Consider the following 114,116-nt stretch of genomic DNA (forward strand, 5'->3'; position numbering starts at 1 on the left):
CCTAGAGCAACCCGTTCGCGCGGGCGAGCAACGTGTCCTTGACTACAACAGCCGCGGCGGCTCGGCCTGCTCACCCCGACCGACTCCACCTGCTGACGGACGGGGCCCCGGCTCCGACCGGAACCCCGCCACAGCCGTCAGGCACTGGAGCGGACGACCAGGCGGGTCGGCAGGATCAGCGCAGTGGGGTCCTGTCCGTTGACGAGCGCGACCAGCATGCGCGCCATCTCCCGGCCCAGAGCCTCTATGGGCTGGTGGACGGTGGTGAGCGGCGGGTCGGCGATCCGGGCGACGGCCAGGTCGTCGAACCCGACCACGGCGACGTCGGCGGGGACCTGTCGGCCGGCCTTCCGCAGCGTGCGCAGCGCTCCCACCGCCATGTTGTCGCCGGCGGCGAACACCCCCTCCACATCAGGGTGGTTCGCCAGCAGCGCGGCCATGGCGGCGGCTCCGCTGGGCTCGGTGAAGTCCCCCTCACGCGGCGGGAACGGATCGAGGCCGGCGGCGAGCATGGCGTCCCGGTAGCCGCGGTACCGAGCGCGCCCGGCCTCGGTGTCCAGCCGCCCGCAGATCGCGGCCACACGGGTCAGGCCGCGTGAGAGCAGGTGCTCGGTCGCCTTGCGCGCCCCGCCGACGTTGTCGACATCGACGTACCACCGGGGAGTCGTACCGACCGGGCGTCCGCCGAACACGACGGGCATCTGTGCCTCCTCGGCCACCCGGGTCAGTGGATCGTCCTCGCGCAGCGCCATCAGCATGGCGCCGTCGGCGCCCCTGGAGCGAAGGAGTTCCGCGACCCGTTTGCGGCCGCGGTCGGAAGCGGCCAGGCACAGCATCAGATGCAGGTCGGCCTCCTCAAGAGCGGCCGACGCCCCCACGATGACCTGCGCGAAGAAGGGATCGGCGAAGATCGACGGATCTTCTCCCGAGACGACCAGGGCGGCGGCTCCCGTCTGCCGGGTGGCCAGGGCGCGGGCGGTCGGGTTGGGGACGTAACCGAGTTGCCGGACGGCCCGTTCGACCGCTTCACGTTTGGCGCGGCTGACGTGCGGAGCGTTGTTGAGGGCGCGGGAGGCCACGGAGCGGGAGACACCGGCGCGTTCGGCCACCTCGTCGAGCGTCGGCCGCCGACGCGGCGCATCTTCTGACATGAGCCGGGAGTCTGTCACAGGTAGGCGCGCTCGCGATGGCTGGACTGGGAGCGCTTCCAGTTCACTCAGCAGCGTGGCGCTCTCACATATGGGTGAGCTCGAAGTCCTGCACGGTCCATTGACAGTTCATCCAGCCCACTCCACGATTGGGACCGCTTCCAGTGGGAGCGCTCCCAGCGTACTCGGACCCCGCTCAGGAAATCGAGGTACAGCCATGCGCCGCAGACTCCGGATACTGGTGGCAGCCCTCTTCGCCCTGCCGTCCGCGCTCGCCGTCGCACCGTCCGCCCACGCGGCCGACCCGACCACCATGACCAGCGGGTTCTATGTGGACCCCGACTCCAGCGCCAAGCGGTGGGTGGCCGCCAATCCCGGCGACGGCCGGGCGTCCGCGATCAACGCCTCCATCGCCAACACCCCGATGGCCCGCTGGTTCGGCTCCTGGAGCGGCACCATCGGCACGGCCACGGGGGCGTTCGCCGGAGCGGCGGACCGCTCCGACAAGCTGCCCGTCCTCGTCGCCTACAACATCTACAACCGTGACTACTGCGGCGGGCACTCCGCGGGCGGAGCCGCCTCGCCGTCCGCCTACGCGAGCTGGATCGCCCAGTTCGCCGGCGGGATCGCAGGCCGCCCGGCGGTCGTCATCCTCGAACCCGACTCCCTCGGGGACTACGGCTGCATGACCCAGGCCCAGATCGACGAACGAGAGGCCATGCTCACCAACGCCCTCGCCCAGTTCAGCAGCCAGGCCCCCAACACGTGGGTCTACATGGACGCCGGCAACCCGGGTTGGGTCGCTCCGGCGGCCATGGCCCAGCGCCTCCACGAAGCCGGCCTCCGTCAGGCCCACGGCTTCTCGCTCAACGTCTCCAACTACTTCACGACCGCCGAGAACACCGCTTTCGGCAATGCCGTCAACAGTGAGCTCAGCGCCCGCTACGGCTACACCAAGCCGTTCGTCGTGGACACCAGCCGCAACGGCAACGGCTCCAACGGCCAGTGGTGCAACCCCGCGGGCCGCCGCATCGGCACTCCCACCCGCACGGGCGGAGGTGCCGAGATGCTGTTGTGGATCAAGACCCCGGGCGAGTCCGACGGCAACTGCGGCGTCGGAGCCGGCTCCACGGCCGGACAGTTCCTCCCCGAGGCCGCCTACAAGATGATCTACGGCTACTGATCCGGGACTCGCGCCGCCCGCACAGGCGAACCGGCAGTCCGCCGGGGCGGCGGGCATCCGCCTCCACCACCTCATCGACCAGGAAGCAACCATGAATCCACGCAGCCTTCGGCGCCGCGCGGCCGTCGTCGTCGCGGCCCTCACCGCGGGCGCCGCTCTCACCGCGACGCAGGCGCAGGCCACACCCACGCGGGACGTGCTCACCCCGGCCACGAAGTTCTATGTGGACCCGCACAGCAAGGCCGCGAAGCAGGCCCTCGTGGACTTCGGGAACGGAGACGTCGGGAACGCCGTGAACATGGCCAAGCTCGCCAGCTGGCCGCAGGCCGAGTGGTTCACCGAGGGCACGCCCGACGAGGTGCGCGGCAAGGTCGGCGAGCTCGTCCACCGGGCCCGGGCCGTGGACCGTACCCCGGTCCTGGTCGCCTACAACGTCCCGGGCCGGGACTGCACGCAGTACTCCAGCGGCGGAGCCGCATCCTCCGCCGCCTACCGGCAGTGGATCGACGCCTTCGCCGCCGGCATCGGCACCAGCAAGGCGGTGGTCGTCGTCGAACCCGACGGCGCGGCCCTCCTCCCCGAGGACTGCGGACCCACCACCGACCCGACAGGCGAACTCACCGCCGCCCGCATCGCCGACCTGGCCTACGCCGTGAAGACCCTGAAGGCCAAGCCGCGCACGGTGGTCTACCTGGACGCGGGGAACGTCCAATGGCGGCCCGTCGGTGAGATGGCCCAGCGGCTGCTGGACGCCGGGGTCCGGCACAGTGACGGCTTCGCCCTCAACGTGTCCAACACCCACCCCACCGACCACAACGCCAGATACGGCACCTGGATCGCCAAGTGCATGTGGTACGCCACCGAGGGGCCCGAGGAGGCGCGTGGCCACGCCGAGCGGTGCGCCGGCCAGTACTACTCGGCGGCTGCCCCGAACGACGGCACCCCCGGCAACGCGGTCTCCTCCACCGACCCGACCACCTGGCGGTGGACCGACGCCTGGTACGACCAGAACGTGGGCACCCCGCCGGCCGACGGGCTGCGTCACTTCGTGATCGACACCAGCCGCAACGGCCTGGGCGCCTGGACCCCGGAGCCGGGCAAGTACACGGGGGATCCGGAGGTCTGGTGCAACGCACCCGGCCGCGGTCTCGGCCCGCGCCCCACCGCCGACACCGGCGTACCTCTCGTCGACGCCTATCTGTGGATCAAGATCCCCGGCGAGTCCGACGGCAGCTGCACGCGCAACACCGGCGGCACCATCGACCCCGAGTACGGCGTCGTGGACCCGCCCGCCGGCACCTGGTGGCCCGACCAGGCCCACGCCCTGGCCCGCAACGCGGCACCGCGCCTGGCCTTCAACCGCTGAGCGGTCGAGGCGGCGAGCCGTCCTCCGGCTTCCCGAAGGAGAACTCGTGCGTGAGGAGGGAGATGTCGTACCCGCTAACCGGGAAGCGACTCTTCCCCGGCCCCGTCGCCGCGCCGCCTGACCGCGGGGATGGTCTCCGTCGTGGCGCGTCGGATGGCGCGGCGCTGGGCGGCCGTTGTGGCCCCCCAGATGCCGTCGTCCTCACCATGGTCGAGCGCCCAGGTGCGGCAGGCGATGAGGACCGGGCAACGGCGGCATATCGCTCGGGCGAGAGCGGCTTCCGTCCCGGGAGCCGCGAGGTCGGAGAGCGGAAAGAAGATGTCGGGGTCTTCTCCGGCGCAGGATGCTTGATCGCGCCAGTCGGAAGCTGCCGGGTGTCCAATGGACGAGCGGGTCATGACGCACCTCTTCATGGCCGTGTGCGGCCAGGCGGAGCGGCTGCGGCACAGCACTGTGCTGCACCCCAGTCCCGGCAGAGGTTCGTGGCATTTTATGGCAATTCTTCGCATCCGTGGTAGGTCGTCGGCACGTCGCCTACGACTGGGCGACATCCTGTCGAGACATGGGCTGGGCCGGCCCCGAGCGTCTGCTCGGGGCCGGCCCATGTGACGTCAGCTTGCGGCGGGGACGGGGTCGCGGGTGGGCGCGGGCGTCTCCTTCGGACCGGGCTCCGCCGGCACCGCGGGGGGAGCGGGGGCAGGGGCGTAGGGAATCTCGCCGCGCAGGACGGCCTTGGCGCGGTCCTCGTCGAGCTCGCCCTCCCACCGGGCGACGGCCAGGGTGGCGACGCCGTTGCCGACCAGGCTGGTCAGGGCGCGGGCTTCGGACATGAACCGGTCGATGCCGAAGATCAGCGCGAGGGCGGCGACCGGGACGTGCGGGACGGCGCTGAGGGTGGCGGCCAGGGCGATGAAGCCGGAGCCGGTGACACCCGCGGCGCCCTTGGAGGTGAGCAGCATGACGGCGAGCATGGTCACCTGCTGGGTGAGGCTGAGGTCGATGCCGAGGGCCTGGGCGAGGAAGACCGAGCCCATGGTCAGGTAGATGGCGGTGCCGTCGAGGTTGAAGGAGTACCCGGCGGGCAGCGTGATGCCCACGACGGGTTTCGAGGCGCCCGCGTGCTGGAGCTTGGCCATCATGCGCGGCAGTACGGGCTCGGTGGACGAGGTGCCCAGGACGATCAGCAGTTCTTCCTTGATGTAGCGCAGGAAGGGCAGCAGCCGCAGTCCGTTCAGGCGCATCACGGTCCCGAGGACGACCAGGACGAAGAAGAGGGCGGTCAGCCAGAAGGAGCCGACCAGCAGGCCCAGGTGGCGCAGGGTGCCCAGGCCGTAGTTGCCGATGGTGAAGGCCATGGAGCCGAACGCGCCGATGGGGGCCAGCCGCATGATCCACCGGATGAGCGTGAACAGGACCGTGGAGACCTTCTCGATGCCCCGGGCGATGCCCAGGCCGGCCTCTCCGGCGGCGTGCAGGCCGAAGCCGAACAGTACCGACACCAGCAGCACCGGCAGGATCTCGTTGCCGGTCAGGGCGCTGACCAGGGTGGCCGGGACGATGGCGAGGAGGAACTCGGCGAAGCCTTCGTGGGCCGTGGTCGCTTCCGGCGGCAGCCCCTTGGCGGACAGGGTCGAGAGGTCGATGTGCAGACCGCTGCCGGGCTTGACGACGTTGACGACGACCAGGCCGATCACCATGGCCACGGTGGTCAGCACCTCGAAGTAGACCAGAGCCTTCAGGCTGACACGGCCGACCGCTCGGGCGTTGCCCATGGAGGCGATGCCGTGGACGACCGTGCAGAAGATGATCGGCGCGATGAACATCTTCACCAGCGCGATGAAGCCGTCGCCGAGCGGCTTGAGGTCGGCGCCGACGGACGGCCACAGCCCGCCCACGGCGGCGCCGAGGAGGACGGCGATCAGACACTGGACGTAGAGGTGGGACAGCATCCGGCGGATGCGGCCCGGTGGGGCGGTGACGGTACCCGGGGCGGCGTCGTTGCGGCTCATGCGGGGCGTCCTTCCGGGACGGGAACGAGGAGTTCGGCTCGGGCGATACGCCGGGCGGCGCGGTGCAGCAGCACCGTGGGGGACGCGCCGTCCGGTACGGGGACGGCTTGGGTGGTGACCACGCCGGCGGGGGTGCCCAGGCGCAGCGTGCCGTCGGCGGTCTGCCGGGCGACGCGGTGGGCGAGGGTGCCGGGGGTGGCGGCGGCCGTGGCCAGGGCCACGGCGGAGGTCAGGCCGATCGCCGGGTGCGGGGCGTGCATGGAGACCATGCGCACGGCCAGGTCGTACTCGTCCTGGTCGACGAGGATGCCCTGTGTGGTGCGGTAGGGGGCGGGGCGGGCGACGATGCCTGCTTTCGGCACCGCGTGGCTGACCGGATCGCCCTCGCGGGCCAGGCCCATGGCCAGCGCTGCCTGGCGGCGCAGCAGGGTCAGCGCGGGTACGGCGGCGGCGAACGCGGCGGGGGATTCCGTGCCGTCGAGGCCGAACGCCTTGGCCTCGAACAGCGCGGCCGGCGCGCCGGCGTCCACCAGGGATGCCTCGACGGGACCGTCCGGGCCGGTCAGTTCGTCCAGGGCCCGGCCGGTCGGCAGAGCGCGGCCGGTCGTCGAGCCCGCCGGATCCTGGAACCCGAGCAGGACCGGTACGCCCGGTGCCGAGGTTCCCGGGACCGTGGCCGTGCCCTCCTCGGGGGCCACGCCCGCGGGGGTGGGGATGGTGCCGGTCAGGCGGGCCCCGGTGTTGACGTTGAGCATGCGGACGGTGGTGGTGTCCGACGTGATCGGCACGAGGTCGTGGTGGACGGCGTACAGGGCCACGGCGGTGGCGCAGTTGCCGCAGTTGCTGGCCCACTCCACGCGCTCGTCGCCGATGCCCACCTGAGCGAAGGCGTACTCGACGTCCACGCCGGCCTGGGGCGACGCCTGTACGACGGCGGCCTTGGAGGTGGTGGAGGAGGCGCCGCCCACGCCGTCGATCTGGCGGGGATCGGCGGCGTTGAAGGCGGCGAGCAGCAGGGTGTCGACGTCCACGCCCGTGGCGGCCACGTCGCGGTGGTCGAAGATCCAGCACTTGCTGGTTCCTCCGCGGATCATCTCGCCGTGCAGACGCAGCACAACCGACTCCTCACAGCCATGGAAGGGGATGTCCACCGACGGTCTCGCCGTGCGTGGTGTCCTCCACGGTGGGTTACGGCAGCGTGAAGTACAATCTCGGAAATCTGTATGGCTATTAAGTCGAAGTGAACGCTGGAGGCAGGGGTATGCTCGACGTCCGGCGCATCCTGCTGTTCACGGAGGTCGCCCGGCGCGGCTCGGTGACCGCGACAGCCCGCGCCCTGAACTACACACCGTCAGCGGTGTCACAGCAGATCAGCCGCCTGGAAGCGGAGGCAGGCCAGCCCCTGCTGGAACGCCACGCCCGGGGTGTCACCCTCACCGAAGCCGGACGGGCGCTGGCCGAACGAGGGCAACGGATCGAACGCGAACTGCGGGCCGCGGAGAACGAACTCGCCGACTTCGCCGGCCTGCGCGCGGGCACACTCCGCATCGGCACCTTCCCCACCGTCGGCGCCTCGCTCCTCCCGCAGGCCGTGATCGCCTTCCGGGACGCCCACCCCGACGTACGCCTGGCCGTCCGCAGCGCCCGCATCGCCGGACTCTGGACCATGCTGGAGAACCGGGAGATCGAGATGTCGTTGATGTGGGACTACGACTGGAGCCGGATCGACCGGGAGGACATCGTCGTCACCCCGCTCCTCGACGACCCGCCGGCCCTTCTCGTCAGCGACCGCCATCCACTCGCCGGCCGCGACGCCGCCTCACTCGCCGACTTCGCACACGACCCCTGGATCACCCGCGCCGACCATCACCCGGTGGCCGAAGCGCTCGTCCGCGGCTGCCGTGCCGCCGGCTTCGAGCCCCACATCGCCTACGAGGCCCACGACTACCAGGAGGCCCAGGCCATGGTCGCCGCCGGCATCGGCGTCGCCCTCGCCCCCACCCTGGCCCTGGAGGGCATCCGCCCCGGCGTCAGCGTCCTGCCCCTCCAGCCGCCGGCCCCCGTCCGCCGCATCCTCCTGGTGCGCATGGCCGACCATTCGCTCACCCCCGCCGCCCTGACCTTCGCCGGACTCCTCCGGGACACCGCCGCGGCCCGAACACCTTGACGCCGACACCGGCCCAACCGCGCCTGATGCCGGCTCCCTGGGGTCCGGGATGAACGAGCCGGTGGGGCGGGAGCCGTTCCGCCCCGCCCCACCGGCCACTCGGGAGCCACGGCCCCCGGGGATTACCGCGTCACTCCCAGGAGTCCTGGGTCGTGGACACCAACTGCCCCGGGATCACCTGCCCCTTGGTGCGCAGCTCGGTGTACGCCCAGTACTTGACGTCAGGCTTCAGCGCAGCGCCCGGCCGCAGTTTGAACTGCGGTGTCGTGCCGCGCTCCACCGCGGTCGGCAGTTCCAGCGTCGCCGGCTCGTAGTGGCCGTCACGACTGACGACGACGTGGCCGAGCCGGTAGTCGACGACCGGGCTACCGGAGTCCTGCGCGAAGACGTACGCCGTGTACGTGCCCGCTTCCGGCATGAAGACCCAGGCCCGCTCGGAGCTGCTCCAGCTGGCGGCGCTCCGGTAGACCAGCTTGTCGCCCTTGTACAGCCAGAGGTCGAGGTTGGTGTCCGGGTCGTCGGTCGCGGTGTCCACGATGATTCCGGCGCTGCCCGCCGGCACCTTGAAGCTGTGCGCCTGCACCCCGAGGGCCTTCCGGTCGAAGACCCCGCCGTTGACCCCGGTCCGCATCGAGTACGACTCCCGCCGCATGGGGACGTAGCCGGTCGACCGGCCGGAGACCGGGCCGGTGAATCCCGGCTCGAACATGCCGTAGGTGCCGTCGGCGAGCCGGCCGAACTCTTCCAGGGTGTCGTCGTACGACCGGGGCGAGATGCCCCACGGGCGCGCGGCCACCGGAATCCGCACCTGGTGGTGGGTGCCGCGCCAGGTGATCGCGCCGGTGACGTAGCGGTCCCACGGTGCGCTGCCGCGCCGCAGGGTGATGGTGACCGAGGCGGTCTCGCCCGGCGCCACCGTCACCGTTGCGGGTGCGACGCTCACCCGCATGCCCTCCAGCCCGCTCGTCGAGGCATGGTACGTCTCCCGCTTGCCGCCGACGTTGGTCAGCTTGCGGGTCACCACCACCGGCTTGGTGCCGTCGTACTCGCGCAGCCCGATCGACGGCAGGTTCAGCTCGCGGCCGTCGGGCTGAGCCGCTTCGCTGAAGGCGGTCAGGCTCTTGGCGTCCGGCTCGATGACCAGCCCCGGATCGGCGGCCCGCTTCAGCGACGGCAGCCCGCTGCCCTGGGCCAGCGGGCTGGCGCCGCCCACGGTCTCGGCTGTGGTGTGCAGTGCCGAGGCGACCGCGCCGGGCGACCAGTCGGGATGTTCGGCCCGCAGGACCGCGGCCTCACCGGCCACGTGCGGGGCCGCCATCGAGGTCCCCGAGTACGCGTCGTACTGCCGGCCGAAGTTCCCCGGCGGGGAGACGGCCGCGATGATGTCGCTGCCGGGGGCGACCAGGTCCGGCTTCATGAGCCCGGGATGCGTCTTGTCCGGCCCCGTCGCAGAGTAGTCCGCGATGGTCGGCACACCTGGGGCACCGGAGCCGTGGTTGCTTGAGGTGAGCTGCGCGGTGCCGTCGGCCGGGTGCCTCATCAGGTAGTTGAAGATCTTGCCGGCCTGGTCCCTGGTGTTCAGATAGAGCACCGGGAAGTCGTAGATGCTGTTGACCCGGAAGTTGCCGTTGGGATCGAAGAGGACCATGGCCGCAGCGCCCTTGGCTTTGAGCTCCTCCACCGCGCCGTAGGGGTTGTCCAGGGCGCAGGCCACCACCTTGCCCTTCACCTTCGCCGGGTCCAGACTGCCGGGCTCGCAGTACGCCGAGCCCTCCTCCAATGTGCCGGCCTGCTCGCCGAAGACCAGCGGCAGGGATCGGCCACCGGGGAGCACGTCCAGCGAGGCGCCGGTGATCGAGGTGCCGTCGCCGAGCCGGACGGTTCCCCCGTTCACGTGGGTCACCGCCGCGCCGACCGTGGTGACCCACGGCTGGGTGTTGCTGACCGCGCTGCTGAAGCCGCTGTTGCCGGCCGCGGCCGTGACGAAGACTCCGGACAGCGTGGCGTTGAGGAAGGCTTTGCCGATCGGGGTGTTGGGCTCGCTGTCCCCCAACTGCGTTCCGATCGAGTAGTTGAGCACCTGTACGCCGTCGGCGACCGCCGCGTCGATGCCGGCGATGATGTCGGCGTCGTATCCCGAGCCGCCCCAGAGGACCTTGTAGACGGCGATCCGCGCATCCGGCGCCACGCCGGAGACCGAACCGAAGTTCCGCCCCGAGATGGTGACGTTGTCGACGGGCAGGCCGGCCGCGGTGGACGCCGTGTGCGTACCGTGCCCGACCATGTCCCGGGGGGAGAGCACCTCGCCCTCGGGCAGCGTGCCGCCCGACACCGCGAGGAGCGTGTCGGCGAAGTACCGGGCGCCGACGATCTTGCCGTTGCAGTGCTGGGCAGCGAATGTGTAGCCGGTCTGGCAGGTGCCGTGCCAGCCCGCCGGGGCCGCCGGTATCCGCTGGGCGAACGACGGGCTTTCCGGCCAGATCCCGGTGTCCAGGACGCCGATCACGACCCCGGCGCCGGTGCTTCTGCCCGGCTTCCGCGCGGCGGACTCGTGCGCGCTGGTCGCCGGCGAGCCGGTTGTCCGTGCGCCGGTGGCCGATGCCCCGGTCCTGGCTGCTCCGGCTGTGCCCGATGCCGTGCCGGCCGTCGGCTGCGGTGCGGTGTCACCGAGGGACGCCTGGCTGGTGCCGACCATCTGGGACTTGGTGACCGAACGGACCCGCTTGTCCGCCTTCAGTTCCTCGACCTGAGCGGGAGTCAGCGTGGCGGAGAATCCGTTGAAGGCCGTGGTGTAGACCTCGTTGACCGTGATGCCGGCTGCTTCGGCCACGGCCGTCCGCTGGGTAGCCAGGTGCTTCCGGTACGCCTTCGCCGCCCCCGACTGCGGTTCCAGCTGCTCGCCCGGTGCCGGGCGGGTCCGGGCCAGCCCCGAGAGCCGGCCCGCGTACGTCGTCACCGGCTCCTCGGAAAGTTCCACGATGTACGGAGCGCGGCCGGAGGGCGTTTGCTTGTGTGCCGCACCGGACTTGCCGGTCTGGCGCGGTCCGAATCGGCCGGCGCCCCCGGTCAGGTCGACCCGGTCTCCTCCTGATCGCAATCCGGAGCTGACACCGCTGCCCACCGAGGTGTCCGGCTCGGCGGGTGCCGCCGTCGCCGTACCCCCGGTGGCGAGAGTGCCGCCGCCGGCCAGGACGAAGGCCAGCAGGGGTATGGCCAGCCTCCGTCGCCGGGTCCGTCTGCTCGTAGCCACGAGACTCCTTCCAGTAGCTCCCTGATGGGAGCGATCCCATGAACGTCGACGCTCTCTCCCGAGATGTGAGGGGGGAGCGCGACCTACCTAACTTGACGTCAGTTAAGGGGGTGTTACGAGGTGTTTCAGATGTTCACGTGGCCACAGTGGTTGTTATGGGCGTCTGGGCGTCTGTTAGGGGCCAACCCCCGACAGGGGGGGGGCCACCCTGGCGTCCAGATCGTCGGCTGTTGTCTGAATGCGCTCCAGTTGGCGATCGAAACACGTGTCGCAGTAAGGGCCCGAAACCAGAACTGGTGGCTGAAGCGGGAGTTGCGCAAGCACCTGCGCTTCCAGGGCGGCGATGCGTTTGTCGGCGAAGCGGAGGTCGGAGCGGGCGCCTTCGAGTCGTTCCTGCGGGGCTCCGTGTTCCCGGGTCGTCTGCTGGACTCGCCGTTTTCCACCTTGTTCGACGGGCTCAAGTAGGAGTCGGGCCGCACAAGGAGATTCAGTTGAGTACGCACAGCGACAGCCAGAAGAACCGGCGCGCCGTCATGTGGCGTGATGCCGGTGCGGCGGGAGCTCTCTACGCCCTGGGCTACTCCTCAGTGGCGTACTTCATCGACAAACCCCTCAACGGGCACTGGCTGATCTGGCCGGCGCTGGCCTTCGCCTGCGCTATGTTCGCGGCGGACTGGGAGTGGTCCTTGGTCTCCGCCTGGGCGACCAGTCCTTCACGGCCTGCATCCTGTGGGGGCCGGCCGGAGGGATCGTCACGGCGCCGGTCGTCATGGGCGCCACCCGAGTCGCCCGTTACCGCGTCAGACGGCGATGTACGCCCTGACATCGAGGTAGATGCCCGGGGGAGAGCTGCGGTCTTGCATGAGGTCGGCCATGGCCGGTGGATGAGGCATTCAGGGCGGGGCAGCCGGTCGGTGGCGCCCGGGCCGGCGCAGCTCCGTCCGGTGACGGTCCCCTCACCGGTCCGGCGAAGTGTCCCCGCACGGCCGCCGGGTCAGCCGCCGCCAGTCACCGCCGGACAGGCCGGGAGTCGGCTCTGGCGCGGGCCTGCGCCCCGAGCGGGCCAGGCCCGGGTGCCAGCCACCCCAGGGCATTGCCTAGCGCAGGGACCTGAACGCCGTACGGAGCTCCTGGGCCAGTAGTTGCGGCTGCTCCCAAGCCGCGAAGTGGCCCCCCTTGTCGACCTCGTTCCAGTGGATGAGGTTGCCGTAGGCCCGCTCGCCCCAGCTGCGCGGCGCAGGGTAGATCTCGCCCGGGAAGACGGTCACCGCGACCGGGACACTGGGGATGTCGACGGCGTTGAAGGGGCCTCCACCTGCTTGCGTTCCCTCCCAGTAGAACCGGGACGACGATGTCGCGGTGCCCGTCAGCCAGTAGAGCGAAATGGCGTCCAGCATCTCGTCGTAGGTGAGGACTTTCTCGGGCTCGCCGCCGGAGTCGGTCCACTCCGCGAACTTGTCGTAGTAGTACGCCGCCATGGCGACCGGCGAATCGGTGAGCGCGTAGCCGATCGTCTGCGGAGTCTGGTTCATCATCGCCGCATATCCGAAGCCATCGCGGTAGAAGTGCAGCAGACGGTTGTAGGCCAGCTTCTCGCGCTCCGACAGACTGGCCGGCGCGGGGTCGAAGTTGCGCAGGTGACGCAGGACGTCCGGGGGTACCGTCCCAGGCATGTTGACGTGGATCCCGAGGAGCCCCTTGGGCTTCTGTGCCGCGAGCACCTGGGAGATGATCGAGCCGTGGTCGCCTCCTTGGGAGACGTACCGGGTGTACCCGAGCCGGAGCATGAGTTCGTTGAAGGCGACCGCGACCCGGGCCGGGTTCCAGCCGGTCGAAGTCGGCTTGCCCGAGAAGCCGTACCCGGGCAGCGTCGGGAGGACCAGGTGAAAGGCGTCCTCTGCTCGGCCACCGTGAGCTGTCGGGTTCGTCAGGGGCGCGACGACCTTCAGCAGTTCCACGATCGAGCCGGGCCAGCCGTGCGTCATCAGCATCGGCATGGCGTCGGGATGCGGGGAGCGGATGTGCGCGAACTGGATGTCCAGCCCGTCGATCTCGGTGATGAACTGCGGCAGTGCGTTGATCTTCGCCTCAGCCTTGCGCCAGTTGTACCCAGTGCCCCAGTACTCGACGAGCGGGCGGAGCTTTGCCAGCTGGGCGCCCTGAGACCGGTCGCGGACCGTCTCCCTGTCCGGCCACCGCGTCTCCTTCACGCGCCGCCGCAGCTCGTTGAGCTCCTTCTGCGGAACCCTGACGCGGAAGGGACGGACAGCGGCACTTCGCTGCGCGTCGCCAGAGGCAGCGGCGCTCGCCGGCGACGCCCCGCTCGTCGCGGCCCGCGCCTGACCGGACAGGCCCATCTGCGTGACGGCGACGGCACCTGCGGCAAGGCCCAGGAAGCCGCGACGACCGGTGTTGCCGCGTCCAGTGTGGTCGGTCATACGCATAAGACTTCCGTTCCTCGGACGAGCGACAGCTCGTTTCGTGATGGTCTCGGGTGAGCGTCATGGAGTCGCCTCGATGGGGCACCAAGGGCATCACCGGTCGAGGCGGTGACGATCGTGGCATGTGTGTGAGTTACCGGTCAACCAGGTGACGATCGGTTTCAAGCCACCGTGTGGGGCTGGGCGGCCTTCCTGCCGACAGGTCAGGCAGCGGGCCCGCACCGCCCGCAATGTTGCCGACAGCGCTCTCGATCACGAGGTCACGGGGCCCCGCAGTGCCTAACGGGTGTGTGTACGGGTGCCACACCTCAGCGCAGAGCCGCGCCGGCCGGACACCAGTCGACCGCAGACGCGCCGCTCGGTCACGCGTGAACACGGCAGCGCCGCGATCAGCCCCGGAGCGGGTGTGACTGACCCGCTGCCGAACGGGACGCCACCTCGATTGGCCTGATCATGCGGCAGTCAGGCGCGACGCGCCGGCCTCTGTCGACTGCCTCGACCTCGCCGTGCGACGGCTGGACCCACCCGGCGTATGACCCGTGCCGCTTACGTGACTTCCTCGTCAAGGTGGACTGTCGCGAAATCCTGACGGCTCCGGAGCGGCGCCTGTTCCCGGTGGTGTGTGAGGTGTGCGGACGGGGGGCGGGCTGACCCCTGCGGGACGGTTGCGCCGGGAGACGGTACGGACGCAGGCGGCCGAGCCGTTCGAGCAGAAGATCAAGCCGACCGAGGTGGCACGGCGTCCTCGGGCGAGCCGGAAGTCGGCCTACCAGTGGCACCAGTTGTGGCGGGAGCGGGGCGTGCAGGCTTCGTCCTCCCGCGGCCCGAGCGGGTCCGGCGAAGCAGGGCAAGCCGAACCGGCTGCCGGCGACCTACCACCGCACCCACGGCGTCGCCTGCCTCCACGGCTGCTACTCCGTGGGCGACGACCGCCTGTGGGGTGTCAACCGCCGCCGCAAGGGCACCGCCAAACCCAGGCACCGTACCGCCACCTGCGCTGGCGCAACGCCAACGCCCGCCACCACGACGTACTTGCCGCCCCACGCAAGGAACGCGCCCGCATCCGCAGCGAGAAGGGCAGGACGACTCAGGAGGCGGACGGCTTGATCTCCCCCGCGAAGACGATGACCTGGTCGATGAGGTTCCGCCGCAGATGGACGACGTCCGTACCCGTCAGGCGGGGGCCTCCATCCGGTGTGGTGAAGACCCACTGGTACCGGGCCCACTCGTCAGGCATGTCCACTGCTGAGCAGCGCACCATCGTGCCGGTCCCCGCCGGGTGGCGCCGGATGTCCAGCACGAACCGCTCGACCGCCGCGATTCCTTCGCTGCGACCCAACGGCCCCCAGAAGACCACGTCTGAGGTCAGGGCCTGGGAGAGCAGGCCGGTCACATAGCTGTCGTCCGAGGCGTTGAACGCGGAGATGAACGTGTCGATCGCGGAGCGTGCCGTCTCTTCCTGCATGCCCCAGTAATACCAGCCGTTGCGCGTGCACTCGCCCCGCGAGCCGCCTTCCGGTCACGGTGGACCGTCCCGGGCACAGCACGAAGGTGGCGGGCCGGCCGCCCTGGAGGTCGCACACGTCGGCCAGGGCGGCGGTCAGCAGCGGGCGCAAGTGAGGACGGCGGGAAGACTCCCGTCCAGCACCTACTGCCCCGGGACTCCGGGGCAGGAACCGTTGGTGACGCGGCCGGTGCTGAAGAACTCGACCGCTTTACTGCCGCACGAGATCTGGTTCAGCGATCCGTGTACGCCGTCCTCGACGGTGAGCAGAGCACCGCCGATGCGTCGCTGCATGCCCTGTGCCCAGCGGTAAGGAGTGACGGTCTCATAGTGGTGCCCGACCAGTTGCAGCGCGCTGGCGCCCCGCTTCAGGTGCCATGGCTGGGCGGCCAGCGGCCAGCCTGCGCACCAGTGCTCGTAGCCGGCCATCCAGCTGAACAGGGGGGAGGACTTGAGGTTGCGCTGCTCCTGCTGCCACATGGTCTGCTCGTCGGGGTCCGGCCCCTGGTCGTTGCACAGCACGGAGATCTGCATCAGCAACCCGCCGGTGGGGGAATCGTGCAGGCCGGCGCTGTTCCTGACGCCTTGTGCGTCGCCTTCTTCACCCGACAGCGGTGGGGTTCCACCGTCCCGCAGTGCCGCGATGCTCGCCGCCATGGCCGGCCAGCGTCCGCGCTGGTAGGTCATGATGATCCGCAGCCGTCCGCCGTCGTATGCCACGGTGCGGCCATCGGGCAGGTGGACGGTCGGCGGGTGCTCGTCCAGTTGCCGCGCCAGCTTCACCACGTTGTCCGTCACGGCTTTCGGTGTCCTGCCCACATGGAACCGGCTGTCTCGCGCAGCGAGCCATCGGGCGAAGCGCGAGAAGTTGGCCTCGGCGGCAAGGACGGGGCCGTCGTTCATGGCCTTCATGCTGAAGACGGGGGGCATGACGGAGTCCAGCAGCATACGGTCGACGTGGTCGTCGTAGCGGCTGCGGTAGACCGCGCCGAGGGCGGTGCCCCACGAGATGCCGTAGAAGCTGATCCTCTTCTCGCCGAGGGCTGTCCGGATACGGTCGAGGTCCATGGCCACCACGTTGGTCGACAGGCCGCCGATGAACGCGGGGTCGTACCCGACGCATCGCGCGTTGTATCTGGCGGTCTTCTGATAGCCCTGGCGGAACTGTTCCGCGGGAGTCGCCTTCGGGTCGGGGTCCGGACCGTCCTGCGCACTGGGATCGCACACCTTGCCTTCGCTGAACCCGACTCCGCGCGGATCGAACCCGATGAGGTCGTGGTCGACGCCGATTCCGGCGACGGAGGTCCTGCCCAGGATCGCCGGCATGTCCAGTCCGGGGTTCCCCGGTCCGCCGGGATTGATCACGAGGACTCCACGCCGCTTCTTCGGGGAGGTGGCCTTGATCCGGCTGACCATGAGGTGGATCTTCCGGCCCTGGGGGCGGGCGTAGTCCAGCGGGACCGTGACGGTGGCGCACTCGGTACGTCCGTCCTCGGGGTCCCATTCATGGATGAGGGTGCGGCATGGTTTCCAGGACAGCGATGAGTGTTCCGTGGAGGCAGCGGCTGCCGCCGCATGATGCGGGCCTGCCGCTGCGGCGGGCGCGCCGGACGCGACGGACAGGGTCGAGGTGAGTGCCAGCAGCGTGCGGGTCAGCTTCCCGGTGATGATCATGGCGATGAAGGTGCTGTCCTTTCGTCTTGTCGTTTGCGCCCGAGGAGAAAGGGCGTTCGCCTCGTTCTGTGCGCCCGCTCCGCTCCCGTGACCCCCGAAGCCTCCGGAAGGATGCGGAAGGGGCTCGGCGGGTGCGTTGCGCACAGGGTGGGGCGTCGGCCTGCCGTGAGCGCGGAGGCGGGGTTGCCCTGGCCGGTCCTCGGGCCGGGCAGGGCCGGGCATGCCCAATGATCTCGGCGGACGCCGTCCGGTTGATCAGCCGAAAGGACGAACCGCGGCGGGGGTCCGGTCAGTCGATCGGTGGAGACCGGGCCGTCGACGAGCAAGCGACGTCTGACGTCTGCGCCTTCGCAGTCCCGGCGACGGCCGGTGACGTCGCGACGTGAGTCGTCCCGCCCCTTTGCCGTTCGGGCGCCGCCGGATCACCCGGCAACGGCACCAGTCGGGCTGCTGGACCAGGGCGGGGCGGCGACCTGGGAGCCGACGTGAAAGCCACTGACCCCTACGGGAATCCAGTGCGAGCACCGCCGCGACGGCCGCGCCGGCTCCGCCGTTGGCACGCCGGACCCCCAGGTTCTTGACGGCACGGCGCGCCGGGTCCACGGCGCCGACGTCGCGGTCAGGACGACCGGGCCGCCACACCGCCAGAGTTCGGCACGCGTATGCCGACCGGTGTCCCGGGAGGTGGGTGTGGCAGCCCTCCAATGTGCACGCGCAGTACGCCCCGGGCCTGGGGCGGCACGTAGGTGGGCCTTGAGGTGGGCGATGGCGGCCGCACGGCCGGCGGCGGTGGACGGCCGGCGGTGGCGGACGGCCGGCGGTGGCGGACGGCTGGCGCTGCTCGGCACATGCGGGACGGCTGCACGCGATGCGCACGCTGCACGCGATGCGCACGGCCGCACCGCCCCGGCCGGCTGCGTTCAGACGCACTGCCCAGCGGCGCTCGTGGCGAGGCACCGCGACGGCCCAACCGCCCGCCACCATCACCGTCGCCTTCCAGGGCCACCACTCACGATTCGTCGACATGGCGCAGACGTGACACCGCCCTCTTCCATGAGCGGGCCGGCGAGCGGTGACCATGCCGGGCGCGCCACGGCGAGCCCGCCCGGTCCCACGCTCTCCTCGCGTACGGGACCAGGCGGTGCTGTGCGTTCGGAGGTCTACTGGCTGTGTCGCTCCAGGTAGATGGAGGTGAATACGGCGACCTTGGCGCGGAGGGCCCATGGGTCGAACGGCTTGCTGATGTAGTCGACGGCGCCGGCTGCGTATCCGCGGGCGGAGTGCTCGGACTCCGTGCCCATGGCGGTGAGGAAGATGATGGGAACGTCCCGCGTTCTCGGGCGGCGTTTGATGTGAGCACAGGTCTCGTAGCCGTCCATCTCCGGCATCTGCACGTCCATGATGATGACGGCGAAGTCGTCGTGGTCGAGTAGGGCCTTGAGCGCTTCCCGGCCCGAGGAGACGGTGACGAGCTCCTGGTCGAGCGTTGCCAAAACCGCGGTCATCGCCAGCAGGTTGTCCGGCTGATCGTCTACGACGAGGATCTTGGGCATGCTCTGCCGCCCCGCCGGCAACACAGTTGCGGTCGTCTTCTCGACTGCCTCCAACTGGCGTTCGAGTAGATCGCAGCGGCCTTCCGCTGCCGCACGCTGAGCTTGCGCCTCCTGGAGAGCAGCCCCAAGTCGCTCGACCTCCCGTTGGAGTGCGTTGCGTTCCTGGACGAGGCTGTAGACATCCGGATGGGCCTCCGCGAGTTCGTCCGCTCGTCTCTGCTCCGCGATGCGGTCAGCCTCCAACTGGTTGAGCCGTGTCTCCAGGTCGGCAATGCGCTGGGTTCGGTCCAGCAGGGCATCACCCAGGACGTCACCGCGGACGCTGGACCGCCGGGACACATGGTCCGCGTCGGCCAGCTGCTGCTCCAGGATTTCCACCGCGTGCTTGGGCGACGAGGCAGCGTCCACGGCCGAGCCGTACAGGCCCCGCACCAACTCGATGGCCTCGGTGGTGACCGCGGTACCGCGATGTTCGGCAACGTCGGTGAAGAGGTCGCTGATCACCTGCCATGGAGGTAACCGGGTGCCGTTCAGGTAACGCGAGACGGTACCCGGATCGAGTCGCCGCCGGGCCGCATAACGACGGACAGACACGTGAAGGCTCTCGAACAACTCGCGCAAAGCCTCGGCCAACGCCCGGGACGCGCCGTTGAGGTCGTCGCCCAGGGGCCGCAGCTCACCCATTGCTCTCCCCTTCGCCCCTGCCGGCACCCACGGCGGCCGACGGCTGGACAGCGCTGTCCTCGGCGGCGATGAGGCGGTTGAAGAACGGCACGGCCAGACCCGCGGCGGCGAGGCCCGCGAGCAGGCTGCGCGCGACGCCTTCCCCGGCGACGGCCGTCAGCCCGCTTGCAGCCGCGCCGGTAAGCAGGGCGAGCAGAAATACGAGAGTCGATCTCAACGACAGCAGCGGACGGTCCACTGTGGGCTCCGTTCATCCAACCCGCTTCCACGCAGCGGGACTTGTCCCCCATCCGACCGATTGCGGATGCAGGAACCAGAATGGATGAAGCGAGGGGTGTTGCAGTCCACGATCCGTAAGCGGGGCCGTACAGACCGCCTGTTGCGCGGGCGTTGCCGCCGCTCGTGTCACAGTCGTGGCCGGTCAAGAGATCGACAGCCGGTCCGTTGCCACAGCGTTGCTCTGCAACGCTGTGGATCTTCAGCAACGTCGGAACTGTGGAGCGGATGAACCGTTCGAGACCGGGCGGGTGTTCACTCCCAGGGCCGACCGCCACAGCCAGATCACCGTCCGCACCAACCGCTACTCGGTGCCTGTCCGCCTGATCGGCAAGCGGGTCCGCGTTGTGTTGCACGCTTCTCACCTGGTGGTTTACGACCGGCGTGGGAAAGTTGCCCGGCATGAGCAGTTGATCGCCAAGGCCGGCTGCCGCCTGGAGCCGGACCACTACCTCGAAGCCCTGATCCGCGAGCCGGGTGCCTTCCTCGGCGCCACCGCTCTCGAACAGGCCGACTCAGCAGGCAAGTTCGAACCAGGCCCGCAAGGTCCAAGGTGAGCGGGACGGCACCCGGGCCCTGATCGAGGTGCTTCTGCTGCTGGGCCGGCGCATCCCGCACGAGCACCTCGTCGCGGGCTGGCTACCGCCTTGCGGGCCGGGGCCCTGACCGCGGACGCGGTCGCGTCGGAGGCCCGCACGTCTGACGGCCTTCTTCCAACCCGCCTCCCTTCGCGGGTGGCGGGGCGCCGACCAGCCGGTCGTCACTGGTTGAAGGCACCCTTCCGCTCCAAGTCGTCCATGAAACGCTCGTGCACCCTCAGCTCACGCCCTCTGCCCGGGCTCGTCAGAACGATGGTCTTCGCCTCCGCGAGCGACGTCGGACCCGCCCCCAGCAGTTCACGCGTGATCACCACGGCATCGAGCACCTCGACCCGCCGCTCACACAGCAGCCGCTGCACGGCGGCCATCCCGTCGTTCCCTGCCAACAGCGGCCGGCACTCATCGACGAGCGCTTCAAGGCGGGCCGTCCTCTCCGGGCTCAGCCCTCTGATCGCCATCGCGCTGTTCCTTCCCTCGCGGATCCGAACTCCTCCCCGATCATCCCGGACGCTCGAACCTCGGACTGCCTTCATTTCTCGGGGACATCAGCGAGCCAGTGGATCACCAACTGCCTCCCGGACTGCCTAACAAACCCCGCTGCTTGAAGTGAACGAAGTCAGTGTCACCGTGAGCGGCGTTGCCTCGGCACCGCCGTGTCCAGCCGGGGAGGCAGCGGGGGTTCGGCGCCGAGGGCTGCGGGGGAGCGATCAGGGCGGCGACGGTCAAATAGTGGCTACTTGACTGTACGGTGCATCCCCTTTTCATGAGATCCGGTTGACCTCGCAGTGGCATGGTTGGTCATGGACCGGGGTAGTGACATGAGTTTCTCATTCTCGTGCCACTCCGGGTGGAATCACAGGCGTCATCAGTTCTGAACGAGTCGGAAATACGTGACCGTTGACATGACCTGATCCATTGATCGATGATCACGGCAGTTGTGCGTTCGGCAAGTTACTCAAGCACTGGCTTTCCCGTTTGCGGGGAGGGCCGTTCACTTCCTTTCACGGGAAGGTCAGGATCAGCGGTGCACAACCCAACCCCCCTTTCATCCCGTTCCCATCCGGCCTCGTACGCCCAGCAGCGCCTGTGGTTTCTCGCCCAACTCCCCGGGGGAGACGTGGCGTACAACGAGACCCTGGCTTTCGAACTCCTCGGCCCCCTCGACCGTGACGCCCTGGCGGGCGCCCTCGACGCCCTGACCCGGCGCCACGAGACGCTCCGCACCCGGCTCGTGGCGGAGGACGGCGAGGTCCGTCAGCACGTCGACCCGCCCGGCGCCGGATTCGCCCTCGCCTTCGAGGACTTGAGCGGCTCTTCCGACCCGGCCGACCGGGTCCTCGCGCTTCAGGAGGCGGAGGCCCGCACCCCGTTCGACCTGGCGGCCGGTCCCCTCGGGCGCGGCCGGCTGGTCATCCTCGGTGCCGAGCGCCATGTCCTGCTGCTGACCTTCCACCACAGCGTCTACGACGGCCGGTCGATGGACGTGATGATGCGCGAACTCGCCGTGCTCTACGAGGCTCTGACCCAGGGCGGCACCACCGACCCGCTGCCCCCGCTGCCGGCCCAGTACGCCGACCACGTCCGGGCCCAGCGCGAGGCCGTACTCGGCGGGGCGCTGCGGGAGCAGGAGACGTACTGGCACGACACCCTCCAGGACGCACCGCCGTCACTGGACCTGCCCACGGACCGCCCGCACCCGCCGGAGCAGAGCTACGACGGCGGACGGGCCTGGTTCGAACTCGACGCGGAGACCACGGCGGCCCTGCGCACGCTGGCCCGACGGCACGGCGCCACCCTCTTCGTGACGGCCCTGACCGGCTGGGCGATCCTCCTGTCGCGGCTCTCCGGGCGCTCTGACATCGTTATCGGAAGCCCGGTGGCCAACCGGCGCGGCCCCGGGGCCGCCGGTCTCATCGGCTTCCTCGTCAACTCCGTGGCCCTGCGCATCGACCTGTCCGGCTCGCCGAGCGCCGCCGAGGCCGTCGCCCGTACCCGCGCGGTCCTGCGGGCCGCCCTGGCCCACCAGGACCTCCCCTTCGAACGGGTCGTGGAACTGGTCAACCCGCCCCGCAGCGCGTCCCGCACACCGCTGGTCCAGACCATGGTCGCCTGGCAGCCCGACCGGCGGGACCTGCTGCGGCTGCCCGGTGTGACGGCGGAGCCCCTGCCCATCCGGGACGCCCCCGCCAAGTTCGACCTCGCGCTGTCCCTGACGGAGTCGGAGGGCCGGGTCGCAGGGCACCTGGACTACGCGACGGCCCTCTACGACGCCACCACCGCCCGGCGCTGGGCGGACCACCTGCGACGCCTGCTCACCGACATGGCCCGCCACCCCGACCGTGAGATCGCTGCACTGGAACTGATGGACGCGGAGGAGCAGCGGGTTCTGCTGGCCGACTGGGACACGACGGGTGCCCTCGTGGCGAGCGGAGAAGCGGCGGACCCGACCCCGGCACCGGCCGCCCAGACGCCGGCCGCCCAGACACCGGCCGCCCAGACGCCGACCGCACCGACACCGCGCGGTCTCGGAGACCGGACGGCCTCCTCGACATCCGACGCCTCGGGGACGCCCGGCGTACCCGCCCCGCCCGGCGTCTCCGCCGTGCCAAGCGCCTCCGCCGTGCCGGCTGCCTCCGGCGCCTCCCGTGCCTCCGCCGCGCCTGGTATCCCCGACGCCTACGACCCCCCTCTCCCCACCCCCGACCCCCCTCTCCTCACCCCCGACATCCCTCTCCCCACCCCCGACCCCTTCCTCTCCACCCCCAACCCCTTCCTCACCGCCCCCGGTCTCGTCCCCCTCTTCGAAGACCAGGTTCGGGTCCGTGGCGAGCGGCCGGCGGTCGTCGCGCCGGGTGGGGAGACGCTGACGTACGCGTCGCTCGACCGCCGTGCCAACCGGCTCGCGCACGCCCTCGTCGCCCGTGCCGTTCGCCCCGGTGACGTGGTGGGGCTGCACGCCGGCCGGTCCGCCGAGCTGGTCGTGGGCATCCTCGGGATTCTGAAGGCGGGTGCCGCCTGGCTGCCGCTCGACCCCGGGCAGCCCCGCGAGCGGCTGGCCGGTATGACCGAGGACGCCGCCTGCCGTGTCGTGCTGAGCGACCGGCCGGCCGGCGACCGCCCGGAGCGGTGGCTGGACCTGGCCGAGACCGAGGCGGAGGGCGCGACCGGGGAGCACCCGCCGCCCGGCATCGGCCACGCGCCCGACCGGCTGGCCTACGTCATCTTCACGTCCGGCTCCACCGGACGTCCCAAGGGCGTGGCGGTCGAACACCGCAGTGTGCTCGCCCTCTTCGCCAACTGGCACGCCCGCATGGGCACCGTGCCCGGCGAGGCCGGCTCCGCCTGGTCCAGCATCGGCTTCGACGCCTCGGTGCACGAACTGCTGCTGCCGCTGACCACCGGTGGTGTGCTCCACATCGTCCCGGAGGAACTGCGCGGTGACCCGGAGGAGTTGCTGGGGTGGATGCGTGAGCACCGCATCGCGCAGGCGTTCCTGCCGCCGGCGTACGTGAAGTGGATCGACGAGGACCCGGCCGGGCGGCTGCGCGGACTGCGGCTGCGCACGCTGCTGACCGGCGTGGAGCCGATCCCGGAGGCGGCCCTGTACCGGATGACCCGGCACCTCCCGGGCCTGCGGGTCTGCTTCGGCTACGGGCCGACCGAGGCCACGCTGTACAGCACCGCCTACTACGATCCCCGGCCGCTGGACCGCCCCTGCCCGATCGGACGGCCGCTGGCCGGCAGCCGCCTGTACGTGCTCGACGCCCGCATGCGGCCCGTCCCGCCCGGCGTGGTCGGCGAGGTCTACCTGGGGGGCGCCTGCCTCGCCCGGGGGTACCTCAACCGTCCCGACCTCACGAAGGAACGTTTCCTTCCGGACCCGTTCGTCCCCGGTGAACGCATCTACCGCACCGGAGACCTCGCCCGCCGCCTCCCGGACGGCAACGCCCACTACGCGGGGCGCGCGGACGACCAGATCAAGCTGCGCGGGTTCCGTATCGAGCCGGGTGAGGTGGAGGCGGCGCTCACTGCCCTGCCCGGCGTCCGTGAGGCCGTGGTCCTCGCCGACCGCGACCCGGCCGGACAGCCCCGGCTGGTCGCCGGGATCGGCAGGGGTACCGCCGCCGTCCGCACCGCGCACGAGTGGCGGACGGCCCTGTCCCAGCGGCTGCCCGACTACATGATCCCGGCCGTCTTCCTCGACCTGCCCGCCCTCCCGCTGAACCGCAGCGGCAAACTCGACCGCCCGGCGTTGTTGCGCCTGGCCGGCGAGCAGGGCACCAGCCGGGTGAACACGGCCAGCCCCCGGGACGGCGTAGAGCACCGCCTGTACCGGATCTGGCAGGACATCCTGCTCCACCCCGAGATAGGCATCGGCGACAACTTCTTCGACATCGGCGGCACTTCGCTGTCGGCCATCAAGATGGCGCACGCCGTCACCGAGGCGTTCGGCCGGCCGCTGCCGGTCGCGGAGGTCATGCTGCATCCCACGATCGAGGCGCTCGGCGGACGCCTGCGCGGGCACGGCACGGCCCGGGAGACGGGCAGCGTCATCGAGTTCCGGGCGGGCACCGGCCCCCGGGTGATCTGCGTCCACCCGGCCGGTGGCACCGCCTTCTGCTACCTGCCGCTCGCCCGGCACCTGCCCGAGGGCGTCGGCCTGTCCGGCATCCAGTCACCGGGGGTGAATCCCGGCGAGGAGGTGCTGCCGACGGTCGCGGCGATGGCGGAAACGTATCTGCGGTTGCTGGAGCCGCTGGGGGCCGGTCCCTTGGTACTGACCGGCCTGTCCTACGGCGGACTCGTCGCGCACGCGATGGGACGCCTGCTGACCCGGGCCGGGCGCGATGACGTCAGCGTGGTCCTGCTCGACACACAGGCCACCGACGACCCGGCCGCCCGCGCCGGCATCACCCCGGTGGACTTCGACGAGTTCCGCGACAAGCTGGTGAGGTTCAACGGGATGTACCCCGGCATCGACGACGCCCAGATCGAGCGGTACTTCCGCATCTACAACCACAACCGGCTGACCGCCCGCGACCACGACCCGGCCACGTCCCCGGCCCGTCTGGTCCTCGCCCAGGCCGTCCCGGGCGGCGTGGACACCGCCGAGCACGCGCAGGTCCGCGACTTCTGGCAGCGGCGCGCAGCCGGCGGCTTCCGGGTGGAGACGCTGGACTGCGACCACTGGGAGGTGCTGGAGGCTCCGCACCTCTCCCGTGTCGCGGACCTGCTCACCGCGGAACTCCGCCACCACGGCGCCCCCTTGCCCGGCCCGACGCCCACGACGCGCCCGGTGGCCGTGGCCGGCTTCGGCGGGGAGGCACGATGAACACCGACTCCACCCGGAACGGCTCCGGCGGCGCCGAGCGCGGCCGCACCGACGCCGCCCACGCCGGGGCGCCCGCCACCCCGGCCGCTGCCGCGCCGACCCCCTCCACCCTCGCCGATGCGGTGCTCGTCCAGGCCCACCGTACGCCGGACCTGCCCGCTGTCGAGGACGGGAGCGTGGTCCTCGACTACGCGGGGCTGGAGCGGGCCAGCGGCCGGGTCGCCGGCCGGCTGCGCGGGGCGGGAGTACGGCCCGGTGACGCGGTCGCCGTGTGCCTGCCCAGATCGTGGCGGCTGGTGTGCGTCATGCTCGGCATCCGCCGCCTCGGCGCGACCGTCGTCCCGCTCGACCGGCTCAGCCCGCCGGAGCGGCAACGGCACATCCTCACCGACGCGCAGGTGGTGGCCGTCGTACAGGACGACGCTGGCGCCGGCACGCACCCGCCCGCTGCGCCCACCGGCGTCCGCGCGCTGGAGGCGGCCGAGCTGGTCGGCGACGACGAGCAGGTCACAAGCCCGCATCCGCCGGCCGGCTCCTCACCCGCACCGCACCAGTCGGTCGGCGCCCCGGCCGGCCCCGGCCCTTCCGCCACCGCCGCACCGGCCACCGACCCCCCGGCCGGCACCCCGTCCCCGTCTCCCGTGGCCTTCCTCTTCTACACCTCGGGCACCACCGGTCGCCCCAAGGGTGTCGAGGTGACCGACGCGGGTGTGCGGCGGCTGGCCGAGGCGGGATACATCGGGCTCGGGGCCGGGCTCCGGTACGGCTGCCTGGCCAACCCGGCGTTCGACGCGATCAGCTTCGAGGTGTGGGTGCCGTTGCTCACCGGCGGGACCTGTGTCGTACTGGGGGAGCGGGCGGTGCACGATCCCCGGCGGCTGGCAGCCGAGCTGCGGAACCGCCGCGTCGACACCCTCTTCGTCACGACCGCGCTGTTCAACGCCGTCGTCGAGAAGGTGCCCGACTGCTTCGCCGCCGCCCGGCAGGTGCTCATCGGCGGGGAACAGCTCAACGCCCTTCTGATCCGCCGCTGGTACGAGGCCAACCCCGGCTCCGGCACCGTACTGCACAACGCGTACGGGCCGACCGAGGCGACCACCTTCGCGCTGTGCCACGCCATCCCGAGGGACTTCACCGGCGACCTGGTGCCCGTCGGCACCGCCCTGCCCGGCACCGGCGTCACCGTGCGCACCGCCGACGGACGCACCGCCGAACCCGGTGAGGTCGCCGAACTCCTGCTGTCCGGCCCCGCGTTGGCCCTCGGCTACCGCAACCTCCCGGAGGAGACCGCGCGGCGCTTCGTACGGCTGGCCGGCCCGGACGGCGTCGAGCGGCGCTGGTACCGGACCGGGGACCTGGTACGGCAGGACGGCGACGGCCGCGTCACCTACGTCGGCCGGGCCGACCGGCAGGTCAAGGTGCGCGGCTTCCGCATCGAGCCCGGCGAGGTGGAACGCCGCATCCTGGCCCACCCCGCCGTCCGCCAGGCGTACGTGTGCACCCGGCGCGACGACGACGGCCGCAACGAACTCCTCGCCTTCCTGGTGCCGGCGCAGCAGCTCTCCGAGGACGCCTACGACGCGTACGACCGGCACCTCGCCGCCGCGCTGCCCCCCTACATGCGCCCCCACCACACCCACCTGGTGGACGCCCTGCCCCGGACCGCCAACGGCAAGGTGGACCATGCCGCCCTGCTGGCCGGTGCCGGGGAGCCGTGGCGCGGTCGGGTCCGGGACGCCGTACCCGTCACGGCCGCCCAGCGGCGCCTGCTGGATCTCGCCGAGGAGGTGCTGGGGGTCACCGGACTGCGCCCGGAGGACCGTTGGATACCCAGTGGCGGTGACTCGCTGAAGGCCCTGCGGCTGCGGTTCGAGATCCAGCGGCGCTTCGCCGTCGACCTTCCGCAGGAACTGGTGCTGCGGGGCGACTTCACCGCCCTGGCCGACGCCGTACGGCATCCCGGCGCGTCCGCCGGCGACCATCCGCCCGTGCCGGCGCCCACCGGCGAGCCCACCGCGCCGGCCACCGGCGAACAGGAACGGCTGTGGCTGCTGCACCAGCGCGATCCCCTGGACGCCTCGTACGACGTGCCGCTCGCCTTCGAGGTGCGCGGCCCGGTCGACACCCGGGCCCTGCGCGCCGCCGTCCGGGCGCTGGTCGAACGGCATCCGGCGCTGCGCACCCGGCTCGTGCCCACCGCGCAGGGACTGCGGCAGCACGTCGACGCGCCCTACGATCCCTGGGAGCCCGACGCCCGCGAACCGTTCGACACCCGGCCCGGGGAGCCCTGGCAGGACGCCGCCGACCGGTTCTTCGCCCGCCGTTTCGACCTGCGCGACAGCCGGATGCTGCGGGCCGCCTGGCTGCCCGGGGAAGACGGCGGCACCCTGCTGCTGCACCTGCACCACATCGCCGTGGACGGCTGGTCGCTGAACATCCTCTTCCGCGATCTCACGGCCGCCTGCGCCGGCGGGGAGGAGCAGCCGGACCCGGCCGCCGTGACCCCGCTGGAGTTCGCGCACTGGCAGCGGGCCTGGCACGCGAGCCCCGCCTACGGGCGCCGCCGCTCCCGGCTGCGCGACCACCACCACGGCCACGACGAGCCGTCACCGGCCCTGGACACCGCCGGACTGGGCGACCGCCCGGCCGCCCGGCTGCTGCACACCACCCTGGACACCGGACGCCGGGCCGCGCTGGACCGGGTGGCCGCCGAGCGCGGCATGACCAGGTTCGAGCTGCTGCTGCCCGCCTTCGCCTGGGCGCTGTACGGCGTGACCGGCCAGTCCCGCCCGCTGATCGCCGCACCCGTGGCGGGCCGGCACCGGCCGGAGTTCGAGAGTTGCGTCGGCATGTTCGCCAACACCGTGCTCGTGCCGTCGCACCTGGAGCCGCACACCCCGCTCGGCGACCAGCTCCGCCGGCACGCCGCCTCGGTGCGCGCGGTGCTGGACGGGCAAGACGTCGCCCTCGCCGACGTACTGGCGGACCAGGTCTTCCACGCGCGCAGGCCGCTGTTCGACTTCCTGTTCGTGCTGGAGAACACCGAGTTCGACGCGTTCCGGGTGCCGGGCTGCCAGGTGCGGCCGGTGTGGCCGAGTCCGCTGGGCGCCAAGTGCGCGCTGACCCTGTCGGTGGTGGAGCACGAGTCCGGGTTCGACTGCCTGTGGGAGTACCGCGACGACATCGGCGCCGAACGGGCCGAGGCCGCGGCCCGGCTCTTCCGTGCGGCGGTCGACCGGCTCGCCGACGGCGCGGACACCACCCTGCACGACCTGGTCGCCCCCTATCGGCGCGGCCTGCCCGAGACCGGCCGGGGCCCCGAGCCCGCCGCCGGCTTCACCACCGTCGCCGAGGGCTTCGCCGAGCAGGTCCGGCGCACCCCCGGCGCCCCGGCCGTCTCCGCCGGCGGCACCACGCTGACGTACGCCGAACTCGACGCGCACGCGGCGGCCCTGGCCGCCGACCTGGCCGCCCGCCACGACCTGCCCGACGACCCCGCCGCCCCGGCCGCCGTCGCCCTGTACCTGCCGCCCTCGCCAGAGCACGTGGTGGCCCTGCTGGCCGCCGCCCGCCTCAACCTCACCGTCGTACCGCTCGACCCGGCCTATCCGCGTTCCCTGCTGCGGCACGTCCTCGACCAGGTCGACCCGGTGTGCGTCCTCGTCGCACCCGGGCGCGCCGCCGACCTCGACCCGATCGCACCGCCCCGGCTGGCACGCCACACCATTGCGCTGTCCGGCACTCCGGCGCCGGTACCCGGCGCGCCCGCGCCGGCCCACGCGGGCCGCCGTCCGCTGTACACGCTGTTCACCTCGGGCTCCACCGGCACCCCCAAGGGCGTCCAGGTGTACGACCGGACCCTGTGCAACCTGCTGCACTGGCAGCGCGGGCCCGGCGGCCTGTCCCGTCCGGCCGTCACCCAGCAGTTCTCGATGCTGTCCTTCGACGTCTCCTTCCAGGAGATCCTCACCACCCTCTGCGCGGGCGGCCTGCTCCGCATCGTGGACCCCGCGTGGCGGCACGACATGCCCGCCCTGCTGGAGCAGCTGGAGACGGGGGGAGCGGAGCGGATCTTCCTGCCGTACGTGGCGCTCCAACTGCTCGCCGAGCACGGCGTGCGCACGGGCCGCCACCCCTCGCGGCTGCGGGAAGTGATCACCGCCGGCGAGCAGTTGGTGTGCACCGACGCCATCCGCGGCTGGTTCGCCGGCCTGCCCGGAGCCCGTCTGTTCAACCACTACGGCCCGACGGAGACCCATGTCGTCAGCGGTCTGTGCCTGGACGGCGACCCGGCCGCGTGGCCGGTGCGTCCCGCCATCGGCCGGCCGGTCGCGGGTGCCGTGCTCCGGGTGGTCGACGAGGGCGGCCACCCCGTCCCGCCCGGCGCCACCGGACACCTGCTGATCGGCGGGCTCATGGCCGGGCGCTGCTACCTCGGCGACACCGGCCTGAACCGCACCCGTTTCACCGACGACCCCGAGCTGGGCACCTTCTACCGCAGCGGTGATCTGGCCCGCTTCGACGCGCAGGGCCTGCTGCACTACGCAGGCCGCGAGGACACCCAGGTCAAACTCAGCGGCCACCGGCTGGAACTGGGCCAGGTCGAGGCCGCGCTGCTGGAGCACCCGGGGATCACCAACGCGGTGGCGGCCGTCGTGGACGGAGCCCTGGTGGCCTGCCTCCAGTGCCAGGACGACGACCCCGACCCCGATCTGGCGGACCTGACGCGTCACCTGGCCGAACGGCTGCCCGCCCACGCGCGCGTGGCCCGGTTCCGGCGGCTGACCGCGCTGCCGCGCACCCCGAGCGGGAAACTGGACCGCCGGGCGGCCGTCAGCGCTCCCGGCCACGACCTGACCCCCCGCGGCGGCGCCACCCCGAAGACCCCTCCGGCCGCGCTGGAGGAACGGCTCGCCACCCTGTTCGCGGACGCCACCGGCAAGACGGTCGACGTCCGGCAGCGGTTCTTCGACGCCGGTGCCACCAGCCTGGACCTGATGCGCTTCCACCTGCGCTGCGCGGGCGAGGGCGACCTCCCCTTCGACGTGCCCGACCTCTTCGAACACGTCACGATCAGGGAACTGGCCCACGCCGTGGAGTCCCGCAGGGGGCCCGTGGCACCGCCGGCGGCACGGCGGACGGCCGGAGCCGCCGCCGTGCGCAGCGCGTCCGACGGTGACGCGGGCGTGTACACCCCCGGCCGCCCGGAGCCCATCGCCGTCATAGGCATGGCCGTGCGGCTGCCGGGCGCCCCCGACCTGGCCGCCTTCTGGGACCTGGTCACCTCGGGCGGACGCGGCATCGAGCACTTCCCCGCGGCCGACGGCCGGGTCGGCGCCCGCAGCCAGCTCGACGGGCCGCTGTCCTTCGACCCGGCGCGGTTCGGCATCAGCCCGGCCGAGGCCCGTCTGATGGACCCGCAGCAGCGGCACCTCCTGATGAGCTGCGTGGAGGCGCTCGCGCACGCCGGGCTCGCCGACGCCGCGGCGCGGCGCGTGGGCATCGTGGCCGCCTGCGGCGAGGACACCTACGGCCGGCGCATGCTCCACGAGGCCGACCCGGCCGCCCTGCCCGACTCGTTCCGGCTGGCCCTGCACCACGAGAAGGACTTCCTGGCCACCAAGGCCGCCTACCACCTGGGCCTGACCGGCCCCGCCTTCAGCGTGCAGTCCGCCTGCTCCAGCTCGCTCGTCGCCGTGCACGTCGCCGCCGGGCTGCTGCGGCAGGGCGACGCCGACGTGATGCTCGCCGGCGGTGTCCTCGTGGACCCGGACCTGACCGACGGCTACACCTACCGGCCGCAGCACATCTTCTCCCCGGACGGGCACTGCCGGCCCTTCAGCGCGGACGCCGCGGGCACCGTCGGCGGCAGCGGGGTCGGCGTCGTCGTCCTCAAGCCGCTCTCCCTGGCACGCCGGGACGGCGACACCGTCTACGCCGTCGTCACCGGCTCGGCCGTCAACAACGACGGCGCCCGCAAGCTGGGGTACAGCGCCCCGTCGGTACCCGGCCAGCGTGAGGCCATCGAGACGGCCGTACGACGCGCCGGACGCGGCGGCGGCGACCTCGGCTACGTGGAGGCGCACGGCACCGGCACCCGGCTGGGAGACCCGGTGGAGGCCGCCGCCCTGCGCCAGGCGTACGGCCTCGGGGACGGGGCACGGCTCGCGCTGTCCTCGGTCAAGAGCCAGATCGGGCACCTCGGTGCCGCGGCCGGCGTGGTCGGACTGGTCCGCGCCGTGCTCGCCGCGCACCACGGGATCGTCCCGCCCACCGTGGACTTCGACCGGCTGGGCCCCGAGCTGGAGGGCGGGCCGTTCCGCGTGCCCACCGGGGCCGAGCTCTGGCCGGTGCCGGGTCCGCGCGTGGCCGCGGTGAGCAGTTTCGGCATCGGCGGGACCAACGCGCACGTGCTGCTGGAGGCACCGGACGGGACGAGCGGCGCGGGCGCCGAGGCCGTTCCCGTGGTGCCCTGTCTGCTGCTCTCCGCCGGCAGCCCGGAGGCGCTGCGCGCGGACGGCCGCCGTATCGCCGACCACCTGACCGCACACCCCGAGCACTATCCCCGGGTGCTGCGCCACCTCCAGGCGGGCCGCCCCGCACTCGCCCACCGGGCCGCCGCGGTCTGCCCCGACGTGGAGTCGGCCGTGTCCTGGCTGCGCTCGCTCACGCCCACCCGTCCGCCGGCGTCCGACGTCCACGTCGTCGCCGAGCACCACGACCCGCGGGAACTGGCCGACGCCTGGACGGCGGGCCACCCCATCGCCTGGCCCCCGGGCCCGGCACCGGCCCCGTGGAACTTCCCTCCGCCCGCCTTCGACCTGGCCGAGTACGACTTCCCGGGCCGGGCCGTGGCACCGGGCGGCCAGGGGACCGGCGGCGTCGGTCACGAACGGGCGCGTGCGGCCGGCCGGGAGGGCGCGCGGGGCATCGGCCACGGGGCCGGGTACGGGGATGCGGCTGCGGTCGACGCCGGTGCCGGTGCCGGTGCCGGTGCTGGTGCTGGTGCCGTTGCTGGTGCGGGCGTCGGTGTCGGGTGGCCCGCCCGGCTTCCCGCCGACCGCTGGTTGCACCAGCCGCTGTGGGTACGGCTGCGCAGGGCCCGGGCGCACTCGGGCGAGGGTGCCGCAGCGCGCCGTACCGCCGTGGTCGTCGTACCGCCCGGCGCCGGGTCCGGGGCGTGGCGGGAGCTGGAGCGGCACTACGCGCGGGTGGTCCTGGTGCGGGCCGGTGACACGTTCGTGCGCCGGGACGGCACCGCCTACGAGGCCGACCCGGCCGATCCCGCCCAGCTCGCGGCGCTGCTCGCCGAGGTGACCCCGGCCGACGGGGCCGGTGTGGACTGGCTGCACGCGCTGCCGCTCGCCGTCCGCGGTGAGGTCGGCCGGCGCTCCCTGGAGACCGCCCGGTGGGCGTGCCTGGACACGGTGGCGGCCCTGTGCCGGGCCCTGGCGGACGTCCCCGCCGCGCGGCGGCCCCGCGTGTGGCTGCTGTCGTACGGGGCACAGCCGGTCACCGGCGAGGTGGCCCGCCCCGAGGCCGGCCTGCTTACGGCGGCGGTCCGGGTGCCCCGTCAGGAGCTGGGGCTGTCCCTGCGCTGGGCCGACCTGCCGGGTCCCGAACCGGCCGACTGGGCGTGGTGTCTGCCGGATCTGACGGACCTGACGGACCTGCCCGACCCCCCGGGCGAGGAGCGGGACGGGGGCGCGGTGCGGTCCGAGCCGGAGCTCGCCCTGCGGGGCGGGTACTGGTGGCGGCGCACCGTGCAGGCGGTCCCCGTGCCGGTCGCGGGCGCCTCCCGTCCGCGCCCCGGCCGCACCGGAACCCATCTCGTCCTGGGCGGCACCGGGGGCATCGGCAGCACCATCGCCGTCGACCTGCTGCGGCGGTCGGCCGGCAACCGGGTGGTCCTGGTCGGACGCCGGCCCGGCCTTCCCGCGGTGCTGGCGCCGTGGGCCGACCGGATCACCATGGTGCGGGCGGACCTCGCCGAGGAGGCACCGGAACCGGTCGCCGACCGGCTCGCACCCCATCTCGACGGGCTCGTCGGCATCGTGCACGCCGTGGGCATCGCCGCCGGCGGACTGCTCGTACGCCGTGACCGGGCGAAAGCCCGTCCGCGTACGGCGGCGAAACTGGGCGCCGCCCTGCTCACCGAGCGCCTGATCGCCGCGTACCGGCCCGACCACGTCGTCTACTGCTCGTCCATGTCGGCCCGGTTCGGTGGCGTCGGCCTGTTCGACTACGCGGCGGCGAACGGCCTCCTGGACGCCTTCGCCCACTACGCGCCCGGCACCGGCGCCGACCGCACCACCCGGGTGTCGATCGGCTGGGACGCCTGGCGGGAGGCGGGCATGGCATGGGACGTACACGCCCCGGACGCCCGGCACAAGCACCACCTCGCCGTCGCCCTCACCCCGGAAGAAGGCGCGGCCGTCTTCGGACAGGCGCTGGAGCTGGGGCTGCCGCACCTGTTGGTGAACACGACGCCGCTGTCCGAGGCGGGCGTCTTCTACGGGCCGGGAGCCGCCGCACCGCGGAGGAGGACCGCCCCGGAGTCCCCGGCCCCGGAACAGGCCAACCCACCGGTTCCGGCACCGGCGCACGCGCGGGAAAGGACACACGCACCGGTCCCGGCTCCGATTCCGGCTTCGACCCCGGTGCCGGCACCAGCACCGGCACCGGCGCACGCCCAGGAAACGACACACCCACCGGCCCCGGCCCCGGCTGCGCCCCCGGCGCACCCATCGGCTCCGGCACCCGCTCCCGTACGGACCCCTCCGGCCGTGGCCGTCCCCTCCGCCGATCCCCTCCGCGACCTCACCGCCGCCACGGCCCACTTGCTCGGTCTCCCGGGAGTCGACCCCGACAGCTCCCTCTACGACCTCGGTGCCGACTCGCTCACCCTGCTCGACCTCCTGGACGAGGTGAACCGGCGGTTCGGTGCCGACCTCGACCTGTCCCGGCTCAGTCACCGCGTCACCCTCACGGAGATCGCCGGTCATCTGCGCACCGGGGCCCAGCCGGCGCCCGGCGGCACGGCGGTGCCGGTGGACGTCGAGGTGTGGCAGCGCGGCACCGGCCCGGACGTGCTGTGCCTGGTGCATCCCGTCGGCGGCGACATCCAGGCGTACCGTCCACTGGTATCGGCGCTGCCGCCGGGGCTGACCGTATGCCTGATCCCCGACCCGGCGCTGCGCGACCCGGACCGGCCCGCCTGGTCGGTCGACGAGCGCGCCGCTCACTATCTGGCGGCCGTCCGCGCCGCGTTCCCGCCCACCGCCCACCGGCTGCGCCTGGCCGGCTGGTCCTTCGGGGCCTGGACCGCGCTGTCGATGGCCGCCCTCGCCGAGGCGGACGGCGACCCGGTACCCGGCCTGTACCTGCTGGACCCGCCACCGCCCGACGCCGGACCGCGGCTGGCCGCCTACGACGAGCGGCAGGTGGAAGCCGTCTTCGCGCGCGAACTGGCGGGCAACCGGGCGGGACCGCTGACCGAGCGGGGCCGCGGTCACGCGGAGCGCCTGGCCCACTGCTGCCGGGCCAATCTGGCGGCCATGGCCGGGCACCGGCCGCCACGGCTGACCCGTACGCCGGCCGTCCTGTGGCTGGCCGGGCGGCCCGTGCCGGACGCGCATGCCCTCGCCCCGGAGCCCGCCGCGGCGGCGCGCTGGCGCGGCCACCTGCCGCCGTCCGCCCGCGTGCTGCGCGTCGACACGGACCACTACGGGCTGGTCGCCCCGCCCCGGGCCGCCGGGATCGCGTCCGTCATCGGCGCGGACCTCGCCCCGCACGGCCGGACCCGGGAGCCGTCCCACCCGCCCGTCCCCGCCGAGTCCCGCCCGCTGTAGCCGGTCACCGCCGGTCCACGACCCGGATCACCAGGAGGAACCCCCTTCATGCAACACCCCTACGCCCGCCTCCCCGACCGCTCCTTCTGGCGCACGGCGGTCGCCGAACGGCCGCCGGCGGACATCCAGGACCTCTGGACGCCGAAGTTCCCCATCGGCCAGGACGCCCCGGTCATCACCGCCGGCTCCTGCTTCGCCCGGCACATCGGTCCGGCCCTGCTGCGGGAGGGTATGCACTGGTACGACGCCGAGCTCCCGCCGCCCGGACTCACCGCGGAGGCCCGGCAGGCCCGCGGCTACCGCCGTTTCTCCTTCCGCACCGGCAACATCTACACCGCGGCCGGGCTGCGCCAGTGGTTCGCCTGGGCGCTGGGGACGCGGACGCCACCGGTCGAGGTGTGGCGGGACGCGGACGGCCGCTGCCACGATCCGTACCGCCCCACCGTCGAACCGGACGGCTTCTCCTCGCCCGAGGAGGCGCTGGCCTCCCGCCAGGTCACCCTCGACGCGATCCGCCGGGCCCTGGCCACGGCCGACGTGCTGGTCTTCACGCTCGGCCTGACCGAGGCCTGGCACGACACGGTGGACGGCACCGTGCTGCCGATGTGCCCGGGCACGGTCCGGGGCACCTTCGACCCGGACCGCCACCGCCTGCGCAACCACACGGTCGCCGAGGTGCTTCGCGATCTGACGGCGGCCCTCGCCCTGGCCCGGGAGGCAAGTCCCCGGCTGCGTACCGTCCTCACGGTGTCGCCGGTGCCGCTGACCGCGACCGCCACCGGCGCGCACGCCCTCGTGGCCACGACCCACTCCAAGTCCGTCCTGCGGGCGGCGGCGGGCCAACTGGCCGCGGAGCTGGAGCACGTCGACTACTTCCCCTCCTACGAGATCGTCACCGGTTTCCCGTACCGGGCGGCGTTCTACGAGCCCAACCTGCGCACGGTGAGCCCCGACGGGGTGGCCTTCGTGATGCGGCACTTCCTCGACGGGCTGCACGGCCGGACCGGCCGCCCGGAGCACGCCCCCGACCCCACCCCCACCCCCACCCCGGACGCCGGCGGAGAGGACACCTGGTGTGACGACGCCGTACTCGACTACTACAGCCGCGGCCTCGGCCCCGGCCACTCCTCCGGCCCGGTTCCTGCTCCTCGGTGACTCGCACGCGGCGTGCGTCGGGCGGGCGGCCGAAGCCGCCGGGCTGCCCTTCCAGGGCGGACCGGTGGGCTCCGGGCGGGACTTCCTGGGAGCCTTCTTCGACCCGGACGGTCCCGACGTCGTCTTCCGCGACGCCGAGGCCCAGCGCCTGTACCGCCGGTTCCTCGACGCGCTGGGCGCACCCTCGCTGGACCGGCTGACGGTGCCGCTGGTGTGCACGTTCGGCCTCAGCGCGCACACCATCGCCACCCGGGAGAACTGGGCCGTGCACCGCGACGCGCGGGGCGCGTACGACCCGGGGTTCCTGGGCGGCGACCTGTTCGCCGCGCTGGTGCGGGCCATGGCCGGCGGCGCGCTCGCCTTCTACGAGCACGCCGTCGGGCTCGGGCTGCGCGTCCTGGCCCTGATGCCTCCGCAGCGGGTCCCCGCCATGTCCGACCCGGCGGTCTTCTTCGCGGCCCAGCGCGTCCTGCGCGCCGAACTGGCCGCGCGCGGCGTGGAGATCGTCGACCTGCGGGCCCGGGTCACCGACCGCTCGGGACTCCAGCGCCCCGCGTTCAGCGCGGCCGACGATCCCATCCACGGCAACCTCGCCTTCGGCCGCCTGCTGGTCGCCGACCTGCTCGACCGCGGGCTGTGACCCGGCCCCACCACCCCATATGTCTGTCGCACCCCCATTCCTGAGGAGGAACCACGTGGAGGAGTACGCACTGAAGGCCGTCGAGCGCCTCACGACCCGGCCGCCGGAGCCGTACGAGACCCTCTCGGTCCGGACGATCACCCCGGTGCTCGGCGCGGAGGTGTCCGGCCTGGATCTCTCGCGGGAGCTGACACCGCAGCAGGAGAAGGAGGTCAAGCACGCGTTCCTCGCCCATCACGTGCTCGTCTTCCGGGACCAGGACCTCACCCCCGAGCAGCACAAGCGGTTCGCCGGCCTCTTCGGGGAACTGCACCCCGTGGCGCTGGCGGCCGAGGGTTCCGATCCGTACATCCTGGAGATCAAGGCCACCAAGGAGTCCCGGATGGTCGCCGGTGACGGCTGGCACGCCGACGGCACCGCCGACGCCGCCCCCTCCCTGGGCTCCATGCTGCACCTGACCACGGTCCCCGAGGGCGGCAGCGGCGGGGACACCATGTTCGCCAACATGCACCTGGCCTACGAACTGCTCTCCCCGGCCCTGCGCGGCTTCCTCGACGGTCTGACCGCCGTGCACGACGGCGCCCTTCCCTGGACGGCGGCAGGTCTGACGCCGCCCGCGGAGTACGACGTCCCGCGCACCGAACACCCCGTCGTGGTCCGCCACCCGGAGACCGGCCGCAAGCTGCTGTTCGTCAACGCCCCCTACACCTCGCACATCACCCAGCTGTCCCGCGCCGAGAGCACCGCCCTGCTCGACCTGCTGTACGCGCACGTAGCCCGCACCCCGCTGCTGCAGTGCCGGGTGCGCTGGGAGCCCCGCACCCTGGTGTTCTGGGACAACCGCTGCGTCCAGCACCACGCGGTGTGGGACTACTTCCCGCTCACCCGCCACGGCCGCCGCGTGGCCATCGAGGGCACCCGCCCGCAGGCCTGACTCCCGCCGCAGTGGCGGGGAAGGAGACGAGGACGCAGATGAGCACGGATGCCGTGGGGGCCGGGGCCTTCCTGGCCGCGCTGGCCGGGGCCGCCCCCGCGCCCCCGGCGGACACCCGCGTACCGGACGGGGTGTGGCACCTGCTGACCGCCCTGTACGAGGAGCTGCCGGGTCCCGCCGCGGACGGCTGGGCCCGCGCGGTGCACGGCGCCCTGCGCGCCGGGCCGCCGGCGGGCGGGCTGTGGGCGGTGCACGCCTGGCAGGCCGGTGCCGTCCTGCCGCTGCTGGCCGCGGCGTGGCCGGACGACCGGTCCGGCGCGCTGGCCGACCTGACCGCGCTGCACCGCGCGGCCGCCCGCGCCCCGGTGGCGTACGACAGTTGGCGGGCGGCCCTGCGGCCGGTGCTGCTGCGCGTGTACGAGGCGGCCTACGACCGCCGCTCCGCCTACGCCGAGGCCCACACCAACGCGCGCGACTACGCGCTGGCGCACGGGCACACCCCGGCCGAGGCCGACGCGTACGGGCACCAGTACGCCGGACTCAGCACGGACGCGAACGCGGCGTCCTTCGCCGAGGCCCACGCGCGGGCGGTCGGCGACGCCCTGGCCCATGCCTACGCCGGTGACCGCGCCGAGCCCTACGCGGCGACGTACCCCGCCGCCCAGGTCCGCGCGGTGCTCCGCGCCCTCGAACGCCCCGCGCCGCCACCCTCCCCCGGCGCGACCGGGACCGTGACCGGACCGGGCGGAGCGGCACAGCCCGCGGTCACCCTGGCCGACGGGCTGACCGACGTCCTGCGTCCGCACGGGAGGTGACGCGGCGCCGGGCGCGGGTCCTCGTCATGGCTCGCTCTCCGTCGCCGTGATCCCGGCGGCACGGGTCCGGCGGAGCCGGCCCGGCTGGTCGACGAGGGCGTGCCCACCCTCCGCGTGGCCGAGACGTTCGCTCTGGACGACCCCGCCAAGGCCCACGCCCGGCTCGCGGAGGGCGGACTGCGCGGACGGCCGGTACTGGTGCCCTGACGAGCGTGACGAGGGTGACGTGGGTGCGCAGGCCGAAGGGCCGGTCGGCCCGTCCGCCGGACCGGCGTTCGCGGGAACGGTCCCGTGGCGTCGCGCCGTTGATCGGGCCCGACCACCGTGAACTCGTGCGCCGCCTGGCACAGGCCGCCTCGCGGGCCGCACCGGGGGAGTCCGGCGAGGAAGCGGTCGGCGCCGTCGCGCCCCGAGTCGGCCGACCGGCTGCCTCAGGGACCGGACGCGAGGCCCACGGGCCCTCCGCCCGTTTCTCCAGCGGCCGGCGTCGGCACCTCGCGGTCGCCGTGACGTCGGTCCGCCTGTCGGCCGCGTGCCGCGGAGGGCGGCGAGCCGGGCACCGCGGGCCTCGTCCGAGCGGCCCTCGGGGCCCTGGAACTGCGCGGCCTGGAGCTGCGCGGCCTGGAGCCGGGTGCCGGTGGTGTCCACACACACCACCTGGCAGGGGGGGCACAGATTCCCCGGTCGATCGCCTCCCAGAGCTTCAGCGTGGAGCAGCAGGCACCGAACGGGCCGTCCGGATCGTTCGGGCTTCGGTCAAGCGCAAATATCCTCGCGTTAGGATGGGCGCATGGCCGACCGCTCACCGACCAGCCGCCCGGGCGGCAGGACCGCCCGGGTGCGCGCCGACGTGCACGGCGCCGTGCAGTCATTGCTGCGCGATCAGTCCGTCGCGGAGCTGACCATCGCTCAGATTGCCGAGCGCTCAGGCGTCCACCTGGGCACGCTCTACCGTCGCTGGGGCTCTCTGGACGGGATCCTCCTCGACGTCGTCACAGAGCGGCTGAGTCAGAGTTCGCCCATGCCGGACACGGGAACGCTCGGCGAGGACCTGAGGGAGTACGCGCGCCAGGCCGCCTCGGACCTGGCCGGACCGGAGGGCAAGCTCCTGCTGCGCACCCTGGTCGCCGTGCGTCTGGGGAACGACGAGGCCGGGCTGCCCCCTGCCCTTTCCCGGCGGTTCGACGAACTCGGGGAGCTGCTGGACCGGGCTGCGGCGCGAGGTGAGAATCCGCCGACCGTGCAGGAGGTCTTCGAGGTCGTCATCGCGCCGTTGGTTGCCGGACTGCTCTTCGACACGCAACCGCAGGGACCGAAGGCTGTCGATCACCTCCTCGATCGGCTCGACCGGATCACCGGACAGGGCTGACGCGGGGGCCGGCGGGCAGGCCGGAGTCCGTCGGGCCGAGCACCTCGCCCATCGGCCGGCGGGTGGAGCCCCGGCAGTCCGCTCCTTTGCCGGGCTGCGGAGCTTCTTCCCCTGCGGGGCGCCTCACGGGCAGGCCGCCGCGGGTGCGGCGCTCTCGCGCGGCGCCGCGGTGAGCCGCATGAGGCGCGCGATGAGGAGTTCGGCGGATTCCGGACTGCCGGACTGAGTGCCGAAGATCAGTGCGGCATACATCGGCGCGAGCACGACGTCGAAGAACTCCTGCGCGCTGGGCACCTTCTCGCCCCGTGCGGCGGCGCGGTCGAGTGCGGCTCGCAGATCGCCGAAGCGCCTGAGCAGGGCCGGTGGCAGCTTGGCCGTCCCGCTGCCGTCGGGTGCGAGCCGTGCGGTGAGGAGGACGTGCAGCAGCATCCCGCCCACCGGGCCTGCGAGGTCCTGGGCAGCCTGCCGGGCGTAGCGCTCCACATCCTCGTTGACGAGCATCCAAGGGCTTCCACGATGCGCCGCACCGGCGCCCTGCGCCATGAGCCGCCCCCCCCACTAACGCGAGAGCTTTCACTTTTGGCGCAGACAGTGCTACCTTCATGGACGTAACGCGAGAACTTTCGCTTTAAGGAGCTCTGCGATGCGTCCCGTGCTGTTCGAGGACAACCCCTCCTTCTGGTTCGAGACCCTCCGGTCGTTCGGCCACATCGCCTACGGCGGCGCCGACTTCGGCGAGGTACTGACCACCGCGCAGCGGATCCGCGGCGGCGATTTCGACAGCTGGTACGACGAGTGGCTGGCCACCGCCGACCGGGTGGCCGAGGTGGCCCGCGAGGCGGAGCAGGCCGGACACCGGGTCTCCGCCCACGACGCCTGGCTGCGGGCGTCGAACTACTACCGCTCCGCGGAGTTCTTCCTGCACGGCAACCCCGCCGATCCCCGTATCGAGCACGCCTACCAGGCGAGCGTGACCGCGTTCAGGTCCGCGGCCGCACTCTCGGACCGCCCGGTGACCCCGGTGGAGATCCCGTTCGAGAACACCACCCTGCCCGGCTACTTCTACGAGGCCCCCGACGACGCCCGGGGCGGCCCCCACCCTCTGGTGATCATGCACAACGGCTTCGACGGCACGGCCGAGGAATGCCACTTCTTCGGCATCCCCGGCCTGGTCGAGCGCGGCTACCACGTGCTCGCCTTCGACGGCCCCGGCCAGCCCGGACCGATGCACCGCGAGAAGCTGCCCTTCCGCCCCGACTGGGAGACCGTGGTCGGCGCGGCCATCGACTTCGCCCTGACCCGCGAGGACGTCGACCCCGAGCGCATCGCCCTGATCGGACTGAGCATGGGCGGCCAGCTCGCCCCCCGGGCCGCCGCCTTCGAGCACCGCATCAAGGCCGTGGTCGCCGTCGACGGGGTCTACGACATCGCGGAGAACTTCATCCGCGACATCCCCGGCACCACCCGCGAGCAGAAGGCCGCACTGCTGCGGGCCGAGCACGCCCCGGAGGTAGACGCCCAGCTCGAACAGGCCATCACCGACTCCTCCGTGATGCGCTGGGCACTGTCCCACGGCTCGTGGGTCTTCGGCGTCGACACCCCGCGCCAGGTCCTGGCCGCGATGCTCGACTACCACCTGGGCGACGGCATCGCCGAGCAGATCAAGGCACCCGCACTGATCTGCGACGCAGCCGGCGACCTGTTCTTCACCGGCCAGCCCGAGCGGCTTCACGAGCACATCGCCGACAGCACCCTGCTCACCTTCGACGACAAGCTGGGCGCCAACGCCCACAGCCACGTCGGCGCCCAGCGCCTGGCATCCGCCCGCATCGCCGACTGGCTCGACGACACCCTCCGCCCCGCCGCCTGAGCCGGCGGCAGTACGCGCCGGCTCCCCGCCCACGACCGCACCGCCACGCAGACACCCCCACCCAGGAAAGCAGGAAGAGTCATGACCGACGCCATCGCCGCCGCGCGCAACGACGACACCATCCGGGCCGCCGCACAGCAGGCCTTCACCAACCACCTGGAGTACCTGTCCTCCGGGCGGATCAGCGAGTGGGTCGACCTGTTCACCGAGGACGGCATCCTGGAGTTCCCGTACGGCCCGAAGGGCTTCCCCACCAAGGTGGTGGGCAAGGAGGCGCTGCACGAGTACATGAAGAACTTCCCCGAACACTTCAAGGTGGAGTTCGTCGATCTGCACATCCACGGGACCACCGATCCCTCGCTGGTCATCGCCCAGTTCAAGAGCGTGGGCACCGCCGTGAGCACGGGCCGCCCCTACAACCAGACCTACATCTCGGTGGTCGAGACCGAGGACGGCAAGATCAGCCGTTACGTGGACTTCTGGAACCCGCTGGTGGGCATGGAGGCCCTCGGCGGCGGCCCCGACACGGCCGTCTCGGCCTTCAGCAACGACTGATCCCGCACCTCACCGAGCAGCGGACGGACCGTCGCCCATGTGCACGACGACCCGTCCGCTCCGGACAGGACACACGCGTCCTGCGCCCGGCCCCTCTCACCCAAGCGGTCAACCGCCTTACCGGAAGGTTCATGTCATGCCGTCTCCCACCCGGCGTCGCGGGACCGGGCTGCTCCTGGCCCTGTTGGCCTTCGCCCAGTTCATCAGCGCGATCGACTACAACATCGTCTACGTGGCCCTGCCGGAGATCGGGCGCGAGGTCGGCTTCGACGCGCACAGCCTGCAATGGGTCATCAGCGGCTACGCCGTCGCCTTCGGCGGCTTCCTGCTGCTGGGCGGCCGTGCCGCCGACCTCCTCGGCCAGCGCCGCACCTTCACCACGGCCCTGGTCCTGTACGGCCTGGCCTCCGCGGTCGGCGGGCTGGTGACCTCACCCGGGCTGCTGGTCGCCGCCCGCGCGGTGCAGGGACTGGGCGGCGCCCTGCTGCTCCCGGCCACGCTCTCGCTGATCGCCACCACCTTCACCGAGGGCGCCGCACGAAACCGGGCGCTGGCGGTGTGGGGCGGCGCCGGAGCCGTCGGCATGGCGCTCGGCTCCCTGCTGGGCGGCGTCCTGACCAACTACCTCGGCTGGGAATCCGTCTTCTTCGTCAACGTCCCCCTCGCGCTGGGTGCCGCCGCCGCGGCTCTTGCGATCATCCCGAAGGACGCGCCGCGTGAGCGGGGCCGCACCTTCGACCTGACTGGCGCACTGACCGCCACTATCGGTTTCTCCGCCCTCGTCTTCGGTGTCGTCCAGGGACCCGAGGCCGGCTGGACCTCCGCCGAAACAGTCACCGCGCTGCTGGGCGGCGCACTGTTCATCGGCCTGTTCCTGCTCGTCGAATCGCGTACCGCCCACCCGCTGATGCCGCTGCGACTGTTCGGCAACCGCAGCCTGGTCGCCGCGATGGGCATCACCTTCGTCTTCATGGGCACCTTCGGCGCCCAGTACTACTTCTTCACCGTCTACTTGCAGAACGTCCGCGGCTACAGCGCCCTGGCCACCGGCCTGGCCTTCATCCCCTCCGCGCTCGTCGGCCTGGTCGCCACCAAGCTCAGCGAGAAGCTGCTCGGCAGGACCGGCCCCCGCACCACCATCGTCACCGGCCTGCTCACCGGCGTCGCCGGCATGGTCGCCCTCGCCGCAGGAATGTCCCCCGACGGCGGCTACGCGGCCCTACTGCCCGGCATCGCCCTGCTCAGCCTCGGCCAGGGCCTGGCCTGGACGGCCATGTTCGCCGCCGCCGGCACCGGAGTCGAACCCCACCACCAGGGCATCGCCTCCGCCATGGCCTCCACCACCCAGCAGATCGGCTCCGCCGTCGGCCTGGCGGTCCTGGTCGCCGTCGCCAACTCCGGCACCCACGCCACCACCGGAGCGGCCCTCGTCCCCGGCCTGCGCACCGCCGGATTCACCGCCGCCGCCCTCACCATGCTCGGCATCGGCATCGCCGCCACCCTGCGCGGCGCCAAGGCCACCGCACCGCAAGACGCCGCACCGCAGAAGACGGAGGTCCGAGTCCCCGCCTGAGCCGTCGAGGACCGCACCACATCCACGGAACTCTCCTGACGGCTCATCAAATACAGCAGCCGAGGCCCCTTCGCCCTTGCGACGAAGGGGCCTCCGTAAACGTCGAACACCAGGGAACAGCAGGGCGTGACCGTGCATACCGCGGAGGTTGGCCGCACTGGATGCGCGGCGATCGCAGGCACCACCAGCGCCGTGACGACAGGACCGGCCGCAAGCTGCTACAGGAGGCCGTGAGCGCCGCCTGTCTCCCTCAGGTCGGTCAGCTGATCGCCCATGCCGCTCAGGAACGCGTGACGCTCGTTGAGGGGGGAGCGCCAGACAGGCCGGCTCGCCTTCCACAGCTCGATGACCAGGTACATGACGGCAGCTCCTTATCCGGTAAGGGGAAGAGATATGGGGTCTACGCCAGGCAGGCCCTGCGGACGACTGCCAGGCTGGCCCCGCGGTTCGCCCGGGCCTGCCAGGACCACCGAACCACTGAACCGCCGATTCAGCCTGGCCCTGCCAGTCCCTGGGACAGCCAGGGCTGTGGGCCCACCCGTCCCCAGCGCCCAGAGTGAGGGCATCCGATCACCCGGCATCGCGCAGACGCGGATGCCTGACTGGGGAGTTACGACATGGACTACCGTCTTCTGGGCCGTTCCGGCCTCGCGGTGTCGGCCTTCGCACTGGGCACGATGACCTTCGGCGACAGCACATCCCAGGAGGAGGCATTCGCGCAGCTCGACGCCTTCGCCGCAGCCGGCGGCACCCTGATCGACACCGCCGACGTCTACATGAACGGCGCCGCGGAGACGATCGTGGGCCGATGGCTGGCCGAGCGCCCCGCTCATGTGACCGAGCCGATGATCATCGCCACCAAGGGGCGCTTCCCCACCAGCGGCGACCCCAACGGCCAGGGCAACTCCCGCCGCCACCTCCAGCGTGCCCTGGACTCCTCCCTGGCCCGCCTGGGCGTGGAGGCCGTCGACCTCTACCAGTTGCACGGCTGGGACCCGCTCACCCCCGTCCAGGAGACCCTGGCCTTCCTCGACGACGCCGTGCGCGCCGGGAAGATCCGCTACTCGGGTCTGTCCAACTTCACCGGCTGGCAGCTGCAGAAGACCTCGGACCTGGCCGAGACACGCGACCTGGCCCGCCCGGTCGCCTTCCAGCTCCAGTACAACCTGCTGGTGCGCGAGGTGGAGTGGGAGCTGGTCCCCGCGGCCGAGTCGGCCGGGCTCGGCCTGCTCGTCTTCTCTCCGCTCGCCGGCGGCGTCCTCACCGGCAAGTACCGCCCCGACGCGCCGGCGCCCGCCGGTACCCGCCTGGCCCACCCCATGTTCGGCCCGATTTTCGGCGCGAAGACCCGGCAGCAGCGCACCTGGGAGGTGGCGAGCACGTTGGAGCGCGTCGCCCAGGAGCGGGGGGTCACTCCGGCGCAGGCGGCACTGGCCTGGGTCGCCGCACGCAAGGGGGTGTCCTCGGTGCTGCTCGGCGCCCGCACGCTTGAGCAGTTGCAGGGGAACCTCGCGGCCGGCGGCCTGGTCCTGTCGCCTGAGGAAACCGCGCGGCTGGACAAGGCGGGGGAGCCGTTCATCGACTACCCCTACGGCCCGATGGCGGCTGCCCTGCGCACCCGGGAGGTGTCGGGCACCGCGCAGTTCGCGGCGCCGCCCGCCCCCGCGGCCTGACAGGACGACGGCCACAGTGCTCCCGCACCCACCCGCGGGAGCCTGTCCCCGACACCAACGGGGATGCGAGACGGGTCCTGGCAGGGCCAGGAAAGCCAGAGACCGGGCACTCATACTCGGACCATGAGCACTGGTCGCAGCGACTTCAACGGCGGCATCGGCGAGTTCCTGAAGACACGGCGGGCGCGCATCCAGCCCACCGACGTAGGACTGCCCGTCCTGGGACGGCGCCGCGTGCCCGGGCTGCGCCGCGAGGAACTGGCCCAGCTCGCCGGCGTGAGCGTCGACTACTACACACGCCTGGAACGGGGGCGGGCCCGCAACGCCTCCGACGCCATCCTGGACGCGATCGCCGACGTCCTCCGCCTCGACGCAACCGAGCGGGAGCACCTGCGCCACCTGGCCCGTCCGTCGGGTCCGGCCGCGGGGCGCCGCGGTGCCGGTGGAGTGGGCGAGCGGGTGCGGCCGGGCCTGCTGCGGCTGCTGGCGATGATGGAGGCCGTACCCGCCTGCGTGCTGGGGCGCCGCACCGACGTCCTGGCGTACAACGCCATGGCCGACGCCCTGTACGGGTTCAGCGACATGCCGGCGGAGCACCGCAACGCCGCCCGGCACACGTTCCTGCACCCTGGGGTTGAGGATTTCTACGCCGACTGGCACGCAGTCGCCGAGGAGGCCGTGGCCTTCCTGCACCTGGACGTCGGCCGGCATCCGAACGACAGACGGCTGGCCGCTCTGATCGGCGAACTGTCCATGCACAGCGACACCTTCCGCACCTTGTGGGCCGCCCACCCGGTGCAGGACAAGACACATGGCACCAAGCACATCTGCCACCCCGTGGTGGGCGAGCTGGAACTCGGCTACGAGAAACTGCTGCTGCCCGGAGACCTCGACCAGTGCCTGGTCGTCTACACCGCGCCCGCCGGCTCACCCAGCGAGGACCGCCTGCGCCTCCTCGCCAGCTGGCAGGCAAGCGACCCGCCGGCTCCACAGACCTCGGCGCCCCGCCCTCGCACCAACCGACGGCCCCGACCTACGCGTCCCGGGCCAACCCGATAGAGGCCCACTTCGGGCCGCTGCGGCAGTTCACCGCCGCCGACTCGCACCACCGCACCCACACCGTCCAGCCCCGGGCCCCGCACGCCTACCCGCGGTGGCGCGACGAGAATGCCCGGCACCCCGACGTCCTCGCCGCCCGGCGGAAGGAGCGTGGGCGCATCCGCAGCGAGAAGGGCCCGCGCTGGGGCGGACGACCAACGAAAGTCGCGTGACCTCGATCAGGGCACCGGCAGCACTGGCGCCATGACCGAGGAGCCCGTGGCGACGTTCAGTACCCCTCATAATTTGTCGATCGTTCCAGTAATGGGGGTAGGGTGTGCGCATGGCACGTACGAGAGAGTTCGACATCGACGCCGCGGTCCTCGCCGCTATGGAAGCCTTCCGGCGTACGGGCTACGAGGGCACGTCGATGCGTGACCTGGCCGAGGCGACAGGGCTGGGCAGCGGTTCGATCTATGCGGCCTTCGGCAGCAAGGAGGGCCTGTATCTCGCCGCGCTCGACCTCTACCGGCAACGCTACGCGGTGCCGTTGATCGACCTGCTGCGCTCCGGCAATGACGCCAGGCAGGTCATCCGCGAGGTGTTCGTGGGCTCCGTCGACGAGATCGTCAAGGACGGCAGCCGTCGGGCTTGCCTGATCGTGGCCGCCGCGATGGAACGCGCGGGACAGGACGGTCGGGTGGCGGCACGACTGCGTTCCACGACTCAGACGCTGGAGCTCGCCCTGTTCGACGTGATCGCCGAAGGGCAGGTTCGCGGTCAGATCCCGGCGGATCGTAGCGCCGCTGATCTGGCCGGATTCCTGGTCGCCGCCCTCCAGGGGCTGCGGGTGATGGGAGCCATCAACCCGGATCGTGCCGCCCTGATGAGGTCGGCGGAGGTCGCGCTGACCTGCCTCGACTGAGGGCGAGGGGGTCACGTGGACCCGCGTCGATCCTTCGGCGTGCCCAAATTATGGAACGTTCGACACAGATAAATGTCCGGAGGGACAACGATGGAACGAATAGGCGTGGGCATCGTCGGTGGGAGCACCACAGGGTGGGCATCCCTGGGACACATACCCGTGCTCGCTGCGCTGCCCGACGTGGAACTGCGCGCCGTCAGCACGTCGCGGAGCAGTTCGGCACAAGCGGCGGCAGCCGAGTACGGTGTGCCCGCCTACGACAACCACCGGGACCTCATCGCTCATCCCGGCGTCGATCTGGTCGTCGTCTCGGTGAAGGTCACCGAGCACCTGGAGATCATTTCGGACGCCGTCACGGCCGGAAAGGCGGTGTACAGCGAGTGGCCTCTCGCGAACGGACTGGCCGAGGCCGAGAAGCTCACCGAGCTGGCCCGGACGGCAGGGGTGCGCACCGTGGCCGGCCTACAGGGCCGCTACGCACCTGAGGTTCGCCATGCCAGGGACCTGATTCGAGACGGGTACATCGGCGAGGTTCTCGGGACCACGATGGTCGGTTCCGGCATGGTCTGGGGTCCGCAGGCCACCGCAAGCCAGGCCTACTGGTACGACAAGGCCAACGGCGCCACCCCGCTCACCTCACCCACGATGCACGCACTCGACCCGCTTCACTTCGTCCTGGGGGAGTTCGACACCGTCGCCGCACAGCTCACCATCGGGCGCAAACAGGCGACCATCGCCGAGAGCGGGAGCACCATCGACGTCAGCGTGGCCGATCAGGTCGCGGTGATCGGCACATTGCGCGGCGGCGCCGCGGCATCGGTCTTCTATCGCGGAGGAGCGTCACGCGGTGACAACTTCCGTTGGGAGATCAATGGTTCCGAAGGCGACCTCGTTATGACCTCGGCCTGGGGCAACATGCAAGTCGCCGAGCTCACGCTCGCCGGCGGCCGCGGCGCGGACGGCGCAGTACGGCCGATCGAGACACCCGCGTCCTACGTCAACGACGTACCGGCCGAGTTGAGGGGCACGGTCGGCGCCAATGTCGCCCGGCTGTACACGCATCTCGCCCGCGATCTGTCCGACGGCACCCGCACCGTGCCCGATTTCGAGCACGCTCTCAAGCGGCACCGGCTCATCGATTCCATCGAACGCGCGGCCGACACCGGCGTTCGCCAGGCCATCCAGCACTGACTGACCGTCGGACGCCCGGTGCGACCTCGACGCGCCAGGCGTTCCGGCACAGACCACGAGGCAGGCTCATATGAAAGCGGTAGGTCTTCTGCGCTACGGCGGACCCGAGGTGCTCCAGGTCATCGAGCGGCCGACGCCGCACGCGGCCCATGGAGAAGTACGGCTTCGCGTTCGTGCCGCAGCGGTCAACCCGGTGGACACGCTGATAAGAACCGGCGCGTCGTCGGTGCGGCTCAACGGCGACGTCCCGGTTGTCCCCGGCTTGGACATCGCAGGCACGGTCGACGAGATCGGCCCGGGTACCACATCCGGTCTGTCCATCGGCGATCGGGTGATGGCCATGGTCAACCCGACCCGAGCCGCTGGAGGCGGCTACGCCCAATGGGTCGTACTGCCCGAGTCCTGGGTGGTACCCGCGCCCAGGGACGCCGATCACGCCGAGGCGGCAACGCTCCCCATGAACGGCCTCACCGCACTCCACGCCCTCGACCAGCTGAATCTGGCGGCCGGCAGTACCGTTGCCGTGACCGGTGCTGCCGGAGCGGTCGGTGGCTACGCCGTCCAGCTCGCGAAGGCGGCCGGCCACCATGTGGTGGCCGACGCGGCAGCGCACGACGTGGAGTTGGTCACCGGGCTGGGCGCCGACGCCGTTGTCGCTCGTGGGCCGGGCGTTGCCGAACGATTCCGCGCCATCGCGCCCGCGGGCGTCGACGCGGTCGTCGACGCTGCGTTGACGGGCCCGCCGTTGCTCGGCGCGATCCGTCACGGCGGCTCGCTCGCCGTCGTGCGCAGCATGCCGGACCAGCAGGCGCTGCAGGAGGCGGCCCGCCGAGTCGGCGTGAGCCTCGTGTCGGCGTACGTCCATGCCTACGACGGGCGTCGCGACAAACTGGACCTGTTGCGCCGGCTCGCGGATGACGGGGCGTTGAGCCTGAGGGTGGCGGACCGGTTCCCGCCTGAGGAAGCACCGCGTGCTCACCGGCTGCTTGAAGCCGGGGGCGTCCGGGGACGCCTGGTCATCGAGTTCTGATCCCTTGCTCGGCTCCACTCGATGGGGCCGCCCGCAGGGGCGTCGCGTTCAGGAGGAGGAGGAGCTTCGGTAAGGGGCCAAGCCGTCCCGCCTGCCCGCTCCGCACTGTGGGCCTCAGGCCGTGGTGAGCGGGAGGCTTGCAAGCATGTATTGCAACGACCGATCCAAAATGGCTAAGCTGGCAGCATGCCCCGACCGCGGATGTTCGACGAGGAACGGGCCCTGGACGCGGCGATGCACACGTTCTGGGAGAAGGGCTACGAGGCCACTTCCACCCAGGACCTGTGCGAAGCCACCGGGCTGGGGCGCAGCAGCATCTACAACACGTTCAAGAGCAAGCACGACCTGTTCGAGCGTGCGCTGGCCCACTACATCGACACCATGACCACCGCCCAGCTGGCCGTCCTGGAGGACACGCGGCGCCGTGCCGCCGACCGCATCCGCGCACTGTTCGCCATGGTCGTCGACGGCGAGACCGAGCACCGGGCCGGCGGCCGCAGTCTGGGCTGCCTGACCGTGAACACCACGGTCGAACTAGCCGCTCGCGACAGCCGGGCGGCGGAACTGCTGGAGCGCGACACGGCCCGCAGGCTCGCGGTGCTGCGCGCGGTGATCGAGGAGGGTCGCCGGGACGGCAGCATCACCTCCCAGCGGGACGCCGGAGCACTTGCCCGCTTCATCAACGCAGCGATCGGCGGCATGCGTATCTCCAGCCAGGGCGGCGCCGACCGGGCCGCACTGGAGTCGATCGCCGAAGTCACCCTCGACGCACTGACTCACTGACGCACTGACTCACTGACTCACTGACCCGCTGATCCGCGCGCCACCCTGGCGATGCCTGCACATGCCCACGTTTTGAACTGACCGATCCATAACCCTTTCTTGCCACGTCACCCGGCCCCCACGCCGGTCGGCGCCGACCTCCAAGGAGACAAGACCGTGCCCCGTGCCGTATACGTCCTGGCACTCGGCATCTTTGCCATGGTGACCAGCGAGTTCGTGGTCGCCGGACTGATGCCGCAGATGGCCGACGGCCTGGACGCCACCATCCCGCAGATCGGATACCTCATCACCGCGTTCGCGGTGGCCATGGCGGCCGGCGGGCCGTTCCTCACCGTGGCTCTCATGAAACTCCCGCCACGGACGGCACTGATGGCGCTGTTCGTCATCTTCCTGGCGGGCAACGTCCTGGCTGCCACCGCGACCGGCTACTCCACGATGATGGCTGCGCGGATCATCACCGGCATCGCCTCCCAGGCCTTCTTCGGCGTGGGCATCTCGATGTGCGCCCAGATCACCCGCCCCGAGATCCGCGGACGCGCGATCGCGGTCGCGATGAACGGCCTCATGCTCGGCACCCTGCTCGGACTGCCCGTCTCCACCCTGGTCGGCGAGCGCTTCGGCTGGCGTGCGGCGTTCTGGACCATCACCGCCATCACCGTGATCGCCGCCGTGGCCACCTGGTTCGGCGTTCCCCGCATCGAGCGCGCCGAGGGCGGCGGCGGCTTCCGGCAAGAGGTCGGCGTCTTCAAGAAGCCCAAGCTGTGGCTGGTGCTGTCCACCAGCACGCTCATCATCGGCGCCACCTTCTCCGCCTTCAGCTACTTCAACCCGATCCTCACCGACCTCACCGGCTTCTCCACCGGTACCGTCCCCGTCCTGCTGATCGCCTACGGCGCCTCCACCGTCGTCGGCAACAACATCGTCGGCCGCTTCGCCGACCGCCACACCATCCCCGTCCTCGCCGTCGGCCTCGTCCTCAACACCCTGTTCCTGACCGGCTTCGCCCTGCTCGCCGACCTGCCCGCACCGGCCGTCGTCTGCATGATGGGCATCGGCCTGGTCGGCGTCACCATGAACCCGGCCATGGCGACCCGCGTCCAGCGCACCGGAAACGCCGGCCCGCTGGTCAACACCGTCCACTCCTCCTTCATCACCCTCGGCATCATCCTCGGCTCCTCCATCGGCGCCGTCGTGCTCGACGCCTGGGGTCTGCGCGCCCCGCTCTGGCTCGGCGCGATCATGGCACTGCTGGGCCTGGCCACCGTCCTGCCCGACCTCGCCCGTCGCTCCACCCCCGCAACGGGCCTTGCCTCCCCGCGCCCTGCTGAACAGATCGAACGGGTGTGAGCCATTGCGTCACTCGGCAAGGCGGCGGCCAGTGGATCACGCCGCAACCGCCACAGCACGCGGCGCTCGTCCGGTGGGTCTGCTCAGCGGGCGTGTGCGAGGAGTTCCTGCGACAGGGCCCACAGGCGTCGGGCGTTGTCCGGGTCGACGGCGTACCGGGCGACGCCGTGCAGGGTGCCGGAGCGGCGGTCGACGACCTCGGTCTCGTTGCAGTCGACGAAGTAGCGGCCACCGACGCCTTCGAGGAGGGGTGAGGTGGCGAGGAGGACGGAGGTGGCCGCGCCCTGTTCGACGGTCTTGACGAGGTGAGCGGGGACTCTGCCGCTGCCGCGTCCGCCGGTGTGACGCTGAAGGTTCGTGTAGATCGCGCCGGGCATGAGGGCGTTGGCGGTGATGTTGTCAGCGGCCCAGCGGCGTGTGGCTTCGACCGCGAAGAGGACGTTCGCGGTCTTGGACTGGCCGTAGGCGAGCCACGGGTCGTAGGGACGGAAGGCGAAGTCGACGTCGTCCCACACGATGGGTGACCGCTGATGGCCCGTGGAACTCACCACGACGATACGCGCGTTGCCATCGGCGGCCAGAGCGTCGTGGAGGCCGGTGGCGAGGGCGAAGTGACCGAGGTGGTTGGTGGCGAACTGCCATTCCCATCCCTGTTCGGTGTACTGCTCGGGGCAGGCCATGACGCCCGCGTTGTTCACCAGGACGTGCAGCGGGCCCCGCCAGGCGCCGGTGAAGGCGGTGATCGACGCGGGATCGGCCAGGTCCAGGTATGCGACATGCACGTCCTGGTTGCCGGTCGATTCGGTGATGTCCACGGCGACGCGTTTCCCCGCCGTGACATCCCGGACGGCGAGGGTGACAGCCGCGCCCGTGGCGGCCAGGGCCCGGGCCGTCTCGGCTCCGAGGCCGGAGGAGGCGCCGGTGACCACCGCACGGCGGCCGGTGAGGTCAATGCCTTCCGCGACCTCGGCTGCGGTGCTGGAGAAACCGAAAGGGGTGGTGATGGACGTCATGAGTGAACTCCTGGTGGCGTGCTGTGAACGGTGCGAAGCGGCGTCAGGGCGTGAGCATCCGGTCCTGTTCGACCGGGGGCGTGCCGCCGTGCCAGGGTAGGGCCTTGCCGAAACGGACCAACTCGCCGTACAAGGCGGGGTCGACGCCGTCGGTGAAGATCAGGTCGAGCACGGCCTCGGCGGCCTGTGCCGGCGACTGGGCCTGGCTGTAGTCGCTGAACCAGGGGCGCGAGGTGGCGGTGTCGACCATGCCGGGGCACACGGCCGCGATCAAAGTGCCGGTAGCGAGGTCGTGCTCGCGACGCTCGGCGGCGACCGCGCGGACGGCGGCGACCTGCGCCACCTTCGAGGGCACGTTCAACCAGACGGGCCAGCCGGCCTCCTGCGCCGTTCCGTGGTGAAGGGCGCTGCGCCAGGACTCCACGGCGTACTGGACCTGGTCGAGGCTCGCGCCGTCGAACAGATGGTGCAGGCGCGGGCTGAGATGGCCGAGAGTGCCCAGGCTGCTGGCCACGACGAGCAGCCGGCCCCCCGGCCGCAGGACCGGACCGAAGGAGCGCAGGACCGCATGGGTGGCCACGTTGGAGACGTCGATGAACTCGTCTGCCCGCTCCGCCTGCGACTCGTCGGGCAACAGGCGGGCGACCGCGTTGGAGACCACCACGTCGGCCCCTGCGAACCGGTCCCGCACCTCTTCGGCGAGACGGGCGATGGCGTCGGTGTCGGTGACGTCCAGGACCCGGCCCTCGACGCGGGCACGCGTGCCGGGCAGTCCCGTGACCTCGCGCGCGGCGTCCGCCACCCGCTGGGCGTTCCGGCCGGTGAGCAGGACGAGGTCGTTCGGGTCCATGCGGGCCGCCAGTCCTTCGACAAGGGCGCGGCCGAGCCCCTGGTTGGCGCCCGTGACCAGGGCGATACGAGAAGCGTTCATGCACGCCACGCTAGGAACCCGCTGCCCATGAGTCCAACGAAAGTTCGGCACATCTGGTATGCGTAAACGTCATGGACTTCACGGATGTGTCGTTGACCGCCCTGCGGGTCTTCCGCGCCGTGGCCGAGCAGGGAACCTTCACCGCGGCGGCCACCTCGCTGGGCTACACGCAGTCGGCGGTGTCGCGGCAGATCGCGGCGATCGAACGGGTGGCGGGTACCGAGTTGCTGGAGCGGCGGCGCGGAGGAGTACGGCTCACCGCAGCCGGCCGTGTCGTCATGCGACGTGCCACGACCGTGCTCGACGAGATCGAAGCGACCGCGCGCGAACTGTCCGGCCTGCCCGCGCAGTCCGGGACGGTCCGCCTGGGATGGTTCCCCAGTGCCGGGGCCGTGCTGCTGCCGCGAGCCTTGGCCGCGCTCCGCCATACGGACCCCGGCCTGCGTGTCGTCGGCCGGGAGGCGAGCACCCCCGCACTGGTGCGCGCCCTGCGGGCCGGCAGCCTGGATCTGGCACTCCTCTCATCGGCACCGCCGTTCAGACCGCCGGACACGGAGACGCCGCCGCTCGCCCTGCAGACCCTCGCCGAACGACCCCTGCGTCTGGCGGTGCCCGCCGGCCACCCGCTGGCCCGCGGCGACTTCGTCGACGTGGCCGACCTGCGCGGGCAGCGCTGGATCGCGGGGCCCTCCTCCGGCGAGGACCGGCTGATGGGCGTGTGGCCGGGCCTGGACGAACGGCCCGAGATCGCGTACACCGCACGTGACTGGCTGGCCAAGCTGCATCTCGTGGCGGCCGGCTTCGGACTGACCACCGTGCCCGTCACCCTCGCCCCGGCCGCGCCACCGGGCGTACGCGTTCTTCCCGTCCAAGGCGGCCCCCAGGAACTACGGCGGCTGCTCGTGGCCCGTCTCCCCCAGCCGCCGAGTGAGCCGGTCACCCGCGTGGCAGCCGCCCTGCGCGCCGCAGCCCTCGACGCGGACACGCCCACTCCGCCCTCCTCGCCCTCGTGACGGCACCGGGAAGCCAGTCCTCGGTGACGCGGTAGTCGCCCTTCGCTCCTTCCGTGGGACTCCCGGTGCCCGGTTCATGTCCGTGCGCAAGTCGACGCGAACGTCGTCGGCGTTCCAGGTGGCTCCGCCCTGCGTGGCTGGGTCCGCCAGGCCGAGGCGGACACCGGTGAACGCCACGACCGGCTGACCGCCGCCGAGCGCGAGGAGCCTGATGGGGGTGCGGGTCCCGGTCGCCGTGGGCAGCGAGGGAGTCTCGCGCGCCCGGAGGGTTCCGGTCGCTCACGGGGATCCGTCACGCCCGCAATCCGTCCACTGCCGTGTCGATTGCCGCCAGGGCTGCCGTCCTGTCGAGCCCCGCCCGCGATACGAGCGAGAGGCCCTGGACGACGTAGAGCAGGAGCTGCGCCTGTGCCGCGGGCGGGTGGGTGTCCGTGACCTCGCCGGCGGCCTGTGCGCGGCGCAGTGCGTCGGCGACGATGTCGGTGAACCGGCGGTACGAGCGGGTGACGATCTCTGTGGCTTCGCTGTCCTGGGGGACGAGTTCGGCGGTCGTGTTGCCCACGAGGCAGCCCTGCGGCACGCCCACGTCGGAGACCAGTTCGTCCAGCCGCACGGGATGGGTCAGGATCTCGCGCAGGGCGGGCAGGAGCGGGCTGGTGTCGAGCGCGGCGATCAGGTGCCGCTCGTACACCTCCCAGTAGAGCCGGACGGCTTCGAGGTAGAAGCGGCGCTTGTCGCCGAACGCGCCGTAGAGGCTGCCGCGCTCGACGCCCAGCGCGTCGACCAGGTCCTGGATCGACGTCGCCCCGTATCCCCGGGACCAGAACAGTTCGAGTGCGCGCTCCAGCGTCTGTTCCTTGTCGAACTCGCGGGGGCGTCCGGTTCGTGCCACGTGCGAGATCCTACGACTTCTTGACTGCGCGTTCAAGAAGTCGTAGCTTCCGCTGTGACACTTCTTGAACGGCTGCACAAAAGTCGGTCGCTCGCCGACTGGCGCGAAGGGCGTGGCAATGGAATTCGCAGGCAAGACGGCACTCGTCACCGGATCCGGCGCGATCGGCGGACTGGGGCACGCGACGGCCAAGGTGCTGGCCGCGGGCGGAGCCGACCTGATCCTGACCGGCACCGATCCGCGGCGTGGTGCCCAGGTCGTGGAAGACCTCCGCGCAGCCGGTGGCGAGTCCGCCGGGGCGGTGCGCTTCGTCACCGCCGATCTGTCCGACTCGGCGGCCGTGCGACGGCTGGTCGAGGACGCCGGAGCCGTGGACATCCTGATCAACAACGCGAGCGTGATGACGTTCTCCCCGACCACCGAACAGGACCTCGCGAGCTACGACGCCGCCTTCGCGGTCAATGTGCGTGCCCCGTTCCTGCTCACTGCCCTGATCGCGGAGAAGATGGCCGCGGCCGGCGGCGGCAGCATCGTCAACGTCAGCTCCACCGCGGCCGGCCTCGGCATGCCGGGCATGGCCGTCTACGGCGCCACCAAGGCGGCGCTCGAATCGCTGACCCGCGCCTGGGCGGCGGAGTTCGCCGCGTCGAACGTGCGGGTCAACGCCGTCGCCCCGGGACCGATGCGCACCTCCAAGGTGGTCGCGGCGATGGGCCCGGACATGGGCGGCATGGGCCTGACCACCGCACTCAAGCGCACCTCCGACCCGGCCGAGGTGGCCCACGTGATCGCTTTTCTCGCCGGTGACCGGGCCAGTTACATGACCGGGGCGATCGTGGCCGCCGACGGCGGCCGCACCGCGATCTGAAGGGGGACAGGACCATGGATCGTCTTGCGGGAAAGCACGCACTGATCACCGGGGGGACGAGCGGCATCGGCCTGGAAACGGCCCGCGAGTTCCTCGCCGAGGGAGCGACGGTCGCCATCACCGGCCGCTCGCAGGAAAAACTGGACGCGGCAGCCCGGCAACTGGACGGACCGCTGCTGACCATCGCCAGCGACGCCGGCGACGTACCCGGCCAGGCGGCGCTCGCGGCGCGCCTGCGGGAGGAATGGCCGAAGCTCGACATCCTGATGAGCAACGCCGCCGACATCACCCACCTCCCGATCGAGGCATGGACCGAGGAGGCGTTCGACACGCTCATCGCGACCAATCTCAAGTCGCCGTTCTTCCTGATCAGGGACCTGCTGCCGCTCTTCTCGCAGCAGTCCTCGGTCATCCTCGTCGGCTCGGTCTCCGCGTACATCGGACACGAGAACGCGACGGTCTACGGCGCGGCCAAGGCGGGCCTGCTCTCCTACACGCGCGGGCTGACCTACGAGTTGAAGGACCGGGGCATCCGCGTCAACGGACTCAGTCCGGGCCCGACGATCACCAACGCGTTCGCGCCCCTCGGCCCCGAGCGCCAGGCCGCCCTCTACGACGAACTCCGGCGGACCGTGCCCCTCCATCGCCTCGGCACCGCTACCGAGATGGCGAAGGCGGCTGTCTACCTTGCCTCGGACGAGTCCGCCTACACCGCCGGTACCGTGCTGCGCGTCGATGGCGGCATCGGGGAGCTTGCGTACTGAAGCACCTGTTCCTCAGGGGTGTTGCAGAAGGCTTGGTGGCGGGCACCACGGTGATCGCGAGCGGCGCCTGCCTGGGTACCGGCCTGATCGTCCCGCACCGTAGACGAGCCGGACGACCCGTCCTGCGCGGCCAGGCCATCACCCACCGACGCCGTCACCAAACCTTCCGCAACACCCTTCAGCGCTTGTCGACGGCGAGTTCGCCGTTCAGGATGACCACGCTGAGGTCGCGGAGGTTGCCGATGTCCGCGGTGGGATCGGCGTTCAGCACGAGCAGGTCGGCGGGCTTGCCGGGGGCCACCGTCCCGAGGTCGGGGCGGACACACTGCCGCGCCGCCCCGCTCGTGCCTGCGGCCAGCACCTGGGTGGGCGTCATCCCGGCCGCCACCATGAGTTCGGCCTCTTCCAGGGTGTTGGCTCCGAACAGGCCCCGACCGTTGAAGGTGTCGCTGCCCAGCGCGATGTGCACGCCGGCCTCGGCGACCTTCTTGAGATTGCCGCGGGCGTCCGGGTGGGCGTCGTCGATCCAGAGCGTGGGCGTGTAGGTGATGCCGTGTTCGAGCATCAGGTCGATGAGCGAGTGGTCGGTGAGGGGCTCGACGGTGACACCGTGCTCCAGGCCGTCCGCTCCAGCCTCGACGGCCTCGCGTGCCGCGGCTTGCTGGGTGGTGTGGACGGTGACCCGAAGGCCCCGTTCGTGCGCGGTCTCGATACCCGCCCGAAGGAGGCCGAGGGGCAGCCGTTCCAGCTCGACACCATCCGGGAAGGCGGGGTTGTGCCAGAGGTACCCCGGTCCGCCGGAGTGTGCGCATGCGCCTTCCGACAGGAGCTTGATCGCGTCGACCTCGCGGTCGGCGAGGTGGTGCACCAGATCGCGGATCTGCTGCACGCTGTCGACCTCTGCCGTGAAGCGCTCGCGCGCCCAGGGGTTGCCGCCGAAGACCGTGGCGGCGGGATGCCCGTCGCGTCCGGTGATGCCGCAACCGGTTGCCAGCAGTCGCGGGCCCCGCAGCGTGCCCGCGGCGATTTCGGCGCGCGTGGCCAGGATTCCGTCCGTCGGATCGCCCACCGACTTGATGGTGGTGATCCCGTGGTCGAGGAACAGTCCGAGCTTTCCGGGAAGCTCGTTGTCCTCGAAGGCGCGCATCGAGTCCGGATCGGAGACCGCGTGCACGTCGTAGAAGTGGATGTGCGTGTCGATCAGGCCCGGCATGACCCATCTCCCGGCCGCATCCACCTCCCGTCCGCCCCTGAGTGGTTCGGCCGAGACGGAAGCGATCTCTCCGCCGTTGACGGCGACGTCGTACAGACCGGCCAGCGCCTGACGGCCGTCGAAGACATGCGCGCGACTGATCACGAGGTCATACGTCGCAGGGCCACGAGCCTCGGCGCTCGCAGTTGTTTCGGATTCCTGGGGCACCGCTCTCACTCCTGCTGACTGTAGCTGAGGCAGTTGCAGTCGACTTGTGCGTCATCGATGCCGCGTGCGCATCCGGCACCGCTTGATCAGTGATCCCTCGGTTCGTGTCGGAGGCCGGTATCCGCCGCAGCGGGTCGGCGATCGTCGTCCTGCCGAGCTGTTATCGGCGATCTCCTCGACGCCGGGTCGGGGAGCGGAGTCCTGACGGCTCGGACGGTCGCCGGTCAGTGCGAGTCGGCGTGGACGGGCGAGAGCCGATAGCCGCCCTCATGGAGGACGACATGGCCCGCCGTGGGTGGTGCGAAGTGGGTGCCCAGGACGAGGGTGTCCGTGTCGGTGAGCGAGGCGAGCAGCGTGCGGCGCGAGATCTCGGACTGCTCGGGGTCGATGTCGACGCGGGCGCCGATGGCGGGGTGGGCGAGCTGGACGGGGTGGTGGATGCAGTCGCCGGTGATCAGAGCTCTCCGGCCGCGGCTTGTCAGCTCCACGGCGACGTGGCCCGGGGTGTGGCCGGGTGTGGGCAGCAGGCGCAGGCCCGGGACGACCTCGACGCCCTCGGCGGGGACGCCGACGAGGTCGAGCAGCCCCGCCTCCTCCACGGGGATCACGGAGTCCCGGAACATCTGCTCGCGCGCCTCCTCCATGTCGTACCCGGCCCAGAACTCCCGCTCGGTGCGGGAGGTCAGGTAACGGGCGTGGGGGAAGGTGGGAACCCACTCGCCGTCCGCCTTTCGCGTGTTCCAGCCGACGTGGTCGGCGTGCAGGTGGGTGAGGATCACCAGGTCGACCGAGTCCGGGGGGAACCCGGCGGCGGTGAGGTCTTCAAGGTAGGCGGTGTCCAGGTCGTGCCAGGCGGGGTTGGCCCGCTTCTTGCCGTTGCCGATGCCGGTGTCGACCAGGATGCGCAGGCCGCCGAGGGTGAACGCGAAGCTGTGGCTGTCGATGCGGAGGGTGCCCTTGTCGTCGGCGAAGCAGGGGCGCAGCCAGTCCTGCGCGGCGACGATGTCCGGGGTGGCGTCGGGCAGCAGCCACGGTCCGGTGGCGGGCGGCAGGAGGACCTCGTCGATGCGATGGACGGCCACGTCGCCCACGGTCCAGGAGGGAGCGGCGGCCGGATCGGGGGCCGGTGCAGTGCTCATGGTCGTTCTGTCCTTCGGGTCTCGGCGCGGAAGGCCGTTGCGCGCCTAAACGCTATTCGTTTGCTTTAGGGCATCGTAGGTGCCTACAGTCAGCTAATGCAAACGCTTAGCTTTTGAGCGGGAGGAGTGCGCTTCACCGCTCCGGCCCGAGAAGAGGGAAGTCCCATGTCCGCCGAAGAGCTCACCCCGCCCGAAGCGGCCCGCTGGGCCGCCCGTGGCGGGCTCCTGCTGCCGTCCGACCGCCACGCCGCGGTCGCGGCCACCGCCAACCACATCCATTCCGTCGTCGCGGTCCTGCGGGAGCTGGACTTCGGGGACACCCCGCCCGCCGCCGCCTACCGCGCGGACCAGGAGATGCGCGATGCAGCCGTATGAACTGTCCCTGACCGAAGCCGCCGACGCGATCCGGGCCCGGCGGCTGTCTCCCGTCGAACTGACGGACTCCGTCCTTGAGCGCATCGCACAGGCGGAGCCGCACCTTCATACCTACGTCACCGTCACCGCCGAGCGCGCCCGCAGGGCCGCGCGTGAAGGCGAACACGAGATCGCGGCCGGCCGCTATCGCGGTCCGCTGCACGGCATTCCCATGGGCGTCAAAGATCTGATCGACGTCGCGGGCGTGGCGACAACGGCCGGCTCCCGGGTCCGCGCCGACCATCGCGCGCAGACCGACAGCACGGTGGCCGCGCGGCTGACGCGGGCCGGTGCGGTCCTGCTGGGCAAGACGCACACGCACGAGTTCGCCTATGGCCTGACCACCCCGCAGACCCGCAACGCCTGGGACACAGGCCGGGTCGCCGGCGGCTCCAGCGGCGGATCCGCCGTCGCCGTCGCGGCGGGCATGGCCACCTTCGCCCTGGGCACCGACACCGGCGGATCCATCAGGGTGCCCTCCGCGCTCAACGGGGTGGTCGGCCTCAAGCCGACCTACGGCCTTCTCCCGCGCCACGGCGTCACGTCCCTGTCCTGGTCGCTGGACCACGTCGGCCCGATCACCCGCACTGTGGAGGACGCGGCCCTGGTCCTGACCGCCCTGGCCGGACACGACCCCCTCGACCCCGCCTCCCTGACCGCACCCGCCATCGACTACCGGCCGCCCGCCGCCGTGGAGTTGAAGGGGCTGCGGATCGGCGTGCCGCGGAACTACTACTTCGACCACATCGCCCCCGAGATCGAAGCCGCCGTCCGGCATGCCATCGACCAGCTTCAAGCCCTCGGCGCACGCCTCGTCGAGGTCGAGATCCCCATGGCGCGCTACGTCCAGGCCACCCAGTGGGGTCTGATGGTGCCCGAGGCCACCGCCTACCACGCGGACACCCTGCGCACGGTCCCCGAGCTCTACCAGGCCGATGTCCGCATCCTCCTTGAGGCCGGCGAACTGATGACCGCCGGGGACTACCTGCGCGCCCAGCGCTCCCGGACCCTCATGCGCCAGGAATGGGCCCGCATGTTCGAGGACGTCGACCTGATCGCCGCCGCCACTGTCCCGGCGACCGCCGTCAGGGCCGGCCAGGAGACGATCACCTGGGCCGACGGCACTGTCGAGGGCGTCTCCGATGCCTACGTACGCCTGTCGGCCCCCGCCAACATCACCGGGATACCGTCCCTGTCCCTGCCCGTCGGCCACGACACGGCGGGTCTGCCGATCGGTATGCAACTGCTCGGGCGACCGCTCGAAGAGAGCGTGCTCCTGCGGGTCGGCCACGCCTATGAGCAGACCCAGCCCGCCCGTGACCTCGCACACGCGGCGTGAGCGAACACGGACCCAGCGGCGTCGCTCCGGCAGGGTCGATGCCCGACGGCTCCGACGCAGCCGTCGGGCACGCGTCCGCTGTCGACGACAGAGCCTGTGCGGACCCCTTCTCCCTCAACCGTCCCGTCGGTCCCACAGAGGCGTACGGACCGCCAGACGCAATGATTTCGCTTTAAGATGGACGCCATGAGCAGGCAGATGGTACGCCCCGGAGGTCGCAGCGCACGGGTGCAGGCATCGGTGCACGCCGCCGTACGCGAACTCACCTCGGAGGTGGGCCGGGACGCGCTGACGGTGCCGATGATCGCCTCGCGCGCGGGTGTGACACCGTCGACCGTCTACCGCCGCTGGGGGGATCTGCAGGAGCTGTTGTCGGACGTCGCGGTCGAGCGTCTGCGCCCTGAGACCGCGCCCGGGGATCACGGCGCCCTGCCACTCGACCTGATGGCCTGGGCCGAGCAGTTCCTCGACGAAATGTCCTCTCCCGCCGGCCGCGCCTACGTCCGTGACGCCCTGCTCGGCGACCCGGACGGTGGCAACGCCGGCCAGTGCTCCGCCTACGCCGCCGAACAGATCGACGCCATCCTCACCCGCGCGACCGGACGCGGGGAGGAGGCGCCCGACGTCGAGACGGTCATGGACCACGTCGTCGCCCCCCTGATGTACCGCATCCTCTTCCGCCCGGACGGACTCGACGCCGCGTACGCGCGTCGGCTCGTGACAGCGCTCCTCGGCGCGAGGGGTCGATGACGGAGGAGGAGGGGTGCGGAGTCGGCGGCGGCCGGCTGTCACGTCGACGGAGGCGGTGCGCGCCAGGGGGTGTCGCTTGCCGGCCGGCATCGCGTCGAACCCCTTGTCGCCGGTGAGGTGGCGCCGGAAGAGGGCGTCGATGTAAGCCTGCCGACCTGGCGTTGGCCGGCTTCGGTCAGTACCCACCGCTGGGAGAATCACCCGAAGCAGGCCCCCTCCCGGCGGAGCCGGTACCCGTCAGCCTTGGGCGACATCCGCCGATGCTGCCCGGGCAAGAGTGTCTGCCACCGTTGCGGAAGCGAGCCGGGCCACGGAGCGCAGTTCGGCGTCCGAAGCGCCGGCCCGGCTCAGTACGGCCAGCGACTGGTTGACGGCGACGACGAATGCGGCGAGTTCGTCGAGTGTTCGGGTGTCGGCCGAGGAGTCCGCCAGCGCCGTGCGCACCCGTTGGCGCTGCCGGTCGAGCAGGCCACGCACGTGAGTGCTGTTTTCCTCCTTCAGAGTCGGTGACTGTGCGGCGGACTGTGCGATGAGGCACCCCACGGGGACCGACGGGTCGGCGATGCGGCTCAGGACGACGTCGAAGAATGCCTCGACCGCACGTACCGGATCACCGGAGTGTGCCGTCAGCGCCTGCTCGTACTGCGCGCCGTAGATCGACGCGTAGCGGTCGAGACACTGGCGGAACAGGGTGTCTTTGCTGCCGAAGGCGCCGTAGAGGGAGCCGCGGCCGAGACCGGTGGCGGAACCGAGGGCATCGAGCGAGGCTTCCGCGTATCCGCGCTGCCAGAACACTCGCATGGCCTGGTCCAGGGCCGCACCGACGTCGAACTGCTTCCGGCCGGACATGGCGTGCACCTCCCGTTTCACGGCTCCGCTGTGAGCCTACCCGCATCTTGGACCGATCGGTCACATCATCTTTGACCGATCGATCCAAGATGGCTAGCGTGAGGCGTGGCGGTTCCCTCACTCGAAAGGCCGCACGATGATCAACGGCATCGCGCCGGGCGTCCGCACACACGTCGGTCCGCCCTCCGACGGACGCCGGGCGCGCGCCGGGTTCTGGCTGGCAGCCGCTGTGTACGCCCTGGTCGTGCTGGGCGGGACGCTTCCGATTCCGCTGTATGCGTTCCGGGTGCCGTGGATGGGCTTCGGGCCCTTCACCGCCACGCCGGTCTTCGCCGTCTACGCCGTGGGGGCGGTGCTCGCGCTGATGCTGTCCGCGTCGCTCACCGACCGCGCGGGCCGCCGTCCCCCTGGCCGCCGCTCTGCCGGCCGCGGCGACGAGCACCGTGCTGTCCCTTGTCGCCCATGTCGGTCCGCCGTCCACCACTCCCGGCCCGCGGCGCAGGGCGGATCTGCTCTCTACGTACTTCCTGTTCGCCTACCCGGGCACGAGCGTGCCCACGCTGGTCCCCAGGGCGAGCCAAGAAGGGCACTGAACACCGTAAACATTCGATTTGACCGGAACGCGTGCACACGGGCGCCGCTCTGGTCGTGTCCACCGCGCTCGCGGGCCCCGCCCCGGCCGGCACACCGAACCAGTACACCCGATATCGATGGAGGAAGACCATGACCGACCCGGCAACCACCGCCCGCGTCCCCGACAACCCGGTCCGCGACCTGCCACTGCACGACCTGGCCGGCTTCACCCACCGCTGGGTCGACGCGGGCGGTGTCCGGCTTCATGCGGTCGAGGGCGGTCAGCCGGACGGCCCGGCCGTCGTGCTGCTCGCTGGATTCCCGCAGACCTGGTGGGCATGGCGAAAGGTGATGCCCGGCCTGGCCGACCGGTGCCACGTCATCGCGATCGACCTGCCGGGCCAGGGCCACTCCGAACGCCCGGAGGGCAGCTACGACACGCACACGGTCGCCGCGTACGTCCACGCCGCGGTGCAAGCGCTCGGAGTGTCGACATACTGGCTGGCCGCCCACGACATCGGCGCCTGGGTCGCCTTCTCCCTCGCCCTGAAGTACGAGAGCCGGTTGCACGGCCTCGCACTGCTCGACGCCGGTATCCCGGGCATCACCCTCCCCGACACCATCCCGACCGACCCCGAGGTGGCGTGGAAGACCTGGCACTTCGCGTTCCATCTCGTGCCCGACCTGCCCGAAACCCTGCTCACAGGCCGTGAACGCGAGTACGTCGGCTGGTTCCTGAAGGCCAAGACCCTCGCCTCCGACACCTTCGACGACGCCGAGATCGAGCAGTACGCCGCGGCCATCACCGCTGACGGCGGACTCCGCGCTTCCCTGGCCTACTACTGGGACGCCGCCGAATCGGCGCGGAAGAACCACGAGGCCCTGGAACAGCACCACCTGACGGTGCCGGTTCTCGGGATTTCCAGCAGCCACGGTTCCATCCCCGACATGGCGGCTTCCATCCGGCCGTGGGCCGACAACACCACCGGGATCGTCGTGCCGGACGCAGGCCACTTCATCCCGGACGAACAACCCGACGCTGTCGCTGCCGCTCTGGTCGGCTTCATCGGTCAACTCGCCCGGCTATGAAGGACCGGGCTTGGAGGTAGGGCGCCACTGGAGGTGACGTGGCCTCCTCCGTCCCGACACCCCTATGGGGTGGCAGGGATGCGTGATCGACCCGGCCGCGGGCCACCGCGGCGCAGAGCCCTCCGTGACCACGGCGGTCTTCACCCACCAGCGACAGCTCGGCTAGCGACCTCACCGGCCCGTCTCCGGATGCCGGTCATCTCTTGCGGGCGCATGCCTCCGCCTCCGCCAGGTACCGCGCCACCGGCCCCAGCGTCAGCATCCCGCTCGCCCCGCCCGCGTGTTCGGTGCGGGCGGGGCGCAGGGCCGCCGCGGCGCGGGCGGCGACCGGGCGCTCGCCGAGGCGGGCGGCGGCGTGGGCGGTCAGGCACCACAGTGCCTCCTGCATGTGATCAAGGGGTGGTTCGGGCGCCCCGGCCAGGGCGGTACGGGCCTCCTCGACCCGGTTCCGGGCGAGCAGCACCAAGGGGCGCGTCCAGGGGTGGTACGGGCCCCAGTCGAGGGCGGGATCGGTGGGCGCGGGACGGCCGTGGAGGAGACGTAGGCCCAGGAGGGCGAGGGCGAACAGGCCCCGGTGCAGTCCCGGCATGCCCGCTGTGTCGGCGAGGGCGGTTTCGGCGGCGCGGTAGTGCGCCGCGGCCGTGGCGGCGGTCGGTCCGCCCGGTTCGGTGCTGCGGGCGGCCGTTGCCCGGGCCCGGAACCAGCCGGTGAGGACGGGTACGAGGGAGGCCTCGGTGCTGACGGCGAGCTGCTCGGCGGCCTCGGCGTGCGCGGTCGCGGCGTGGAGGTCGCCGAGGGCGGAGGCGGATTGCAGGCGGATGAGCCGGCCGAGCACGGCGAAGTTCGTCAGCTCGTGCCGGGTGGCCAGGTCGAGGATCTCGGCGCCGATCGCGTCTCGTGCCGCCGCGAGGCCGGGCCGGGTGAAGGACTGGAGGAACACGCCGTTGAGGGCGAACACCAGCAGGGCGGGGTCCCCCCACTCGCGGGCCAGCGCCTCGGCCTCGCGGGCCGCCTGTCCGGCGCGCCTTCGTTCGCTGCCGGACAGGTCGGCGCTGCGGCTCTCGACCGCGACGGTGGCCAGCAGGCGGGCGCGCAGTTCGGCGGGGCTGTCGGGGCCGAGCGCGGTGAGCGTACGTTCGGCCGCCGCGACGACGGCGCGGGACTGCTCGGGGTCGTCGGCCCGGCTCCAGAGGGCGGGTACGTCGTAGGCGCCGATGACGCGGGCGGTCAGGGCGATGTCTCCGGTGCGCTCCGCGGCCTGGGCGGCGGCGAGGCGGTCGCGCCGCGAGTGGACGAGGGCGTCACCACCGGCCAGGGCCAGGGTGCGCGCCAGTTCGACAGTGGTGCGCGGGCCGAGTCGTACTCCGGCGGTCCACACGGTACGCGCGGGCTGGAGCGTCGCAGCTCCGTGGAGGATGTCCGTCTCCAGGCGCCGCAGGTCGGCGCCGGGGTCGAGCCCGAGCTGGTCCGCGAGCATCGTGCGGGCGCGGCGGAGGGTGGCCAGCGCGTCCGCCTGCCGGCCCGCCCGGTGCAGTGCGCGGGCCAGCAGTCCCCAGGCGGGCTCGCGCCAGGGGTGTTCGGTGACGTGGGCGCCCAGTTCGGCGACCAGCTCGGCTCCGGCACCGGAGTCGAGGAGGAGACGGGCGCGCAGTTCCATCCCCTCCAGCCTCAGCTCCTCCAGCCGGGTCCGCTCGCGCTCGGCCCAGGCGGAGCCGGTCACGTCGGCGTAGGCGGGGCCGCGCCAGGCCGCGAGGGCCGCGTCGAGGCCGGTCAGCGCATCGGGTGTACGCCGGGCGCGGGCCAGGGCGTCCTCGAACCGGTGGACGTCCACGTTGTCGCGCGGCAGGCGCAGCACGTAGCCGGGGCCTTCCGTGACGAGGACGCGCGGCGGAGTGCGGGGCGGCCGGTCGGGTTCGATGGCGCGGCGCAGCGCGGCGACGAAGGTGCGCAACGCACCCACGGCGCGCACCGGCGGCTCGGCCCACAGGTCGTCCACGAGGGTGTCGGTGGCGACCATTCGTCCCTCGGCGGCGACGAGCCGGGCGAGCACCTCGCGGTGGCGGGGTCCGCCCAGGTCAACCGGGGTGCCGTCATCCCGGAGGGCCCGCACGGCACCGAGCACGTCGATTCGCATGCCCTCCATCTTCCGTGCCGCGGGTCCGCTGCGTCGAAGCGTACTGATCGGCTGCTGATCGCCGTCGCCCACGCTGATCCCGTCAGTCCTCGGACCACGGCTTTCACCGGTCCACCGACCCCAGGAAGGGGCCTTTCGTGACGCTCACCATTCCCGGTTTCGACCACGTCCGCCTGCCCGGCACGGACGGCGTGGAGCTGGCCGCCGCCGTCGGCGGCGGCGGCAGCCCGGTCGTGCTGCTGCACGGCTTTCCGCAGACCCACCTGATGTGGCGGCACGTCGCCGAGCGGCTCGCCGGCGAGCACACGGTGATCTGTCCCGACCTGCGCGGCTACGGCGCCAGCGACAAGCCGGCGGCCACCGGCCCCGAGGTGTACTCCAAGCGCACCATGGCCGCCGATGTCGTCGCCCTGGCGGCGGCTCTCGGGCATGAGCGCTTCGCCCTGGTCGGCCACGACCGGGGCGCCCTGGTCGCCTTCCGGGCGGGGCTGGACCATCCCGAGACCCTCACACACCTGGGCATCCTCGATGTCGTGCCGACGCTGGACATGTGGAACGTCCTGCACGGTGTCCCGGCGGCGGTCGGCTACCACCTGTTCCTCATGGCGCAGCCGCCGGGGCTGCCGGAGACGATGATCGCCAACAGCGCGGACGCCTACTTCGGCTCCTTCCTCGACGCCTGGGCCAGGGACCCGGCCGCCATACCGGAACCGGTCCGGGCCGCGTACCTGCGGGCCAGCGCCGCGGCCGTGCCGTCGATCGTCGCGGACTACCGGGCCTCGGCGGGCATCGACGTCACACACGACCAGGCGGACCGGGACGCCGGTTCCCAGCTGGCCATGCCCGTGACGGTCGTCCAGCAGGACTGGGGCGCGCGACTGGGCTACGACGCCGCCGCGGTCTGGCACGCGTGGGCGCCGGACCTGGACCACCGGCTGACCGGGGCGGGGCACTTCATGGCCGAGGAGGCGCCCGACGAGATCACGCAGGCGATCCGCGACCTGCTGCTCCGCTGAGCCCGCCGCCCGGGCCACGGGCGGCGGCGGGCGAGCCCCGCGATTCGGCGACCGCTGACCGGTCCGCTTCCCTACGGCCGCTGCCGCGGCCCGGGGGACCACCAAGCGGCGTTCAGCAACAGTGGCGGCACGGACCCGGTGGGCGTGGGCGGGGGAGGGCCGCTGATGAGCGCCGGGGAACCGGCCGTCCCCGTCCCACACGGTCAGGCCATTTCGACGTAGCGGTGGACCCGGTCGAAGCGCCGGTCCGCCACGTCCCTGCGGCGGACCACCCAGTGGGCCACGCCGGAATCCAGTTCCGTGACGTCGTCGCCGCACCTCCAGGTGGCCAGGAGGACCCAGTCGTCGGCGCCCGCTCCGTGGACCGTACCGCCCTGCTCGGTGGGGCCGGCCTCCTCGGGACCACGGGCGTAGTGGACGGGGTCGTTTTGCGGCGAGACCGGGTGGCCGCCGATCTGCAAGGCCCAGGAAGGACGGTAGCCGCCCACGTCCGCCCAGGCGTCGGCGAGTTCATCGGCGAGCTCGAACTGCTCGTCCTCGGGGAACTCGCCCCATCTGTCGAGGGCGAAGCTCTCCGGCATCTGCGCGCTCGGCTGATGCCAGACCGTGCGGAGCTCACGCGGACGGTACGGCTCGCGCCAACTGTGTCCGAGGGGGCTCGGGGCTGCCGGAGTTCCGGCGGGGACGTACAGCACCGCGTCGGACACCTGTCCACCGATGCCGTGGACATCGGTGCCGGAGAAGAGGAGCAAGTGGCCGTCGGCGGGGAGCGGGAGGCCGGTGGCGCCCGGCGGGAGAGCCGCGAGGTCGACGGAGGCCACGAAGGGTTCGGACGGCCTCGGCGCGCCGTGCGGCAGCAGGGGGTCGCCGCCGACCCGGGCCACGAGGGGACCGTCACCGCCCTCCGCCAAGTACACCGCCGGGCTGGCGACACGTATCCACTCCTCCACCTCCTCCGTCGGCAGACCCCGGGATGCCGCCTCGGTCCGGAAGCGGTTCATTCTGTCCACGCTCGCGTCGGTCACCGGGCCACCCTAACGGGGTCATGCGAGGACATCGGCAGAACCGAACTCGCTGCGAGGAAAGACAATTTGGCGCTCCTGACCTGTGAAACGTGATGTCGGCGGGGACCGACGATGTGTGATCGGCGCGGTATGCCGGTTGTGTGAGGTATCCGCAAGGTGGCGGGCTGACGCCCGAACGGCAGGTGTTTCGCGAGCGGATCCGGCCGGAAGCCGCCGAGCGATTCGCTGCCCGTGCCTCCCACCCGCACGCTGACCACCCGCCCGGTCCTGATGCGGGCCGGGCCCCTCGGCGAGGCTGACAAGCCCACGAGGTTCTCCGTCTCCGGCAGCCGACCCGCACTCCGTACATCACGGCTCCGGTGCCGCCGCTGCCGCCTCGGGCACCGCGCCGGTGCGCGGACTGCTCCGCCTGGATCGCCTGGTTCAGCCCTGGAGGGTGGCGAGCCAGTCGGTGAGCAGGCGGTTGACCTCGTCGGGGCGCTCCTGCTGGATCCAGTGGCCGCAGCCGTCCAGGAGGTGGGAGGCCGACAGGCCGGGGAGGGTGGTGGGGTGGGCGTCGATGGCGTCGGACATCCAGGTGGTGGAGGCGTCCAGGGCGCCGCCGACGAACAGGGACGGCTGCTTGATCGGGGCTCCGCGGTGCGGGGCGAGGTCTTCCCAGTCCCGGTCCATGTTGCGGTATCGGTTGAGTGCGCCGGTCAGGCCGGTGCGCTCGAACTCGCCTGCGTAGACGTCGAGGTCCTCCTCGCTCAACCAGGCCGGGAGCGGGCCGGCGGGGAAGCGGTCGCGCAGTCGGCCGCCGCGGGCGACGAAGTGCGGGTCGGGCTCGCCCTGGGCGGGCATGGTGTCGGCGGACAGGGCCGCGTAGAAGCCTGCGAGCCAGCCTCGGACGTCGGGCTCGATCTCCGCTTCGGCGCGGCCGGGCTCCTGGAAGTAGGAGACGTAGAACTCCTGCTCGGGGCCGCCGATCCGGCCGAAGACGTCGGTGGGGCGGGGGCCGCCGGGCGGCGCGTAGGGGACGCTGAGCAGGCCGACGGCGCGGAAGATCTCGGGGTGGAGCAAGGCGGAGGCGGCGGCGATGTTGGAGCCCCAGTCGTGGCCGACGACCACCGCGCTTTCCTCGCCGAGGGCACGCACGACGGCGACGTTATCCTCCACCAGATCGAGCATGCGGTAGGCGTCGGTCGCCTCCGGCTTGGAGGAGCGGCCGTAACCCCGCACGTCGATCGCCACCGCCCGGTAGCCGGCCGCGGCGAGGGCCGGGAGCTGGCGGCGCCAGGAGTACCAGGACTCGGGGAAGCCGTGCACCAGCAGGACCAGCGAGCCGGTGCCCTGCTCGACCAGGTGCAGACGCCCGGCCGGGGCCTCCACGGTGCGGTGGCGGAGCTCGGCGGTCGGCTCGAACTGCATGGGCTTCTCCTCGGTTCGCGGTGACGCGGCTACCCGTCGATCATGCGGCGCAGCACCCGCCGACGCGACCAGCCTTGCCATTCTGGCAACCTTGCAGGACAGAGCGGTGCGGCGGCATGGCAAGAAGGAGGCGTGAAAGGTGGCAGTCGACGACGTGGACGGCACACTGGCCGCGATGGGGCCCCGGTTGCGGGCCGCACGCGAGCGCCACGGCGCGACGCTCGCCCGCGTCAGCTGCACGACCGGCATCTCGCCCAGCACGCTGTCCCGGATCGAGACCGGCCGCCGCAAGCCCACCCTGGAGGTGCTGCTGCAACTGTCGAAGGAGTACGGCGTCTCCCTGGACGAGCTGGCCGGCACGGCGCCCGCCCCCGCGGCCAAGCCGCGCGCCACCGCGCCGCTGAGCTTCGGGGATGACAAGGCGGTGCTGCCGCTGACCCGGTACGTCGGCGGCCTGCACGCCCACAAACACGTCCTGCCCGCCCCCAAGGATCCGCCCAAGCGGCCCCGTCAGGTCTCCCACGACGGCTACGAGTGGCTGTGCGTCCTGTACGGGCGACTGTGGCTGGTGCTCGGCGACCAAGACCTCGTCCTGACACCCGGGGACGTCATCGAGTTCGACACCCGCACACCGCACGGGATGGCGAACTCCAGCCCCAGCGGTCCGGTCGAGTACCTGGTCATGTTCGGACCGCAGGGCGAGCGCCTACGGCCGCACACCCCTCCAGCCGCTGCTCACGGGACTGGTGACGGAAAGGCCGCCGAGTGAGCAGCTGTGACAAGCTGCGTGCCTAGTGGCGTCACCCGGAGAGTAGTTGGCGTGCTTCGCGGAGCGCAGGGGCATATCGAGGCCGACACCGAGGGCAAGCGGCTGAGGGAGAGGCTCTGTAGGGCGGCTGGGCGCCGGCGCAAGGTGGGTGCGGTACGGCAGATCGGCGGACGGATCGCTCCGGAGCACCGCAACGCTGTCATGAGCCAGGTCGTCGCCTCACGATTTCCGTGTCCGGTGTGCGGCTCGGGCAAGCTGCGCGTCCCACGAGCGGCCAGGAGGGCGAAGTGTGCCGACAGACGCGGGAGCAACGGCGCCGCCGGCGCACCGTGCTCAGGCGTACGGCAGCGGGGCGGACCGTGTCGTGGCTGGTCAGGCAGCGTAGCCGAGAAGCCGGCCTGATGCTCTCGCGGTACGCCGCCTGGCAAGCTCTGGGACCCGACCCGCTGCCGCAGGGCCGCAAAGCGCTGGACCGGCTGCGTGTTCACCTGGATGCGGTGCACGTCTTGGACACAGAACTCAAGCGCCGCTACACCGCACGGGCTTCAGCCGGCCCGGTCGGGATGACCGAGCGGCAGGCGGTCGCGTTCCGTCGGCGCCCGTTCGCCGACCTGGCCGCCGGGCGCCGCAGCGTCGATGAACTGCTGCACCCCAACGACCGCCTGGACGATCAGCCTGCGCTGCTGGACGCCACCCACGCCGTCGCCGTCTTCAGTGCCCACTACGGACACCGCATCGCTGCGACCGCGTTCGAACTCGATTCGAGAAGCTACCGGTGAGCCTGTCCTGGCAAGCGACCGCCGACCACCTGCCCGCACTGGTGGAGGCCACCGCGGCGGCCGCACCGGGAAGCCGCCGGCAGATCCCGCCTTGCGCAGTACCCATTCCGCAGGCGGAGGCAGCGGCACCGGCTGCATGGACTGAGGCCAAGCGGGCCCGGAAGGCTGCCGCAAAACCTCCTCGCCGCGTCGACCGCCGCTCCGGCACCCTGTACGGCGCCGCCCGGTACGCCGTCGACCCGGACAACGCCCGACGCCTGTGGCCTCTGCCGCAGGAACTCCTCGCACACGCCCGCTGAGCAGCGGGCCGGACGAGCGCCGCGGGGCTCTCCGTGTGTTCGTCCGGATGCGAAGCGTCGGCAGAGTCCTGGCTCGCGGCCTCTAGCGCCGCGGTTGGGTGCGCAGTCCGTCGAGGATGAGCGCGAGCATCCGTGGAGCTCGGTCCTCCGGACTGGACGCGGCGCGCCAGAGTGCGCCGGTGAGCTGGAGGAAGTCGCCGGGGTCGGCGTCCGTGCGGATGCTTCCGTCCTTCTTGCCGGCGTCGAGGATCTGTGTGATCGCGGCGATGACCGGCCCGTAGCTCTGCTCGCTGATGGCCTGGTGCGCGCCGGGGCTGAGCGCGTCGCCGAGGCCGTGTTTCCTGCGCATGGCCTCGACTAGGTCGGTCGTCCAGCGGCGGAGCGCTTCGAGCGGGGGCTCCTCGGCCAGCAGGTCGGGCACGGTGCCGACGATGCGGGTGACCTCGTCCTGGTAGACGGCCAGGACCAGCGCCTCGCGGGTGGGGAAGTTGCGGTAGAGCGTGCCCGCGCCGACGCCGGCGCGCTGGGCGACCTGGTTCATCGACGTGGCGCTGTCCTCGGCGAACGCCTCGCGGGCGGCTGCCAGGATGCGCGCCCGGTTCTCGCGAGCGTCTGAACGAACCACAGGACCTCACCTTGCTAAGTGGAGAACTCTCCACTACGGTATTCGGAGAGTTCTCCACTTAGTTTAGAGGGGCGTCATGCAGTACATCAAGCTCGGCACCACCGGCCTGGACGTGTCACCCGTCGCGATCGGCGCCATGACCTACGGCGAGCCCGACCGGGGCCATCCCGTGTGGTCCAAGGGTGAGGAGGAGGCCCGCCCGCTCATCAAGCACGCGCTGGAGGCGGGGATCAACTTCTTCGACACCGCGAACCTGTACTCGTACGGGTCCAGCGAGGAGATCCTCGGCCGCGCGCTCAAGGACTTCGCCGACCGCGACGAGGTGGTGATCGCCACCAAGCTCCGGCACCCGATGCGGCCCGGTCCCAACGGCCGCGGTCTGTCACGGAAGGCGGTCATGACCGAGGTCGACCACTCCCTGCGCCGCCTCGGCACGGACTACATCGACCTCTACCAGATCCACCGCAACGACCACGCGACCCCGTGGGAGGAGACGCTGGAGGCGCTCAGCGACCTCGTGAAGGCCGGCAAGGTCCGCTACCTCGGCGCCTCGTCCATGCACGCCTGGGAGTTCGCCAAGGCGCTGCACCTGCAGAAGCAGAACGGCTGGGCGCGCTTCGTGTCCATGCAGAACCACTACAACCTGCTCGCCCGTGAGGAGGAGCGGGAGATGATCCCGCTGTGCCTGGACGAGGGTGTCGGCACGATCATCTGGTCCCCGCTGGCCCGTGGCCGCCTCGCCCGTGCCTGGGACGACGCCCGCTCGACGGTGCGCTCCGAGACGGACGGCGCCTACGCGGACATGCTCTACTCGCCCGACCAGGAGGCGTCCAACCGCGCGATCATCGACGCGGTCGGACAGGTGGCCGACGTCCACGGCGTCAGCCGCGCACAGGTCGCGCTCGCCTGGCTGCGCCGCCAGCCGGTCGTCACCGCGCCCCTGGTCGGGGCCGGTTCGATCCGGCAGATCGACGAGGCCGTGGCCTCCCTCGACATCGAGCTCACCGACGACGAGGTGCGCGCCCTGGAAGCCCCGTACACGCCGCGGTACGACTGGCAGGGCGTCTCCGACGAGGCCGAACTGGAGGCCATCCGCAGGCGCGTCCCCGGTATGGCCCTTTCATGACCCCCATCGTCCGCTCCGGCGCGCCCGCCCGCGCCGGAGCGCTCCTGATCCTCCTCGGCCCGCTCGTGTCCTGGCTCGCCGAGTTCATCACCGCCGCCGCATGGCAGAACCCGCCGTACTCGCCCCTGTACAACTGGGTCAGTCACCTCGGCCTGACCGGGCCGGCGCAGACCGCGTTCGGACAGGTCGCGAACTCTCCCCTCGGCGCCGTCATGGACACCGGCTGGGTGATCTACGGCCTCCTCCTGATCGTCGGCGCGTTCCTCGTGTTCGACCCGCGCAAGGGTCCCCGCCCGATCGGGATCCTGACCCTCGCCGTCCTCTCCGGCGTCGGGGTCTCGCTCGTCGGCATCTTCCAGGGCTCCAACGCCAACGTCGACAACGGCCTGATCGAGTTCCACACCCTCGGCGCGCAGGGCGTCATGCTCGCCGGCAACCTCTTGGCGATCGCCGTCGGCGCCGGCGGACACCGCATCGGTCTTGCCAGAGGCCGGTCGATCACGATCACCGTGCTCGGCACCGCGGGACTGATCGCGTTCCCCCTCTTCATGGCCGACGTGTTCACCGGCTGGATGTGGAACATCGGCATGTTCGAGCGCGCCGTGATCTACCCCATCATGATCGGCCACGCCCTCCTCGGAAGCGGCCTGGCCACCATCCAGCGACATGCTGCGACGCTGCCGCCGGCACCGCCCGAAGCACACGTCGCGAACTGAGGAGACACACATGACACAGGTACTGGTCACCGGAGGGACAGGATTCATCGGGAGCTGGTGCGTCCTGAGCCTGCTCGACGCCGGGCACACCGTACGCACCACGGTCCGCGACCCGCGGCGCGCGCCGGCACTGCGCTCCTGGCTGCACGCAGCCAAGCCGTTCGACGACGAGCGTCTCACCGTGGTGCGCGCCGACCTGCAACACCCCGACGGTTGGGACGACGCCGTCGCCGACTGCGACTTCGTCCTGCACGTAGCCTCTCCGACCCTGCGCCGTACACCGGCGAACGACGACGAGATGGTGCTCCCGGCACGGGAAGGCGTCCTGCGTGTACTGCGCGCCTCCCGCGACGCCGGGGTCCGCCGCGTCGTCCTGACGAGCGCCTTCGGCGCCATCGGGATCGGCCACCCCCCGCGCTCCACTCCGTTCACCGAGGAGGACTGGACCAACGTCGACGGCGACATCCCGCCCTACCAGCGGTCCAAGACGCTCGCCGAGCGCGCCGCCTGGCAGTTCGTCGAGGAAGAAGGCGGTGGTCTGCAACTCTCGGCGGTGCATCCCGTGGGGGTCCTCGGACCCCTCCTCGGCCCGGACGATCCGCCATCCCTGCGCCTTGTGCGCAGGATGCTGGAGGGAGGGGTTCCTGCGTGCCCTCCCTTCGGGATGGGCTACGTCGACGTGCGCGACGTGGCGGACCTGCACCTGCGCGCCATGACCCATCCGGCAGCCGCCGGCGAACGCTTTCTCGCGATCGCCGGGCACAGCCTGCGCCTCGTGGACATCGCACGCATTCTGCACGAGCGCCTGGGCGAGCGCGCCGCGAAGGCCCCCACCCGGGAACTGCCCGTGTGGCTCACCCGCGCGCTGGGCACGGTGAACCCGGAACTGCGACTGCTGAGGCACCAACTCGGCCGGGACCTCGACGCCACGAGCGCCAAGGCCGAACGCCTCCTGGGGTGGCGGGCGCGCCCCATCGAGGACACCATCGCCGAGACCGCCGAGAGCCTCCTCGCCCACGGCATGGGGACATGACCGGCTCGTGACCGGTCCGCTGGGCCAGGTTCTCGTGTCGAGCAACTCCCGTTCGATGGTGGCGAAGAACGACCCGGCGAGCGTGTTGTCCCAGCGCCGGCCGGTGCGGCCGACGGACAGGCGTACGCCGAACTCGGTTGCCGGACAGGCAAATTGCCGACTGGTGTACGGTCGCGACCGGAGTGAAAGATCACCGGCTTGGCGGGACGACGCCCACCGAGCGGTCACCGCGTCGGCACAGCTCGACGATCTCGGCCTTGAACTCCGGCTGGACGAACGGCGAGGCCGAGGCTCCCTTCCCATGCTCTCCATGCTGACGTCGGAAGACGATGACGGCGGTCGGCGCTGGGCTGGTGTGCCTCAGTCGGTGATGGACGCGAGGCTGTTTCGGGCGATGTCCCGGGCGGTTCGGGCTGCGCGCTCCGCGGTCTGGTCGAGGGCCTCCGCGGAGACTCCGAACAGACCCTGCCGCAGAAAGAGCGCGATGCCGTGGGCGGCGGAGGCGATGCGCAGCAGGAGGTCGTAGGCCGCGTCCTCGTCCGGGGCGACCCGGATGACCACCGGCATCAGGGCGGCCAGCAATTCTTCGCCGGCGGCGGCCACGCCGGCGTGCTCGGCCTTGTCCAGGCCGGCGGAGAACGTGATGTCGAACAGGGCCCGGTCCTCCACGGCGAAGCGGACGTATGCGGAGGCGAAGGCCGCGAGTTGCTCGACGGGGTCCTCGGTGGCGGCCATGGCCCGGGTGAAGCGCTCCTGCTGTGCGCGGTAGCCGCGCTCGGCCAGTACGGCAAGCAGGGCATCGCGATCGGCGAAGTGCTTGTACGGGGCGGCGACGCTGACTCCTGCCCGTCGACTGGCCTCGGCCAGGGTGAAGCCGTGGGGTCCGCGCTCGCCGACCAGGGCGAGTGCCGCCTCTTCCAGAGCCCGGCGCAGGTCGCCATGGTGGCGGCCGGTGCGCCGCTTGACAGGGGAGGTCATGGCTGCAAGGTTAGCAGCATTCACCAGGTAAATGGCATTAACCTCGGAGGTGTCCCCATGCCGTCCCTCGCTGCCCGCTTCCATCACGTCAGCCTCTCGGTGGCCGACCTGTCCAACCAGGAGCGCTGGTACGGCGAGGCCTTCGGCCTTACCCAGATCGAGGAGCGCGTCGACCTGACCTCCGCGGGAGTGCGCACCGCGGTCCTGTCCGACGGTCAAGGCCTCCGTGTCGAACTGATCGAGCGGAGCGGATCCCGCCCCGTATCGCACCCCGACCCCCTGGCCGCAGCGGCAGACCAGACCTTCGGTCATCTCGCACTCCACGTCCCCGACCTGGACGCCGCGTTCGCCCACCTGACCGGGGACTGCGGCGCACAGATCGTCTCCCCGCCCGCACCGGGCGCCTCCCCGGGCATGCGCTACGCCTACGTCCACGACCCCGAGGACAACCTCCTCGAACTCATCGAGGTCCAGCACGGATGACAGGGCTCAAGCCAGTCGTCACCGCTGCGATGTGCTTTCGGCGTCAGGAGGCCGCTCCGCTGTCTCCTGCGGCCGTCGCTCGGAGGCTGCCCACGCGGCGAACAGCGCCAGCCGCCGCGCCGAAACAGTGCCCGGTACCGCGTGTTGGACCGCCAACAGGAGCCCGTGGGCGCCGACGACGGCACACTTCTCCCGCCGCAGGTCCAGGTCGCGACCGGGTGGCGGATCACTCCGGCATCGCTGCGCAACGTCGGTGCGGCAGGTGGCGTGACCACCGGCAGGTGATCGACGGGATTTGCGGCCGGATCACCGAGCGAGGGCCGGCTCCGGTCGCCTGCACCGCGGGTCGTCGCGGCCGGTGTGCCGTCGTACTCGGGCATCGGCTCGGCTGTCCGCAGGCTGCCGAACCGGAATTCGGTGCGCGCGCCTCCGGGCTCCACGCATCCCGCCGCCGGGCGTCACGCCCATCCGGACGGTCCTTCCCGCAGTGCCGGACCCCGCGATGTTCACGACTGGTTCGCAGCCCGGGGCATGACAGACATCGGATTCCCCGGCGCCGGTCCGATGGCTGCCGACATCGCCAGGGCGCCCCCTGCGGCCGGACCGGGTGCTCCTGTCCCCGGTCGAGGACTTCCAACCCGTCGAAAGCGAGCGAGCATGGCTGCGTCCACCCCCTGCCACCGCGATGCCGATGCATCCCCCGTGGACTCCAACGGCTACGGCGTAGTGAACGCCACGACCTCACCCGGCCGGACCGCCTCGCTGAGCGTCGCGCGGCTGGTCACACTCGACGCGACCACGGCGACCGGAGACCGTGAGCGGGAGGCGGGCACGAGTCTCCGCACCCGGTTCGACGGTTTCTCGCCGACTCTGGAGGTCTGAACGATGGGTGACACGATCGGGGTCGGCATCGTCGGCCTCAGCGCCACAGGCAACTGGGGATCCCTGGCCCACTGGCCCGCCCTGAAGGCGATCCCCCGTCTTCAGCTGCGCGGACTGACAGCCAGGTCGCCGCAATCCACCGCCGCCGCCGCGACGCTCTACGGAGTGCCGGGCTACGACTCGGTGGCGGAGATGACCAGCCGCGAGGACATCGATCTGATCGCGATCACGGTGCGGGTGCCCGAGCATCGCGAGCTGCTCGGACCGGTACTGGAGTCCGGCAAGGCCGTCCTGTGCGAGTGGCCGCTGGCACGAAACCTCGCCGAAGCCGAGTTCCTGCGCGACACCGGCCGCCCGGGACCGCGGTTCACCGGCCTACAGGGACACGTGTCGCCAACGACCAGATGGGTCCGCGACCTGATCGCCGACGGCTACGTCGGCGAGGTCCTCTCCTCGTCGATGATCTGCTCCTTCCCCGGCGGCGGGCCGACGTTCACCTCCGCGTCCGCCTACACCGCGGACGCCGCGAACGGCGCGACGATGATGAGCATCCCCTTCGCTCACGCGCTCGACATGCAGGCGGTGACGCTGGGCGAGCTGACCGAGACCACGGCGACGGTCGCGACGCTGCGCACCCAGGCCGTCAACACCGACACCGGAGCGACGATCCCCAAGACCGCACCGGACCAGATCGCCGTCACCGGCCGCCTGCCGGGCGGGGCCGTCGCCGGCATGCACTTCCGGGGCGGCGCGCTGCGGACGACGCCGTTCGCCTGGGAGATCGACGGAACACGAGGATCCCTGCGGATCACCGGCGACGTCGGCCTGCCGATGAGCGCCGCGCTGACTGTGGAAGGGGCGCGCGACAAGGAGTCGTTGTCTCCGCTCGCGCCTCCCGCCGAGTACGACCGGTTCCCGGAACTGAGCGGGACGCCGGCTCACAACGTCGCGCATCTTTACGCGCAGATCGTCGAGGCGCTGTCGGGCCGGGACTCCGACGCGCCGACGTTCGAGCATGCGGTGGAGCTCCACCGCTGGATCGAAGCGATCGCGGCCAAGGCAACGGCAAGATGACCGACGAAGCGAAGAACGGCGGCGGTACAAGACCACCTTCATCTCACCGCTCATGCCACCGTGCCCGTCGTTTCCGTGCGACACGGCAAAGCACGGGCGAACCGACGGGCCCCGAACTCACGAGAGGCGGCCACCGCGGCGTCAGCGACGATCGGACGTTACGCCTACTGACCGGCGCGCCTTGATCCGGTCCCGCGACTCGCGCACGAGCCGCCGGGCCTGCTCGACGTACGGCGCGGTCATGATTCCTCCGCGCTTGAGCACTTTCCCGTCGATGATGACCGTGTCCACGTCCCGAGGCCCGGCATTGAGGAACACGGCGAGGACGGGATCGCCGAACCCGTCGAGATGGGGCCCGCTGAGGTCGACGGTGATCAAGTCGGCCCGAAGGCCAGGACCGAGCTCGCCGATGATCTGGTCGAACCCGAGTACCCTCGCGCCGCCGCGCGTGGCCACGTCGAGCAGATGCAGGTGGTCCTGCGCCAGGTCGGACGGCATCTCCCCGCGGGCGATGACCGGTGCGTTCGCGTCGATCCGCTCGGCGGCCAGCGCCAGCCGCATCTCCCCGAACAGATCGCTCGGGCCGTAGGCGACCGTGTCGGCGCCGAGACCGACCGGCACCCCGTGCGCGGCCGCCGGCCCGGTCGCCGGGCGTACTCCCAGGCCCATGGTGAGGTCGACGGTCGGAGTGGCGGTCACCGTGCCGCCCGACTGGGCCACCAACTCCCACTCCCGAACGGAGAACTCGTTGGCATGAGCGTAGTTGACGTCCGGCCCCAGCAAGTCCTGCTCGTGCAACTGGTCGACCGCGCCAGGCAGCCCGGCCATGCCGGCATGAATCGAGATCGGCAGCCCCAGGTCCCGCGCCAGCATGAAGTCACGCTCGGTCTCCCGCGGCGAGGACATCGACGGGCCGCGCACCCCCAGACCGAACTCAAGGCGCCCGCCGGCAGGATGGCGGGCGAGCATGTCCCTCACGTGGTCGGCAAAGAGGCCGAAGTCACCGCTGGAGGTGACCTTGCCGCCGAAGTACAGCCGGGCGCGGATACCACTGTCGGTGAGCGCCCGCACGTTGGCGTCGACGTCCTCGGCAGAACCGAGGTTGTGGGCCCAGTCGGCCACCGTGGTCACGCCGGCGTTGATCGCCTGCACCGCACCCCACAGCACGCCGGCGTAGACGTCTGCGGGGGTGAAGGCGTCGCCGTAACCCTCGTTGATCTGCTGCGCGTAGGTGAACAGGGGCACCCCGCTGCTGCCGGCCGACAACGCGCCGAGCCACATGTGCCGGTGCGCGTCGACGAGACCGGGCAGCACGAGCCGGTCGGTCGCGTCGATCACCTCCGCGTCCTCCGGGGCAGCCAGATCCGGTCCGACCTGGTCGATGACACCGTCCCGGATCAGGATGTCCGCCCTGCTGGTCGTCTGGTCGGGCAACCGCACCGCACCGCCGCGCACGAGCAGGGTGCGGAGCTCCGCAGAAGAAGGCATGAAACGGTTCCCGTTCTACCGCTAGGTATACATTGCGTATCTAGAGCACGTTAGGAACCGGCTCGGAGGCCGACAAGAAGGCACTTCGGACTGCCCAGGTATCACCGGAGGAACCATGCCGGCGGAACGCGACCTGCTGCTGCGCGACGTGATGGACCGCATCGGCGACAAGTGGTCCGTAACGGTCATCTGCCGGCTGGACGACGGTCCACTGCGTTTCAATGCTCTCAAGCGAGCAGTGGACGGCATCACGCAACGGATGTTGAGCGCGACCGTGCGCAGACTCGAACGCGACGGCCTGCTCACCCGCACCGTGCACCCGTCCGTGCCACCCCGTGTCGAATACGCCCTCACCGATCGTGGACGGAGCCTGCACCGCGTACTCGCCGAACTCGTCGCGTGGACCGAGGACAACCTCGACGACATCCAACAGTGCCGAAAGCGTTTCGACGCCGGCGAATACGGCGCTCACGCCTGAGGCGCGGCATCAGACTGCCCGCAAGCGCTTAGTGATCTTTGGTCGCGGGCTCCTTCACTTGATCGGCCGCGACGCCGTAGCAGCAGCCGAAGCACCTTTGGGGATCACGCACTGTGTCTCGGCCTCGACCACGCGAACCTGCGGGCGGCTGCGTAGCGGCCCAGCAGCAGTGTCCTGGGTGTCCTCACCGATCCGGTGAGCGCGCCGACGATCGCCTCCGGCAGTGGACGACACCGAGGCGCGGTGAGGACGCAGGCCCATGTGCTGACGCCTGGGGGTGTCGGTTAGCGGCGAATGAGGCCGAGGTCGGTGGCCGCGGCGACGGCAGCGGTGCGGGAGTCGACGCCGAGTTTGGCGTAGATGCGGACCAGGTGGGACTTGACGGTGCCTTCGGTCAGATGGAGGCGTGCGCCGATGGCCTGGTTGGACAGGCCGTCGGCGACCAGGGCGAGGACTTCGGTCTCGCGCCGGGTCAGGGCGGTGCCGGGGGTGCGCAGGCGGTTCATCAGCCGGTCGGCGACGGTGGGCGCGAGTGTGGTGCGTCCGGCGGCGGCGGTGCGCACGGCGGCGGCCAGGTCCTCGGGCGGCGCGTCTTTGAGGAGGTAGCCGGTGGCTCCGGCTTCGATGGCGGGCAGGGTGTCGGCGTCGGAGTCGTAGGTGGTGACGATCAGCACGCGGGGGGCGCCCGGGCGGGCGGTGATCTGGGCGGTGGCCTCGGCGCCGCCCATGCCTCTGCCGAACTGCAGGTCCATCAGGACGACGTCGATGTCGCCTTCGGCAGCGCGGGTGACAGCGTCCTCGGCGGTGGCGGCTTCGGCCATGATGAGGAGGCCGGGTTCGGTTTCCAGTACGGCGCGCAGTCCGGCCCGTACGACGGGGTGGTCGTCGGCCAGCAGGAGGCGGATGGGGGTGTCGTCGGTCACGGGCGGGCCTCGGGCTCGGTGTCGGCTGGCGGGGTGAGGGGCAGCTGGGCGGCCAGGGCGGTGCCGTGGCCGGGGGTGGAATCGATGGTGAGGGTGCCGCCGAGGGCCTGGGCGCGGGCGCGCATGGCGGCCAGCCCGAAGCCGCCGGTCTCGGGGTCGGGGGCGGGCAGGCGAGCGGGGTCGAAGCCGCAGCCGTCGTCGACGATGTCGAGGGCGACGTGGTCGCCGAGGTAGCTGAGGGTGACTTCGGCGGTGACGGCTTCGGCGTGGCGGACGGTGTTGGCCAGAGCGGACTGGGCGATGCGCAGCAGCGCGACCTCGTGCGCGGTGGTGAGCGGGGCGGGGGTGCCGGTGAGGTGGAAGCGTGCGGTGATCCGGTGCCGGGCGGAGGTGGTGGTGCACAGGCGTTCCAGGGCGTCGGCCAGGGTGGTGCCTTCCAGCGTGGGCGGGGTGAGGGCTGCGACGAAGCGGCGGGCCTCGGCGAGGTTGTCGGCGGCGGCCTGCCGCGCCTGGTCGACGTAGCGGGCCGCGTTCCGGGGTGCCTGGGGCAGGGCGCGTTCGGCGGCGCGCAGCAGCAGCTGGATGCTGGAGAATCCCTGGGCGAGAGTGTCGTGGATCTCGCGGGCCAGGCGGTCGCGTTCGGCGAGCACGCCGGCGGTGTGCTGGGCGGCGGCCAGGTCGGCGCGGGTGGTGGTGAGTTCCTCGATCAGTCTGCGGCGGTGTTCGCTCTCCCGGTACAGGGCCTGATACCCCCCCACCACGGCGACGGCGACGGCGGCGCCGAGGGCGGGGCCGATGGCCATGGCGGGGCCGAAGGAGTGCTGGTGGGTGGCGAAGCCCGCGATGGCCGCGGCGGCGGTGGCGGCCACGGCCACCAGTCCGGCGCGACGGGACAGCAGGTGCAGCTGGAGGAAGTACAGCGGGAAGGCCACCCACACGGCGTCGGGGGACAGGGCGAGCAGCACCAGCCAGCAGGCCCCCACGGCAGCCAGCCACAGTGCGGCGGCCCGCCGCGAGCGAGGTATGCCCGGCAGCGTGGGTCCGGCCGCGTACACCAGGCCGCACACCGCCGAGACGGAGATGATCCACCCGGCGTGGGGCCGGCCGTCGGTCACGGCCCGGCCGGCGGCCAGGGCGAGCAGGCCGATGACCAGCAGGTGCAGGCACCAGGCCAGGGCCCGGGTGGTCGGGGTCAGGGCAGGGGCGGCGGAGTTCACAGTGCGTCCCAGGTTACGAAAGCCGGCGTCGAAGGGGCCTCCGTCGAAAGTTAGAACCGGCGTTCCTTCTTTCGGCCCGCCAAGTGCCGTCCTGCGCCAGACGCGCGCACAGGGGCCGGCGGCGATGGTGGAGGCATACCGCTTCCACCGTCGGAAAGGACAGGCCAAGGCCGTGTTCGTCGCCTGGAGAGACCTGAAGTTCGCCAAAGGGCGCTTCGCCCTGATGGGGACTGTCATCGTGCTGATCACCCTGCTGGTCGGGCTGCTGTCCGGGCTGACGGCCGGACTGGGCCGGCAGAACATCTCCGCGATCACGTCCCTGCCCGCCGACAAGATCGCCTTCCAGGCTCCCAGCGGCGGGCAGGACCTGTCGTACTCCAACTCCACCGTCACGCGAGCACAGTGGAAGAAGTGGTCGAAGGCGCCCGGTGTCGAAAGCGCCGATCCGCTGGGGATCACCACGACCAAGGCCACCGCAGGAAACAAGAGCACCGGAGTCTCGGCCTTCGGCGTCGAGCCCGGCTCCCGCCTCGCCCCGGACAGCGACAAGATCACCGGTAGTACGGTGGTGCTGTCCACCGCGGCCGCCGACGACCTGGGCGTCAAGGCCGGCGACTCCCTCACTCTGGCAGGCCGGCAGCTGAAGGTGGCCGCCGTCGCGGGCGATGCCCACTTCAGCCACACCCCGGTGATCTGGACCCGCCTGGACACCTGGCAGAAGACCGCGCCGCCCACCGGCAACGACGACGGCCCGACCGCGACCGTCATCGCTCTGAGCACCACCTCCAGGGCCGATGTGGCCGCCACCGACCACCAGGCCGGCACCAAGACCGTCTCCACCGACGACTCACTGTCCGCGATCGGCTCCTACACCTCCGAGAACGGCTCCCTACAGCTGATGCGCGGCTTCCTGTTCGCCATCTCCGCCCTCGTCATCGGCGCCTTCTTCACCGTCTGGACCATCCAGCGCGGCGGTGACGTCGCCGTCCTCAAGGCCCTGGGCGCTTCCACTGCCAATCTGCTCAAGGACGCCCTCGGCCAGGCCGTCGTCCTGCTCGTCGGCGGCACCCTGATCGGCACCGGCATCGCCGCCGCCGTCGGCGCACTCGTATCCGGCTCCGCCGTACCGTTCCTCCTCACCCCCGCCACCGTTCTGATCCCGGCCCTCGTGATCATCCTCCTCGGCGTGCTCGGCGCCGCCCTGTCCATCCGCCGCATCACCTCCGTCGACCCGCTGACCGCCCTGGGGAGCGTCCGATGAGCCTGACCCTGACCGACGTCACCCTCACCTACCCCGACGGCGACACCCGCCTGACCGCTCTCGACCAGGTCAGCCTGAAGGTGCCCCAGGGCAGCCTGACCGCCGTGGTCGGCCCCTCCGGCTCCGGCAAGTCCAGCCTCCTCGCGGTCGCCGCCACCCTGATCGCCCCCGACACCGGCACCGTCACCATCGACGGCCAGAGCACCATCGGCCTCACCCCCGGCGCACTGACGAAACTGCGCCGCCACAAGATCGGCATCGTCTTCCAGCAGCCCAACCTGCTGCCCTCCCTCACCGCCGCCGAGCAACTCCAGGTCATGGCCCAGATCGACGGCCGCAACCCCCGCACCGCCCACACCCGCGCGATGGAACTCCTCGACGCCGTCGGCCTCGCCGCCCAGGCCGGCCGCCGCCCCCACCAGCTCTCCGGCGGCCAGCGCCAACGCGTCAACCTCGCCCGCGCCCTGATGAACGACCCCGCCGTCCTCCTGGTCGACGAACCCACCAGCGCCCTCGATCAGGAACGCGGCGCTGCCGTCATCGACCTGATCACCCGTCTTACCCACCAGCAGGCCACCGCCACCGTCCTGGTCACCCACGACCGCGCCCACCTCACCGCCGTCGACCAGATCGCCGAGGTCCACGATGGCAGGCTCGTCCTCTCAGCCGTGGCAACCTGAGCCGGGGGGAAGCGCGCAGTCCCGAACACCGCTGCTGTGGGTCGAATTGCACCATATTCCGAGCCAGAACAAGCCACGCTGACCCTGGGGCCTCGGTAATCACGGAACTGTTGCAGCCAACGCAACATTGCTGCGCGAACTTCTTGGGCCGCAGGTCACCGCCAGGAGTGGGCAGCACGAGGTGGCCGGCCTCCACCGACACCGCGGCCCGCGCTCCGTCCCACTTCACCTTTGCCGCCCCGCCCGCCGACAGAGCCGGGTCCGGAACAGGGGCGGCGAGCATCGGCTCTGGCAGCGTCCACGTCAGGAACAAGGACCAGCAGACCATCGCCCGCCTGCGCGCAGAGAAGGAGAACCTCACCCGCCACCCGCACACCCACGAAGACCACATCCGGCGCCTGACCCTGGAGAAGGAGGCCCTGAGAGTCGCCCTTCGGGCCGACAGCGGCGTCAATCCAACCAGTCCCAGAACCGGAGACACCGCCCCCGGCCACCCCTGACAGGCCGAGACGAGGGCGTGGATCAGCTCAGGGATGTGGCGCCAGCGGCCAACTGCCGCTTGATTGCGGCGGCCGGGAACGGCGTCTGCTTGCTCTCGGTGAGCAGACGGCAGAAGAAGGAGTCCACGACGACGGTAGGGCGTGCGTGCCGGTCGATGATGGTCGTGATCTCGGGCGGGATGTCGCCGGGTCGCCGGCCCGCGATCCAGTCGTGCAGGAAGACTTCGCGTTCCGTGTCACCTCGTACTTCGTCAAGCACGTGGTATCGGAGCAGGTGGCTCGCGGTGTAGCAGTGGTCATACAGGAGGTGGTCCGCGAGGAAGTTGGACTCGTCCGCTGAAAGGTCGAAGCGGGAGCTCAGGGCAAGCCCGAAGTCAGCGAAGTAGAGCCGGCGGCCATCGGTGAGGATGTTGTCGAAGTGAGCGTCGAAGTGGACCAGTCCGCGAGAACTCATGAAGGCAGCTCCTTCCATCAGAGCTTCCTCCACCCAGCGAAAGGGCGAGCCGTCCCCGCCTTCCGGCACGGCGCTTTCGCGGTGGTCGGCCAGCCACCCGGCGAGTGTGTGCGGCACGTGCTCCAGGAAGACCACCAGGCTGGACGAGGACTGGCCGATGGCCTCCAGCCGGTCACGAACGGCGGGTGATCCCTCCCAGTGAGCGACAGCCCCTTCCAGGCCCCCGAACGCGTCGGTGAATCCCCTGGGAGGGGAGTCAGGCAGAACCCGCCAGTGGTACATCAGGGGGAATCCCGCATACTCGCCGCCGAGAACCCAGTTCGTGGTCATGATGTGCACGGCAAGCTCCCGCCAGGCACCGAACCCGGCCGAGCCCACCCCGTACTGGTAGAACATCGGCAGATCGAAGACGTTAGCCGTCGACCGCACGTTCTCCGGCCGTAGTTCGGTGTCCGTCAACGGGATCCGCTTGACGAAGACGCGCGTTCCGTCGACGTCCAGCTCTGCCGACCTGCCACCGATGCCCGACCCACGCGGGGCAGCGGCAGCCACGGCGTCCCCGAGCCGGTGGTCGCTCAGCAAGGAGAGCTGAGTGCTCACGGTCCCGTAACCAGCCAGGCGCTCGGCACGCAGCACATCCTGGTCCAGCATCGACGGCTCCTCGGTGCCCGAACCAGGGCTTCGGCAATCCCGTGTACGGCACTGACCTTACGCTGAACAGGTCAGCCTCTCTCATGAACAACCCTGTGCCCGAGCATGATGCACGCCGACAGTGCACGCATGGCGGCACTTGGTTTCGGAGCGCGTCGAGGGCCTGCTCGCCCCGTGGCCGGCCGGCATCGGCCGCTCTTCTTCGCGGTCCGGCAGCCGCCGACGTGGACGGCGTCGACGCTGTCCCGGTTGAGGCCGTACAGGATCAGCCAATCCAACGGAGTCGGCCGCATCTCCTCACCCCGGCGCCGCTCCGCCTCCCGCCGCTCCTCCTCGGCGATCCAGCGGTCGACGAGCCCCAACTGCCGGACCGGGCGGTACCGACAGCCACCTTCAACGCCATCTCGGGTTCCACCAAGGCAACTTCGGGGACGTGCTGTGCCCCCCCGCCCGCCGAGAACTTCCACCCCTCCCACGGATGCGCACCCGTCGGCAGGGCCAGCACGTCGGCCAGGGCGTAGCCGAAGGTCTGGGACAGTGTGGTGCCGCGCCCGGTGTACTGAAGGCGGCCCCGTAGAGTCGTAGCGCCCAGCAGCACCGTCCGGGGCGAAGCGAGGGAGCCGGTGACAGCATCGGTGATGGCCTCGATGGTGACCTGCACCTTGACTCCGACAAGCGGGGAGAGATTCTTCCGATGGCCGCACAGCCCGCACGCCCTGAGCGCAGCGGCACCGAGACCGCCTCGGTCCTGGGTGTCTCGCCGTTCAAACCTTCTCTCGTCAGAGCGGTGTTCAGGGACGTGACCTCGATGCACGTCTCTCGGTCGGCCGCGTGGGCCGCCGCGTCAGTGACACGGACAGTACTGATGGAGATCATCGACAGCGCGAGGAGAGCGGCGGCGGAGGAGGCCCGGAAGAAGCTGATTCCCGGTGACCTCCTCTCGGCGATCGACCGGAACGTCGAGCTTGAGGTGGGGACCAAGTGGTACGACCACAGCCCGACGTTCCGAGGCCTAACCGGTGTCCTGTACGACGCCGACGGTGTCCTCGTGCCTTCTCGTCAGCGCAGCAGGTCGCGCAAACCGAGTGCTGTGGTCGGCGCCCACAGGTTCGAAGCCGGGGTCAAGAAGCTGCTGCGGAGCCAGGGGACGACGGCCGTCCCGGCGATGCTCCGCGACCTGGACGGCATCGCGAGCGTGTTCCTGACGGACATCGCCCGGGACGCGGCCATGGTCGTCCGCGAGGGCGGGGTCAAACGTTTCGGTACGGTCACCCCGGTGATGTCGGGCGAACCGGCCCCACCCCCGTTCCCCAAGGATTCCTTCCGAGCCCCGCCCGCCCGCAGGGGGGACGGGCGGACTATCGGCAGGGATGACATCCTGGCCGCCACCACGATTCAGTTGCTCGGCGGCAACCTCAGGCAGCGAGCCCTCACCGAAGCACGCCAGGCGACACAGAACGCTTCGGCCGGCTGAGCGGGCGGCCCAGGGGCCGAGCTGGTGGCGAGTGGCCGGGAGGCGGATGGGCCCGTGCCCGGGGTCAGGAGGCGCCGCAGGGGGTGTCGTAGGGCCGGCAGATCCGCAACGGCATGCCGCACGGCCAGACCACCCACACGGTGATGCCGCCGGCCATCAGCCTGAAGGAGTTGCCGTTCCGTCTCATTGGTCAGTGCCGGGCTCGGATGAGGATGGCAGCGGGGCGGAGTACGGCCCGGTAGGCCATCGCGTGCCTGTCGCATCGTGTGGATGGCGTCCGCGCCACTGTTTGCCGCTGCGACCAGCCGCCCGGTTGCACAGGAAGCTCCACCGCGCGGCCCCGGACGCCGTCCGCATGGCGACACCACGCCGTGGGGCACGATGGGGGACGGTGCCGTTTGGTGCCGATGACAGTCTGGCTGCGTCCCGAGGCTGTCAGGACCGGGTCGTACTCCATCAGGGACGGCAGCCCTCGGAGCCGAACACGACCGAGGTCGCCCCCGCCGTGGCGGCGATGGCGGTACGCGCACTACGTCCTCGCCGGGCCGTCGTTGGGACCTGTCCGGCTGATCATGCGCCTGCCCTACCTGGAGCTGATTTCCCTCTTTGCGTCCGAGAGCGCCGGGCCACCGCCGTAGAGTTCCCGCTGTGACAGTTCACCGCATGCCTGCCGCGGAGGTTTCACTCTCAGTCGGTCTGGTGCGCCGTCTGCTCGACGAACAGCACCCCGACCTGGCGAACCTGCCGGTCGAGGTGCTGGCGAACGGCTGGGACAACCTTGTGTGCCGGCTCGGCGAGGAGTTCCTCGTCCGGTTGCCTCGGCGTGCCGTGGCCGCCGAGCTCCTCGCGCACGAGCAGCGGTGGTTGCCGGAGTTGGCCGACCGTCTGCCGTTGCCTGTGCCGGCGCCGGTGCGCCTCGGGCGGCCGACGGCTGAGTACCCGTGGTCTTGGAGCGTCGTGCCGTTCCTCGCGGGGCGGATCGCGGCGCGGTCGCAGCCCGACGACCCCTGGTTGGCCGCGGCGACGATCGGCGGTTTTCTGGATGCGCTGCACGCCCCGGCTGCTTCCAAGGCGCCGGTCAACGCGGCTCGTGGGATTCCGCTGGCCGGACGCGCCGAGGGCATCCTGACCGGGCTGGCACATGTTGACCCGGCCGATCGCGCGACCGCACTGCGGATCTGGGAGAAGGCCGTCGCGGCGCCCGTCTGGGACGGGCCGCCGGTGTGGCTGCACGGAGACCTGCACCCAGCCAACATCCTGGTAGACCGCGGCCGGATCAGCGCCGTGATCGACTTCGGTGACATCACCTCCGGCGATCCTGCCACCGACCTGTCCGTGGCGTGGATGTTGTTCACCGCGGAGCAGCGCGCCGTTCTCCGACAGGCGTACGGCCGGGCGGACGACGCGACTTGGGAGCGGGCCCGCGGGTGGGCGCTTGCCCTGTCCTTGGTCTTCCTGTCGCACTCGGCGGACAACCCGCTGATGCTCGGTATCGGCGAGCGTGCATTCCGTGCGGTGGTGGCGTAGATATCCGTACGTTTTCGCGCCACGGCCACGGTGCCGTTCGCCGTACGAATCCTTCCGGGCCCTCCAAGCCCTCGTCACGCACCGCCGGAAGCAGTGGAGGGCGTTCGACCGCCGGTCCACCGCCGCCACCAAGTCACCCGTGCAGCAGGGGCACTTGGCCACTCCTGTGCTGGAGCGCCGGTCTCCTCCCCTTCCTGGCTCGGCTGCCGACCCGCTCCCGCCGCCCGCTCAACTGGTCGTCACGCTCTGCGGGTCCTGGGCCGTGTGCCATCTCGCCCCGGCCCGCGCTCCGCCCGCTGTGCCGGGCGCCGACCCGTCCGTACCGCGCGCGCCGGCTCCGCGCGGTTGCCGTACGCCCCGCGTTCCCCGGCGCTCCGCCCGGTCGGCTGTCCACGCCTCGGTCCCGTACCGCCCCGCGAGTCGGCCGCCGCCCCGGCCTCCCACCTTCGACACGATGTCATCGGTCTGCTCGTGTCCGATACCGACGGCGGTCAGGGCCTGGAAGACCGTGAACCGCGCCTCGGCGGCCTCGTGCTGATGCCGGCCAGCTCCTGGCCGTACGCGTCGGCGTCGCGCTGATCGGGGCGCTGTCTGGCGACTGATGGCGCCGACGCCGACCAGTGGCGCCAGGAAGTGCGACAGATCCTCCAAGCACTCGAAACACCCACAGTTCACTGACAGTGACGGGGGCGGTAGTGACAGCCCGGATCCGGCTCGATGAAGCCACGGCATCACCCGCTCGCCGGACAACACCCGCCTCGCGTACGCGTACTACCTCTGGGGGAACCCGGTTGTCTCGGCGCCCGGTGCATCCCCGCAAGGTTCGGCGGCACGGGTGTGGTTCCTCCCGTGCCGCGCGGCGCCCTCGTGATGTCAGGCGGCGCGCTTCACGTGGCGGACCAGCCACATCAGCAGGGCGTCCAGGTCGGCGGCGGCCGAGAGGACCCGGTCGACCGCCTCGGGGGTGTGCAGCCACTCCTCGCAGCCGAGGGAACGGGCGGCTATCAGCGAACGGTGGCGGAGCAGGTCCGAACGGGTGTGGTTCGTCGGATAGCCGCGTGGGGGGCGTTTCATCAGGTCCCCGGAGATGTCGTAGCCCTTCTTCCGCACGTCCTCGACGATGGCGGACAGTTCGCGGCCGCTCCCCTCGGAGGCCACGGCTTTGCGGAACATGTCCACCTGGCCGGGATCGGGGTACCACCAGGCGCCCTGGACCCGCAGGCCGTCCAGGGAGAACCGGAGACCGATCTCGATCTTGCGGCCGAGTCGGATCACCGCGCTCTGGTGCTGCCACCACCAGGAGTTGGTGCGGTAGTGCCAGACGGAGAAGTCCTCGTACCGGGGGTCGCTGTCCGCGACCTCGTTGAGCAGGGCGATCATCGGCTGCCGGACCAGGCGTTCGCGGTCCGCGCGATAGCGCTCGCGGGTCGCGTGGGTCGGTTCACCCTGGAGCTGCCACAACACGTCCATGGCCTGCTCCGGCCAGCCGGTGAACTGTCCTCGCATGCGGGCAGGTTAGCTCACCCGTCGTCCGCGCGCGGAGAGTGAGACGGGTAGGGAACCGTGATCCCAGACAAGATGGGAGGTGCTGCGGCGGGGCTCGTCGGCCAGTCGAGAGTGCAGCCGAAGTTGAGATCCCACACTGGAGGAGCGCGGGGTGAGTACGAGAGGTGGGTCATGCCCCGGACGATCTGGTCCGGCGCGATCTCCTTCGGCCTGGTCACCGTGCTTGTCTAAACTCCGCGACGACCCTGGCGCCACCACCCCCGCCCGCAGCCCCATCCGGCAAGAACCGCAGGAACCCTGCCGTCCACCGACCCGGACGCGCTGACCCGGCTCGTGGGGGTACGTCCACACCCAGATGGCCCGGTGAGGGCTCACCGGGTGCAGCCGGGGGCACGCCGTCCAGCCGGACCAGCCGGACCAGCCGGACCAGCCGGACCAGCCGGACCAGCCGGACCAGCCGGACCAGCGGGGCGCGGCGCGGCGGCCGGTCGCGCCCGGGTGTCAGGGCTCGTCCTGGGACTGCTCGTTGACCGCCCGTACCAGGGCCCGTGGAGTCGTGGCCTCGCCGATCACCGCATCACCCAGGCTGATCCCGTACTCCCGTTCGATCCTGGACACGGTTTCCAGCAGGGCCAGCGAGTCGTAGCCCAGATCCGTGAACTCCACATCCTGGACGTCCCCGCCGAACACGACGCCGTCGTCCGGGCCGTCGTCCGCGCCGGCGGCCTCGCGCAGCACGCGCCGAAGGTCCTCAAGGGTGAACCGCTGCTCCGACAAGTCTTCCTCCATGGTCGTGTGAGGGGTCACGGCCGGTCGGCGGCTCGCACCACCAGGGCCGCGTTGAACCCGCCGTGCCCGCGGGCCATGACGAGCGCCGTCCGCACCGGCGCGGCGCGGGGAACGTCGGTGACCAGGTCCAGCCCGTAGGCCGGGTCCGGGGTGACGTGGGTGGTCGGCGGAATGACGCCGTCCCTGACGGCCAGCAGCGCGGCGGCCACGTCCAGGGGAGCGCCCCCGGAGTTGAGGCGTCCGGTCATGGTCTTCGGTACGGTGACCGGCACCCCGTGCCACCCGAAGACGGCCCGGAGGGCGTGGGCTTCGGCGAGGTCGAGAGCGGGTACGGCCGCGCCGTCCGCGAAGACCACGTCGACGTCGGCCGGCCGTGCGCCCGCGTCGTCGAGGGCCGTACGCACCGCTCGCTCCAAGGCGGAGGGGCGTCCGCTGCCGGGCGGAGGGTCGAAGGTGGCGCCGTATCCGGAGATCAGGCCGTAGGGCCGGGCCCCGCGGGCACGGGCGGCCGCGGCGTCCTCCAGGACGAGGATCGCGCCGCCCTCGCCCGGCACGTGGCCGTCGGCGGCGGGGTCGAAGGGCAGGTAGGCCCGGTCCGGCCGGTCGGCGGTGCTGACGCGGCCGCTGGTGAGCTGGGCGGTCCAGCCCCAGGGGCAGAGCGCGGCGTCGATCGCGCCGGAGACGATGAGCCGGCTGCCCCGGCGGATGTGCCGCCGCGCCTGCGCCAGCGCGTCGAGGCCGCCGGCCTGGTCGCTGACGACCACACCGCTGGGCCCCTTCATGCCGTGGCGGATGGAGATCTGGCCCGTGTTGACGGCGTAGAACCAGGCGAAGGACTGGTACGCGCTCACGTACTGGCTGCCCTTGCTCCACAGGTTGCGCAGCTCGTTCTGGCCGAACTCGAACCCTCCGGAGGAACTCGCCGTCACGACCCCCGCCTCGTACGGAGTCAGCGTCTGCGGAGTGACGCCTGCGTCGGCCAGCGCCCACTCGGCCGCCACGAGGGCGACCCGCGTCATGCGGTCGGTCTGGGGGAGTAGCCGGGCCGGGAGGTGGTCCTCGGCGACGAACCCGGGGATCTCGCCGGCGAGCCGGGCCGGATAACCGCTCGCCTCGAAGCGGGTGAGCGGGCCGATGCCGCTCTTGCCGGCGCAGGTCGCCGCCCAGAAGTCGTCGGCACCCAGGCCGTTGGGCGCCGCGACGCCGAGTCCGGTGACCGCCACGACCGCCTTGCCCGCCGCGGTCACACCTGCCTCCTCTCCGGCCTCGTCAGCACCATCGCGCTCTGGAAGCCGCCGAAGCCGCTGCCCACGGTGAGGACGGTGTCCGTGCGCCGGTCGCGGGCGGTGAGGGGGACGTAGTCGAGGTCGCACTCGGGGTCCGGCGTGTGCAGGTTGGCGGTCGGCGGCACCACGTGGTGCTCCATGGCGAGCACCGACGCGGCGATCTCGATGGAGCCGATCGCACCGAGGGAGTGTCCGACCATCGACTTGATGGAGCTGACCGGGGTGCGGTAGGCGTGCGCGCCGAGACTGCGTTTGAACGCGGCCGTCTCGTGCCGGTCGTTCTGCCGTGTGCCGGAGCCGTGCGCGTTGACGTAGTCGACGTCCTCGGGGTTCAGCCGCGCCTCGGTGAGCGCGTGCGTGATCGCCTCGGCCATCTCGGCGCCGTCCGGGCGCAGCCCGGTCATGTGGAAGGCGTTGCAGCGGGAGGCGAAGCCCGCGATCTCGGCGCGGATCCGGGCGCCCCGCCGTCGCGCGCCCTCTAGTTCCTCCAGCACCAGGACCGCCGCCCCCTCGCCGAGGACGAAGCCGTCCCGGGTGGCGTCGAAGGGCCGCGAGGCGTGCTCGGGGTCGTCGTCGCGCGGTGTGGTCGCCCTGATGGCGTCGAAGCAGGCCAGGGTGATCGGCGAGATGGGCGCGTCGGTGGCGCCCGCGATCATCACGTCGGCCGAGCCCTCGCGGATCAGCTCCGCCGCGTACCCCACGGCGTCCAGGCCCGAGGTGCACCCCGTGGACACCACGGTCGCCGGCCCCTCGGCCCCCGCCTGCCAGGCCACCTCGGCCGCGAAGGAGGACGGCACGAACTGGTGGTAGAGGTGCGGGGGCGCGTAGGTGTGGTCGGTCAGCTCCAGCCGGCCGCCGTCGCTGACCACCCGGTACTCCCGGTCGAGGCTCATGGTCGCGCCGACCGCGCTGCCGATGGTCACCCCCGTACGGCCGGGATCGCGGCCGCCCGGCAGCGCGCTGTCGGCCAAGGCCTCCCGCGCGGCGACCACCGCGAGCTGCGCGGCCCGGTCCATCCGTCGGATCTCCTGCGGACCGAGTCCGTGGTGCTCGGGGTCGAAGTCGATCTCGGCGGCCACCCGGGAACGGAACGGCGACGGGTCGAAGAAGGTGATCCTCCGGGTCGCCGTACGGCCGTTGGCCAGCAGGTCCCAGAACTCCTTCACACCGGTGCCGCCGGGCGCCAGCACCCCGAGGCCGGTGACGACGACGCGGCGGCCGGACGCCTGGACAGCCATCAGGCCTTCTCCGCGAGGAACACCGTGTGCTGCGCCTTCGGGCCGGTGTACATCCGGGTGCCGGTGAAGCCGCTCGCGGACAGCATCCGCTCGTACGCCTCGACGGAGTGCGTCTCGCCGTCGTGGGTCTGCGCCAGCATGCTGACCGAGAACAGGAACGGCATCGGGTTGCGCGCCGGGTCGTCGCCCTCGCGGTAGGTGTGGCCCACCACCGCGATCCGCCCACCCGGTTTCACCGCATCGGACAGCCTGGTCAGCAGCCGTACGGCGGTGTCCTGCGCGAAGTGGTGCAGCACGTTGGTGACCAGCAGGATGTCGTACGGCCCGCCCAGCGGGACCTCGAACATGTCGCCCGGGAGAAGGTACAGCCGGTCGGCCAGCCCGAGGCGCTCGGCGTTGCGCCGCGTGTGCGGCAGTACGTTGGGCCAGTCGAGGCACCAGATCCGGGCCCGCGGTTCGCGGCGGGCGAAGGTGAAGCCGTACGCACCGTGGCTGGCGGCGACGTCCAGCACGTCGACACTCGCCCTGCCCCGGGCCCAGGGCACCAGCTGGTCGGCGAGGACCTCGGCGGCGCCGTTGTTGAACCAGGTGGTGTGCTCGGCGAAGTCCTCCCAGTAGTCGAGTTCCGGGGTCAGGTAGTGCTCGGTGAGGACCGTGCCGCCCTTGCGGACGGCGTCGGTCAGCCGCCTCTGCGCCTCCCACTCCCAGTCGCTCGCGCCCAGGCGCACCGCGCCGCCGAAGTACTGCGCGCCGGAGGAGAGCAGGTACTCCCGGCCGCCGGGCGGCAGCGTGTAGCGGCCGGCCTCCTTGCGGAGCAGACCGATGGAGACCAGCGCGTCCAGGACGATGCGCAGCGCCCGCGGGTCCACGGACCGCTCGTCGGCGAGGGCGCCGGCCTCGGCACCGTGCTCGCCCACGCCGTCGAAGAGGCGTAACTCCATGGCGGTGCGCAGCAGGGCGGTCTTCAGATAGCCGCGGGAGATCTCGTGCAGGAGCCGCGTGGTCACCGCGGGGGTGCCGGTCGTGGTCATGGTGGTCCTCTCGCTGGAGTCGAAGGGGGCGGTGGTGTCGGGGTCAGGCGTCCTGGAGGAGTGCTGCGGCCCTGGTCCAGCCCGCACCGGCGCCGGCGATCTTCACGGGCAGGCAGACCACCGTGAAGCCGGTGGGGGCGGGCAGGGCGTCCAGGTTGGCGAGGCGCTCGATCTGGCAGTACTCGCGTCGCCGGCCGGTGAAGTGCGCGGGCCACAGGACGCTCTTGTCCCCGGTGCGCCGATAGGTGCTGATCATGTGTCCGAACGGCGCGTCCAGGCTGAAGGCGTCCGTGCCGATGACGCGCACGCCCAGGTCGAGGAGCAGCTCCGTGGCAGGGCCGTCCAGTCCGGTGAAGTCGGTGAAGAACTCGGGCTTCCCGGCGTGCCGGTCGGCGCCGGTGCGCAGCAGGACGATGTCACCCGGCCCGGGGCGGTACCCGATCTCGGTGAAGGCGTGTTCGAGCCGGTCGGCGCCGACCGTACCGACGGGCACGTCGGAGACGTCCAGCCGCACACCGGCGCCGACGAACCAGTCCAGCGGCATCTGGTCGATGTGCCGCGGGACGCCGTACGCGGCCTTCGTGCCGTAGTGCGAGGGCGCGTCGACGTGCGTGCCGGTGTGGCTGGTCAGGGTGAGAGTGTCCAACGACAGCAGTTCCCCGTCGGGCAGTTCCGCGGGATCGAACTCGATGCCGAACGCGGAGGCCATGGCGGCGGCCATGTGCCGTCCGCCCTCCGCGGGGGACATGATCTCGTGCTTGAGGGGGTCCGGTTCCCAGCCGGAGGCGTCCACGGCGGTGGACAGGTCGATGATGCGCATGGGGGGAGAGCCCTTCGTCGGGGATGGGTGTTCGGCTTCGCCGGCACGGCGGGACGGCTGTGCGGCCGCGCGGTCGGGATGGCGGTGCGGGCTCACCGCGGCCCTCAGGCCAGCAGGCTCAGGCCGCCGTCCACAGTGATCACCTGTCCGTGCAGGGCGCCCGCTCGCGGATGGCACAGCAGACTCACCGTGTCGGCCAGTTCCTCCCGGGTGACCAGGCGGCCCAGGGGAGTGCGGGCGACGATCCGCGCGTTCGGTCCGGCGTCGGCCGGTTCGCCTTCGTCGAGCTTCCCGCAGGCCACCGCATTGACGGCGACGCCGCGGGGGGCGAGTTCGACGGCGAGGTAGCGGACCAGGTGCTCAAGCGCCGCCTTGGCCATGCCGAGGCTGACGTATCGGGGGACGACCGCGCTGCCGCCGGTACTGGAGACCACGACGATCCGGCCGCCGGAGGCCGCCAGCAGACCGGCCAGCGGCCCGATGCCGTGCACGAACGGCCCGAGTGCGACCGCCATGTCCCGCGCGCACGCGTTCGCGTCGAGGTCCGAGGCGGACATGGGGTGGAAGGCGACCGCGTTGTGCACGAAGAAGTCGAGCCGGCCGTGCCGCCGGCCGACCGTCTCGACGAGGGAGACCACTGCGTCGGACCGGGTGACGTCCGCGCGGACGGCCGTGACGCCGTCCGGGAGGGGCTCGGCCGGCTCCTCCCGCAGATGGCAGGCCACGACCCGGCAGCCTGCACGCGCGAGCCGCTCCGCGATGACCCGGCCGAGCCCCCGGGTGCCGCCGGTGACCAGTGCGACCTTGCCGCGCAGAGGGACGTCGTCCGTCATCGCGGCGCCTCCCCCGGGCGGACGCGGGCGCCGTTCGGCACGAGGTGGAAGGCGGCCAGCCGGGCCGTCAACGTACCGCTGCCGGTGAGCGTGCCCCGCCCGGCGAGGTATCCGTCGGGCCGTATCAGCAGATACTCCCCGGCCCGCGCCCCGAGTCCCGTGCGCAGCGAACCGCCGGGGTCGGGAAGGGGGGCGGACCCCACGCCGTTCGAGGCCACGCCCACCGGATCCGCGCCGCCCGGGTCCACGACCCGTACCGACACAGCCGTGCGGAAGTCGTCCTGCACCCGCGTCAACTCGGCGCCCGCCCTCGTCGAGCCGTCGGTGAACGCGAGCAGCAGCCAGCGCGGGTCGGCCAGTTCGGCGCACAGGGCCTGCCAGCCGGGCGAGGTGCGCTCGGTCTCCGCCGAGCAGCTCACCCGGTCCCCCGGGCGCGGCAGGACGTCGTCCGCGCCGGCGCCCGGGGGAGTGCCGTCGGTGAGCGGGCTGTCGCGGTAGTGGAGTGCCAGCCCGGACATGCCCCGCAGGATCCTGCGCTCGATCCGGCGCCGTAGCGGCGCCACCCGCCGTACGATGCCCAGGCCCACCGGCAGCAGGACCGGCGCGGCGGCGTTGCGCAGGGCGATCAGCGCGGTCGCGGTCCGGGTGGAGTCGAGCAGCACCGCCCCGACCGGGACGCGCTCGGCCTCGTAACTGTCGAGGAGTTCCTCGCGCGCCTCGCCACGCACCACCTGCGCCAGCTTCCAGCCCAGGTTGTAACCGTCCTGGATGCCGGTGTTCAGGCCCTGCCCGGAGGCGGGACTGTGCACGTGGGCGGCGTCGCCGGCGACGAAGCACCGTCCGGAGCGCATGGTCTTCACCATCCGCTGCTGGATGGTGAAGACGGACGACCAGCTCGGCGGCGAGACCTCGACCCCGCGGCCGAGCGCCCGGCCGATCTTCGCCGCGAACCGCTCGGCGACGAGGCGCGGGTCCTCGGCGCCGTCGACGTCGGCGGTGTCCAGCAGCCGCCACTTGCCCGGCGCGGCGAACGGCACCAGAAGGACGGTTCCCTTCCCGGTGTGCAGCCAGTGCAGGCTGTCCTTGGGCAGGTCCACGTCCAGTACGGCGTCGGCGACGAGCCAGGTCTCGCTGGACTCGCCGAGCAGGGGGATGCCGAGCCGTCCGCGGACGAAGCTGTGCGCGCCGTCGGCGCCGACGAGCCAGGGGACGGTCACCTCCTCCACCGGCCCGCCCGTGTGCTCGACGCGCACCTCCACCGCGCCGCCGCCCGGCGGCCGGCGCAACTCGGTGACCCGGGCGTTCCACTCGACGTCCACGCCGAGGGCGGACAGCCGTTCGCGCAGCACCTCCTCGGTGGCCGCCTGGTCCACCTGGAGCGTGAAGGGAAAACGGGTCGGCAGCTCCGAGTAGTCGGTGCCCAGCCGGGCGAGCATCCGGCCGGATCGGTGCATCGAGAAGTGGCCGACGCGCAGTCCTCGGGGCAGCAGGTCCGCCAGCGTCCCCATCTGGTCGTAGATCTCCAGCGTCCGGGCGTGGGTCGCGGTCGCCCTGCTGGTGGTCGCGGGCCCCGCCGCCTTGTCCACGACGCGTACGCCGATGTCCCTGCGGCGCAGCTCGTACGCGACGGTGAGGCCGACGGGTCCGGCGCCGACGACAAGAACTTCCGTGTCCAACTGGGTTCCTCCTGGCCGGTGTTTCCCACCAGCCTCGCCGCGCCCGCTGAACCCGCGGACCAGTCCGGGTGCAGCCCCCGCCCGTCCGCGTGGACCGGCGCTCCAGTTCCGGGTCCGAGGGTGGTGGGGGCAAGGACGGCCGACCGGAAGGGACGCACATGGCGAGGGCATGCAGTCGCCCGCACGAACCAGGAGAAGGGGACGGGACCGGGGCTGCCGGAGAACGGCGTCCGCGCTCCCCGTCGGACGGCGTCGTCACGGGCCCGCCGCTGACGGAGCTGGACGGGCTGCTGGGCGGGCCCCGCCTCGACGACCTGCTCGCCAGGGCGGCGCGCACGGCACCGGAACGGCCGGCACTGCGGTCCCCGGACGGCGAACTGACCTATGCCGCCCTCGACGTCCGGGTGGCCGCGCTGGCCGCGGCCCTGCGGACGTACGCGGGCGGCCCCGGCGAGACGATCGCCCTGACGAACCGGCTCGACCTCGCCTTCCCGGTCGCCTATTACGCGGTCTCCCGTTCCTCGAACGTCGGCGTGATCATCAACCCGCTGCTGCCCGACGACCGCCTGGTGCACCAGTTGCGCACCTCCCGGGCGCGCACGGCGGTGGTCACCCCGCAGCTCCACCAGCGGCTGACGGCGCTGCGCGACCGCCTGCCCGAGTTGCGCGGTCTGATCCTCACCCACCGGGAGACGGGCGGGGAAGAGGCGCCCACGCTGAACGAGCTGTCGAACGCCGAGCCGCCTTCGGCAACACAGGACGCCGCACCGGGAACGCCGGCGGCGCCGGAAGCCGGGGACCGGTATGACGGCTCAGCCGACCACACCCTGGCCTGTCTCCAGTTCACCAGCGGCACCACAGGTCCCGCCAAGGCCGTACGGCTGAGTCACCGCAACCTCACCGTCAACGCCGCCCAAACGGCCCACGCGCACCGGCTGTCCGGCACGTCCGTGCTCTTCAACCACCTGCCGGTGTTCCACCCGATGCACCTGAACATCGCGGTGACCGCCGCCGCGACGATGGTGCTCCACCCGGACCAGGACTCCGTCGAGTCCCTGCGGGCCGCCGCCCGGTCGGGCGCGACGCACTACTACGCCCTGCCCGTCCGGCTCGCCCGGCTGGCCGCCGACCCCCGGCTGGCCACGGTGTCGGTGCCCACGCTGCGGGCGGTGCTGTCCGGCGGCTCGGCGCTGTCCCCCCGTGCGGCCGACGTGCTCGCCGAGCGGCTGGGGGTGCCGGTGGTCCAGGGGTACGGGCTGGCCGAGGCCTCCCCGTCGACCCACCTGGGCGACCTGGACCGGCCGCGGCCCGGTTCGTGCGGAGTGCCGGCGGCCGGGACCGACTGCCGGATCGTGGACCTCGACACCGGCGCCGCACTGCCCCGCGGGGCCACGGGCGAGATCCAGGTGCGCGGCCCCCAGCTGATGCTGGGCTACCTGGGCCGGGAGCGTGGCGAGGACATGGGTCCCGACGGCTGGTTCGCCACCGGTGACATCGGCCATGTCGACGCGGACGGGCTCCTGTTCGTCGTCGACCGCGTCAAGGACGTGTTCAAGTACGACAACTGGCTGGTCGCGCCCAGCGAGATCGAGAACGTGCTCGGCGCCCACCCGGCCGTCGCCGACTGCGCGGTGCTGGACCGCCCGGACGACCTGCACGGGGCCGTCGCGCACGCCTTCGCGGCCGTACGCGGCTCCGTCACGGAGGCCGAGCTGATCGCGTACGTCAACGCGCGGCTGCCCTACTACGAGCACCTGCACGGCGTGTCGTTCGTCCCCGAGATCCCCCGGTCGGCGACCGGAAAGGTCCCGCGCCGGGAACTGCGCGCCCGTCTCGCCCACCGGGCGGACACCGCGTGACGGGACCGCACGGGACCTCACCCGAAGCAGCACCCGAGACGATCACTCGATCGAGAGGAAGCAGATGTTCCACTTCATCAACCGGTTCACCGTGACCGGCGACCCGGCCGAGTTCGAGCGGATCCTGGGCGAGATCAACGCCTACATGTCGGCGCAGCCGGGTTTCCGCCGGCACCGGCTGTACCGCTCGGCCAAGGACCCGAACGTCTACGTCGAGACGGCCGAGTGGGAGAGCGCCGAGCTGCACCAGCGGGCGCTGCGCGGCGAGGGTTTCCGCAACGGCGTGCAGAAGGTCATGACGCACGCCACCGCGGAGCCCGCCCCCTTCACCGTCGTCCGGGAGAACAGTGTGGCCGGGCTGTGACGGCTCCGCCCGCGCCCCGTCCGCCCCTCCACGACAGGGGCCCGTCCCACCACGAGAGGTGTTCGTGATGACCCTGACCAGCGAGACCGAGGTCCCCGCCGTGCCGGCCGCGGTGCGGGAACTGCGCGAGCTGTTCCTCGCCGCCGCCTGGCCCGCCGCGATCCGCGCCGCCGCCCGGCTGGGCGTCGCCGACGCGCTCGGCGACACGCCCGCCACCGCCGAACAGCTCGCCCGGGAGACCGGCGCGGACCCGGGAGCGCTGCGGCGGCTGCTGCGGGCCCTGTCGCAGCGGGGGGTCTTCGTCATGGAGCCGGACGGACGCTTCTCCCACAGCGAGACCTCCCGGCTGCTGACCGACGGCGGTCCGCGCAGCCTGCGGCACATGGCCCTGTGGGCGACCGAGCCGTGGACCTGGGAGGTGTGGCCCCGCCTGGAGGAGGCGGTCCGCGGCGGCGGAGACGTCTTCCACGCCCTGCACGGCAAGGACTTCTTCGCCTATCTGCACGAGGACGCGCCGGACTCCGCCCGGGTCTTCGACCTGGCGATGACACAGGCCAGCACGCTGTCGGCGCGTCAGCTGTCGGCCGTGCTGGACCTGACCGGGGTGGACACGCTGGTCGACGTGGCGGGCGGGCAGGGGCAGACGCTGGCCACCCTGCTGCAGGACCACCCCGGCCCGCGCGGCGTGCTGTTCGACCTCCCGTCGGTCGTCGCGCACGCCGATCCGCGGCTCACCGGCGACGGTCCGCTGGCCACCCGCTGCACGCTGGCCGCGGGCGACTGCCGTGCCGGGGTACCGGTCGAGGCCGACCTGTACCTGCTGAAGAACGTCCTCGAATGGGACGACGACTCCACGGTGACCACGTTGCGCAACGTCGCCGAGCACGCCCGGCCGGGCGCCCGCGTGGTGATCGTGGAGAACCTGGTCGACGCCGGCGCGGAGGCCGGCTTCACCTCGGCCATGGACCTGCTCCTGCTGCTGAACGTGGGCGGCAAGAAGCACACCCGGGCGGATCTGCTGTCCCTCGTCGAGCGGGCGGGCCTGGTGGTGGAGGAGGTCAGGCCCGTGAACGCGTACCTGCACATGATCGTCGCCAGGGCGGACGGCCGATGACCGGCACGGACCGCGCCGGGCGTGCCGTCGCCGAAGCGGTGGTCGCCGCTCCGGCCCGCACCGTCTACGAGCTGCTCACCGGGCTGGAGACGTGGCCGCGGCTGTTCCCGTGGATCCTGCACACCGAGCCCCTGGAACGCGACGGGCACGACGACGTGGTGCGCTACTGGGGCATCACCGACCAGGAGACGATCCGCACCTGGGTGTCGCGCAGACACCTGGACCCGGACGCGCTGCGCATGAAGTTCGAGCAGGAGGGCGCCATCGGCGAGGTGGCCCGGCTCACCGGCTCGTGGTCGTTCACCCCCGGCCGGGACGGCGGGACCCGAGTCGAGGCGGTGCACGCGTTCGAGGTCGCCGAGGGCGCGCCGACCGCACCCGAGAAGGTGGCTGCCATGTTCCACGGCCGGACCCGGGTCCAGCTCGCCCGGCTCACCGAGTGCGCCGAGGGCCTGGCCGAGCTGGACCGGCGGACGCTGTCCTTCTCGGGTTCGCTGTCCGTGAGGGCCGATCCGGCCGAGGTCCACCGGGTCCTGGCCGAGCCGCGGCGCTGGCCGGAGCTGCTCCCCGACGTCGTCCACGCCCATACGGTGGACAAGGCGCCCGGCGTGCACTTCCTGGAGCTGGCCGAGCGGGACGCCGACGGGGACGTGCGCACCAGCCGGACGGCGCGGCTGGTGCTCCCGGGCAAGGTCGTCTTCAAGGACCTGTCACCGTCGGGCGCCCTCACCCAGCACACCGGGCAGTGGAGGGTCGCCCCCGCGTCCGAGGGGGCCACGGTGACGGTCACGCAGGCGGTCGTCCTCGATCCCGCCCGCCCGGCTTCGTCCGCGGAGGTGCACCGGCGGCTGGTGGGGAGCCCGCTGTCGCTGCTGCGGGCACTGAGCAGGCCGCCACGGGCGACGGGGTGAGACCGACGCACGGCACGCGACGGGGCGGCCGCCGAACAGGCGCCCCCCGTCATACGCCCCGACACGACGTCACCCGGCGCGCGGCCGGCGCTGCTGGGAGCCGGGCGTCCGCCCTCAGAGGAGCGGCTGATCTCACGGTCCGCGCGTGCCGTCGGTCGGGTTCTCGGCCGCCCTGCGCAGCCCCCCGATCAGCGCCCGCAGGCCGAACTCGAAGGACGCCTCGGGGTCCTCACCGTGTTCGGTGGTCTCCTCGGGCGGGCGCTGCTGTTCGTCGATCGCGCAGCCGAGGGTGTAGCGGCTGACGGAGAGCACCGCCTGCACCGCGTCCTGCTCGCTGAACCCCGCCGCCACCAGGGGTTTGATCAGCGGCAGCATGGCGGATCCGTCGGTCGGGCGCGAGCCGGCGTGCAGCCGGGCGCCGTCCCGGTAGGACAGCAGGGCGCGCCGGATGACCCGGGCGCGCTCGGAGAGCCAGGCGGACCACTCGTCGTACTCCGCCTCGTCCAGGCGGGCGAGTTCGTCGTCCAGCATGGCCTCGGCCATCTGGTCGAGCAGTTCCTGCTTGCTGCGGAAGTGCGCGTACAGCGCGGGCCCCTGCACGCCCAGCCGGTCGCCGAGCCTGCGCAGGGTCAGCCCGTTCAGCCCGACCTCGTCGAGCAGCTCCAGGGCCGCCCGGATGTAACCCTCACGCCGCACCACCATGCGTACACCCTCGCCTCTCCATGCCTCGCTTGACAAGCGGCTGGCCCCCGCTGAATATTAGCGGCGTTAAGGTATTAACGCTGCTAACTTCTTAGCGGGGTTAACCGCGGGCGGTGCGACCGGAGAGGGCTGGGCGGAACCGGATGGCGAAGACGGAACCGACGCGGACGGACCCGACGGTGTCCGAGGACGAGCGGATCACGCCTCAGCTGTGGGGCCTGTCGGTGATCCTCACGCTGGGCGGCGTCATGTCGATGTTCACCTCGACGGTGGTCAACGTCGCCCTCGGCGCCGTCGGCGAGGAGCTGGGCGCCTCGCTGGGCACCACGCAGTGGATCGCCTCGGGCTACCTCATCGCGCAGGCGACGATGATCCCGGTGAGCGGCTGGGCGAGCAGGCGGTACGGCGCGACACGGCTGTGGCTGGTGTGCGTGGCCCTTTTCGCGGGGTTCTCGGCGCTGTGCGCGGCGGCGACCTCGATCGAGGCGCTGATCGCCTTCCGGGTGCTGCAAGGCCTGTCGGGCGGGCTGCTGGTGCCGGCCGGACAGATCCTGTTCGCCGTCGCCGCCGGTCCCAAGCGGCTCGGCCGGATGATGAGCGTCCTGAGCATCCCCATCTATCTGGCGCCGGTCCTCGGCACCCTCTTCGGCAGCCTGCTCGCCGACGGTCTCGGCTGGCAGTGGATGTTCCTGGTCAACGTACCGATCGCGGTGATCAGTCTGGCCGCCGGCCTGCGATGGCTGCCGCGCGAGACGGCGCGGGAGGCCCCGCCGATGGACTGGCCGGGGCTGGCGCTGGTGATGACGGGGTTGCCCGCCCTGGTGTACGGGGTGTCGCAGCTGGGCGAGAGCGGCGGCTCGGCGGGGGCGCTGCCGCTGGTGCTGGTGATCGCCGGCGCGGTGCTGCTGACCGGGTTCGTGCTGCGCGCCCTGCGTGCCCGCACCCCGCTGCTGAATCTGCGGCTGTTCAAAGACGCCGCCTTCTCCTCGGCCGCGGTGGTGATCTTCTGCATGGGCGTGGCGCTGTTCGGCGCGATGATCGTGCTGCCGGAGTACTACCTGCGCGCCCGGCACGAGTCCCTGGTGGACACGGGCCTGCTGACGGCGCCCCTGGCGCTGGGCACGGTGGCGGCGCTCCCGCTGGCGGGCTGGTTCACCGACCGGATCGGCGGTGCCCGGGTCATCCTGACCGGGCTGATCGTCACGATCGTCGGAACGGTGCCGCTGGCGCTCATCGGGGCGCAGGACAGCTACTGGTGGCTCTCCGCCGTCCAGGTGGTACGGGGCTGCGGCATCGGCCTCACCACAACTCCCGCCTTGGCCACGGGCCTGGTCATGGTGCCCAAGGAGCAGATCCCGCACGCCATGCCGATCTTCAACATGCTGCAACGGATCGGCGGTTCCTGCGGCACCTCGATCCTGACCGCGCTCCTGGCACACCGCATCGCCACGGGCCCGGACACCCCGGCCCACGCCGCGGCCGCCGTCGCCCACACGCACTGGTGGATCGTCGCCATCACGGCCGCGGTGGTGATCCCGTCGATCATCCTGGTCCGCCTTGAGGCCCGCAGGCGTCGTACGGCGGCGACCGCGTCGCCGGCAGCCGCCTGAGCGGGCACACAGACCTGGGACCCGTACGCCTTCCGTCCCCCGCGGCGTACGGGTCCCAGCCGTTCACGCATGCCGTGCCGCAGGCCCGCTCAGCGGTCGAGGACGTGCCGCAGCACCTGTCCCATCCGGACGGCGTGGTCCTGGCCCGCCCCCGGCGACCGCCAGGCGACCTGGCCGTCCGGCCGGACCAGCAGCGCGCCCCGCGCGGTGATGCCGGCGGCGTCCTCCCAGCGGCCCTCGGCGACGCGCGTCCAAGGGTCCGAGCCGAGGGTCAGGGCGACGACCGGGACGCCCAGTTCCTTGCCGGCCGTCCGCGCCGCGTCCGCCCACGGCTCGCCGTCCCGCCCTGCGAGCAGGGTGAACACCCCGGCGGCCAGATCCACGGTGGACAGCCGCCGACCGCCCCGCTCCAGCCACAGGTGCGGCACCCGGGTACCGGGCGAGCCGTCGAGATTGGCCCGGGCGTCCACGAAGGACAACGGCTCCGTGCGCGGCTCGACGATCGCCGCGGAGTCGTACAGGTCGCACAGGTGAGCGATGGCGTGCTCCATGATCCCCGCCGCCGTGCGCTGTGCGGGTGTCCCGCCCCAGTGCAGCCGCGGGTTGCGCACCCGGCGCAGGACCTGGTCGAGCAGGAAGGCCGACCGCGGCCGGCGTTCGGCCTCATAACTGTCCAGCAGCCCGGCCCCCGCCGCTCCGCCCAGCACCGCCGCCAGCTTCCAGGCGAGGTTGTAGGCGTCGCAGATACCGGTGGTGAGACCGAAGACGCCGACCGGCGGCAGGGTGCGGGCGGCGTCGCCGGCCAGGAACACCCTGCGCTCCCGGAAGCGGTCCGCCAGCCACGCCGTGGGCCGCCACGGCGCCGTGCTGAGGATCTCCAACTCCTGCTCGGGCACGCCGAGTCCGGTGCGGATCACCTCCCGGCAGCGCTCGTGCGTGTAGTCCTCAAGCGCGGCGTCCCCGTCGGGCGGCAGCATGATGTGGTAGCACCAGCGGTCGCCCTCGTCCAGCGCGATGAGCATGCCGCCCGCTTCCGGGTGGGTGACGAACGCGGGCGAGAAGAAACCGCGCCCGGCGATCAGTTCGCTCAGATCGGCGCGGAACAGCACATTGATGTGGTGGCCGCCGACCACTCCCTGCCCGCTGCGGGAGATGCCGACCAGTTCGCGGGTGGCGCTGTCCGCCCCGTCGGCGGCGACCACGTAATCCGCCTGGATCACCGAGCCCCGCCCGCCCGCCGTGTCCTCCACGGTCACGGCGACATGGTCGTCGGCCTGACGAAGGGCCACCATCCGGGTGTGCCAGCGCACCTCACCGCCCCCGTCGAGCACGGTTCGCAGCAGGACGGGGTCGATGCGGTGCTGGCCGCAGCCGCCGAGGTCGGCGACGGGGGTGAAGTCCTCGATGGCGTCCAGGAACTCGCGGGACACGTCCGCCTGCGGGGCTGCCGTGCCAGGGTCGTACTCGGCGATGGTCCGGGCCTTGATCGGCGGCCGGCTCTCGCTGCGCCGCTCGGCGACGGCGAGGAACTCCTCGGTGCGGCCGGTGCTCAGCAGCGCCTCCCAGGCACGCGGGCCGATCGAGGTGGCCCGGGGATGCCCGGACAGCCCGGCACGCTGCTCCACCACCACCGGCCGGACGCCCCGGCCGGCCAGAAAGGCGGCGGCGGCCAGCCCGACCGAGCCACCGCCGATGATCAGAACGGATACGCGTTCACGCTGCACCGATGTCTCCTTCGCAACCGGCGGGGAACCTCCTCGTACGCCGGCCTCTCATCCGGCTCGCCGGGCGGTCACCGGCATGTCGTCCCGGGTGACGTACCGGCTTCGCACCCGCAGCCCGCCGCCCTCGCGCACGAGCACGTCCTCGCAGACGCACACCCGGTGCAGCCGCGACGGCCCACCCTTGGGCGAGGCGAAGACCAGGGCGTAGCAGCGGACGGCGAGCGCGCCGTCCGAGCGGACGGCGACGGTGATCATCCCATGCCAGTGCCGGTGCACCTCGCCGGCCGCCTCCCGCTCGGCCGCCCCGTGCCGGATCGAGGCGGCCAGCGCGGCCCGGCCGCGTACCGGCTCGTCGAGGGCCGGCGCCTCGAAGGTGCCGTCCTCGGTGAAGGTGGCCGCCCACCGCTCGGCCTCACCCTCGTCGAGCAGGTGCATGTGGACGGCGTAGAACCGCTGGACCTCGACGTAGAGCTGGTCGGAGACCGCGCTGTCGAGCAACGGCGCATTGGACATCTCGTGTTCCTTCCGCCTGGTGGCACCGGGCGCCCCCGCGGGCGGGGGACCGGCCGGCTCGGTCGGCTCCTACGGTCCCGGCCCGCGCTGGAAGGCCGATCGAGCACAGCGGCCGCAGGTTTCATCGCCGGTGCACCGCCCCTCCAGCACCCGGCCCACACGATGGGCGTGGTGGTCACGGCAGCCGGCCGAACATCACCGCACCCAGCCGAACACGGAGGACCGCATGGCACGTCGCACCGTTCACCGCACCGAGGAGAGCACCCGCATCGCCGCGGGCGCGGAGGTGGTCCGGGCCCTCATCGAGGACGTCGAGGGCTGGTCGCATCTGCATCCCACGGCCGTGCACGCCGAGTACGTGGAGCGGAAGGGCACCGAGAGCCTGATCCGGCAATGGGCGCTGGTCGACGAGCGGTCGGTACGGCACTGGCTGATGCGCCGGTGGGACAAGGACGACACGATCGCCTTCGCCCACGAACCGGCCGCCCCGCCGTTCGCCGAGGTCCGGGGCGCGTGGACGTTCGAGTCCGTCGACGGCGGCGCGGCCGTGATGGTCCGCATGGAGCACGAGTTCGTCCTCCTTGAGGAGGACGCAGCGGCGGCCGACCGGCAGCGGGAGAAGCTGCGGCAGGGGTCCCTGGCCTACCTGAAGACCCTCAAGCACGCCGCGGAGAACCGGGAGGACATCCGCCGCCGCACACTGTCCTTCGAGGATCCGCTGTTCATCGCCGGATCGGTGCAGGACGCGTACGCCTATCTGCTGGAGGCCGACAAGTGGCCGCAGCGGATGCCGCACGTGGCCGCCCTCACCCTGGAGGAGCCCGGACCCGGCGTGCAGTTCTTCGACATGGACACCTCCGACCCGGACGGGGGGCACCGGCACTCCACCCGCTCGGTGCGGATCTGCCTGTCTCCGCGCCTGATCGTCTACAAGCAGATCAAGCTGCCGGTCCTGCTGACCGCGCACACCGGGCACTGGTCCTTCACCGAGACCCCGGAGGGTGTCATCGCCACCACCCGGCACACGGCCACGGTCAAGGAGTCGGCGCTCGGAGTGCTCGGCGAGGGCACGACCGTCCAGGACGCCCGGAACTACCTGCGTCGCGTACTGACCGACAACAGCATGAGCAACCTGCGGCTCACCAAGGAGTACGCGGAGGGGCGTGCGGGCCGGTGACGGGACATCGGGAAACGGGGCGGCCGGGCGGGGAGCCGACGGAGCCGACCCAGGAGCGGGTGCTTGCGGGGGTGCACAGTTACAGCAGGCGGATGCTCGCGGTCTACGACCTGTGGATCCTGGGCATGGTCTGCCCGGCGGTGTGGCACTGCTCACGCCGGCGGATGGCCCGGCACTACGACCGCAACGTCGGCGCCCGGCACCTCGACATCGGCCCCGGCACCGGGTACTTCCTGCGCCGCTGCGCCTACCCCACCGACACCCCCGAGCTGACCCTGGTCGACCTGAGCCCGGAGGTCCTGCGCACCGCCTCGGCCCGGCTCGCGAGGTTCCGACCGGCCTGGTACCGCCGCGATGTGCTGCGGCCCCTCGATCTGGGCGACCGGCGGTTCGACTCGGCCGGGATGAACCTGCTGCTGCACTGCCTGCCCGGCGGCATGGCGCACAAGGCGATCGCGTTCGACCACATCCTTCCCTACATGGAGCCGGGTGGGCGCGTGTTCGGCAGCACGGTGCTCGCCCACGGCGTACGACACGGAATGCTGGCCCCGAAGGCCCTGCACGCGCTGAACCGCGACAACGACATGGACAACGCGGACGATTCCCTCGCGCAGCTCGGCACCGAGTTGTCCAAACGGTTCGCGGACCACCGCATCACGGTCCACGGCTCGATGGCCCTCTTCGAGGCGACGGTCGGCTGATCCGGCCGGGGGCGTGGCACGCCCGTCCACGGGCGACCATACCCCCGGCATTCCCGAATTCACTGCCCCGGCCAAGGGCGCCGACCCGCTCCATTGCGTTTCTCCCGACTGCGGCAATCTTCGGCCAACATGGGGATCGATGGTTTATCCCCTGCCGCCTCTGCCGACACTGGAGCCCCTTGACTCACCTCAGATAATCAACGTATAACAAGAGCCGCTGGGCAGATTTCTCACGTACTGGGGGAACTCTCTGCAATGCGAATCGAGATACTGGGAAGCTTAACGGCGACAGTGGGAGGGAAACATTTCATTCCCTCCGCCATGAAGCCGCGGCAATTGCTTGCGCTGCTCATCGCCAATTCCAACAGGTATGTGAGCCAGTCCGCCATCACGAAGGAGCTCTGGGGCACCACCCCTCCGCGCAGCGCCGCGAACACCGTCCAGACGTACGTCATGCAGATCAGGAAGCTGCTGGACTCCGCCCTGGCCCAGAGCGAAGGGATGCGCGCGACGGACGTCCTGGTCACCGGGGTCGGCGGCTACCAGCTTTCGGTCGCGCCGGGCGACATCGACCTCACCCGCTACCTCGATCTGGCGGCCGACGGCGAGAGCGCGCTGCTCGACAAGGACTACGTGCGTGCCGCGCACAAACTGGCCGACGCGCTGGCGATGTGGCGCGACGACGCGCTGTGCAACGTACGGCGCGGCCCGATGCTGGACACCTTCGTGCGTGAGATGGACGACTCCCGCACCATCGCCCTGGAGCGCCGGATCGAGGCGGAACTCTGTCTCGGCCAGCACTACGGCGTGCTTCGGGAACTGACCGAGCTCACCAGGACGCACCCGCTGAACGAGAACCTGCACAGCCAGTTCATGCTGGCGCTGTACCGCGCGGGTCGCCGGGTGCAGGCGCTGAAGGTGTACCAGAGACTGCGCAAGCGGATGACCGAAGAGTTGGGACTCGACCCGTCGCCGCGACTTCAACAGCTCCAGACGGCAGTACTCAACTGCGACCGTTCCCTGGAATTCGAGAACAGGCCGGGCCTGCTCTCTTCCCGGATCTTGCCCGCCTGCTGAGTGCCCGTCGAGGACGATCAAGCCCGTCGAGATCCGTAGAAATTCCGTCGGCGGCCCACCGGGATCTGTGCCCGACCAGCGCGGATTCCGGAGAAATTCCGGCACCCCATCGGCGGCCATGCATTCACTTTCATCGCCGGCGATAGTCCAGAACCGCCGCGGCGGCATTCGACCACACCGTGGAAAGTCTTGCCCAGCAGGTGCCGCCCGGCGGTCCTGGCGATCGCCCCCGCTCACAGACCCAGAGAGGCGGACGCCATGACGTCCTCGCGTACGACCCCCGCGCTCACCCCGGACACCCCGCCCACCGGCCTCGACGCGTCCCGCCTGCACCCCAGCGTCTGCGACCCGGTGATGGACTCGATGAGACTGCTGAGCGAGACGGCGTTCCGTCACCCCGAGGCCATCTCCTTCGCCTCGGGCAGGCCCTACGAGGAGTTCTTCGACTTCGCGGACCTGCACCGCTATCTGGACCGGTTCGTGGCGGAGTTACGCGCCCGCGGCGTGCCGGATCAGCGGATCAAACGCGCGGTCTTCCAGTACGGCCCCACAGCCGGCGTCATCCGCGACGACGTCGCCCGCGTGCTCGCGACCGACGAGTCCATCCACGTGGACCCGGACGCCGTGCTCATCACCCACGGCTGCCAGGAGGCGATCCTCGTGGCCCTGCGCGGCCTGTTCACCTCACCGGACGACGTGCTGCTCACCGTCTCGCCCTGCTACGTCGGCATCACCGGCGCCGCCAAGGTGCTCGACATCCCGGTCGAGCCGGTCCAGGAGCGGGAGCACGGGCTCGACCCCGACGACGTCGCCGTGGCCGCCCGCCGGGTCCGAGCGGCCGGCAAGCGCCCCGTGGCCTGCTACGTCACGCCCGACTTCGCCAACCCCTCCGGCCATTCCCTGCCCCCGGCCGCGCGCCGGCGCCTGCTGCGGGTGGCCGAGACGGAAGACCTGCTGATCCTGGAGGACAACCCGTACGGTCTCTTCGGCCGCGAGGGCGCGACGTTCCCGACCTTGAAGGCGCTCGACCGCAGCCGGTCCGTCATCCACCTCGGTTCCTTCGCGAAGACCGCCTTCCCCGGCGCCCGGGTCGGCTACCTGGTGGCGGACCAGCCGGTCGTCACGGCGGACGGCACCACCCGGCCCTTCGCCGAGGAGCTCGCCAAGGTCAAGAGCATGGTCACCGTCAACACCGCGGGCGTCAGCCAGGCGATGATCGGCGGCCTGCTCGCCGAGACCGGCTACAGCATGCGGGCGGCCACCCGCGGGCTCGCGGACCTCTACGTCGGCCACTTGGAACTCACCCTGGAGTGCCTCGCCGAGCACTTCCCGCCCGCCGCCCACGCGGACCACGGCGTGCGCTGGAACGTGCCCACCGGAGGTTTCTTCCTGCTGCTAGAGGTTCCCTTCGAGGCGGACCTCGCCGCGCTGGAGCGGTCGGCCCGCGACCACGGGGTGGCCTGGGCGCCCATGAGCATGTTCTACGTCGGCGACGGCGGTACCCGGGTCATCCGGCTCGGTTACAGCTCCCTCACCCGCGAGGAGATCCGTGAGGGCATCACCCGCCTCGCGCACTTCATCAGGGCGTCGACCCCGCCCCGCCCGTCCGCATCGGCGGGAGCGGGGGAGGCGGCATGAGCTCCCCGAGCCGACCCGTGCACCGCTCCGACGACCAGGAAGCACTGGGCGGCACCGCGTACGCCAGGTCCGCGAGCAAACTCCTGCACAGCCTCGTCGACCTCTTCGCCCAGGCGGGCCTCATCCACTTCCTGCCCCCGCCGCCACCCGACCCCGACCTCCCGCCGCTTCAGCGGACCAGTGACTCGTGCGCGACAGGAGGCCGTGCCTGCCTCCACCGAACCCGGCCTGATCGCCCGGCGTAGCGTCGGACGGCCGAGGCGCCCGCCGCCGCGCAGTGGGCCCCGCTGCTGTCGGAGGACACGACCTCGGCGAGCGCGGAGCCAGACACCGCGGTACGCCACGATGGCTCCGCCGACGGCGGTCGCCGCGCCCCGGAGCAGATGGAGGCCGGCCTCGTCGCGCACCCGCCGTACCCGTCCAGACCATCGGGCAGGGCCGCCCCCCGGCGGCCGTCCGGCCGCGCCGGTGGTTTGAGCACGGCGAGGTACACCGCGCTCAGACCGGCAGCACCTGAGAGATCCGCCGGCAGCCGTGTCCCGCCCGGCCCTACGCCACAGCCTTGGACCAACTGGACGCGCGTGAAGGTGGAGGTCGAGCCGTCGCCGTGGCGCAGGCGCGTGACACGGCCCAGGACGTCGCGTTCGCAAGTTCTCGGCCAAGGGACCGGACGCCAAGTCCGTGGCGTTGACCATCCGGGGTCGGCCGCAGCGCCGCCGGTCACAAGGCTTCCAGGCGGTCGAGCAGGGAGGGCAGGACGGGCTCGGGGAGAGCGTCGGCCCGCTGTGGTCGTGTCATCAGGAGGCGAGCAGCGCGGCGGGCTCGTGATCGTCGGGCGAGCTCAGCTCCTTAGGGAGGAGCTCGCCGTTGCCCCAGGGCCGGGCCGGTAGTCGGGGTCCTCGTGGGCCGGCGCGTCGGCGGCCGGCCCGGGGCTGCCGGGCGACTTGCTTCGGTCTGCCACGGACCTGTCGCAAGTCCGGGTCTGTCCGGCTGCTCGGGGACGCTGCGGAAAGCCGTAGGAGGCTTCAGAAGTCCGGACGGCTCAAGATCGTCTCGTGATACGTCCCGCCGCGACTCATCCCGAGCAACGCGGCCACGGGTCGCTTCGTCAATGCGGTGGCGATCGCGTCGCCGATGCGGGGCGAGAGCGCCTCTCCGAGCAGCAGCATGTTCGCGGTCCGGGGCAGCACGACCCGTTGTTTCCCGCGTCGGACCGCAGCCACCACGGCTCGCGCGACGGCCTCCGGCGGCAGCGGCGTCATGTGCCGGAACGGGGGCGGCATTTCGGTCTCGTCCGCCTCCCTGAGAAGGTCGGTCGCGGTGAGCGCCGGATGGATGGCCGAGACGCGGATGCCGTGGCCGGCCACCTCCTGACGGAGACTGTCGGAGAACGCGGAGACGGCGTGCATCACGATCGCGTACGAGCCGAAGCGGGCGAACGCCTTGCGCCCCATGACGGATGACATGTTGACGATCGTGCCCGCCCCCTGGCGTCGGAGGATCGGGAGCACGCGCTGCGTCACGTTGATCATGCCGAAGAGGCTCGCCCGCAGCGT

Annotated in this window: 94 protein-coding genes and 5 pseudogenes (1 of these 99 running past the window's edge); 59 read left to right on the forward strand and 40 right to left on the reverse strand. The window is 71.7% G+C overall.

Annotated features, from left to right (window positions below; translation table 11 throughout):
* Nucleotides 1-137: 137 nt before the first annotated feature.
* Entirely contained in the window at nucleotides 138-1,151 is a 1,014-nt protein-coding gene (locus AQJ11_RS33710; protein WP_059265735.1) for a LacI family DNA-binding transcriptional regulator, read from the reverse strand.
* A 214-nt stretch (nucleotides 1,152-1,365) separates the two neighbouring features.
* Between AQJ11_RS33710 and AQJ11_RS33715 the strand changes: the two genes are divergently transcribed.
* On the forward strand, nucleotides 1,366-2,331 hold the full coding sequence (locus tag AQJ11_RS33715) for a glycoside hydrolase family 6 protein (RefSeq protein WP_059265736.1): 966 nt from the start codon (nucleotides 1,366-1,368) through the stop codon (nucleotides 2,329-2,331).
* Between the two features lie 91 nt (nucleotides 2,332-2,422).
* Nucleotides 2,423-3,697 carry a glycoside hydrolase family 6 protein gene (locus AQJ11_RS33720; protein ID WP_059265737.1) on the forward strand — a complete coding sequence of 425 codons (1,275 nt, stop codon included), beginning with the start codon at nucleotides 2,423-2,425 and terminating at the stop codon, nucleotides 3,695-3,697.
* Nucleotides 3,698-3,771: 74 nt separating this feature from the next.
* Here the strand turns inward: AQJ11_RS33720 and AQJ11_RS52505 are convergent, their stop codons facing one another.
* Genes AQJ11_RS52505 through AQJ11_RS33735 form a run of 3 tightly spaced genes read right to left on the reverse strand, consistent with a single transcriptional unit; the run spans nucleotide 3,772 to nucleotide 6,821 of the window.
* A complete protein-coding gene (locus AQJ11_RS52505) occupies nucleotides 3,772-4,302 on the reverse strand; it encodes a WhiB family transcriptional regulator (protein ID WP_341846305.1) in 531 nt (176 codons plus the stop codon).
* A gap of 6 nt (nucleotides 4,303-4,308) precedes the next feature.
* On the reverse strand, nucleotides 4,309-5,706 hold the full coding sequence (gene dctA, locus AQJ11_RS33730; RefSeq protein ID WP_014669743.1) for a C4-dicarboxylate transporter DctA: 1,398 nt from the start codon (nucleotides 5,704-5,706) through the stop codon (nucleotides 4,309-4,311).
* A complete protein-coding gene (locus tag AQJ11_RS33735) occupies nucleotides 5,703-6,821 on the reverse strand; it encodes a PrpF domain-containing protein (RefSeq protein ID WP_059265738.1) in 1,119 nt (372 codons plus the stop codon). The genes dctA and AQJ11_RS33735 overlap by 4 nt, the downstream gene beginning before the upstream one ends.
* A gap of 146 nt (nucleotides 6,822-6,967) precedes the next feature.
* On the opposite strand from AQJ11_RS33735, the gene AQJ11_RS33740 reads away from it, so the two are divergent.
* Nucleotides 6,968-7,873 carry a LysR family transcriptional regulator gene (locus AQJ11_RS33740; RefSeq protein WP_014669745.1) on the forward strand — a complete coding sequence of 302 codons (906 nt, stop codon included), beginning with the start codon at nucleotides 6,968-6,970 and terminating at the stop codon, nucleotides 7,871-7,873.
* A gap of 130 nt (nucleotides 7,874-8,003) precedes the next feature.
* On the opposite strand, the gene AQJ11_RS33745 is transcribed toward AQJ11_RS33740, so the two are convergent.
* A complete protein-coding gene (locus AQJ11_RS33745) occupies nucleotides 8,004-11,123 on the reverse strand; it encodes a S8 family serine peptidase (RefSeq protein WP_059265739.1) in 3,120 nt (1,039 codons plus the stop codon).
* Nucleotides 11,124-11,435: 312 nt separating this feature from the next.
* On the opposite strand from AQJ11_RS33745, the gene AQJ11_RS49420 reads away from it, so the two are divergent.
* On the forward strand, nucleotides 11,436-11,588 hold the full coding sequence (locus tag AQJ11_RS49420; RefSeq protein WP_167360891.1) for a hypothetical protein: 153 nt from the start codon (nucleotides 11,436-11,438) through the stop codon (nucleotides 11,586-11,588).
* Nucleotides 11,589-12,220: 632 nt separating this feature from the next.
* Here AQJ11_RS49420 and AQJ11_RS33755 read toward each other — a convergent pair.
* Nucleotides 12,221-13,567, reverse strand: a complete 1,347-nt coding sequence (locus AQJ11_RS33755; RefSeq protein WP_059265741.1) for an epoxide hydrolase family protein — start codon at nucleotides 13,565-13,567, stop codon at nucleotides 12,221-12,223.
* Between the two features lie 626 nt (nucleotides 13,568-14,193).
* Between AQJ11_RS33755 and AQJ11_RS52830 the strand changes: the two are divergent.
* Nucleotides 14,194-14,400, forward strand: a pseudogene (locus AQJ11_RS52830) (IS630 family transposase); the annotation flags it as partial.
* Nucleotides 14,381-14,643 (forward strand): annotated as a pseudogene (locus AQJ11_RS51580) (hypothetical protein); the annotation flags it as partial. The pseudogenes AQJ11_RS52830 and AQJ11_RS51580, both read left to right, overlap by 20 nt.
* An 8-nt stretch (nucleotides 14,644-14,651) precedes the next feature.
* Here AQJ11_RS51580 and AQJ11_RS33760 read toward each other — a convergent pair.
* From AQJ11_RS33760 to AQJ11_RS33775, 4 genes are all read right to left on the reverse strand, one after another.
* On the reverse strand, nucleotides 14,652-15,029 hold the full coding sequence (locus AQJ11_RS33760) for a hypothetical protein (RefSeq protein WP_058085164.1): 378 nt from the start codon (nucleotides 15,027-15,029) through the stop codon (nucleotides 14,652-14,654).
* Nucleotides 15,030-15,212: 183 nt separating this feature from the next.
* Entirely contained in the window at nucleotides 15,213-16,742 is a 1,530-nt protein-coding gene (locus tag AQJ11_RS33765; protein WP_059265742.1) for an alpha/beta fold hydrolase, read from the reverse strand.
* Nucleotides 16,743-17,902: 1,160 nt separating this feature from the next.
* A complete protein-coding gene (locus AQJ11_RS33770) occupies nucleotides 17,903-18,979 on the reverse strand; it encodes a response regulator (protein ID WP_175252026.1) in 1,077 nt (358 codons plus the stop codon).
* Nucleotides 18,972-19,217: a hypothetical protein gene (locus AQJ11_RS33775; protein WP_041664831.1), complete on the reverse strand. Its 246-nt coding sequence runs from the start codon at nucleotides 19,215-19,217 to the stop codon at nucleotides 18,972-18,974. The genes AQJ11_RS33770 and AQJ11_RS33775 overlap by 8 nt, the downstream gene beginning before the upstream one ends.
* Before the next feature lie 175 nt (nucleotides 19,218-19,392).
* Here AQJ11_RS33775 and AQJ11_RS46895 point away from each other — a divergent pair, with 175 nt between their 5' ends.
* Nucleotides 19,393-19,812: a Mu transposase domain-containing protein gene (locus AQJ11_RS46895; RefSeq protein WP_244218472.1), complete on the forward strand. Its 420-nt coding sequence runs from the start codon at nucleotides 19,393-19,395 to the stop codon at nucleotides 19,810-19,812.
* Between the two features lie 203 nt (nucleotides 19,813-20,015).
* On the opposite strand, the gene AQJ11_RS33785 is transcribed toward AQJ11_RS46895, so the two are convergent.
* Nucleotides 20,016-20,312 (reverse strand): hypothetical protein, encoded by a 297-nt coding sequence (locus tag AQJ11_RS33785; protein ID WP_244218473.1) that lies wholly within the window; start codon nucleotides 20,310-20,312, stop codon nucleotides 20,016-20,018.
* 566 nt (nucleotides 20,313-20,878) lie between these two features.
* Between AQJ11_RS33785 and AQJ11_RS33790 the strand changes: the two genes are divergently transcribed.
* The 8 genes and pseudogenes from AQJ11_RS33790 (at nucleotide 20,879) to AQJ11_RS33820 (ending at nucleotide 39,950) form a co-directional block, all read left to right on the forward strand.
* Nucleotides 20,879-25,186, forward strand: a complete 4,308-nt coding sequence (locus AQJ11_RS33790; protein ID WP_279616963.1) for a non-ribosomal peptide synthetase — start codon at nucleotides 20,879-20,881, stop codon at nucleotides 25,184-25,186.
* Complete coding sequence (locus tag AQJ11_RS33795; RefSeq protein ID WP_059265745.1) at nucleotides 25,183-35,037, forward strand: non-ribosomal peptide synthetase; 9,855 nt, start codon at nucleotides 25,183-25,185, stop codon at nucleotides 35,035-35,037. Before AQJ11_RS33790 ends, AQJ11_RS33795 begins: the two co-directional genes overlap by 4 nt.
* A gap of 48 nt (nucleotides 35,038-35,085) precedes the next feature.
* On the forward strand, nucleotides 35,086-36,192 hold the full coding sequence (locus AQJ11_RS33800; RefSeq protein WP_059265746.1) for a GSCFA domain-containing protein: 1,107 nt from the start codon (nucleotides 35,086-35,088) through the stop codon (nucleotides 36,190-36,192).
* Nucleotides 36,113-36,832 (forward strand): hypothetical protein, encoded by a 720-nt coding sequence (locus AQJ11_RS33805; protein WP_244218474.1) that lies wholly within the window; start codon nucleotides 36,113-36,115, stop codon nucleotides 36,830-36,832. The genes AQJ11_RS33800 and AQJ11_RS33805 overlap by 80 nt, the downstream gene beginning before the upstream one ends.
* Nucleotides 36,833-36,887: 55 nt before the next feature.
* Nucleotides 36,888-37,766, forward strand: a complete 879-nt coding sequence (locus AQJ11_RS33810) for a TauD/TfdA dioxygenase family protein (RefSeq protein WP_014669759.1) — start codon at nucleotides 36,888-36,890, stop codon at nucleotides 37,764-37,766.
* A 38-nt stretch (nucleotides 37,767-37,804) separates the two neighbouring features.
* Nucleotides 37,805-38,581, forward strand: coding sequence for a hypothetical protein (locus AQJ11_RS33815; protein WP_059265748.1), 777 nt, complete (start codon nucleotides 37,805-37,807; stop codon nucleotides 38,579-38,581).
* A gap of 69 nt (nucleotides 38,582-38,650) precedes the next feature.
* Nucleotides 38,651-38,788, forward strand: a pseudogene (locus AQJ11_RS48590) (NADP-dependent oxidoreductase); the annotation flags it as partial.
* A gap of 583 nt (nucleotides 38,789-39,371) precedes the next feature.
* The gene (locus tag AQJ11_RS33820) at nucleotides 39,372-39,950 is read left to right on the forward strand and encodes a TetR/AcrR family transcriptional regulator (protein ID WP_059265749.1); all 579 of its coding nucleotides are present in this window, start codon (nucleotides 39,372-39,374) and stop codon (nucleotides 39,948-39,950) included.
* Nucleotides 39,951-40,073: 123 nt separating this feature from the next.
* Here AQJ11_RS33820 and AQJ11_RS33825 read toward each other — a convergent pair whose 3' ends face one another.
* Nucleotides 40,074-40,451 carry a TetR/AcrR family transcriptional regulator C-terminal ligand-binding domain-containing protein gene (locus AQJ11_RS33825; RefSeq protein ID WP_244218475.1) on the reverse strand — a complete coding sequence of 126 codons (378 nt, stop codon included), beginning with the start codon at nucleotides 40,449-40,451 and terminating at the stop codon, nucleotides 40,074-40,076.
* A gap of 142 nt (nucleotides 40,452-40,593) precedes the next feature.
* Between AQJ11_RS33825 and AQJ11_RS33830 the strand changes: the two genes are divergently transcribed.
* From AQJ11_RS33830 to AQJ11_RS33840, 3 genes are all read left to right on the forward strand, one after another.
* Nucleotides 40,594-41,820, forward strand: coding sequence for an alpha/beta hydrolase family protein (locus AQJ11_RS33830; RefSeq protein ID WP_059265750.1), 1,227 nt, complete (start codon nucleotides 40,594-40,596; stop codon nucleotides 41,818-41,820).
* 81 nt (nucleotides 41,821-41,901) lie between these two features.
* A complete protein-coding gene (locus AQJ11_RS33835) occupies nucleotides 41,902-42,375 on the forward strand; it encodes a nuclear transport factor 2 family protein (RefSeq protein WP_059265751.1) in 474 nt (157 codons plus the stop codon).
* A 136-nt stretch (nucleotides 42,376-42,511) separates the two neighbouring features.
* The gene (locus AQJ11_RS33840; RefSeq protein ID WP_059265752.1) at nucleotides 42,512-43,948 is read left to right on the forward strand and encodes an MFS transporter; all 1,437 of its coding nucleotides are present in this window, start codon (nucleotides 42,512-42,514) and stop codon (nucleotides 43,946-43,948) included.
* A gap of 218 nt (nucleotides 43,949-44,166) precedes the next feature.
* Here the strand turns inward: AQJ11_RS33840 and AQJ11_RS49425 are convergent, their stop codons facing one another.
* Nucleotides 44,167-44,307, reverse strand: coding sequence for a hypothetical protein (locus AQJ11_RS49425; protein ID WP_159061728.1), 141 nt, complete (start codon nucleotides 44,305-44,307; stop codon nucleotides 44,167-44,169).
* Between the two features lie 258 nt (nucleotides 44,308-44,565).
* On the opposite strand from AQJ11_RS49425, the gene AQJ11_RS33845 reads away from it, so the two are divergent.
* The 8 genes and pseudogenes from AQJ11_RS33845 to AQJ11_RS33875 all read left to right on the forward strand — a co-directional run bounded on the left by AQJ11_RS33845 (nucleotide 44,566) and on the right by AQJ11_RS33875 (nucleotide 51,935).
* On the forward strand, nucleotides 44,566-45,621 hold the full coding sequence (locus tag AQJ11_RS33845; RefSeq protein WP_059265753.1) for an aldo/keto reductase: 1,056 nt from the start codon (nucleotides 44,566-44,568) through the stop codon (nucleotides 45,619-45,621).
* Between the two features lie 123 nt (nucleotides 45,622-45,744).
* Nucleotides 45,745-46,680 carry a helix-turn-helix domain-containing protein gene (locus tag AQJ11_RS33850; RefSeq protein WP_063807718.1) on the forward strand — a complete coding sequence of 312 codons (936 nt, stop codon included), beginning with the start codon at nucleotides 45,745-45,747 and terminating at the stop codon, nucleotides 46,678-46,680.
* A pseudogene (locus AQJ11_RS51600) lies at nucleotides 46,650-46,892 on the forward strand (IS630 family transposase); the annotation flags it as partial. The gene AQJ11_RS33850 and the pseudogene AQJ11_RS51600, both read left to right, overlap by 31 nt.
* Before the next feature lie 110 nt (nucleotides 46,893-47,002).
* Entirely contained in the window at nucleotides 47,003-47,584 is a 582-nt protein-coding gene (locus AQJ11_RS33855; RefSeq protein ID WP_063807720.1) for a TetR/AcrR family transcriptional regulator, read from the forward strand.
* Between the two features lie 90 nt (nucleotides 47,585-47,674).
* Complete coding sequence (locus tag AQJ11_RS33860; RefSeq protein WP_279616964.1) at nucleotides 47,675-48,775, forward strand: Gfo/Idh/MocA family protein; 1,101 nt, start codon at nucleotides 47,675-47,677, stop codon at nucleotides 48,773-48,775.
* Between the two features lie 70 nt (nucleotides 48,776-48,845).
* Entirely contained in the window at nucleotides 48,846-49,805 is a 960-nt protein-coding gene (locus tag AQJ11_RS33865; protein ID WP_059265756.1) for an NADP-dependent oxidoreductase, read from the forward strand.
* A gap of 186 nt (nucleotides 49,806-49,991) precedes the next feature.
* Nucleotides 49,992-50,588 carry a TetR/AcrR family transcriptional regulator gene (locus AQJ11_RS33870; RefSeq protein WP_041664834.1) on the forward strand — a complete coding sequence of 199 codons (597 nt, stop codon included), beginning with the start codon at nucleotides 49,992-49,994 and terminating at the stop codon, nucleotides 50,586-50,588.
* A 156-nt stretch (nucleotides 50,589-50,744) separates the two neighbouring features.
* The gene (locus AQJ11_RS33875; RefSeq protein WP_059265757.1) at nucleotides 50,745-51,935 is read left to right on the forward strand and encodes an MFS transporter; all 1,191 of its coding nucleotides are present in this window, start codon (nucleotides 50,745-50,747) and stop codon (nucleotides 51,933-51,935) included.
* A gap of 83 nt (nucleotides 51,936-52,018) precedes the next feature.
* Here AQJ11_RS33875 and AQJ11_RS33880 read toward each other — a convergent pair whose 3' ends face one another.
* The gene (locus tag AQJ11_RS33880) at nucleotides 52,019-52,948 is read right to left on the reverse strand and encodes an SDR family NAD(P)-dependent oxidoreductase (RefSeq protein ID WP_059265758.1); all 930 of its coding nucleotides are present in this window, start codon (nucleotides 52,946-52,948) and stop codon (nucleotides 52,019-52,021) included.
* A 43-nt stretch (nucleotides 52,949-52,991) separates the two neighbouring features.
* Nucleotides 52,992-53,879 carry an SDR family NAD(P)-dependent oxidoreductase gene (locus AQJ11_RS33885; RefSeq protein WP_014669773.1) on the reverse strand — a complete coding sequence of 296 codons (888 nt, stop codon included), beginning with the start codon at nucleotides 53,877-53,879 and terminating at the stop codon, nucleotides 52,992-52,994.
* Nucleotides 53,880-53,950: 71 nt separating this feature from the next.
* Here AQJ11_RS33885 and AQJ11_RS33890 point away from each other — a divergent pair, with 71 nt between their 5' ends.
* Nucleotides 53,951-54,892 carry a LysR family transcriptional regulator gene (locus AQJ11_RS33890; RefSeq protein ID WP_059265759.1) on the forward strand — a complete coding sequence of 314 codons (942 nt, stop codon included), beginning with the start codon at nucleotides 53,951-53,953 and terminating at the stop codon, nucleotides 54,890-54,892.
* 292 nt (nucleotides 54,893-55,184) lie between these two features.
* On the opposite strand, the gene AQJ11_RS33895 is transcribed toward AQJ11_RS33890, so the two are convergent.
* Nucleotides 55,185-55,784: a TetR/AcrR family transcriptional regulator gene (locus AQJ11_RS33895; RefSeq protein WP_014669775.1), complete on the reverse strand. Its 600-nt coding sequence runs from the start codon at nucleotides 55,782-55,784 to the stop codon at nucleotides 55,185-55,187.
* A gap of 118 nt (nucleotides 55,785-55,902) precedes the next feature.
* On the opposite strand from AQJ11_RS33895, the gene AQJ11_RS33900 reads away from it, so the two are divergent.
* The 3 genes and pseudogenes from AQJ11_RS33900 to AQJ11_RS52835 all read left to right on the forward strand — a co-directional run.
* Complete coding sequence (locus AQJ11_RS33900) at nucleotides 55,903-56,652, forward strand: SDR family NAD(P)-dependent oxidoreductase (RefSeq protein WP_058085183.1); 750 nt, start codon at nucleotides 55,903-55,905, stop codon at nucleotides 56,650-56,652.
* Nucleotides 56,653-56,666: 14 nt separating this feature from the next.
* Nucleotides 56,667-57,416 carry an SDR family oxidoreductase gene (locus AQJ11_RS33905; RefSeq protein WP_059265760.1) on the forward strand — a complete coding sequence of 250 codons (750 nt, stop codon included), beginning with the start codon at nucleotides 56,667-56,669 and terminating at the stop codon, nucleotides 57,414-57,416.
* 32 nt (nucleotides 57,417-57,448) lie between these two features.
* A pseudogene (locus AQJ11_RS52835) lies at nucleotides 57,449-57,553 on the forward strand (IS5/IS1182 family transposase); the annotation flags it as partial.
* 41 nt (nucleotides 57,554-57,594) lie between these two features.
* Here AQJ11_RS52835 and AQJ11_RS33910 read toward each other — a convergent pair.
* Nucleotides 57,595-58,773, reverse strand: coding sequence for an amidohydrolase family protein (locus AQJ11_RS33910; protein WP_059265761.1), 1,179 nt, complete (start codon nucleotides 58,771-58,773; stop codon nucleotides 57,595-57,597).
* 287 nt (nucleotides 58,774-59,060) lie between these two features.
* Nucleotides 59,061-59,975 carry an MBL fold metallo-hydrolase gene (locus tag AQJ11_RS33915; protein ID WP_059265762.1) on the reverse strand — a complete coding sequence of 305 codons (915 nt, stop codon included), beginning with the start codon at nucleotides 59,973-59,975 and terminating at the stop codon, nucleotides 59,061-59,063.
* 165 nt (nucleotides 59,976-60,140) lie between these two features.
* On the opposite strand from AQJ11_RS33915, the gene AQJ11_RS33920 reads away from it, so the two are divergent.
* From AQJ11_RS33920 to AQJ11_RS33930, 3 genes are all read left to right on the forward strand, one after another.
* Nucleotides 60,141-60,350 carry a hypothetical protein gene (locus tag AQJ11_RS33920; RefSeq protein ID WP_058085187.1) on the forward strand — a complete coding sequence of 70 codons (210 nt, stop codon included), beginning with the start codon at nucleotides 60,141-60,143 and terminating at the stop codon, nucleotides 60,348-60,350.
* On the forward strand, nucleotides 60,337-61,728 hold the full coding sequence (locus AQJ11_RS33925) for an amidase (RefSeq protein WP_059265763.1): 1,392 nt from the start codon (nucleotides 60,337-60,339) through the stop codon (nucleotides 61,726-61,728). The genes AQJ11_RS33920 and AQJ11_RS33925 overlap by 14 nt, the downstream gene beginning before the upstream one ends.
* Nucleotides 61,729-61,914: 186 nt before the next feature.
* Nucleotides 61,915-62,478 (forward strand): TetR/AcrR family transcriptional regulator, encoded by a 564-nt coding sequence (locus AQJ11_RS33930; RefSeq protein WP_203349233.1) that lies wholly within the window; start codon nucleotides 61,915-61,917, stop codon nucleotides 62,476-62,478.
* A 237-nt stretch (nucleotides 62,479-62,715) separates the two neighbouring features.
* Here the strand turns inward: AQJ11_RS33930 and AQJ11_RS33935 are convergent, their stop codons facing one another.
* Nucleotides 62,716-63,327 carry a TetR/AcrR family transcriptional regulator gene (locus AQJ11_RS33935; RefSeq protein WP_059265861.1) on the reverse strand — a complete coding sequence of 204 codons (612 nt, stop codon included), beginning with the start codon at nucleotides 63,325-63,327 and terminating at the stop codon, nucleotides 62,716-62,718.
* 723 nt (nucleotides 63,328-64,050) lie between these two features.
* Here AQJ11_RS33935 and AQJ11_RS33940 point away from each other — a divergent pair.
* Nucleotides 64,051-64,989, forward strand: a complete 939-nt coding sequence (locus tag AQJ11_RS33940) for an alpha/beta fold hydrolase (RefSeq protein ID WP_059265764.1) — start codon at nucleotides 64,051-64,053, stop codon at nucleotides 64,987-64,989.
* A gap of 196 nt (nucleotides 64,990-65,185) precedes the next feature.
* Here AQJ11_RS33940 and AQJ11_RS33945 read toward each other — a convergent pair whose 3' ends face one another.
* Nucleotides 65,186-67,123, reverse strand: coding sequence for an AfsR/SARP family transcriptional regulator (locus AQJ11_RS33945; RefSeq protein WP_059265862.1), 1,938 nt, complete (start codon nucleotides 67,121-67,123; stop codon nucleotides 65,186-65,188).
* A gap of 137 nt (nucleotides 67,124-67,260) precedes the next feature.
* Here AQJ11_RS33945 and AQJ11_RS33950 point away from each other — a divergent pair, with 137 nt between their 5' ends.
* A complete protein-coding gene (locus tag AQJ11_RS33950; protein ID WP_059265765.1) occupies nucleotides 67,261-68,139 on the forward strand; it encodes an alpha/beta fold hydrolase in 879 nt (292 codons plus the stop codon).
* A 203-nt stretch (nucleotides 68,140-68,342) separates the two neighbouring features.
* Here the strand turns inward: AQJ11_RS33950 and AQJ11_RS33955 are convergent, their stop codons facing one another.
* Nucleotides 68,343-69,164, reverse strand: a complete 822-nt coding sequence (locus AQJ11_RS33955; protein ID WP_059265766.1) for a DUF1963 domain-containing protein — start codon at nucleotides 69,162-69,164, stop codon at nucleotides 68,343-68,345.
* A 423-nt stretch (nucleotides 69,165-69,587) separates the two neighbouring features.
* A complete protein-coding gene (locus tag AQJ11_RS33960; protein WP_059265767.1) occupies nucleotides 69,588-70,574 on the reverse strand; it encodes an alpha/beta fold hydrolase in 987 nt (328 codons plus the stop codon).
* A gap of 139 nt (nucleotides 70,575-70,713) precedes the next feature.
* Here AQJ11_RS33960 and AQJ11_RS33965 point away from each other — a divergent pair, with 139 nt between their 5' ends.
* Both AQJ11_RS33965 and AQJ11_RS33970 read left to right on the forward strand, forming a co-directional pair.
* A complete protein-coding gene (locus AQJ11_RS33965; protein ID WP_059265768.1) occupies nucleotides 70,714-71,343 on the forward strand; it encodes a helix-turn-helix domain-containing protein in 630 nt (209 codons plus the stop codon).
* Between the two features lie 359 nt (nucleotides 71,344-71,702).
* Nucleotides 71,703-72,122 (forward strand): hypothetical protein, encoded by a 420-nt coding sequence (locus AQJ11_RS33970; RefSeq protein WP_208616684.1) that lies wholly within the window; start codon nucleotides 71,703-71,705, stop codon nucleotides 72,120-72,122.
* Nucleotides 72,123-72,503: 381 nt separating this feature from the next.
* On the opposite strand, the gene AQJ11_RS33975 is transcribed toward AQJ11_RS33970, so the two are convergent.
* Entirely contained in the window at nucleotides 72,504-73,046 is a 543-nt protein-coding gene (locus tag AQJ11_RS33975; RefSeq protein WP_059265770.1) for a TetR/AcrR family transcriptional regulator, read from the reverse strand.
* Between the two features lie 76 nt (nucleotides 73,047-73,122).
* Here AQJ11_RS33975 and AQJ11_RS33980 point away from each other — a divergent pair, with 76 nt between their 5' ends.
* From AQJ11_RS33980 to AQJ11_RS33990, 3 genes are read left to right on the forward strand one after another with little or no spacing between them, the layout of a single operon-like run.
* On the forward strand, nucleotides 73,123-74,172 hold the full coding sequence (locus tag AQJ11_RS33980; RefSeq protein WP_059265771.1) for an aldo/keto reductase: 1,050 nt from the start codon (nucleotides 73,123-73,125) through the stop codon (nucleotides 74,170-74,172).
* Complete coding sequence (locus AQJ11_RS46930) at nucleotides 74,169-74,888, forward strand: DUF998 domain-containing protein (protein WP_079082521.1); 720 nt, start codon at nucleotides 74,169-74,171, stop codon at nucleotides 74,886-74,888. The genes AQJ11_RS33980 and AQJ11_RS46930 overlap by 4 nt, the downstream gene beginning before the upstream one ends.
* Nucleotides 74,889-74,898: 10 nt before the next feature.
* Nucleotides 74,899-75,921, forward strand: coding sequence for an SDR family oxidoreductase (locus tag AQJ11_RS33990; RefSeq protein ID WP_014669794.1), 1,023 nt, complete (start codon nucleotides 74,899-74,901; stop codon nucleotides 75,919-75,921).
* A 360-nt stretch (nucleotides 75,922-76,281) separates the two neighbouring features.
* Here AQJ11_RS33990 and AQJ11_RS33995 read toward each other — a convergent pair whose 3' ends face one another.
* Nucleotides 76,282-76,899: a TetR/AcrR family transcriptional regulator gene (locus AQJ11_RS33995; RefSeq protein ID WP_059265772.1), complete on the reverse strand. Its 618-nt coding sequence runs from the start codon at nucleotides 76,897-76,899 to the stop codon at nucleotides 76,282-76,284.
* Between the two features lie 57 nt (nucleotides 76,900-76,956).
* On the opposite strand from AQJ11_RS33995, the gene AQJ11_RS34000 reads away from it, so the two are divergent.
* From AQJ11_RS34000 to AQJ11_RS34010, 3 genes are all read left to right on the forward strand, one after another.
* Nucleotides 76,957-77,382 (forward strand): VOC family protein, encoded by a 426-nt coding sequence (locus AQJ11_RS34000; RefSeq protein WP_059265773.1) that lies wholly within the window; start codon nucleotides 76,957-76,959, stop codon nucleotides 77,380-77,382.
* Between the two features lie 657 nt (nucleotides 77,383-78,039).
* Entirely contained in the window at nucleotides 78,040-78,264 is a 225-nt protein-coding gene (locus AQJ11_RS34005; RefSeq protein ID WP_244218476.1) for a hypothetical protein, read from the forward strand.
* 3 nt (nucleotides 78,265-78,267) lie between these two features.
* Entirely contained in the window at nucleotides 78,268-79,338 is a 1,071-nt protein-coding gene (locus AQJ11_RS34010; protein WP_059265775.1) for a Gfo/Idh/MocA family protein, read from the forward strand.
* A 141-nt stretch (nucleotides 79,339-79,479) separates the two neighbouring features.
* On the opposite strand, the gene AQJ11_RS34015 is transcribed toward AQJ11_RS34010, so the two are convergent.
* Nucleotides 79,480-80,826 (reverse strand): amidohydrolase family protein, encoded by a 1,347-nt coding sequence (locus AQJ11_RS34015; protein ID WP_059265776.1) that lies wholly within the window; start codon nucleotides 80,824-80,826, stop codon nucleotides 79,480-79,482.
* 115 nt (nucleotides 80,827-80,941) lie between these two features.
* Here AQJ11_RS34015 and AQJ11_RS34020 point away from each other — a divergent pair, with 115 nt between their 5' ends.
* Complete coding sequence (locus tag AQJ11_RS34020) at nucleotides 80,942-81,304, forward strand: winged helix-turn-helix transcriptional regulator (protein ID WP_059265777.1); 363 nt, start codon at nucleotides 80,942-80,944, stop codon at nucleotides 81,302-81,304.
* A 284-nt stretch (nucleotides 81,305-81,588) separates the two neighbouring features.
* On the opposite strand, the gene AQJ11_RS34025 is transcribed toward AQJ11_RS34020, so the two are convergent.
* Nucleotides 81,589-82,227 carry a response regulator gene (locus AQJ11_RS34025; RefSeq protein WP_014669802.1) on the reverse strand — a complete coding sequence of 213 codons (639 nt, stop codon included), beginning with the start codon at nucleotides 82,225-82,227 and terminating at the stop codon, nucleotides 81,589-81,591.
* Nucleotides 82,224-83,444: a sensor histidine kinase gene (locus AQJ11_RS34030; protein WP_059265778.1), complete on the reverse strand. Its 1,221-nt coding sequence runs from the start codon at nucleotides 83,442-83,444 to the stop codon at nucleotides 82,224-82,226. Before AQJ11_RS34030 ends, AQJ11_RS34025 begins: the two co-directional genes overlap by 4 nt.
* A 172-nt stretch (nucleotides 83,445-83,616) precedes the next feature.
* Between AQJ11_RS34030 and AQJ11_RS34035 the strand changes: the two genes are divergently transcribed.
* From AQJ11_RS34035 to AQJ11_RS34045, 3 genes are all read left to right on the forward strand, one after another.
* Nucleotides 83,617-84,705, forward strand: coding sequence for an ABC transporter permease (locus AQJ11_RS34035; protein WP_059265779.1), 1,089 nt, complete (start codon nucleotides 83,617-83,619; stop codon nucleotides 84,703-84,705).
* Nucleotides 84,702-85,385 carry an ABC transporter ATP-binding protein gene (locus tag AQJ11_RS34040; protein WP_059265780.1) on the forward strand — a complete coding sequence of 228 codons (684 nt, stop codon included), beginning with the start codon at nucleotides 84,702-84,704 and terminating at the stop codon, nucleotides 85,383-85,385. Before AQJ11_RS34035 ends, AQJ11_RS34040 begins: the two co-directional genes overlap by 4 nt.
* 167 nt (nucleotides 85,386-85,552) lie before the next feature.
* Nucleotides 85,553-85,885 (forward strand): hypothetical protein, encoded by a 333-nt coding sequence (locus AQJ11_RS34045; protein ID WP_059265781.1) that lies wholly within the window; start codon nucleotides 85,553-85,555, stop codon nucleotides 85,883-85,885.
* A 22-nt stretch (nucleotides 85,886-85,907) separates the two neighbouring features.
* Here the strand turns inward: AQJ11_RS34045 and AQJ11_RS34050 are convergent, their stop codons facing one another.
* Nucleotides 85,908-86,990, reverse strand: a complete 1,083-nt coding sequence (locus AQJ11_RS34050; RefSeq protein WP_059265782.1) for a protein kinase family protein — start codon at nucleotides 86,988-86,990, stop codon at nucleotides 85,908-85,910.
* A 694-nt stretch (nucleotides 86,991-87,684) separates the two neighbouring features.
* Here AQJ11_RS34050 and AQJ11_RS34060 point away from each other — a divergent pair.
* Nucleotides 87,685-88,464 carry a hypothetical protein gene (locus tag AQJ11_RS34060; RefSeq protein ID WP_107120911.1) on the forward strand — a complete coding sequence of 260 codons (780 nt, stop codon included), beginning with the start codon at nucleotides 87,685-87,687 and terminating at the stop codon, nucleotides 88,462-88,464.
* Nucleotides 88,465-89,127: 663 nt separating this feature from the next.
* Nucleotides 89,128-89,991, forward strand: a complete 864-nt coding sequence (locus tag AQJ11_RS34065) for an aminoglycoside phosphotransferase family protein (RefSeq protein WP_244218477.1) — start codon at nucleotides 89,128-89,130, stop codon at nucleotides 89,989-89,991.
* A gap of 873 nt (nucleotides 89,992-90,864) precedes the next feature.
* Here AQJ11_RS34065 and AQJ11_RS34070 read toward each other — a convergent pair.
* The 8 genes from AQJ11_RS34070 to AQJ11_RS34105 all read right to left on the reverse strand — a co-directional run bounded on the left by AQJ11_RS34070 (nucleotide 90,865) and on the right by AQJ11_RS34105 (nucleotide 99,170).
* Nucleotides 90,865-91,497: a DUF2461 family protein gene (locus AQJ11_RS34070; RefSeq protein WP_244218478.1), complete on the reverse strand. Its 633-nt coding sequence runs from the start codon at nucleotides 91,495-91,497 to the stop codon at nucleotides 90,865-90,867.
* Nucleotides 91,498-91,998: 501 nt separating this feature from the next.
* Nucleotides 91,999-92,274: an acyl carrier protein gene (locus tag AQJ11_RS34075; protein WP_244218479.1), complete on the reverse strand. Its 276-nt coding sequence runs from the start codon at nucleotides 92,272-92,274 to the stop codon at nucleotides 91,999-92,001.
* Between the two features lie 26 nt (nucleotides 92,275-92,300).
* Nucleotides 92,301-93,533, reverse strand: coding sequence for a ketosynthase chain-length factor (locus AQJ11_RS34080; protein ID WP_014669811.1), 1,233 nt, complete (start codon nucleotides 93,531-93,533; stop codon nucleotides 92,301-92,303).
* Nucleotides 93,530-94,810, reverse strand: a complete 1,281-nt coding sequence (locus AQJ11_RS34085) for a beta-ketoacyl-[acyl-carrier-protein] synthase family protein (RefSeq protein ID WP_059265785.1) — start codon at nucleotides 94,808-94,810, stop codon at nucleotides 93,530-93,532. The genes AQJ11_RS34080 and AQJ11_RS34085 overlap by 4 nt, the downstream gene beginning before the upstream one ends.
* Complete coding sequence (locus AQJ11_RS34090) at nucleotides 94,810-95,841, reverse strand: class I SAM-dependent methyltransferase (protein ID WP_059265786.1); 1,032 nt, start codon at nucleotides 95,839-95,841, stop codon at nucleotides 94,810-94,812. The genes AQJ11_RS34085 and AQJ11_RS34090 overlap by 1 nt, the downstream gene beginning before the upstream one ends.
* 43 nt (nucleotides 95,842-95,884) lie before the next feature.
* On the reverse strand, nucleotides 95,885-96,661 hold the full coding sequence (locus AQJ11_RS34095) for a cyclase family protein (RefSeq protein ID WP_059265787.1): 777 nt from the start codon (nucleotides 96,659-96,661) through the stop codon (nucleotides 95,885-95,887).
* A gap of 104 nt (nucleotides 96,662-96,765) precedes the next feature.
* On the reverse strand, nucleotides 96,766-97,494 hold the full coding sequence (locus tag AQJ11_RS34100; protein ID WP_059265788.1) for an SDR family NAD(P)-dependent oxidoreductase: 729 nt from the start codon (nucleotides 97,492-97,494) through the stop codon (nucleotides 96,766-96,768).
* Nucleotides 97,491-99,170: an FAD-dependent oxidoreductase gene (locus tag AQJ11_RS34105; RefSeq protein ID WP_059265789.1), complete on the reverse strand. Its 1,680-nt coding sequence runs from the start codon at nucleotides 99,168-99,170 to the stop codon at nucleotides 97,491-97,493. The genes AQJ11_RS34100 and AQJ11_RS34105 overlap by 4 nt, the downstream gene beginning before the upstream one ends.
* A gap of 158 nt (nucleotides 99,171-99,328) precedes the next feature.
* Between AQJ11_RS34105 and AQJ11_RS34110 the strand changes: the two genes are divergently transcribed.
* From AQJ11_RS34110 to AQJ11_RS34125, 4 genes are all read left to right on the forward strand, one after another.
* The gene (locus AQJ11_RS34110) at nucleotides 99,329-101,029 is read left to right on the forward strand and encodes a class I adenylate-forming enzyme family protein (protein WP_059265790.1); all 1,701 of its coding nucleotides are present in this window, start codon (nucleotides 99,329-99,331) and stop codon (nucleotides 101,027-101,029) included.
* Nucleotides 101,030-101,093: 64 nt separating this feature from the next.
* A complete protein-coding gene (locus AQJ11_RS34115; protein ID WP_014669818.1) occupies nucleotides 101,094-101,393 on the forward strand; it encodes an antibiotic biosynthesis monooxygenase family protein in 300 nt (99 codons plus the stop codon).
* A gap of 67 nt (nucleotides 101,394-101,460) precedes the next feature.
* A complete protein-coding gene (locus AQJ11_RS34120) occupies nucleotides 101,461-102,507 on the forward strand; it encodes a methyltransferase (RefSeq protein ID WP_059265867.1) in 1,047 nt (348 codons plus the stop codon).
* Entirely contained in the window at nucleotides 102,504-103,418 is a 915-nt protein-coding gene (locus tag AQJ11_RS34125) for an SRPBCC family protein (protein ID WP_059265791.1), read from the forward strand. The genes AQJ11_RS34120 and AQJ11_RS34125 overlap by 4 nt, the downstream gene beginning before the upstream one ends.
* Before the next feature lie 132 nt (nucleotides 103,419-103,550).
* On the opposite strand, the gene AQJ11_RS34130 is transcribed toward AQJ11_RS34125, so the two are convergent.
* The gene (locus AQJ11_RS34130) at nucleotides 103,551-104,120 is read right to left on the reverse strand and encodes a TetR/AcrR family transcriptional regulator C-terminal domain-containing protein (RefSeq protein ID WP_059265792.1); all 570 of its coding nucleotides are present in this window, start codon (nucleotides 104,118-104,120) and stop codon (nucleotides 103,551-103,553) included.
* Nucleotides 104,121-104,263: 143 nt separating this feature from the next.
* Here AQJ11_RS34130 and AQJ11_RS34135 point away from each other — a divergent pair, with 143 nt between their 5' ends.
* On the forward strand, nucleotides 104,264-105,730 hold the full coding sequence (locus AQJ11_RS34135; protein WP_059265793.1) for a DHA2 family efflux MFS transporter permease subunit: 1,467 nt from the start codon (nucleotides 104,264-104,266) through the stop codon (nucleotides 105,728-105,730).
* 89 nt (nucleotides 105,731-105,819) lie between these two features.
* Here the strand turns inward: AQJ11_RS34135 and AQJ11_RS34140 are convergent, their stop codons facing one another.
* Nucleotides 105,820-107,454, reverse strand: coding sequence for an FAD-dependent monooxygenase (locus AQJ11_RS34140; protein WP_059265794.1), 1,635 nt, complete (start codon nucleotides 107,452-107,454; stop codon nucleotides 105,820-105,822).
* A 48-nt stretch (nucleotides 107,455-107,502) separates the two neighbouring features.
* Nucleotides 107,503-107,967, reverse strand: a complete 465-nt coding sequence (locus tag AQJ11_RS34145) for a nuclear transport factor 2 family protein (protein ID WP_059265795.1) — start codon at nucleotides 107,965-107,967, stop codon at nucleotides 107,503-107,505.
* 226 nt (nucleotides 107,968-108,193) lie between these two features.
* Between AQJ11_RS34145 and AQJ11_RS34150 the strand changes: the two genes are divergently transcribed.
* The 5 genes from AQJ11_RS34150 to AQJ11_RS34170 all read left to right on the forward strand — a co-directional run bounded on the left by AQJ11_RS34150 (nucleotide 108,194) and on the right by AQJ11_RS34170 (nucleotide 112,805).
* The gene (locus AQJ11_RS34150) at nucleotides 108,194-109,144 is read left to right on the forward strand and encodes an aromatase/cyclase (protein WP_059265796.1); all 951 of its coding nucleotides are present in this window, start codon (nucleotides 108,194-108,196) and stop codon (nucleotides 109,142-109,144) included.
* 92 nt (nucleotides 109,145-109,236) lie between these two features.
* A complete protein-coding gene (locus AQJ11_RS34155) occupies nucleotides 109,237-109,845 on the forward strand; it encodes a class I SAM-dependent methyltransferase (RefSeq protein ID WP_059265868.1) in 609 nt (202 codons plus the stop codon).
* Nucleotides 109,846-110,100: 255 nt separating this feature from the next.
* Nucleotides 110,101-110,922, forward strand: a complete 822-nt coding sequence (locus AQJ11_RS34160) for an AfsR/SARP family transcriptional regulator (protein ID WP_244218480.1) — start codon at nucleotides 110,101-110,103, stop codon at nucleotides 110,920-110,922.
* Between the two features lie 258 nt (nucleotides 110,923-111,180).
* Nucleotides 111,181-112,560: an aminotransferase-like domain-containing protein gene (locus AQJ11_RS34165; RefSeq protein WP_059265798.1), complete on the forward strand. Its 1,380-nt coding sequence runs from the start codon at nucleotides 111,181-111,183 to the stop codon at nucleotides 112,558-112,560.
* The gene (locus AQJ11_RS34170) at nucleotides 112,557-112,805 is read left to right on the forward strand and encodes a hypothetical protein (protein ID WP_159061729.1); all 249 of its coding nucleotides are present in this window, start codon (nucleotides 112,557-112,559) and stop codon (nucleotides 112,803-112,805) included. The genes AQJ11_RS34165 and AQJ11_RS34170 overlap by 4 nt, the downstream gene beginning before the upstream one ends.
* Before the next feature lie 780 nt (nucleotides 112,806-113,585).
* Here the strand turns inward: AQJ11_RS34170 and AQJ11_RS34175 are convergent.
* Nucleotides 113,586-114,116 carry the 3' portion of an SDR family NAD(P)-dependent oxidoreductase gene (locus AQJ11_RS34175; RefSeq protein WP_059265800.1) on the reverse strand. It continues 333 nt past the right edge of the window, so 531 of the gene's 864 nt are visible here — the last part of the coding sequence; its start codon lies beyond the right edge, outside the window — the gene reads right to left on this strand; its stop codon occupies nucleotides 113,586-113,588.

This window comes from Streptomyces corchorusii, from assembly GCF_001514055.1.
Classification (GTDB): domain Bacteria; phylum Actinomycetota; class Actinomycetes; order Streptomycetales; family Streptomycetaceae; genus Streptomyces; species Streptomyces olivaceoviridis.

Coding starts and splice junctions, on each gene's coding strand:
- AQJ11_RS33710 (WP_059265735.1), bottom strand. CDS start 1,151: ATGTCAGAAGATGCGCCGCGTCGGCGGCCGACGCTCGACGAGGTGGCC.
- AQJ11_RS33715 (WP_059265736.1), top strand. CDS start 1,366: ATGCGCCGCAGACTCCGGATACTGGTGGCAGCCCTCTTCGCCCTGCCG.
- AQJ11_RS33720 (WP_059265737.1), top strand. CDS start 2,423: ATGAATCCACGCAGCCTTCGGCGCCGCGCGGCCGTCGTCGTCGCGGCC.
- AQJ11_RS52505 (WP_341846305.1), bottom strand. CDS start 4,302: ATGGGCCGGCCCCGAGCAGACGCTCGGGGCCGGCCCAGCCCATGTCTC.
- dctA (WP_014669743.1), bottom strand. CDS start 5,706: ATGAGCCGCAACGACGCCGCCCCGGGTACCGTCACCGCCCCACCGGGC.
- AQJ11_RS33740 (WP_014669745.1), top strand. CDS start 6,968: ATGCTCGACGTCCGGCGCATCCTGCTGTTCACGGAGGTCGCCCGGCGC.
- AQJ11_RS33755 (WP_059265741.1), bottom strand. CDS start 13,567: ATGCGTATGACCGACCACACTGGACGCGGCAACACCGGTCGTCGCGGC.
- AQJ11_RS33760 (WP_058085164.1), bottom strand. CDS start 15,029: ATGCAGGAAGAGACGGCACGCTCCGCGATCGACACGTTCATCTCCGCG.
- AQJ11_RS33765 (WP_059265742.1), bottom strand. CDS start 16,742: ATGATCATCACCGGGAAGCTGACCCGCACGCTGCTGGCACTCACCTCG.
- AQJ11_RS33770 (WP_175252026.1), bottom strand. CDS start 18,979: ATGGGTGAGCTGCGGCCCCTGGGCGACGACCTCAACGGCGCGTCCCGG.
- AQJ11_RS33785 (WP_244218473.1), bottom strand. CDS start 20,312: ATGGCGATCAGAGGGCTGAGCCCGGAGAGGACGGCCCGCCTTGAAGCG.
- AQJ11_RS33795 (WP_059265745.1), top strand. CDS start 25,183: ATGAACACCGACTCCACCCGGAACGGCTCCGGCGGCGCCGAGCGCGGC.
- AQJ11_RS33800 (WP_059265746.1), top strand. CDS start 35,086: ATGCAACACCCCTACGCCCGCCTCCCCGACCGCTCCTTCTGGCGCACG.
- AQJ11_RS33815 (WP_059265748.1), top strand. CDS start 37,805: ATGAGCACGGATGCCGTGGGGGCCGGGGCCTTCCTGGCCGCGCTGGCC.
- AQJ11_RS33820 (WP_059265749.1), top strand. CDS start 39,372: ATGGCCGACCGCTCACCGACCAGCCGCCCGGGCGGCAGGACCGCCCGG.
- AQJ11_RS33825 (WP_244218475.1), bottom strand. CDS start 40,451: ATGCTCGTCAACGAGGATGTGGAGCGCTACGCCCGGCAGGCTGCCCAG.
- AQJ11_RS33830 (WP_059265750.1), top strand. CDS start 40,594: ATGCGTCCCGTGCTGTTCGAGGACAACCCCTCCTTCTGGTTCGAGACC.
- AQJ11_RS33835 (WP_059265751.1), top strand. CDS start 41,902: ATGACCGACGCCATCGCCGCCGCGCGCAACGACGACACCATCCGGGCC.
- AQJ11_RS33840 (WP_059265752.1), top strand. CDS start 42,512: ATGCCGTCTCCCACCCGGCGTCGCGGGACCGGGCTGCTCCTGGCCCTG.
- AQJ11_RS49425 (WP_159061728.1), bottom strand. CDS start 44,307: ATGTACCTGGTCATCGAGCTGTGGAAGGCGAGCCGGCCTGTCTGGCGC.
- AQJ11_RS33845 (WP_059265753.1), top strand. CDS start 44,566: ATGGACTACCGTCTTCTGGGCCGTTCCGGCCTCGCGGTGTCGGCCTTC.
- AQJ11_RS33850 (WP_063807718.1), top strand. CDS start 45,745: ATGAGCACTGGTCGCAGCGACTTCAACGGCGGCATCGGCGAGTTCCTG.
- AQJ11_RS33855 (WP_063807720.1), top strand. CDS start 47,003: ATGGCACGTACGAGAGAGTTCGACATCGACGCCGCGGTCCTCGCCGCT.
- AQJ11_RS33860 (WP_279616964.1), top strand. CDS start 47,675: ATGGAACGAATAGGCGTGGGCATCGTCGGTGGGAGCACCACAGGGTGG.
- AQJ11_RS33865 (WP_059265756.1), top strand. CDS start 48,846: ATGAAAGCGGTAGGTCTTCTGCGCTACGGCGGACCCGAGGTGCTCCAG.
- AQJ11_RS33870 (WP_041664834.1), top strand. CDS start 49,992: ATGCCCCGACCGCGGATGTTCGACGAGGAACGGGCCCTGGACGCGGCG.
- AQJ11_RS33880 (WP_059265758.1), bottom strand. CDS start 52,948: ATGACGTCCATCACCACCCCTTTCGGTTTCTCCAGCACCGCAGCCGAG.
- AQJ11_RS33885 (WP_014669773.1), bottom strand. CDS start 53,879: ATGAACGCTTCTCGTATCGCCCTGGTCACGGGCGCCAACCAGGGGCTC.
- AQJ11_RS33890 (WP_059265759.1), top strand. CDS start 53,951: ATGGACTTCACGGATGTGTCGTTGACCGCCCTGCGGGTCTTCCGCGCC.
- AQJ11_RS33900 (WP_058085183.1), top strand. CDS start 55,903: ATGGAATTCGCAGGCAAGACGGCACTCGTCACCGGATCCGGCGCGATC.
- AQJ11_RS33905 (WP_059265760.1), top strand. CDS start 56,667: ATGGATCGTCTTGCGGGAAAGCACGCACTGATCACCGGGGGGACGAGC.
- AQJ11_RS33915 (WP_059265762.1), bottom strand. CDS start 59,975: ATGAGCACTGCACCGGCCCCCGATCCGGCCGCCGCTCCCTCCTGGACC.
- AQJ11_RS33920 (WP_058085187.1), top strand. CDS start 60,141: ATGTCCGCCGAAGAGCTCACCCCGCCCGAAGCGGCCCGCTGGGCCGCC.
- AQJ11_RS33925 (WP_059265763.1), top strand. CDS start 60,337: ATGCAGCCGTATGAACTGTCCCTGACCGAAGCCGCCGACGCGATCCGG.
- AQJ11_RS33930 (WP_203349233.1), top strand. CDS start 61,915: ATGAGCAGGCAGATGGTACGCCCCGGAGGTCGCAGCGCACGGGTGCAG.
- AQJ11_RS33935 (WP_059265861.1), bottom strand. CDS start 63,327: ATGTCCGGCCGGAAGCAGTTCGACGTCGGTGCGGCCCTGGACCAGGCC.
- AQJ11_RS33940 (WP_059265764.1), top strand. CDS start 64,051: ATGACCGACCCGGCAACCACCGCCCGCGTCCCCGACAACCCGGTCCGC.
- AQJ11_RS33945 (WP_059265862.1), bottom strand. CDS start 67,123: ATGCGAATCGACGTGCTCGGTGCCGTGCGGGCCCTCCGGGATGACGGC.
- AQJ11_RS33960 (WP_059265767.1), bottom strand. CDS start 70,574: ATGCAGTTCGAGCCGACCGCCGAGCTCCGCCACCGCACCGTGGAGGCC.
- AQJ11_RS33980 (WP_059265771.1), top strand. CDS start 73,123: ATGCAGTACATCAAGCTCGGCACCACCGGCCTGGACGTGTCACCCGTC.
- AQJ11_RS46930 (WP_079082521.1), top strand. CDS start 74,169: ATGACCCCCATCGTCCGCTCCGGCGCGCCCGCCCGCGCCGGAGCGCTC.
- AQJ11_RS33990 (WP_014669794.1), top strand. CDS start 74,899: ATGACACAGGTACTGGTCACCGGAGGGACAGGATTCATCGGGAGCTGG.
- AQJ11_RS33995 (WP_059265772.1), bottom strand. CDS start 76,899: ATGACCTCCCCTGTCAAGCGGCGCACCGGCCGCCACCATGGCGACCTG.
- AQJ11_RS34000 (WP_059265773.1), top strand. CDS start 76,957: ATGCCGTCCCTCGCTGCCCGCTTCCATCACGTCAGCCTCTCGGTGGCC.
- AQJ11_RS34005 (WP_244218476.1), top strand. CDS start 78,040: ATGGCTGCGTCCACCCCCTGCCACCGCGATGCCGATGCATCCCCCGTG.
- AQJ11_RS34010 (WP_059265775.1), top strand. CDS start 78,268: ATGGGTGACACGATCGGGGTCGGCATCGTCGGCCTCAGCGCCACAGGC.
- AQJ11_RS34015 (WP_059265776.1), bottom strand. CDS start 80,826: ATGCCTTCTTCTGCGGAGCTCCGCACCCTGCTCGTGCGCGGCGGTGCG.
- AQJ11_RS34020 (WP_059265777.1), top strand. CDS start 80,942: ATGCCGGCGGAACGCGACCTGCTGCTGCGCGACGTGATGGACCGCATC.
- AQJ11_RS34040 (WP_059265780.1), top strand. CDS start 84,702: ATGAGCCTGACCCTGACCGACGTCACCCTCACCTACCCCGACGGCGAC.
- AQJ11_RS34050 (WP_059265782.1), bottom strand. CDS start 86,990: ATGCTGGACCAGGATGTGCTGCGTGCCGAGCGCCTGGCTGGTTACGGG.
- AQJ11_RS34060 (WP_107120911.1), top strand. CDS start 87,685: ATGGCCGCACAGCCCGCACGCCCTGAGCGCAGCGGCACCGAGACCGCC.
- AQJ11_RS34065 (WP_244218477.1), top strand. CDS start 89,128: ATGCCTGCCGCGGAGGTTTCACTCTCAGTCGGTCTGGTGCGCCGTCTG.
- AQJ11_RS34070 (WP_244218478.1), bottom strand. CDS start 91,497: ATGCGAGGACAGTTCACCGGCTGGCCGGAGCAGGCCATGGACGTGTTG.
- AQJ11_RS34085 (WP_059265785.1), bottom strand. CDS start 94,810: ATGGCTGTCCAGGCGTCCGGCCGCCGCGTCGTCGTCACCGGCCTCGGG.
- AQJ11_RS34090 (WP_059265786.1), bottom strand. CDS start 95,841: ATGACCACGACCGGCACCCCCGCGGTGACCACGCGGCTCCTGCACGAG.
- AQJ11_RS34095 (WP_059265787.1), bottom strand. CDS start 96,661: ATGCGCATCATCGACCTGTCCACCGCCGTGGACGCCTCCGGCTGGGAA.
- AQJ11_RS34100 (WP_059265788.1), bottom strand. CDS start 97,494: ATGACGGACGACGTCCCTCTGCGCGGCAAGGTCGCACTGGTCACCGGC.
- AQJ11_RS34110 (WP_059265790.1), top strand. CDS start 99,329: ATGGCGAGGGCATGCAGTCGCCCGCACGAACCAGGAGAAGGGGACGGG.
- AQJ11_RS34115 (WP_014669818.1), top strand. CDS start 101,094: ATGTTCCACTTCATCAACCGGTTCACCGTGACCGGCGACCCGGCCGAG.
- AQJ11_RS34120 (WP_059265867.1), top strand. CDS start 101,461: ATGACCCTGACCAGCGAGACCGAGGTCCCCGCCGTGCCGGCCGCGGTG.
- AQJ11_RS34125 (WP_059265791.1), top strand. CDS start 102,504: ATGACCGGCACGGACCGCGCCGGGCGTGCCGTCGCCGAAGCGGTGGTC.
- AQJ11_RS34130 (WP_059265792.1), bottom strand. CDS start 104,120: ATGGTGGTGCGGCGTGAGGGTTACATCCGGGCGGCCCTGGAGCTGCTC.
- AQJ11_RS34135 (WP_059265793.1), top strand. CDS start 104,264: ATGGCGAAGACGGAACCGACGCGGACGGACCCGACGGTGTCCGAGGAC.
- AQJ11_RS34145 (WP_059265795.1), bottom strand. CDS start 107,967: ATGTCCAATGCGCCGTTGCTCGACAGCGCGGTCTCCGACCAGCTCTAC.
- AQJ11_RS34150 (WP_059265796.1), top strand. CDS start 108,194: ATGGCACGTCGCACCGTTCACCGCACCGAGGAGAGCACCCGCATCGCC.
- AQJ11_RS34155 (WP_059265868.1), top strand. CDS start 109,237: ATGCTCGCGGTCTACGACCTGTGGATCCTGGGCATGGTCTGCCCGGCG.
- AQJ11_RS34160 (WP_244218480.1), top strand. CDS start 110,101: ATGCGAATCGAGATACTGGGAAGCTTAACGGCGACAGTGGGAGGGAAA.
- AQJ11_RS34165 (WP_059265798.1), top strand. CDS start 111,181: ATGACGTCCTCGCGTACGACCCCCGCGCTCACCCCGGACACCCCGCCC.
- AQJ11_RS34170 (WP_159061729.1), top strand. CDS start 112,557: ATGAGCTCCCCGAGCCGACCCGTGCACCGCTCCGACGACCAGGAAGCA.